We start from the raw sequence: 113111 nt of genomic DNA, 5'->3' as shown, positions 1-113111 counted from the left end.
GTCGGCCACCGCATCGTCCATGGCGGGCAAGAACTTACCCAAGCGACCTTGCTCGACGAGCGCACGCTCGACGCGCTGCATAGGCTTGAGCCGCTCGCACCGATCCATCAGGCGATCAACCTGGAGATCGTCCATCTGGCCGGTCGGCTTTTGCCCGAAGCCAAGCAAGTCGGCTGCTTCGATACGGCCTTTCACACGGCGCGTCCGGAGCTTGCCAGGCTCTATGGCTTGCCGCGCGAGATGTCGGAACAGGGCATCGTCTCCTACGGCTTCCACGGGCTCTCCTACAGGCACATTGCAGCGAAGCTCCGCGAGCGCTACGGCGACGGTGCCGGTGGCCGAACGATTGCCGCCCATCTCGGCAGCGGCGCGAGCCTGTGTGCGATGAAGGCAGGGGTTAGCCTCGCCACGACCATGGGTTTTTCGACGCTTGACGGCCTCGTCATGAGCACCCGTTGCGGCGCCATCGATCCTGGCGTGATCCTGCACCTTCTGCAGGAGCGCAAGCTGTCGGCCGACCGAGTGACCGAATTGCTCTACGAGCAGTCCGGCCTGCTGGGCGTATCCGGCATTTCCGGAGACATGCAGGCGCTGCTTGGGTCGAAAGACCCGGCGGCGGCGCGCGCCGTCGCGCTCTTCGTCTATCGCGCCGGACGTGAGATCGGATCGCTCGCGGCCGCGCTTGGAGGCCTCGACACTCTCGTGTTCACCGCCGGCATCGGCGAAAATGCATGGCAGATCCGGCAAGAGATCTGCGAGGCTGCTGCCTGGCTTGGTGTCGTGGTCGACCATGGTTTAAATCGCAGCGGCGAAGCGCTGGTCAGCGCGCGAGAGTCCAGCGTCGATGTTCTTGTCATTCCGGCCGACGAGGAACGTGCCGTGGCCACGCAGATCCTCGACTTCGACACGGTCTGATCTCCTCGCGGCAGGATCGCAGGGATTAGCTCGGTAACTGGCGCAGAGCTTCCGCTGAACCAGGACGAGCGTCGGGCGATCGGGCGTCGCGCGGGCCGTTTTCGTTCGCGTCACTTTCCCTTCAAGCTCGACTCGGCGATGGTCAGCCCGGCGCCTCGCTGCCCTATATCCGGCCGCGCGGCCAAATGCATAAGGAGCGGAAGATGCGGCAGGCACTGATCGTATGGGGCGGCTGGGAAGGGCATGAACCCGAAGCCGGGGCGCGCCTCCTCAAAGCGATGCTTGAGGAGGAAGGCTTTGCCGTGCGCTTGGAAAATACGACCGCGGTGTTCGCCGACCCGGCGATCGCCGACCTCAGCCTGATCGTGCCGATCTACACCATGTCCAAGCTCGCCAAGGCCGAAGAGGCGAACCTCACCAAAGCGGTCGAAAACGGCGTCGGCCTCGGCGGCTATCACGGCGGCATGGGCGACGCGTTTCGCGAATCGACGGACTACCAGTTCATGTGCGGCGGCCAGTGGGTTGCCCATCCCGGCAACATCATCGACTATCGTGTGAATATCGTGCGGCGCGACGACCCGATCGTGGCAGGCATCGACGATTTCCAATACCGCTCCGAGCAATATTACATGCATGTCGATCCATCGAACGACGTGCTGGCGACCACCACCTTCTCGGGCGAGCACGCGCCGTGGATCGCCGGCGTTGTCATGCCCGTGGTTTGGAAGCGCCGGCACGGCAAAGGGCGGGTGTTCTATTCGTCGCTCGGCCACGCGGCCAAGGAATTCGAGGTGCCGCAGATGCGCACCATCCTGCGCCGCGGACTTGTGTGGGCGGCACGCTGAGCGCGCCCGTCGGTGCGGGCTGACGCCGGCGGCGGCCGGATTTCCCGAACCGAAAGCATTACCGACCCGCTCCTATGATCATGACAGATCATATGAATGAGTGATTTACATAAGACGTAAGCTTTCATACAACTGCCGGCAGCAACTTGCTCTATCGGGAGAGGATTGCGTGGAAAATATCGTTCCTTCGGACGCAACCGGGTGGATGCCTTCGGTCGACCAGGGCGGCGCAAGCGTGCACAACGCCGTCGTCAGCGTGCTAGGCAGCCGCATCCTGGGCGGCGACTATGCTCCCGGTGCAGCCTTGCCGCGCGAGGAGGAACTCTGCGCCATGCTGGGCGTCAGCCGCACCTCGGTTCGGGAAGCGGTCAAGGTGCTGTCGGCGAAAGGCCTTGTCGAGGCCAGGCGGCGGGCGGGCGTGCGCGTGCTGCCGCGCGACAGCTGGCGCCTGCTCGACCCGGTGGTGCTCGGCTGGCACCCTTCCATCCAGGATGACGAGGAGCTCGTTTCCGGCCTGCTCGAGGCGCGCCGCATCTTCGAGCCGGCGGCGGCCGAGCTTGCGGCAAGGCGCGCCAGCGCCGCCGATCTCGCGGAAATCGAACGCGCGGTCGTCGGCATGCGCGACAATATCCCGGGCGACCTCAACGCGGTCTGCCAGGCGGACCTTGCCTTCCACAAGGGCGTCATCGCCGCCAGCCATAATGTCGTGCTCAAGGGGCTGGTCGGCATGCTGGAAGCTGCCCTGCGCGCCACCTTCCTGGTCACCAATCCGTTGATGGAGGCGCAATCGCGCGCGCTGTCGGCGCATGTCGCGGTGCTGGAGGCGATCCGCGTCCGCGATACCGCCGGCGCTCGCGGCGCCATGAACAGGCTGCTTGACATCGCCGCCGACGATCTTCACGCCAGAGGGTGACGTTTCCGACTTGACGCCATTTTTTATCATATGATATTTTAATTTCATATGATCTAATTAGCGTCAATGGGAGGAGTTGCGCTTGAGGATCGTGGCCATCACCACGCGCGTCGTGAACGCGGATATGCGCAACTGGGTGTTCGTGCGTGTCGAGACCGACCAGCCGGGCCTCTACGGTTGGGGCGAGGCGACGCTGGAATGGAAGACCCAGGCCGTCGTCGGCGCCGTCAATGACCTCGCGCCGCTTCTGGTCGGCCGCGACCCGCGCGACATCGAGCAGGCGGTGCGCATCCTCAAAAAGCACTCGTTCTGGCGGCTCGGCGTCATCGGCATGTCGGCGGTTTCCGGCATCGAGCTGGCGCTCTGGGACATTTTTGGCAAATGGCTCGATCAGCCGGTCTGGCGCTTGCTCGGCGGCAAGGTGCGCGACCGGGTCAAGGTCTACACGCATCTCGGCCTCGGCGACATGCGCGCCGTCTACGAAACGTTGGAGACCGAGCCGTTGGTGCGGCGCGCCTCCGAAGTGGTTGCCACGGGCTATCGCGCGCTGAAGGCCGTCTTCATCCCCTACAGCCACTATCATGCGCCGCTCGTCGAGGTCGACAAGGTCGGCCGCCTAATGGAGGCGCTGCGCAAGACAGTCGGTCCCGAAGTCGAGATCATGGTCGATTTCCACGGCCGTCCCGCCTCGGCCTCCACCGCGCTCGCCTATATCGCCGCGCTTGCGCCCTACCGACCGATGTTCGTCGAAGAGCCGCTGCCGCCGGGCGAGACCGGCGCGCTGGCGCAGCTCGTCGCCAAATCGCGCGTGCCGATCGCCACCGGCGAGCGGCTGATCGATCGTCCCGAATTCGACGACCTTTTCCGGGCAAGGGCGGTCGACATCGTGCAGCCGGACATCTGCCACTGCGGCGGCCTGCTCGAGGCGAAGAAAATCGCCGCCATGGCCGAGGCGGTCTCGGTGGGTGTGGCGCCGCACAATCCGCTCGGTCCGATCGCCGGCGCGGCGGCGCTGCATTTCGCGGTCTCCACGCCCAATCACCTGATCCAGGAAGAGATGGTCGGTGCCGTGCCCTGGTATTTCGAGGTGGTGAAAGGGCCGATCCGCATGATCGACGGCTGCTGGCAGGTGCCGGATGCGCCCGGGCTCGGCGTCGAGGTCGACGAAGCGGTCGCCGATCGGCATCCCTACAGGCCGGAGGTCATGCACACCACCAATGCCGTCCTTGCCGACGGCACCATCGTGGACTGGTGACCATGGCCGGGCGACTGAAGGACAAGGTGGTGATTGTCACCGGCGCCGGGCGCGGCATCGGCGAGGCGACGGCGCGCGCGATGGCCGCCGAGGGTGCGGCCATCGTCGTGGCCGAAAAGGATGCGCTCAGCGGAAAGAGCGTTGCCGCGTCGCTGGTCGAAGCCGGCGCTCGGGCGCTGTTCGTGGAGACCGACGTCGCCGATATCGCATCCTGCAAAGCGATGGCCGAGCAAGCGCTTGCCACCTTCGGCCGCATCGACGTGCTGGTCGCCAATGCCGGCATCAACGTTTTCCACGAGCCGCTGGAAACCACGGAAGAGGAATGGCGGCGCTGCTTTGCCGTCGATCTCGACGGGGTGTGGTATTCGGCGCGCGCCGTGCTGCCGGCGATGCGGGCTCAGACGCAGGGTTCGATCGTGGCGATCGCTTCCTGCCATTCTTTCGCGATCATCCCCTCGACCTTCCCCTATCCGGTTGCCAAGCACGGACTGCTCGGCCTGGTTCGATCGCTCGGCATCCAATACGCGGCCGAGGGCGTCCGCGTGAACGCGATCGCACCCGGCTACATCGAGACGCAGATCGCGGTCGACTACTGGAACACCTTTCCTGATCCGCAGGCGGAGCGCCAGCGCACCTACGACCTGCACCCGCCGCGCCGCATCGGCCGGCCGGAGGAGGTGGCGATGACCGCCGTCTTCCTCGGCTCCGACGAGGCCCCGTTCATCAACGCGGCCTGCATCGTCATCGATGGCGGGCGCTCGGTTCTCTATCACGAATGAGGTTTCGCACCGGCGGCCGGTCGCCGGAAACGTCTTCAAGCAAAAAGGACTCCCGCCGGCCGGGATCGATGGAGGAGGAAACCATGAAACGCATGATCAGGACGTGGCTTGCTGTGGCCGCGACCGCAGCCGTCGCGCTGACGGTCCACGGCGCCGGCGCGCAGGACAAGATGAAGTTCGGCTATATCAACAAGATGGGCGACCATCCCTGGTTCGTCCGCGAGGTGAAGGGCGCCAAGGACAAGGCCGCCGAGCTCGGCGTCGACCTGCTTGTCCAGGACGTTCAGTTCGACGCCAACCTCGCCGTCACCACCTTCGACACCTATGTCGGCGACGGCGTCAAGGGCATCGCCGTGGTGGTGCCGGACCGCTCGCTCGGCCCGGTCGTCGCCGACAAAGCAAAGGCCGCCAAGATCGGCCTGATTGCTGTCGACGACGACATCGCCTTCGCCGACGGCACGCCGGTCGCCTATGTCGGCATGAACGCGCTCAACATCGGCAAGCAGGTCGGCGGCGAGATTGCCCGCATCGTCAAGGCCGAAGGCTGGGACAAGGACCTCTCCAAGGTCCGCGTCGGCTCGATCGAGGACCAGAAGGCCGACACCTGCATGCGCCGCAACAAGGGCGCGGAGGAAGCGTTGGTCGCGGCGATCCCGGAGATCAAGTCGCGCATCGTCTCGATACCCTACGACAATACGATGGTCAACTCGATCGATGTCGTGTCGACGACGCTGACGGCCAATCCGGACGCCGAGAAGTGGATCTTCTACTCCTGCAATGACGACGGCGTGCTCGGCGGCGTGCGCGCCACAGAGAATGCCGGCATGAAGCCGGAGAACGTCATCGGCATCGGCATCGACGGCTCCCGCTCCTGCGAGGCCTTCGGTTCCGGCAAGCCGACGGGCTTCCGCGGCACCATGTGGCTGGACAGCGCCAAGCACGGCGCCGCCGCCATCCAGGCGCTCTACGACCAAGCCACCGGCAAGGAGATGCAGAAGGACTATTTCCAGGACGCCACGCTGATCAGCGGCGAGAACTTCGCCAAGTTCAAGGACACTCTCGGTTGCAAGTCCTAGGCTCCCTTTCGGGCTCGGAGCGGATGGCCTTCGGGCGGGCGGCTTCAAAGGGAGCCTCCCGCCCATGACCGTGCCCGTCGTTTCTGTCGAAGGCGTCAGCAAGCGCTTCGGCGCCGTGCAGGCGCTGCGCGACGTGTCGGTCGCTTTCAACGTCGGCGAGATCACCGCGCTGATCGGCGAGAACGGCGCCGGCAAGTCGACGCTGATGCGCGTGCTGGAGGGCGAGCATCGGCCGGATAGCGGCCGGGTTCTGGTCGACGGGCAGCCGGTGCAGCTCAGCTCGCCGCGCGCCGCACACGGCTCGGGCATCCGCGTCATCCATCAGGAGCCGGAGATCATCCCGGAGCTTACGGTGGCGGAAAACATCTTCATCGGCGACATCAAGGCGCGGGGCGGGATTTTTCTCGACCGCGCTGATCTCGAAAGGCGCAGTCTCGACCTATTGCGCACCTTTGGCGTGGTCGACGTGCTTTCGCCCGGGCAGCGCTGCCATGGCCTGAGCCCGGCGCTGAGGCAGCTGATCGAAATCATGCGCGCGCTGCGGCCGGGCGCGCGGCTGCTTGCCTTCGACGAGCCGACCTCGTCTTTGACGGAGGACGAGGCGCAGCGGCTGTTCCGCGTCATCCGGCGCCTGAAGGCCGACGGTGTCGCGGTGATCTACATCTCGCACCGGCTGCGCGAGATCATCGAGCTTGCCGATCGCTGCGTGGTGATGCGCGACGGCAGCCGGGTCGCCGACGAGCCAATCGCGGCGCTCGATGAGCAGCGCATGGTGCGGCTGATGGTTGGCAGGCCGGTGAGCGACCTGTTCAACCGAAAAGAGCGCGCGCTCGGGCCGGTCCGGCTGGCGCTCGAAGGCGTCACGACACGCCGCGTCGACGGGATCAGCTTCGAGGTCAGGGCCGGCGAGATCGTCGGCCTGGGTGGATTGGTCGGCGCGGGGCGGACGGAAGTCGCGCGTGCGATCGTCGGCCTCGATCCTCTGCTCTCCGGGCGAATGGCCGTCGGCGGCCAGCCTTACAGGCCACGCGAGCCGGCGGATGCAGTTGCCGCCGGAATCGGGCTGGTGCCGGAGGACCGCAAGCAGGAAGCCCTGCTTTTTATGCAGGCGGTGCGCGACAATGTCAGCCTCGTGGTGCCCGACAAGGTGTCGCGCTACGGCTTCTTCAGCCGCAGGCGCGAGCGCGCGCTGGTCGCCCGCCATGTCGCCGAGCTCAGGGTCAAGACGCCGTCGATCGAGCAGGCCGTCGGGAAGTTGTCCGGCGGCAACCAGCAGAAGGTCGTCTTCGCGCGCTGGCAGGCGCGGGGGCCGGCTGTGCTCATCCTCGACGAGCCGACGCGCGGCATCGATGTCGGTGCCAAGGCGGAGATCTACAGGCTCATCGAAAGCCTGGCCGACCAAGGCCTCGCCATCGTGCTCATCTCCTCGGAGATGCCGGAGCTGCTCGGCCTCGCCGACCGCGTCCTGGTCATGCAGAGCGGCCGCATCAGTGGCGAGCTGCCGTGGCAAGAAGCGAGCGAGGAGGCGGTGCTGGCACTGGCCATGCGCTCGGACAAGAAAGCAATCGAAAGGAGGGTGTCGTGACCGATACCGCGACCGCCGGCCGCGAGCGCGCGCCGGCCAGTCTGTTTGGCCGCATCGGCGCGCAAAACATCAGCCTGCTGATCGCCCTGGTCGTGCTGCTGGCGATCTTTGGCGTGTTGAGGCCGGACGTCTTCTTCACGCCCCGCAACCTGATCAACATAGGCCTCGCGGTCACCATTCTCGGCATCCTGGCAATGGCGCAGACCGTCGTCATCGTATCGGGCGGGCTCGACATCTCGGTCGGGTCGATCGTCGGCCTGAGCACGATGGTGCTGGCCGTCGCCGCCCAGGAAACCGGCTCCATCCCCGCCGGCATCCTCGCCGGCCTGCTCGCCGGATTGCTGGCAGGCGCAGTCAACGGGCTGATCATCGTCTACGGGCCGGTCAATGCGGTGATCGCGACGCTTGGCACGATGTCGGCCTTCCGCGGCCTCGCCTATCTGATGAACAACGGCAATTCCATACCGATCACCGGCGACAGCCTGCGCGCGCTGGGCATCGGCACGCTGTTCGGCCTGCCCTTCGCCATCTGGCTGCTGATCGCGGCGATGGCGGCTTTCATCGTTTTCACCCGTGAGACGGTCGTCGGCCGCAACATCTACGCGCTCGGCGGCAATCCGACGGTGGCGCGGCTCGCCGGCATCCCGATCCGCCGCTACCAGATCTCGATCTATGCGATGAGCGGCTTCGCCGCGGCGGTGGCGGGTCTGGTGCTCGCCAGCCGCACCATGTCCGGACAGCCCGCCTCCGGCAGCCAGGGGCTGGAGCTCGAGGCTATCACCGCCGCGATCCTCGGCGGCTGCGCGCTGCAGGGCGGCAAGGGCACGATCATCGGCGCGATGTTAGGTGTGCTGATCATCGGCGTCCTTAACAACGGCATGATCCTGACCTCCGTGCCGACCTTCTACCAGCTGCTCGCCAAGGGCGCGCTTTTAATCCTGGCCGTCATCGTGCAAGAGCGCCAGCGGGCCCGGTCGGGAGAATAGCCCCGCGCGGGGTTAGACGCTTTCGAGATAGGTCTCGATCTCGAAGTCGCTGACATTGAGCGCGAAGGTGTTCAACTCCTGGCGTTTGCAGGCGATGAAAGCGTCGCGCAGCACGGCCGGGAAGATTTCGGCGACGCGCTTGCCGGTCTCGAAAGCGGCGATCGCCGAGGCCCAGTCAGGCGGCAGCTTGGCAAGCGTGAGGCCCTGTCCCTCGCCGCCGGTCGGCTCGCCAGGCGACAGCTGCCGCTCGATGCCCATCAGCGCGGCACCCAGGATCGCCGCCAGCACCAGATAGGGATTGGCGTCGGCCCCGGAAACGCGATGCTCGATGCGGCGCGCGGCAGACGGGCCGCCTGGAATGCGGATCGCCACCATGCGGTTTTCGTAGCCCCAGGCGACAGCCGTCGGCGCATAGGACCGTGGCCGCAGCCGGCGATAAGAATTGAAATGCGGCGCGAACACCAGCGTGCTTTCGGCCATGGCCGCGAGCAGGCCGCCGACGGCGTGGCGCATGGTGTCGGAGCCCTGGTCGCTGCCGTCGTCGAAGATGTTGCGGCCGTCCTTGTCGAGCACGCTGAAATGAACATGGAAACCGTTGCCGGCGCGCTCGCCATAGGGCTTGGCCATGAAGCAGGCGGCAAAGCCGTGCTTGCGCGCGATGCCCTTGACCGTGCGCTTGAAAAGCACGGCGTCGTCCGCGGCGCGCAAGGCATCCGGAACGTGGTTGAGGTTGATCTCGAACTGGCCGACGCCGTTCTCGGCGATCGCCGTATCGACCGGAATGCCCTGCATGCGGCAGGCTTCGTAGATGTCGTGGATGAAGCCTTCGAAATCGTCGATTTCGTCGATCGAAAGCGCCGCATCGGAATCGAGACGCCGGCCGGTGACCGGCGAGACAGGACCGACCGGACGCTGCGATGTCGGATCGACGAGATAGAATTCAAGCTCGGTCGCGGTAACCGGCGTCAGACCAAGCGCTGCGTAGCGGTCGAGGATGCGGGCGAGCGCGCGGCGCGGATCGCCGAGATAGGGTGCGCCGGCCTCGTCGGCGAGCCACAGGGGCAAAAGCGCCGTCGGATGCGCCGTCCAGTTGACGGGCAGGATGCCGCGTCCGGTCCAATGGCAAAGCCCGTCGGCGTCACCGGTCGAGAAAACCTGGGCGTTGCCTTCGATGTCCTCTCCCCAGATGTCGAGCCCGATCAGCGAATAAGGCATGCGCAGCTTGCCTTCGAGCGCCTTGCGCGCCTGCTCGACCGGGATGCGCTTGCCGCGCATGATGCCGTTCAGGTCGCACACCGCGGCCCGCAGGCTCTGGATGTCGCTTCTGCTTTCAAGCCAGTTCAAAACGTCCGCAATTGCATCGCCCAATTTCCAGCCCCTGTTCTTTCGGAGGTGCTGCAGCCGTTCCGGCTACGATATCCATTCTACAGCTTGTGAGTTTATGAAGGTCGCCACGGATGGTTCCAGGCGATGTTCCTTCATTTTTTCAATTCACTAGCTGGGATATCGGGCGGCATTTTGGGTCCATAGCTGCGATCTGCGATCGCAACATAGCTGGCCGCTAGGGGAAAGCCAAGGGGGCATTTGCGCGGTCAACGGTGAGCTGGCCGGTATCGTGATGGCCGAGGGCAATCCCTCGATCTACGCTGAGGCATTAGTGCCGCAATTCAGGAAACTTGATCTGTTTGAGAATGTGCGTCGCGCCCTCGTCGATGTCGCGCACGATGGCCGCGCGGGCTCGTTCGCCGTCCTGGACCTCGATCGCCGCCACGACCTCTTCATGATAGTCGATGCCGAGAATGCCGGCGAGGTCGTCCTCGAAGCCGATGCGCAGGTTGCGGAGGAAGGGGCCCACCTGCATCCACACGGTCTCGATCAGGAAGATCATCTGCTCGTTGCCGCAGTGGCGGTATATCGAGAACTTGAAGTCGTGATTCTTGCGCAGGTAGTCGTCGATGTCGCCGCTGCGGGCGGCCTGGGTGAGTTCGGCGCAATGACGGCGGATGGCGCGCAAGTTGTTGCCGTTGATGAGGCCGGTGGCGAGCTCAGTGGCCGTGCCTTCCAGGACCGTGCGCACGTCGGTGAGCTGCTGGAAACGGTCCGCCGAAATCATCGGCACCTCGACGCTGCCGTTCGGCATCGGGCTCAGCGCCCTGAGCGCCTGCAGCCGCATGAAGGCGCTGCGCACAGGCATGTCGCTGGTGCCGAGCTCCTTGGCGAGCTTGCGCGAGGTCAGCTTCTGGCCGGGCTGGAGCTGACCCGACATCAGCGCCCGCACCAGTTCCAGATAGACTTTCTCATGCAGCGGTACTGTGTCGAGGGCAGTCAGTCCGAATTGTGTTTTGTCGGCCATTGGCTATGCGCTACTTCGTCCGTCCCTGAAATCTGGTTTAGCCGCTCTGTCTGCAACCGGAGACTTGGCCGGCGGCCCTCGATCCGCACGATAGACGGTTAACGCGCGGCGCCGCAAGTGAGGCAGGGGCGGCCTCCTGACTGGCCCGAACGGCGCCCCTCGGCATGCGCGCCGTGGAGCGGTTCCAGTTAGCTGGAGACGCGCTATCCGATGCGCGCGTCGATGATCTCGACGAAGCGCGCGAAGAGGCCGGCCTGCGACCTGATCTTGAGCTTGCGATAGATGTTGCGGCGATGGACCTTCACGGTCCCTGGGACGATCCTGAGCGCCCTGGCGATCGATTCCGTCGAGTGACCCTGGAGCACCAGGTCGACGACCTGTTTCTCGCGCGAGGTCAGCGACAGGCTCTTCCAGATGTGGGCGCGATCCAGCTCATTGGTCACCGCCGCGGCTTCGCCCGGCGGCGCAACCGTGGTCTCTTCGGCAGGCAAGGCTGGCCAGCGCTGTCGGCAGAAGCCGACCACCGCGGGAGCCATGTCGCGCAACAGCCTAGCGTCGGCTGTTCCGAACGGCCCCGAGGCGCGCAGCCGCATCAGCGACAGCACCAGCGCATCCTTGCCGGCCAGCGGAACGAAGAAGCCGACCTCCTCGGCGAGCCGGGTCTGGCTGTAGTACGAGCGGTAGTACTCGCTGGCATAGAAGCGGTCCGGCGCCAACTCGCGCATGCGCCAGAAGCCTTCCCTGCGCTCGACCGCGGCGTGATGGAAGGGGTCGAGCAGATAGGGCCCTTCCTGATAGAGCGCGACGAAGATGTGGCTTTCGGCCGGCGAGAAGGTCTCGAACAGAAGCGGCGGCCGCGCAGCACCCCGATAGCCGAAGACGACGCAGTGATCGAAGCGGACATGCCCGCGCAGCCAGCCGACGATCGCCTTGCCGAAATGATCGCCGGTCTCGCGCGCCGCGGCAATCACGGCGCCGAGCGCGTTGTAGTCGTCGCTGCGGGAGGCGCTCAATTCATACCCCTCTAAACGATAAAATCAACTAAATATACCACCCGCGAGGTATATACTAGACGCCATTGGCTCTGCTAGCTTTGCAAAATTGCCTCACGCTGTCGCTGGAGCCCGTGGCTTGACTGCAGTGCCCGATATCGAGTTTCGCGCGGTCACCAAGCGCTACGGCGCCGTCACGGCGGTCAGCGGCATCGACCTTGCCATCCCGCCGGCGGCCTTTGTCGCCCTGCTCGGACCATCCGGCTGCGGCAAGACGACATGCCTGCGCATGATCGGCGGCTTCGAGCAGCCGAGCGAGGGGCAGGTGCTGATCCGCGGCCGCGACATGGCCGGAACGCCGCCTTACCGGCGTCCGGTCAACATGGTGTTCCAGCAGTACGCGCTGTTTCCGCATCTCGATGTCGAGGAGAACATCTCCTACGGACTGCGCCAGGCAAGGCCGCGTCTGTCGCCGCGCGAGATCAGCCTGAAGGCAGGCGAGGCGTTGGCCATGGTGCAGCTTGCGGGCTACGGACGCCGCAAGATTCACGAGCTTTCCGGCGGCCAGCAGCAGCGCGTCGCGCTCGCCCGGGCGCTGGTCAACAAGCCTGCGGTGCTGCTGCTCGACGAGCCGCTGGCGGCGCTCGACAAGAAGCTGCGCACAGACATGCAGATCGAGCTGCAGAACCTGCAGCGCGAAATCGGCATCACCTTCGTTCTGGTCACCCACGACCAGGAGGAGGCGCTGTCGATGAGCGACTTCGTGTGCGTCATGAATGGCGGCCGCGTGGTGCAAATCGGCCAGCCGAGCGAGATCTATGACGAGCCGGCCGATCTGTTCGTCGCCGATTTCGTCGGCAAGACGAATCTGCTCAGCGGCAAGGTGGCCGGGCTCTCCGGCGACCTCGTCGATGTGGCGCTCGCCGACGGCACGGTGATTTCGGCGCGCAAGCGGGTACCGCTCAGCCGGGGCGAGGCCGTATCCGTCAGCCTTCGGCCGGAATCGCTCAGCCTCTCGGCGCCCGGAGGCGGCGGACTCAAGGGCATTGTCCGGAACCGCATCTTTCTTGGCTCGACCGCGGAATACGCGATCGAAGTGCAGGGCATTGGATCATTGCTTACCAAGGCCGATCACGTGACTGGCCGGGGCAACCTTTTCGAGCCGGGCGAACCCGTCGCCATCGGCTTCGCCGCCGGAGCGCCGCTGGCGTTTCCGCACCCTAAGAACAACGGGACCAACCAGAGGGAAGACCAACATGTCAAAATCCTATCGTGACGGATTGCCGATAAGCCCCGAAAAATTCGTCGACCAATTGATGCGCCTGAAGCGCGGCTCGATCAGCCGACGCGACTTCCTTGGCCTCACCGGTCTTGGTGTCGCGACCGCGGTGATGGCGCGCGAGCTCGGCATCATGCCGACACCGGCCTTTGGTGCCGAGAACCTCGGCGACCGCATGTCTATCGCCACCTGGCCGAACTATCACGACCCGCAGACCTTCGAGAACTTCAAGGCCGAGACGGGCGTGGCCGTCGAGGTCAACGTCTTCGGTTCGAACGAAGAGATGCTGGCCAAGCTGCAGGCCGGCGGCTCGGGCTGGAGCCTGTTCGTGCCGACCAACTACACCATCTCGACCTATAAGAAGCTCGGGATCATCGAGCCGCTGGACATGGCCAAGCTCGGCAATTTCGACGGCAGCAAGGAAGATGCCCGCTTCACCGCGGAAGGCACGATCGACGGCACGATCTACGCCGTGCCGAAGAACTGGGGCACGACCGGCTTTGCCGTCAACACCAAGAAGCTCGCCAAGCCTATGTCGAGCTGGAAGGAATTCTGGGACACGGCCATGGCGGAAGGCGATGGCCGCACCATGGTGCACGACTACCAGCTGACCACGATCGGCAATGCGCTGAAATATCACGGCTACTCGTTCAACTCGCTGAAGCAGGACGAGCTCGCCAAGGCCGAGGAACTGCTGCTCAAGGTCAAGCCGCATCTGTTCGCGGTGTCGAGCGACTATCAGCCGTCGATGCGCTCGGGCGACGCCTGGATGACGATGTGCTGGACCAACGACGGCGCGCAGCTTCATCGCGATATTCCTGAGATCGCCTATGTGCTCGGCAAGGAGGGCGGCGAGATCTGGACCGACTTCTACGCCATCCCGAAGGACGCGCCGAACAAGCCGGCCGGCTATGCGCTGCTCAACTACCTGATGAACCCGAAGGTCGCCGTCAAGGAGCATCTGGCCAATGGCGCGCCCTCGACCGACGCGCGGGTCAACGCGCTGCTGCCGAAGGAGGTGCTCGAGAACCCGATTCTCTATCCGGCCGCCGAGCTTCTGAAGCCGCTCGAGTTCGGCGCCGCCGCGACGCTCACCGATCCGGGCCGCGCCGAGCTGATGGCGCGCTTCAAGGCCGCGTGAGTCAGGGCACCAACTCCGGTCAAGTTCTTACCGCCGGCGGGCAGAGGTCCGCCGGCGCCGAAGCGGCTTTTTCAATGCGCGGCAGGTTCCTTCGCAAAAATCTTCTGACGGCCCTGCTGCTCGCTCCGGCGACGTTGTGGCTCGTCGTGTTCCTGGTCTTGCCGTTCGTCGCCATCGCCGTCTTCAGCGTCGGTGAGCGGGCACCCGAGGGCGGCTACCAGGCAGCGTTCACCTTCGCTCAATATGCCAACCTGCCGGCACGGGCGACCGCCTTCTGGAACACGATGATGCTGGCGCCGGTCGGCGCGCTGGCCTGCCTCCTCGTCGGCTATCCTGTCGCCTACTACCTGGCGCTGCGCGCGCCGCAGCGCTGGCGGCTGATCCTGCTCGCGCTGATCGTCATCCCGTTCTGGACCAGCCTTCTGATGCGCACCTATGCCTGGATGTACATCCTTGGCGGGCGCGGCATTCCCGCCCTGCTCGCCTATATAGGCATCGAGGATCTCAGGCTGATCAACACGCCTGGCGCGGTGCTGCTCGGCATCGTCTATGGCTATCTGCCGCTGATGATCCTGCCGATTTATGTCAGCCTCGAGCGGCTCGACCGGCGGCTGCTCGAGGCTTCCGCCGATCTGGGTGCTACGCCGCTATCGACCTTCCTCGGCGTCACGCTCCGGCTGTCGTTGCCGGGCGTGATGACCGGATTTTCGCTGGTGATGATCCTGCTGCTCGGCGAGTATCTGATCCCCACGCTGCTTGGCGGCGGCAAGGTGTTCTTCATCGGCAACGCCTTGGTCGACCTCTTCCTGCAGTCACGCAACTGGCCGTTCGGATCGGCGATTGCCATCACGCTGGTGCTGGTCTCGGTCGTGGTGCTGATCATCGCCAACCGCATCTCGACCCGGCTTTCCGGCGCCCGCCGCGTGGACCTGATCTGATGCGCGCCTTCGTCGTTGCCGTCTTTGCGTTCCTCTATCTGCCGATCGCGCTGGTCGTGCTGTTCTCCTTCAATGCCGGCCACCACGCCAGCGAGTTCACCGGCTTCTCCGAGCAATGGTACGGCAAGGCGCTGTCGAACCCGTTCCTGGTCGAGGCGCTGAAGAACAGCCTGTTCATCGCCACCACCAGCGCGCTGCTCGCGGCCTTCTGCGGCACTGCCGCGGCGCTCGGGCTGCAGCGTGTCGGCGCGCGGACAAGGGGCGTGTTCGACGCATTGCTGGGTGCCGCGATCGTTGTGCCGGGTGTGGTCATCGGCATTTCGACGCTGGTAGCCCTGGTGCAGCTCTTCGCCGTCGTCAATCCGTTCCTCGCTTCGGTTTGGCCGACCGACCAGCCGCCGCGCCTGGCGCTCGGCTACGGCTCGATCATCGCCGCGCACGGCCTGTTCTCGATGGCGCTGGTGACGATGATCGTCGGCACGCGGCTCAGCAGCCTTGACCGCAACCTGGTCGAGGCCTCGAGCGATCTCTATGCGACACCGCTGACGACGTTCCGCTCGATCGTGCTGCCGCAAATCATGCCGGCGGTGATTGCCGGTTTCCTGCTCGCCTTCACCTTCTCCTTCGACGACTTCATCATCGCCTTCTTCGTCGCCGGCGCGCAGACGACCTTGCCGATCTATGTCTTTGCCTCGATCCGACGCGGCGTGACGCCGGAGATCAACGCCATCGCGACGATCGTGCTCGCCGCCTCGGTGCTGCTCGTCCTGCTCGCGCAATGGCAGCTCGGCCGACGAAAACCATCGCCTTGAAAGACAGATCCATGATTTTGAAAGATCGCATCGCCGTGGTGACGGGCGCCGGGTCGGGCATCGGGCGCGCCGGCGCCATGATCATGGCGCGGGAAGGGGCTGTCGTGGTGATCGCCGACCGGGATCCGGCGGCAGGCGAGGCCACGGCGGCCGCTATCCGCGCAGCCCGCGGCCGCGCCGAAGCGGTTGCGACTGATGTCGGCAACGACACGGCGGTCGAGGACCTCATAGCGGGAACGCTCGGCAAGCACGGCCGGATCGATATCCTGCACAGCCATGCCGGCATCCAGGTCGGCGGCACGCTGACGGAAGTCAGCACCGACGGCATGGACGCGTCGTGGCGGATCAATGTGCGTGCGCAGTTCCTCGCGGCGAAGACCGTCATGCCGGCGATGATCGCGCAGGGCGGCGGCGTCATCCTCAACACTGCGTCCAATTCCGGCGTCTTCTACGATCGCGAGATGATCGCCTATGCCACGTCCAAACATGCGGTGGTGGCGATGACCAGGCAGATGTCGCTCGACTACGCCAAGCACAATGTGCGCATCAACGCGCTCTGTCCGGGCTGGGTCGACACGCCGTTCAACGAGCCGTTCATCACCCAGATGGGCGGGCGCAACGCAATCGAAAACTATGTCCGTACCAAGATCCCGATGGGGCGCTGGGCGAGCGCGGAGGAAATCGCCGAAGCAATCCTGTTCCTGGTCTCCGACCGCTCGTCCTTCATGACCGGCCAGGCGCTGGTCGTCGACGGCGGCGAAAGCATCGGCTGAGGCGCGCTTGGCGAGCGATCTACCGGTCGACGGGATTTCCAAATGCCGGATCGCGGCGTCGCGAGTAGGTGTCGATACGCGGCAGATCGTCGGAAAATTCCAGCCAGGGCAGACGCAGCCGCCAATAGGCGTGGGCTTGTGGCCGAAACCGCTCCGGATGGTCGAAGAAGCCGATGGTGACATAAAGCTCGTCGTTCAGACCCTCGTCGCGATAGGCGATCGAGGTGCCGCATTTCTCGCAGAAGCTGCGGACGATGCCCCGGGTCTTCGAGAATTCCCTGGGCTGGCCGCGGGTCAAGCGGAACTGGTCCGGCCGGTAACCGATCCAGATGGTCAGCGGGCTTCCGATCGCCCGGCGGCAGTCGTCATCATGGTCGAAGCAGATCCAGAACGGATCGCCCTGCATCTCGGCCGCGATCGCCCCGCAAAAACATGCCCCCGTTTCGATCGTGCTTTCCATCCCATCGCTCCTGATCGTGCTGAATCCGTCGGCCGCGCTGTGCGCCGGTGGCGTGCTCAGTGGGAACATCAAAACCGGCAGCGGGTTCCTTCGGGCGGGCAACGCGCGCAGCGGCCCCAGCGGGTGGGCTTGCGCCGGAAGCAACGATCGGTCAAACCGTAGGCCAGGTTCCTTGAAGAGGTTTGCCGTGCAAATGGAAAAAAGCCGCTCCGGCTCTCGGCTGTTTTCAATTTCGGCCGCAAGAAGTCGTCTTTCAGCGGGGCATCACTAGTCATGCGCTGTTGCCGGCACGAGAATCTGCAACGCGCGGAGGAGACCAAGGTCGGTTCGCATGTCGTTCGTGACGGCTGGACCGAGGGGGTATGCGGAGCGCTCGATCCGGCCTGTTGGCCGGCCATCAGGCGGGCGTCCGTCGTTCAGATCACGTAGCTTACTCAGCGCTCAAACCGAAACGGACGTGCCCGCCGAAGCGACTTCTCCTTCGTACGGACATGACCGATGCCTGACAAACCGAATTCCTCATTTCCCAGCGCCGATCCGCAAAGCTGGCTGACCACGCATGGAATAAGCGAGGTCGAGTGCCTGGTGCCCGATGTCAACGGTGTGCTGCGCGGCAAGGCCTTGCCGGCGGCCAAGTTCCTGAAGTCGCTCGAGGACCGTGCGCTCTACCTGCCCAGCAGCGCTTTCCTGGTCGCGATCGACGGCCGCTATTCCGGCTCCATCGATGAAGGGTTCGCCTATCAGGACCCCGACATGCGCATGGTGCCCGACCTGTCGACGCTCAGCGTTGCGCCGGGCGGCGGAGACGGCAAGGCCTATGTCTTTGCCGATACGTTTCACATGGACGGCCGGCCGTGGATGGCTTCGCCGCGCCATGTGCTGAGGGCCGTGCTCGATCTTTACCGCCGGCGCGGCTGGCACGCCGTGATGGCGCCGGAGCTCGAATTCTACCTTACGGCGCCCAATCCCGATCCGGACCGGCCGCTGACCGCGCCGGTCGGGCGCAACGGACGGCCGGAAAGCGTGCAGCATCCCTATGACATGCAGGCGCTGGAGGAGTTCGAAGCGGTGACGCGTCGCCTCTATGAGCACGCCGCGGCGGCCGGCCTGCCGCTCGACACGCTGATCCACGAATCCGGCACGGCGCAGCTCGAGATCAACTTCCTCCATGGCGACCCGCTGGCGCTGGCCGACAAGGTGCTGTTGTTCAAGCGCATGGCCAGGCAGGCGGCGCAGGCGAGCGGTATGCACGCCACCTTCATGGCGAAGCCGATCGCGGCGCAGGCCGGCAGCTCGATGCATCTTCACATGTCCATCATCGACGAAGGCGGCGAGCCCCTGTTTGCCGGCAAAGACGGCGAGGACACAGAAATGTTCGCGCACTTCATCGGGGGCCTGCAGAAATACGTGCCTGAAATCATGCCGCTGCTTGCGCCCAACGTGAACTCGTATCGCCGCATCCGGCCGGGCCACAGCGCGCCGGCCAATATCGAATGGTCGCATGATAACCGCTCCTGCGGCCTGCGGGTGCCGATGGGCGGGCGCGCCGCGCGGCGGGTGGAGAACCGGTTGCCGGGAGCCGACGCCAATCCCTACCTCGCCATGGCCGGCTCGCTGATCGCCGGATATCTGGGCGTCGAGGAGAAGCTGGCCCGCTCGCAAGAAGCCTTCGGCAACGCCTATCGCAGCCAGAGCACGCTGCCCAAGACCATGGAGGAAGCGCTCGACCGTTTCGCCGCCTGCGAGCCGGTGCGGGCGCTACTCGGGGAGGATTTCTTCCAAACCTATCTGCGCGTGAAAAGCGTAGAGCTCGACCTGTTCCAGACGGTGGTGACGTCGTGGGAACGCGACCATCTGCTGCTCAAGGTGTGACTATGGCTTCGACGGGTTTCAATTCCGGACTTGATATCGGCAAATCCTATTATGTGGCGACTGCCAATGCGGCGCCGGACCATCCGGCGCTTACCGGCGATGTAGAAGCCGACCTGGTGGTCGTCGGTGGCGGCTGCACCGGGCTTTCGGCGGCGCTCCATGCGGCCGAACGCGGCCTTAAAGTGGTGCTGCTCGAAGGCGGCAAGATCGGCTGGGGTGCCTCCGGGCGCAATGGCGGCCAGATAATCCCCGGTCTGCGCAAGGGCGCCAAGGGGCTGGTCAAGGCGTTCGGGCCGGAGCGGGCGAAAGCGCTATTCGACCTCGCCTTCGAGGCGAGAGGCTTGGTGCTCGACATTATCGAGCGCCACGGCATCGAGTGCGACTTGCGGCTGACCGGCCATCTGGTCGGCGCGGTCAACGGCTCCGACATGCGCGAATTCGAGGAGGAGGCCGAGTGCCTCGCCAAGGTGATGGACTTCCCGCATGTCGAGATCCTGTCGGCGGCGGAGGCGCGGCGCATGGTCGATACGCCTTATCTCGGTGCATCCTTCGAGACGCTCGGCGGCCACATGCATCCGCTGAACTACACCCTGGGGCTCGCCAGGGCCGCTTCTGCCGCTGGCGTCACCATCCACGAGAACTCGGTCGCTGTCCGGTTGGAGCGCGAGCCCGCTATCCGGCTGTTCACCGACAAGGGCTCGGTCCGTGCCAGGCATGTGGTGCTGGCCGGCGATGCGCTGCTCAACGGGCTCGAGCCGCGCGTCAACAGCCGCATCATGCCGATCGGCAACTACATCGTCGCCACCGAGCCGTTGGGCGCGCGCAACGTCATCCCGTCCAACGCCGCGGTTTCGGACACGCTTTTCGTGGTCAATTACTACCGCATGTCCGCGGATGGCCGCCTGCTGTTCGGCGGCGGCGAGCGCTATACGCCCTCGCCGCCCGCCGACATTGCCGGCTTCGTGCGGCCGCATATGGAAAAGACCTTCCCACAGCTTAGGGGGTGCCGGATCGACCATGCCTGGGGCGGGCTCGTGTCGGTGACGACGTCGCGCCTGCCGCATGTCGGGCATTATGGCGAGGTTTATTTCGCGCATGGCTATTCCGGCAAGGGCGTCATCCTGTCGACGCTGTCGGGCAAGCTGCTCGCGGAAGCGATCACCGGCGATGCCTCGCGGCTCGACCTGTTCTCGACGCTGACGCCGCTGCCGTTCCCCGGCGGCACGGCGCTGCGCGGGCCGCTCTATGTGCTCGGCATGCTGTGGTATGCGATGCGGGATCGCCTCAGGCATTGAGGCGCCGACTTTCCCGTCGGTGCCGGCGACGAATCCCGCGCGAAACTGCACGTCGTCGCCAAAATCAAATCGTCGGCTTGCTAGGTGTCGCGGTTGGTCAGCGCGATGTGGCAGCAGCCGGAGCCGTGGCCCGGCGTCCAGGTCACGTTGGCGAACCGCACGCCGGTTGCTTCGAACAGTCCGCGGTCGAAGGCGCCGGCGATGCGGCAGAGCGTGGCAAGCTTTTCCTGGCCGACGCCGGCCTCGATCCAGGCATCCTTCAGCGGGCAGCGCTTCACCTTGAAAGCGATGCGGTCCGGCCCGCGCTCGACGTCGGTCGGATACATGCGCCCGCCATCCGGGCTGACGGAAAGGAACGCCTCGCCGATCGCCAGCGCATCATTGGGGCCGAAACCGGCGAAAGCGGCCGCTGCAACTTCCCGGCCGCGCTTTTCGATGGTGCGGATCATTAATGCTTCGGCCTTCTCGGCGCCAAGCGCGGCGGTCAGCTCATCGAGGAAGAGGCGATAGAGATCGCCCCGGTTGCGAAAGGCGGAGTCGAGCTCGCGCGACAGTTTTTCGGCAATGGCTGCGTCGGAGTCGGTCATGGTGTTTTGATCCTATTCAGCCTCGGGGTTGCCGCCACCAGCGCCTTGCCGACCGCCGATTGCGGGCTGGCGATGACGGTGCGGGCGTCGCCGCTCTCGGCGACCCGGCCGGCTTCGAGGAGAACGATGCGATGCGCGAGGGCGCGGATTACGCCGAGATCATGCGAAATGAAGAGATAGGCGATCCGTTCCTGTCTTTGCAGGTCGAGCAGCAAATCCAGGATCTGTCCGCGCACCGAAACGTCGAGCGCCGAGACCGCCTCGTCGAGGACGATCAGCGACGGTCGGGTGGCGATGGCGCGGGCGATCGCTACCCGCTGGCGCTGGCCGCCGGAAATCTCGTGGATCGCGCGCGCGGCAAGGCCGGCATCGAGGCCGACACGCTCCAAGAGAGCTGCGATGCGGCGCGGGCGCTCCGAGCGCGAGGCGATGCCGTGGATGCGCAACGGGTCGTCCAGCGCACGCGCCACCGTGGAGCGCGGGTTAAAGGCGGCGAGCGGATCCTGGAAGACCATCTGGAGGCGGGCACGGCGGGCGCGCAACGCGGCGCCCGACAAGATAAGCAAGTCCGCGCCCTCGAATTGGATGCGCCCAGCGTCGGGCTCTAGCAGGCGCAGTACCAGCCGCGCAATCGTCGACTTGCCGCTGCCGGACGGGCCGGCGACGGCCAGCGTTTCGGCCGGGCCGATCTCAAACGAGACATCGTCGACCGCCGCAAAAGGTTTGCCGCCGCGGCGATAGCGCTTGGAGAGATTGGAGACGGCGAGCACGGTCATGCCGAGGCGCCTTGCCGGTCAAGAAGCGGCTTGGCGTCGAGGCCGAGGTGGGCATCGAGCAGCATGCGCGTATAGGCATGGCGCGGCGCGTTGAGGATCTGGTCCGTGTCGCCCAATTCGACCAACTCGCCATGGCGCAGCACCGCGATGCGTTCGGCGAGCGTGGCGGCGAGCGCGATGTCGTGGCTAATGAAGGCGAGCGTCAGGCCGTCCTCGTTGACCAACCCGCGGATCAGGGAAACGATCTCGGCCTGGACGATGGTGTCGAGCGCGCTGGTCGCCTCGTCGGCAATCAGCAGTTTCGGGGCGGCGGCGATGGCCGCGGCGATTGCAACGCGCTGCTTCTGGCCGCCGGACAGCTGGTGCGGATAGGCGCGCAAGGCGGCTTCGGAGTCGGGCAAGCGGACGCGTCCGAGCAGGGTTTTGGCTTTGGCATAGGCCTCGCGCCAGGTGAGGTTGAGATGCGTGCGTGCGACCTCGGCGATTTGTTTGCCGACCGGCATCACCGGGTCGAGGCTGAAGGAGGGGTCCTGGAAGACGAAGCCGATGTCGCGGCCACCTAAGGGCTGAAAATGCGAAGCTGTCACGGAATGAGACGATCGAGGTTTCTGCCACTCGATCGAACCTCCAACCTCGGCCGCTTCCGCCAACAATCCCGCAACCGCCAGCGCCAGCGTGCTCTTGCCCGAGCCGCTCTCACCGATGATCGCAAGGCGTTCCCCGGCTTCCACATCAAGGCTGATGCCCTTCAGCGCCGTTACCTCGACGCCCTCGCGCCGATACCGCACCGTCAGATCGCGGATCGAAAGCAGCGCAGTCACGAAAGGCTCCTGCGTACCGCGGTGCTTTCCACCACGCCCTCGCCGGCGAGGTAAACGCCGAGAACGGTCAGCACCAGCGCGATACCGGGAACGATCGACAGCAAAGGCGCGGTGCGCAAGACAGTGCGGCCTTCGGCGATCATGCCGCCCCAGGTGACGCGGTTGGGATCACCGAGGCCGAGAAAGGAAAGCGCTGCTTCGGTGAGGATGGCGGCCGCGACGATCACCGAGGAAAGCGCCAGCACCGGCGGCAGCGCATTGGGCAGCACCTCGCGAAAGGCAATCTCGAGCGGATGCATGCCGATGACGCGAGCGCCGGCGACATAGTCGCGCTCGCGGATCGACAGCACTTCCGCGCGCGCCACCCGCGCCGGCCCGGTCCAGGCGCCGAGCGCGATGGCCGCGATCACCACACCAAGCGAGGGGCCGACGATGCTGACGAACGCCAGCGCCAGCAAAAAACTAGGCACGGTCTGGAAGGCGTCGGTGATGCGCATCAGCACCTCGTCGATCAAGCCGCCGGCGAAACCGGCCAGCGTGCCCACCACCGCGCCGACCAGAAGCGCAGCTGCGGCCGCCGCTAGTCCAACCGCCAGCGAGGTGCGCGCGCCGTGGAAAAGTTCGGCCAGCACGTCGCGGCCGAGCCGGTCGGTGCCGAGCGGCAGCGACCAATTTTGCAACGGCGGCAGCAAGGCCGGGCCGGCGATCGCTTGCGGGTCGCCCGGAAAGAGCAGCGGCGCTGCCAGCGCGATCGCGACGAGCAAGGCGAGGATGAGTGCGCCGGCGATCGCTTCCGGCGTCTGGAAAAAGCGATGCAGCCTCTTCATGCGACCGCCTCGCCGGCACCGACGCGCGGATCGAGGAAGGCGTAGGCGAGATCGACCAGGAGGTTGATGACGATAACGAGCACGGCACTCACCAAAATGATGCCGAGCAGCAGCGGCGTGTCGCGTCCGGCGACGGCTTCCTGCGCCAGCCGGCCGAGGCCGGGGACGGCAAAGACGCTTTCGATGACAACGCTGCCGCCCAGCATCTGCGCCGATTGCAAGCCGAGCATGGTGACCAGCGGCAGCAGCGCGTTGCGGGCGACATGCGCAAGCACGATGCGCCGGCGCGGCAAGCCCCTGGCACGGGCGGCAAGCACGAAATCCTGCCGCCAGGCTTCCGCCATGCCGGCGCGCATCATGCGCAGATAGAGCGCGAGATAGATGAAGCCGAGCGCCGAGACCGGCAGCACAAGATGGGCGGCGATGTCGCGGGCCCGCGCCACCCCGGTCTTGGCCGATGCGACGGTCTCGATGCCGCCGATCGGCAGCCAGCGCAGGTCGACGGCGAAGACGACGATCAGCACAAGGCCGAGCCAAAAGCCCGGCACGGCGTAGAGCGCCAGCGAGCCGATCGACAGGAAGCGGTCGCGAAAGCTGCCGGGACGCGCACCGGCATAGATGCCGAGCGCCGAGCCGAGGCCGAAGGAGAGCGCGGTGGCGCTGCCCATCAGGATGAGCGTGCTCGGCAGGCGTTCGAGGATGACGTCGCGGATCGGCCGCGAGAAGGTGACAGACTGGCCAAGGTCGAGGTGCAAGAGCGCCCAGAGATAGTTGGCGAGCCGGGTCAGCTCCGACTGGTCGAGGCCCCAGCGGTGGCGCAGCAATTCGATCATGCCGGCATCGCCGCCGGTCGAGACGATATAGGCGTCGACCGCGTCGCCGGGGGCAGCTTCGAGCAGCAGGAAGCTGCCGATGACGACGATCAGCAGCACGAAGACGCTGCCGACGAGACGGCGGCGCAGGAGGGTGAGGGCTCGGGTCATGGCGACGCCATATCAGGGCCAACCCTTGGATGCCGCGTCCGGCAGGACAGAGGGGCGCGCGACGGAACTCTCATTCTCAAAGCTCAGCACCCAGGCAGGCAATCCGCAAGTGCGGATCAACCCGCCAAAAAGGTGTCCGCCCAGTTCGATACCGCCCAGCGCGGGTTGTTGGCGATGTTGCCGACAGTGTCGCGGGCGACGGAAATGAAGCTCCACTCGGCGACGTTGATCAGCGGCAGGTCGGCCGCCACCATTTTCTGGAATTCCTTGTACAGCCCGGTGCGGGCGGATGTGTCGAGCGTCTCTGACGCTTTGGCGATCAGCGCATCCAGGTCGGCGTTCTTGTAGCCACCCTGGTTGGAGAAGGGCACGCCGTCGGGGATGCCGCTCTGCACCAGGATGGTGGTCGAGATCGCCGGGTCGCCTCGGAACACCGGCGGGCCGACGGCGAGGTCGAAGGCATGGTCGGTATAGACCGCCTTCATATGGGCGGCCGAGTCGTTATTGACGATTTGGGCGTCGATGCCGATTACGGCCAGCGCCTGGCGCAGGTAATCGCCGAACTGCTTGGTCTCATTGAAGTAGGGCGCCGGCAGCAGCTTCAGTGCAAAGCGCTTGCCGTCGTCGGCCCGTTTGTAGCCGGCCTCGTCGAGCAGCTCGTTGGCCTTGGCGACGTCGAAGGGGTAGATCGGGACGTCAGCAGTGTAGAATTGCGGATCGTTCTTCGGCACCGGACCGGTTGCGGTCGCGGCGTAGCCGAGGAAAATTGTCTTGACGACGAAATCCTTGTCGATGGCATGCGCGATCGCCTGCCGCACTTTCAGGTCCGCCAGTTCCTTGCGGCGATGGTTGATCTCGACGACGAGCTGGTAGGTCAGCCCCTCATAGCCCTTGGTGATGACCTTCAGACCCGGCACCTTTGAGATGCGGTCGAGGTCGGCGAGCGGCACGGCGGAGAAGGCGGCGAGCTGGATTTCTTCCGCCTCGAGCGCCGCAGCCGCAGAGGTTCGGTCGGGCAGCACCTGGTAGACGATCTCGTCGAGATAGGGCTCGTCCTTGTCCCAATAGGCATCGTTCCGCGCAAGCCGATAGTACTGGCCGGCCTTGTATTCGGCGAATTTGAACGGGCCGGTGCCGACCGGAGCGTTGTTGGCCGGGTTGTCCTCGATCTTGCCCATCTCATAGACGTGCTTCGGCACGACGCTGCTCAATGCCGGCAGCGCGTTGCGGATCAGCTGGAACGGCGTCGGCTTGGCGAATTTGAACACGGCCGTAAGCTTGTCGGGCGTGTCGACGGCTTCAAGGTCCTTGAACACCGTGCGGCCGAGATTCTGCAGAGGCTTCCAGACCTGCAGCGCGGAGAAGGCGACGTCGGCGGAGGTGAAGGGCTTGCCGTCATGCCATTTGACGCCGTCGCGCAACTTGAAGGTCACCGACCGGCCGTCGGCCGAGCCTTCCCAGGAAAGCGCAAGGCGCGGCTGAAGCCCGTCCTTGCCGTCGAAGGAGGCCTCAGCCAGCGTCTCGACCACCTTGCTGGAGATGAAGAAGACGCCGTTGGAAGCGACAATAGCCGGATTGAGGTTGCGCGGCTCGGAGTCGGCGGCCACGATCAACCTGCCACCCTTCTTCGGCGTCTGCGCCCGGCCGATGGCCGGCAAGGCGGTCGAGGCCAGAAGCAGTGCCGAGCCGGCCAGCAGGCCGCGGCGTGAAATCGGCAATCCGGACATCCTCAAGCTCCCCTCTTCACCCGCGACCGGCGCGGGCAACCTCAAAATCAGCGGGATTATGGCCCTTGGCAAAGGTTTCGCCAGAGACGGATTTGGCGCATGCTGGCTTGGCTCTGAAATTTTCGTCCGCTGGACCAGTTATATTCGGTCTGCGGTCGCGACTATCTGGTAGGACCAGACTAAGCCGTACGCGGTCTCAAGCCAAGTAGGAGAGGGCGGGATCAGCCGGATGCTGTCAACGCTGGCTGGACCAGAACGGTCAAGATGGTGCAGATTTGGCCGCAAACGGCACTTTCAGGATGTTTGACTGCTTTAGCGGCCGAGGAAATCAGGGAGGGAAAGATGAACATCGCTCCGGGCAAAACCGAGGCCAGCGGCATCCCGTTCGACCAGGCTCGGGTGGACCGGCTGATGGAGGAGGCCGGCATCGATGTGCTTTTCGCCACCTCCAAGCACAACACGCAATATCTGCTCGGCGGCTACAAGTTCATCTTTTTCGCGGCGATGGACGCCATCGGCCATAGCCGCTACCTGCCGATCGTCCTCTATGAAAAAGGCGGGCCGGAGCATGCTGCCTATATCGGCAACAAGATGGAAGGCGGCGAGCACGAGAACCATCCGTTCTGGACACCGACATTGCATGCAGCCTGCTGGGGCACGCTCGACGCTGCCAACCTTGCCGTCGAGCATCTGCAGAAGATCGGCAAGGGTGCTGCCCGCATCGGCATCGAGCCTGCTTTCCTGCCCTCGGACGCTTACTCGCTGATCCGCAAGGCCTTGCCGGATGCAAAGCTGATCGATGCCACCGGCATGCTGGAGCGCATGCGCGCCGTCAAGACCGAGGCCGAACTGGAGAAGCTGCGCATCGCCTCCGAACTGATCACCGATTCGATGCTGGCGACGATCGCCTGGGCGCGCGAGGGCACGACCAAGACCGACATCATCGAGCAGTTACGGCGCGAGGAGACCAATCGCGGCGCGCATTTCGAATATTGTCTGCTGACACTGGGTGCCAGCCACAACCGTGCTGCGTCGAGCCAGGCGTGGAAGCAGGGCGAGGTGCTGTCGATCGATTCCGGCGGCAACTATCACGGCTATATCGGCGACCTCTGCCGCATGGGTATTCTTGGCGAGCCGGATGCCGAGCTCGAGGATCTGCTGTCCGAAATCGAGTCGGTGCAGCAGGCCGCGTTCTCCAAGGTCAAAGCCGGCACGCTCGGCGGCGACATGATCGCGCATGCCGAGAGCGTGCTGAAGGCTTCTAAGGTCGCGACCTATACGGATTTCTTCGCCCACGGCATGGGGCTGATCACGCATGAAGCGCCGTTTTTGATGACCAACCATCCGGTCACCTATGAAGGCACCTATGCGGCCAAGCCGCTGGAAAAGAACATGGTGCTTTCGGTCGAGACCACCATGCTCCACCCGACGCGCGGCTTCATCAAGCTCGAGGATACCGTGGCGGTGACTGACACAGGCTATGCGATGTTCGGCGATCGCGGGCGTGGGTGGAACAGGGGTGGGGTAGCCTAGAGCGCGCTCGGGAAACCAATCACTCCGAATGACCGAGTTCAAACCTCGGGGCGGCTTCTGCGGATTGATGGGAAACAAGCTTCGTCGTGCGCGCCCGCCGTCCTGGGTGTATCTTGCTGACTTGAGTTGTGGCCCGGCGCCTCCTACCAGACCGATTACGTCGGGCCGGTAGCAGGAGGAAGTTATGGCAGACGTAACATCAAGAAATCAGAACTCCGAGCTCATTCGGCGGGGTTACGCCGCCTTCAACTCCGGAGACATGGACACGCTTGCGCAAATCATCGACGAGAAATGCACGTGGCACAGCCCGGGAAGGAATCCGATCGCCGGGGACTACAAAGGCCGTGAGGCGACTTTTGCCCAGTTCGGCCGTTATGGCGGGCAAACCCTTGGCACCTTCAGGGCGAATCTTCTGCATGTCATGGAAAGTGAGGACGGACGTGTAGTCGGCGTCCATCGCAATACCGGGGAACGCAACGGCAAACAGCTTGATGTGCTCTGTTGCATCGTCTTCGACATCAGGGCCGGCAAGGTAGTCGATGGCCGGGAACACTTCTACGACCTCTACGCCTGGGATGCATTCTGGGCTTAGCCTGGAGGTGCTATTCGCGGCAACTCGCACGAGACTCTTCGCGATGCCTCCGCACACCTGTTCGCTGGGCCCCGTACATACCTGGAGAGGTGATTACCAAGCAAACCGGTGGAACGCCCGCAAGCGATTTGCCATCAATTGCTTGCCTCTCGCGGCAGCAGCTTGAAATCCGGCAGGTTACGCAGCGCCAGCTCCGGGCCGGCCGGCGAATAGACGACGAAAAGCTGCATCGGCTGATCGCCCGTGTTGAGCGTCGAGTGGAAGCGGCTTTCCGGCACATAGATGGTGCAGCCGGGACCGACCTTGGCGACCACCGGATTGCCCTTCTCGTCCTCGACCATTTGTTCGCCATGGCCGGAGATCACGAAGATGATCTCCTCCGCGCCCGGGTGGTTGTGGCGGGTGTGCCCCTTGCCGGGCGGCAGGTCGACGACGCCGCCGGAGAAGCGCTCCGCGCCGTTCACTTCCGGCGCGACCGTGAGGGCCAGCTTGCCCCAGTCGAAGCCGAAGGCGCTGACCTCCTTCGGATAAACGAACACCTTGCTCTTGTCGGCCATTGCCTCATCCCTTGCTAGTTGCTGGCATTTTCGCTTTGCCGATTGCCGCTGCCTTGAAATCCGCCGTCTGCCTGGCGATCGCCGCCTCGGCCGGCAGCCGTTCCATCGAGCTTGCTCCGTAGAAGCCGTGCAGTCCTTCGCAGCGCTCGAGGATGTAGCGCGCGTCATGGGGCATGGAGATCGGCCCGCCATGGCAAAGCAGGATGACGTCCTTGCGCACCGAGCGCGCGGCGTCGGCAATGGCGTCGATCTCCTCGACGCAGGCATCCAGCGACTTCGCCGAGGTCGCGCCGATCGAGCCGCCTGTCGTCACGCCCATATGGGCTACGACCACGTCGGCGCCCGCCTTGGTCATGGCGCGCGCCTCGTCGGGGTTGAAGACGTAAGGCGTGGTGAGCAGGTCGAGCTTGTGCGCCTCGGCGATCATGTCGACCTCGAGGCTAAAACCCATGCCGGTCTCCTCGAAACTCTGCCGCATGGTGCCGTCGAAGAGGCCGATGGTCGGAAAATTCTGCACGCCGGAAAAGCCCATCGTCTTCAGTTCGGCGAGAAACAGCGGCATGATGACGAAGGGGTCGGTTCCGTTGACGCCGGCCAGCACCGGCGTCTTCTTTACCACCGGCAGCACCTCATAGGCCATTTCCTTGACGATCTCGTTGGCATTGCCATAGGCGAGCAGGCCGGCGGCCGAGCCGCGCCCGGCCATGCGGTAACGGCCGGAATTGTAGATGATGATGAGATCGATGCCGCCGGCTTCCTCGGCCTTGGCCGACAGGCCGGTACCGGCACCGCCGCCGACGATCGGAACGCCATCGGCGATCATCTTGCGGAACCTTTCCAGTATGGTTTTGCGCGGGATGGCGGCCATGTTTGTGGGATCTCACTTCTTGGCGATGTCGAGGAAAGCCTCGGCCGCGGCCTTGGCGAATGCAGGATCGTTGATGTGCAGCGGCAGGCGCGTCACGATACGGTTCCCTGTCGGCTTGATGGTGTGCTCGATGGCCTCGAACAGCGCCGCATCGGCTTGCGGATCGAAGAAGGCGCCGCCTTCGACATCGAGCGCCGACACGCCTTTTTCCGGGATCAGGAAGCGCACCGGGCCGTCGCAACGGGCGAGGCGGCCGCCGATCCATTCGCCGATCCGGCGGCTCTCCTCGGCGGTAGTGCGCATCAGCGTGACATTCGGATTATGCTCATAGAACAGCCGCCCGCGATATTTGTCGGGAATGGTCGGCGGCGCCCAGAAGTTCACCATGTCGAGCGCGCCGACCGAGCCGACATAGGGCAGTTTCGTGCGAGCAATGGCGCCGAAGCGATCCTCCGTCGCCGGCAGCACGCCGTCGAACAGCAGATCGCAGACCTCGGTTGTGGTGATGTCAAGGACGCCGGCGAGCAGGCCGCTATCGGCAAGCTTCTCCATCGAGCGGCCACCTGTGCCGGTCGCATGGAAGACCATGCAGTCATAGTCGGCGCGCAAGCGCTCGACGATTGCCGTGAGCAGGGCGTGGTGACGCCGAACATGGTCAAGCCGAGCGCCGGCTTGCCGGCAGTCGACGGGGCCGGCCTCGCCGCCATGCCGGCGATCGCCTGGGCGGCGTTGTGCAGGACGACGCGCGACAGACGATTGAGGCCGGCCATGTCGGTTACCGACGGCATCATGACGATGTCGGAGACATCGACGTAAGGCGCGGTATCGCCGGAGGCCAGCGTCGAGACCATGATCTTCGGTAGACCGAGCGGTAGCGCGCGCATCCCGGCGGTGACAATCGATGTGCCGCCGCCGCCGCCAATGCCGATCACGCCGGCGACGTCGTCGCGCGATTGGATGAAGCGGATAAAGGCGACACCCATGCCGGCAACGGCGGGTCCGCGGTCGTCAGTGCCGAGCACGGCGCCGGCTCCATCGGGATGATGCGCGGCGACCTCGCTTGCCGCGACATCCACCGGGACGGTCGCGCCGCGTGTGCCGATATCGACGCGGACGACCGAGCCGCCGCCGGCGGCGACGGCGTCGGCCAGGAAGGCAAGCTCCTCACCCTTGGTGTCGGCGGTGCCGACCACATAGATACGCTTCATTCGCCTTTCCCCGTCGTCTCCTCGGTTAGCCGGCCTGCTCGGCGGTGCGGCCTGCCGCTTCGGGCCCGGCGCTTGGTCCGGCCATTGCAATTTTTTGAGACGCGCGTATCGTATTGATATGGATGTCTCACGTCAACAAGCCGCTTCCGATGACGCCGAGCAGCTGAGAGCCGGGAAGGGGGCCCGCGCCCGCACCAGGCGGCTGATGCTGGAAACGGCGACGCGGCTGATGCAATCCGGCGCGACGCCTTCGGTCAGCGAGGTTGCAGAGGCTGCGGAAGTGTCGCGCGCGACCGCCTATCGCTACTTTCCGAGCCAGGCCGCGCTGGTGCAGGCGGTCGTCGACGAGGGGCTCGGACCGATCCTGACCTGGAAATCGAATTCGAAAGATCCGGAACAGCGGGTTGCCGAACTCTTCGCCTCCGCCATGCCGCGCATCGAGGCTTTCGAGGCGACGTTCAAGGCGGCGCTCAAGCTTTCGCTCGACCAGTGGGCGAGACGGCAGGCTGGCACGCTAGGCGCCGAACCGGCTTTCAAGCGCGGCCATCGGATCGACCTCCTGAAGGACGCGATCGCTCCGCTCAAGGGTCAGCTCAAGCCGCGCCAGTTCAAGCGTCTTGCCCAGGCGCTGTCGATGATGTTCGGTGTCGAGGTGCTGATCGTGCTGAAGGATATGTGGGGGCTGGACAGCCGTGACATGATGGCGGTCGCCGAGTGGGCGGCGGGCGCGCTGGTGCGCGCGGCGGTGGCGGAATCAGGAGCGAAGGCGACTGGAGGTTCGGCATCAGCCAAAATAGACATGTCCTGAATCTGGTTCGACCAGATTGGAGAGGATGTCAACAACAATGACTGCAATACACCGCTGAAGACAAGGTCTCCGCATATCAAGGAGTATGAAAAATTATAGAAAACAGAGGGATATCGCTTTGAGCGGCTCGTGGAGCCGTTTTGGACTACACAAGAAAGAACTTGACGTCCCTCTTGAATTGGTAATACCAGATCAGGACGCGTAAAGCGGAGCGAGGGTGAAGGTTGCGATCGATTTTTCCGGTCGGGCGAGGAGGCCCCGAAACCGGAAAATGCCGTCACGGGAGGAACTGCCAGGGCCGACCGCTATGCCGGCCCGCATGACAAGGTAGAAGGCGCACAAGGGAGGAAAACTATGCGCAAGATAGTGACCAGCGTGATCGCTGGTATCGGGCTGGCGCTTGCCTGCGGGACATCCGTCCGCGCGCAAGACAAGGAACTCACCATCTTCTGGGCGGAATGGGATCCGGCGAACTATCTGCAGGAACTCGTCAACGACTACACGGCCGAGACGGGCGTGAAAGTCACGGTGCAGACCACGCCGTGGCCTGATTTCCAGACCAAGGCCTTCACCGAGTTCAACGCGCATGGCGACGCCTACGACATGGTGGTCGGCGACTCGCAATGGCTGGGCGCCGGCTCGACGCAGGGCCACTATGTGGATCTGACCGACTTCTTCAACAAGCATAAGCTTGGCGATGTGATGGCGCCCGCCACCATCAAATATTATGCCGAGTACCCGGGCGGTTCCGGCAAGTACTGGGCGATCCCGCTGGAAGGCGATGCGATCGGCTGGTCTTACCGCAAGGACTGGTTCGAGGACCCGAAGGAGAAGGAAGCCTTCAAGGCGAAGTACGGCTACGACCTCGATGTTCCGAAGACCTATGCGCAGCTGCGCGACATCGCCGAGTTCTTCCATCGTCCGGACCAGAAGCGCTACGGCGTCGCGATCTACACCGACAACTCGTATGACGCGATGGCGATGGGCGTCGAAAGCGCGATCTTCAGCTATGGCGGCGATCTCGGCGACTACGCGACCTACAAGGTCGACGGCATCACCAATTCCAAGGAGGCCGTCGCCGGCCTCGAAATGTACAAGGAACTCTACAAGTTCACGCCTCCCGGCTGGGGCAAGACGTTCTTCGTGGAGGACAACCAAGCCATCACTGGCGGGCTCGCCGCGATGAGCATGAACTTCTTCGCCTTCTTCCCGCCGCTGGTGAACAAAGCCACCAACCCCTATGCCGACGTGACCGGCTTCTTCGCCAACCCGGCCGGTCCGGACGGCAAGCGCTTCGCCGCTCTCGGCGGCCAGGGCATCTCCGTCGTCTCGTACTCGAAGAACAAGGACGAGGCGATGAAATTCCTTGAGTGGTTCATTAAGGACGAGACCCAGAAGAAGTGGGCCGAGCTCGGCGGCTATACCTGCAGCCAGGCCGTGCTTAAGTCGGAGGCCTTCCAGAACGCTACGCCGTATAACAAGGCCTTCTACGACACGATGTTCATGGTCAAGGACTTCTGGGCAACGCCTGAATATGCCGAAGTGCTCGATCAGCTGAACCAGAACATCTATCCGTTCGTGGTCGGCGGCAAGGGCACCGCCCAGGAAGCGCTCGACAAGACCGCCGCCGACTGGAAGGCGACGTTCACCAAATACAACCGCTACAAGTAGGCGTCACAGTCAGAATGCCGGAGGAGGGTTTCCCCTCCGGCATTCCTGTTTTCAGGGAGAACGACCGTTGGCTTCGGTAGCCCTTACCAATCTTGATCCAGCATCCAGGGCCGCCGCGCGAGGCTGGTCGGATCTGACCATCCGCAACATGTTCATCATCCCGACGCTGGTTTTCCTCATCGTCTTCAACATTTTTCCCCTGATCTATTCGCTCGGCTATTCCTTCACCAACTTCGCCGCGAACCGCAGCGAGCCCTGGCAGTTCGTCGGCCTGCAGAATTACCGCGAGCTGCTCAGCGACGGTCACATCTGGTCGAACTTCGTCATCACCGCGAAATATGTGATCGTGTCGGTGGCCGGGCAGATGATCGTAGGCTTCGGCCTCGCGCTTCTGCTCAACCGCAGCTTTCCGATGAAGGGCCTGATCACGACCTTGCTGTTGCTGCCGATGATGATGTCGGCGGCGGTCGTCGGCCTGTTCTGGCAGCTGCTCTACAGCCCGTCCTGGGGACCGATCAACTACGTCTTCGGCCTCGGCGACTTCGCCTGGCTGTCCAATCCCGACAGCGCGCTCTACGCCGTCGCGATCACCGACATCTGGATGTGGTCGCCCTTCGTCATGCTGCTGTCGCTCGCCGGCCTGTCGGCGGTGCCGCAGCACCTCTACGAAGCCGCCGCGATCGACCGCGCCAGCTGGTGGTACACCTTCACCCGCATCACGTTGCCGCTGGTCTCGCCGATCCTTTTGATCGCGCTGATCTTCCGCACCATGGAAGCCTTCAAGACCTTCGACATCGCCTACACGATGACGACTCAGCCGACCGCCGAGCTGATCGCGATCCGGCTCTACAAGCAGGCCTTCCAGCAGTGGGACACCGGCAAATCCTGCGCACTCGCCTACATCGTGCTCATCATGGTGCTGGCCATCACCAACCTCTACGTGAAGTATCTGAACAAGGTGAAGGAGCGCTGAGATGGCCGCCGTCCGCACTTCTTCCGAGGTCGCGCTCAACCGTGTCGCCATCGCCGCGGTGCTGATCGCCACGCTGGTCTTCCTCGCTCCGATCTACTGGATCGCCTCGACGGCGTTCAAGCCGAAGGAACTTGCCGTCAGCGTGCCGCCAACCGTGCTGTTCGAGCCCGAGGTGACGCCGTTCGTGCGGCTCTTCACCAAGCGCGTGCAGATGCAGAAGACCGTCGACCCGCAAGTCTACGAAGCCGCGCCCTGGTGGGAAAAGCGCATCTACGACGGCGGCGAGCGAGTGCTGAAGGTCGGCAAGGACGTGCAGCTTTCGCAATATCCCAACCGCTTCATGAACAGCCTGATCGTGGCGGTGGTCAGCACCGTTCTCGCCGTCGGCATGGGAACGTTCACCGCCTACGGCTTCTCGCGCTTCAAGATCGCCGGCGAGGCGGACCTTTTGTTCTTCATCCTCTCGACGCGCATGCTGCCGCCGGTGGTCGTCGCCATCCCGATGTTCCTGATGTACCGGGCAGTTGGCCTCAACGACTCCCATATCGGCCTGATCATCCTCTACGTCGCCTTCAACCTGTCCTTCTCGGTCTGGCTGATGAAGGGCTTCATGGATGAGATCCCGAAAGAGTATGAGGAGGCAGCACTTGTCGACGGCTATACGCGCATGCAGGCCTTCTTCAAGATCGTTCTGCCCGAGGCCGCAACCGGCATCGCCGCCACCGCCGTGTTCTGCTTCATCACCGCCTGGAACGAGTACGCTTTCGCGCTGATCATGACCAACCGGCGCGCCCAGACGGCGCCGCCCTTCATCCCATCGCAGATCGGCTCCGGCCTGCCGGACTGGACCACGATCGCGGCGGGCACGTTTCTGTTCCTGCTGCCGGTTGCGATCTTCACCTTCCTGCTGCGCAACCACCTGCTTCGCGGCGTGACTTTCGGAGCGATCCGCAAATGAGTTTTCGCGCCGTCAACGAGAAGTACCTTTTGCCGGCATCGCAGATCCTCATGGTGCTCGGCATCGTCGCGCTCTGCCAGCCATGGAGCCTCAGCCTGCATTCCTATGGGGTGACGATCATCCTGATCGGGCTGATCGGCTTCAACATCACGTCGAAAATCGCACCGGAGCAGAGAGAGGAAACCGGCGCCGTGACGCATGAGGGGGCCGGGCAGTGACGCAGATCGAACTTCGCGGCATCGAGAAATTCTTTGGTGCGGTCCAGGTCATCCATAATCTGAACCTCGCCATCGCCGACAACGAGTTCATCGTGCTGCTTGGACAGTCGGGCTGCGGCAAGACGACGACGTTGCGCGCGATTGCCGGGCTCGAGACGATCGATAAGGGCGACATCCTGATCGACGGCCAGGCGGTGCAGCATCTGAAAGCTGCAGACCGCGACATCGCCATGGTGTTCCAGTCCTTCTCGCTCTATCCGCATATGACGGTGTTCGAGAACATCGCCTTTCCGTTGCGGGCCACGCGGATGAGCAGCAGTGAAGTCGACACCTCGGTGCGCGAAATCGCAAGGGTGTTGCGGATCACCGACCTGCTCGACAAGCGGCCGTCTGCGCTTTCGGGCGGCGACATGCAACGCGTGGCGATCGGCCGCGCGCTGGTGCGGCGGCCGAAGGCGATGCTGATGGATGAGCCGATCGGCGCGCTGGACGCCAAGCTGCGCGAAGAAATGCGGGCCGAGATCAAGCGGCTGCACATCAAGCAGGGATCGACCACGATTTATGTCACCCACGACCAGATCGAGGCGATGAGTCTGGCCGACCGCATCGTCATCATGCACGAGGGCTTCATCCAGCAGGTCGGCACGCCGGACGAGGTCTACTCGCATCCGGCAAACCTGTTCGTGGCGCAATTCGTCGGCAGCCCGGTGATGAACATCGCCGAGGCGAGCGTCACCGATCAGGCCGGCGCCGCCTCCGTCACCGTCGGCGGTGCGCCGACGGGTTTCGAGTTCCCGCGCGAGCTCCTCTCCAGGCTCAACGGGCATTCCAATGGTGGCTTGACGCTCGGCATCCGTCCGGAAGGCGTGCTCGTCCGGCATGATGCCGCTCCTGGCTACGTGCCGGTCGAAGCGCAAATTATCGAGCCGCTCGGCTCCTTCGACATTGTCGACCTCAAGGTCGGCTCCAAGATGCTGCGCGCCCGCACCAAGGCCGGCTACGTGTCGGGTCCGGGCGAGAAGGTTCATGCCCGCATCGACCCCGAGCAGGCGCATTTCTTCGACACGGCAAGCGGCAAGTCGCTGGGAGTAAGGCTGTAATGGCCCATATCGAACTGAAGAACATCACCAAGAAGTTCGGCGGCCATACCGCGCTGACGGGTCTCAACCTCGATATCGCCGATGGCGAGTTCTTCGTGCTTTTGGGCGAAACCGGCGCCGGCAAGACGACGACGCTCCGGATGATCGCCGGCCTCGAGAAACCGACCGAGGGCCAGGTCTTCATCGACGGCGTCGACGTCGCCGACTGGAGCGCGGCCGAGCGCGACGTGGCCTTGGTGCTGCAGCAATATTCGCTCTATCCGCGCTACACGGTGCGGCAGAATCTCGAGTTTCCGCTGAAGCCAAAGATCCGCCGGCTGCCGGATGCCGAGATCAAGGACCGCGTCGCGCGCGCCGCCCGCACGCTGCGCATCGAGCACCTGCTCGACCGCAAGACCGACCGGCTCTCCGGTGGCGAGATGCAGCGAGTCTCGATCGGCCGCGCGATCGTGCGCAAACCACGCGTGTTCCTGATGGACGAGCCGCTGTCGGCGCTCGACGCCAAGCTACGCGAGGCGCTGCGCACGGAATTGAAGAACCTGCAGATGCAGCTCGGTGCCACCTTCCTGTTCGTCACCCACGACCAGATCGAAGCGATGTCGATGGGCGACAAGGTCGGCGTGCTGAACCATGGCCGCATCGTTCAGACCGGCACGCCGCAGGAGATCTACAACAATCCGCGCGATACCTATGTCGCAAGCTTCGTCGGCTCGCCGCCGATGAACCTCATCGACGGCACGCTGGTCGACGACCGCGCGGTGATGGCGCCGATGAGTTTCGAATTGCCGGTTGGCGGGGGGGCCAGGGCTTCTTGGGGGCTAAAGATGGGGGGCGCGACCGACGGTCGCCCGCTCGTCTTCGGCATCCGTCCGGAGGACGTCTACCTGGAAGGCGGCGCGCCGGTCGAGGCCCGCGTCCACGATGTCGAGAACCACGGCGTCGAAAAGATTGTGACGCTGAGGGTCGGCGACACGATGCTGCGCGCCACGGTGCCGGCGAGGACCAGTGTCGAGATCGAACAGCCGGTCCGCTTTGCCTGGAACGCGGACAAGGTGGTGCTGTTCGATAAGGGCAGCGGCGTCAGCTTGCGGCACGCCGGATAGCGGGCGGACCGGCCGATTGCTATCGGCCTGCACTTACTTCGGCAGATAGGTCTCGTAGGGCGTGTCGTTGATCAGCAGGATCACGCATTCGGTGTCGGACAGGCAGGCATCGTCATGCATCTCGTTGGCTTTCTGAGTCCAGTAGGAGCCCGGCGGCAGCTCGACCTTGGTCGCCTCGCCGCCTTGGATCTGCCAATGCGCCCAGAGCCCCTTGATGACCACGGCGCGATAGTCGGCGGTGTGCGCGTGGACCGGCGCGCGCCAGTTGCCGGGAAATTTGAGCAGCGTGCCGGCCGCGCCCTCGGCTCGCGAGCCCCATAGCGGGCCGAGGCGCTGCGGCTGGTCCGGCGCTTCGACGACATAAGGGATCTTGTCGGCCGTCAGATAGCTGTCTTCAAGGCCGAATGCCTGTCCAGGAGAGATGGTGAGCGCGGCGAGCGCAAGCGCTGCGAGTTGGTTAGCCATGAGCGGTTCCTCCTGCGGTCAGCTTAGGCAATCCCTGTCGGTGAAGAATGACGCGTCGTCCAAAAGACTTGGCAATTCCTCCAGCGTGGCAGCGACCTGAACGCCCTGTCAGAATGGCTCGCCGCCGCCGCCGTTGCGCAGATGGCTCGGCGCGACACCCATCACCCGCTTGAAGGCGCGGCTGAAGGAAGCTTCCGAATCGTAGGCCAGTTTCGCCGCCACGACAGACACCCGCAGCCCGTCGCGGGCGAGCCATTGCCGTGCCTGATGCATGCGCACGCGCAGCACATATTTGGCCGGCGTCTCGCCGACCACGGTGGCGAAGCGCTGCGCGAAGGCGGAGCGAGACGCGCCCATCAATCGGGCCAGGGCCGCCACCGTCCAATCGCGGTCGGGCTGCAGATGAATAGCGGCGAGCACCTTGCCGACGTCGGGATTGCGGACCGCGGCGATCCATCCGGTCGCGTCGCCGCAGCCGTTCTCTACCCAGGAGCGGATGATTGTGGCGGCGAGCACGTCAGCCAAGCGGGCGAGAATGCCGCCGGAGCCGACCCGGTCCATCGTCACCTCGCCGGCCATCGCATCGAGCAGATGCTGGATGCCCGGGGCGTTCGCCATCAGCTTATGCGCTTGCATCAGGTCGGGCATCATGTCGAGCAGCGGATGCGAGCCGTCGAGATTGAAATGCATGCTGCCGCAAAACAGCAAGGTCTTGCAGCCGTCGCAGCCGTTGGAGACGTCATAGATGTTCTCGCAGACCGGCTCGATCGTGTAGCGGCCGATCGGCACGGGCGGAACGCCCGGCGCGCTCGCCAGCACATGCTCGCCGCCACGCGGGATCAAGAGCGCGTCGCCGACCGAGAGCTCGATCCATTCCTTGGCCGGCGAGAATAGCCAGCAGCCCTGCTGGCCGATGAAATGGAACCGCGCCGCCTTCTGCGCGGGGAAGGAAACGGCCCACGGTTCGCCCAGCACGCAGCGGCCATAGTCGACGCCGTCGAGCCGCAATCCGCGCAGCATGTCGGTCAGCGGATCGCCGGAGGCCGGGAATGTGGTTTTGGACGAATTGTAATTCATTCCGGCGTTTCTAGCATGGAAACTCCAGCCGGTCACTCCCTATGTTGCACTGCAGCGTCGCGCGCCGGGCGTGTAACGGGTGGATCCCGAACTGGCGGTCTCAAGTGGCGCCGCAAAACAGATCGGAGATTTTCCCATGACCGAACCCGCCACAGGCGTCATCGATGCCGCCGTTCTCGATAGAACCGAAGCCGAGGAGCGAAGCGAGCCTGTATGGGGCGCGGTGGTCTCGCTGGCGCTCGGCGTGTTTGGCTTGGTGACAGCCGAATTTCTGCCCGCCAGCCTGCTGACGCGGCTGGCGCAGGATCTCGGCGTCAGCGAAGGCGCCGCCGGCCAGGCCGTGACGGCGACGGCCGTCGTCGGCGCGATCGCAGCACCCACGATGGCCATCGTCACCAAGCGGCTGGACCGCAGGCTGGTCATGTGGCTGCTCACCGTGCTTCTGATCGTCTCCAACCTGCTTGCCGCCTTCGCCTCCTCGCTCACGATGCTGCTTCTGGCCCGCGTGGTCCTGGGCGTCGCGCTGGGCGGCTTCTGGTCGATGTCGGCCGCCATGGCGATGCGGCTGGTGCCGATGCGGCTGATGCCGCGCGCCATGTCGATCATCCTGACCGGCGTATCGGTGGCGACCGTCACCGCGGCGCCGGTCGGCGCCTATGTCGGCGACATCTGGGGCTGGCGCACGGCCTTCATGATCGCGGCGGTCGTCGGCGCGCTGACGCTGCTCGTACAGCTTGCCACCATCCCCAGCCTGCCGCCGACGGCCGTGGCGAGCTTTCGCACGCTGATCGAGGTACTGAAGCGGCGGACGATCCGCATCGCCCTGCTGGTCGTGCTGCTCGTCGCCTCGGGACAGTTTGCCGGCTTCACCTATGTGCGGCCATTCCTGGAGACGGTGCCGGTCATGCCGATCGAGACCATCTCGCTGGTGCTGCTCGCCTATGGCATCGGCGGCTTCTTCGGCAATTTCGCCGGCGCCTTCCTGGCCGAGCGCAATCTGAAGCTTGCGGTCGGATTGGCGCCGCTGCTGATCGCGCTGTCGGCGCTTGCCATGCTCACCATCGGCGCTTCACCGGTGATTGCAGCGATCGCAGTTGCAGCATGGGGCTTTGCCTTCGGCGCGGTGCCGGTCGGGCTGCAGACTTGGCTGGTGCGCGCCGCTCCCGACCAGGCCGAGAGCGCCGGCGGCCTGATGGTCGCGACGTTCCAGGTGGCGATCGCGCTGGGCGCAGTCTTCGGCGGCCTGCTGGTCGACCATGCCGGCGTCGCCAGCGCATTCGGCTACGGTGCCATGGCAACGCTGCTCGCGGCGCTGGTGACTTTCGCCGTCGGGCCGAAACAGGTTGATTAACCTTGGGCCGACAAGCCAGCCGGTACGGCCGGCTTGTCGGCAGAGCGATGCAGTCTGGACTAAGCCGAGCGGCCGTCGAACTCGAATACCTCGATGGCGGCGTGATCGATGCCGTCGAGGCAATTGATGTTGATGTAGGCGCTGCGCTCGCTGCCTTGCCTGACATCCTCGGCGAAGGGATGGATGCCGCAAGTCCGGCAGAAGCGATGCGCGATCAAGCCCTTGCCGAAGGTATATTTGCCGAGGTCGTCGGCCCAGGCAACCAGGCGCATGCTGGCGTGCGGCACGGCCCAAAGCAGCGCTCCCTTGCGCGCGCAGATCGAGCAGTTGCAGCGCACGGCGCCGCCGAGCTCGCCTGCGACCTCGAAAGCCACCTTGCCGCAGTGGCAACTGCCTTTGTACAGCATCAGTCTCTTTCCTATCGCTGGCAGGTGCAAAGGCACCCTTGCCGGGTTATCCATCCGCTAGCCAAATCGGCTGCCTTAAAAGACGTTGCATCCTTGCGGAGTCCGACATCGACATGCAATCCGTGCGCGACCGTCTCGAAATGATCCTGTCACGTCTTGCCAATCGCGCGGCTGACGAAAAGGTCTACGTCAAGCTATATACCCAAGCGGCGCTCGCCGCAGCGGATGCAGCCGACGCGCGGCAAAGAGCCGGCGTCTGCCTCGGGCCGCTCGATGGCGTGGTCGTGTCGATCAAGGATCTGTTCGATGTCGCCGGCGAGCCGACCCGGGCAGGCTCGCTGATGCTCGCCGGTGCTCAGCCCGCCGCGCAGGACGCGGCGATCGTACGCCGGCTGCGCCAGGCGGGCGCGGTGATCCTCGGCAAGACCAACATGACCGAATTCGCCTTCACCGCGATCGGCGACAACCTGCACTACGGCACACCGGGCAATGCGGCGGATGCCAGCCTGATCCCGGGCGGTTCTTCATCCGGCGCCGGCGTTGCGGTAGGCGAAGGCAGCAGCCAGATCTCGATCGGCTCGGACACGGGCGGCTCGGTGCGCATCCCGGCCTCGCTCAACGGCGTCGTCGGCTTCAAGCCGACGGCCCGGCGCGTGTCCTTGGACGGCGCGTTTCCCTTGTCGGCGACACTGGATTCGATCGGTCCGCTCGCCCGCAGCGTCGCTGATTGCGCGGTTGCCGACGCGATCATGGCGGGGGAGGAGCCGGTTCCCCTCCAGCCGATCCCGCTCGCCGGTCTGCGCATCGGCGTTCCGCGCGGCCGGCTGTTCGACGACACGCTAGCCGAGGTCGCCGCGGCCTTTGAGGCCTGCACCGGCCAAATGGAGCGGGCAGGCGCACGCGTCGCCGATCTGTCGATCGATGACCTTATCGGCGGGATGCGCGCGGCGACCGTGCGCGCCTCGATCGCGTCGATGGAGGGTGCGGAGGTGCATGCCGACTGGCTGGCGACCGGCGCCTCGGTGCCCGTGGACCCACATGTCAGCGGGCCTTTGTCGCGCGCGCTGACGGTTCCCGCTTCCGCCTATATCAGGACAATCCGTCGCCGGGCGGAACTGGTCGCGGCCATGACGGAACGGCTGCAAGCGGTCGACGCGCTTGCTCTGCCGACCGTGCCGATGGTCGCGCCGTCGATCGCGGCGATGGCCGGCGACGAAGCGCTACGCGACAGGACGGAAGGCTTGCTCCTGCGCAACACGCAGGTCCCCAACCAGTTCGATCTCTGTGCGATCTCGCTGCCGATGCCGGGCACGAAGCTGCCGGCTGGGCTGATGCTGGTGGCGAGGCATGGGCACGACCGACGTCTGCTCGGAATTGCTGCCGCGGTGGAGGCTTTGCTGAGCGGTTGAGGTGGTGGCTGCGGCGCAATCAGTCGGCCGGAAAGCGCCGGCGGTAACGCTCGATCACTTCCGGGTTCCGCAGGTTGACCGGCAGCTTGTCGGCAAGCACCAGCAAGGCCTCGTTCGCAGCGCCGACGCCCATGCGCATCATCGATTCCTCGGTGATGCCGGCCATATGCGGAGTGATGATGACGTTGTCGAAGCTGAAATAGGGATGGCTCGGCGGCAGCGGCTGGGTCGCAAAGACGTCGAGCGCCGCACCGCCGATACGGCCTTTTCGCAGCGCTTCAATCAGCGCCTCGTCATCGACCACCGGCCCGCGCGAGACATTGATCAACAGCGCATTGGGCTTCATGCGGGCGATGCGCTCGCGGCTGATCAGGCCGCGCGTCTCCTCGGTCAGCGGGCAGCAGAGCACGATGATGTCGCTCTGCTCGACCAGCGCGTCTATCGACAGGAAACCGACGCGCTCGGGCGCCGGGCGCAGGCTGCGCGTCGTCGCCACGACCTTGAGGTCGAAGCCGTGCGCGGCGATGTGGCCGACGGCCTGGCCGACGGCGCCGAGGCCGACAATGCCGATCGTCTTGCCGGCGAGCTCGCTGGTCGAATTGGCGTGCTCGCGCCCGGCGAGCCAGCCCTTGGCGCGCAGGTCGCGATCCATCATGCGGAAGCGCCTGAGCAGCGCGAGCGCCGTGAACATTACATGTTCGGCCACCGAGCGGGCATTGACGGCCGGCACGTTCGCCACTAGGACGCCGGCGGCGGTGGCCGCCTCGACCGGGATCATGTCCAGCCCCGCGCCATGGCGGATCGCAGCGCGCAGCAGGGACGCGCCTGCGAACAGCTCCGGCGGCAGCGGCGCTCGGACGATGACGATGTCGGCGTCGTTCGCCTCGACAGCCAGTGTTTTTGCATCGAGCGCGGACGCGACGACCAGCCGGCCGGCTCCCGCCAGCATGCTTGTCGCGCGCGGATGGAGCGGGTGCGTCGACAGGATCTTGCGCATGAAGCTCAAGCCCTTTCGAGCGCCGCGCTCTTCGGCTCGGTCCAGCGACCTTCGATGATCCCCTTCCAGTAGCTCTCGGCCCCTTGCAGGTGCGCACTCATCAGCGCCTGGGCGAGGTTGCCGTCGCGGCGCAACAGCGCCTCGTAGATCTGGATGTGTTCGGCATGCGAGCGCATGCTGCGCTCCAGATCGTTGAAATAGATCGGCAGGCGCTGCTCGCCCATCAGGTAGTAGACGCTGCAGATGTTGTGGAAGACGCCGTTCTTGGTCGCTCGCACGATCTCGAGGTGGAACTCGCGGTCTTCCTTGGCGAGGCCTTCGCCGGCGGCGATGCGCTCCTCGGAAGCCTTCAGGATCTCGCGCAGCCGCTCGAAATTCTCCTCGGTGGCGCGTGAGCAGGCAAGCTCGGCCGCCTTGATCTCGTGGATCTTGCGCAGCTCGACGGTCTCGTAGATCTGCACCGGATCGAGCGGCAGGCCCGCGCGGGCGAAAAGCGCTAACGCTTCCACGCTCGCCTGCTTGGTATCGATATAGATGCCGGACTTGGCGCGGCGCTCGACGATGCGCATCGCTTCGAGGATGGCAAGCGCCTCGCGGATCTGGCCGCGGCTGACGGCGAAATGCTCCGCCAGCTCGCGCTCCGACGGCGTGCGGCCCGACTCCTTGTCCGAGTTGGAGAACAGATAGGCGGCGAGTTCCGCAAGAAGGTTCTTTTCTTTCATCGTCAAATGCGTAGCGCGTGCGCCTCCAGGAATCGCTCCGAAACGGTGAAACCCAATCCGGGCTTTTCAGGGATCGCTATCATACCGTCCGTTGCTTCGACAGTCTCCTCGACGAGATCGTGGATCATCGGATTGGCGCCCAGCGAATACTCGACGATGAAGGTCGCGGGGGAAGCCGCGCAGACATGCAGTCCGGCGAAGAAGCAGGGCGCGCCGGCCCACAGATGCGGCGCGAAGCGCAGGTTAAAGGCGCTGGCGATGGTGCCGATCTTCATCGCCTCGCTGATGCCGCCGCAGAAGGCGGGATCAGGCTGGAAGATGTCGGCCGATTTCAACACGGCCAGATCGCGGAAGGCGTAGCGCGTCGCCTCGCTCTCGCCGGTGGCGATCGGGGTCGAACCGGACGCGCGCACCTCGGCCATACCGGACTTGTCGTCGGCGATCACCGGCTCCTCGAACCAGGCCAGATCGAGATCGGCGGTGAGGCTGATGAAGCGCTTGGCCTCGGCGACGGTGTAGGTGCCGTGCGCGTCCACCATAAGTTCGACATCGGGACCGATCGCTTCCCTGGCGGCGCGGACGCGCGCGGCCGAGATATGCGGCGCGCCGTCCATGGCGCCGATGCGCATCTTCAGCGCCTTGAAACCGCCTTTGGCGATATAGGATTTGAGCTGGTCGCCGATGGTATCGGCTGGCGCCCAGCCGCCCGAGGCATAGGCCTGCATGCGCTCGACCTTGCGGCCGCCGAGCAGCCGCCAGACCGGCTGCCCCAGTGACTTGCCGAGGATGTCCCAAAGCGCGATGTCGACGGCGCTGATCGCCGCCACGCTCATGCCGCGCCGCGCCAGCTGGGGCATGGCATGGCCGGCATGGGCCGCCGTGTGGTGTCGCACGCCGTTGTAGAGCATCTCCCAGATGATACCGATATCGGCCGGATCGCGGCCGATGAGCTGCGGCGCAATTTCGTGATTCAGCATGTGGACCAGCGCGCCGTAGCTGCCGGCGCTGCCGGCGGCGTTCTTGCCCTCGCCCCAGCCGACCAGGCCGTCGTCGGTCTCGACGCGCAGGATGGCGGCGTCGAACGTCGTCACCTGACCGAAGTCGCTGCGATGCTGCTTTGCGACTTCGATCGGTATGCGAACCCACCAGGCCTGGACGCTTTTTATACGCATCTTGATCCCCGGACCCGCCGCCCGGCCAGGACGGTAGGGCTAAGCTCAAATCGGACCCTCTACTTGATCAGCGGCAGCAGCGTTTCGGCGGTGATGCGCATCTGATCGGTGTAGAACTTCTCGGTGAGCACGCTGGAGCCGTGATCCTGGATGAATTTGAGCTGCTCGGGCGAGATGTCGACCGGGTTGCGCTCCACCATCTCCGGATAAGGGGCGGCCGGCGTGCGGTCGACCGGGGCGACGAACTCGTTGGTCAGCGCGCCGTCATAGCCGATCTCCTTCAGCGTGCCGACGATCCTCGGCCAGTCGATCTGGCCAAGACCCGCGGCGAAGCGGTTGTTGTCGGCGACATGGAAGTCGTAGAGGCGCTTGCCGACCTGGCGGATGGCGTCGTAGACGTTAAATTCCTCCATATGGATGTGGTAGGCGTCGAGGCAGACGCCGCATTCCGGGCTCACCGCATCCGCGAGCGCGAGCGCCTGCGCACCACGATTGAAGAGGTAGGTCTCGAAACGGTTGAGCGGCTCGACGGCGATCTTGACGCCGACCTTCTTGGCATGCGCGAAGCATTCGCGCGTGGCGTCCACCACCCAGCCCCACTCTTCCGCCTCGGTGCCGTCGGGCACCACCTTGCCGACGGTGGCGGGAACCAGCGTGATGATCTCGCCGTCAAGCTCGCTCACCATGGTCAGCACGTCCTTGACATATTGCACCGATCGCTCGCGCTGGCCCTGGTTCTTGGCGGCAAGGTTGCGTTCGCCCAGCATCAGCGTCACCGAACCCCAGCAACGTATGCCGTGCTCCTTCAGGAGCGCGCGCGTTTCCTTGGTCTTGTACTGCTCGGGCTCGCCGGAAATCTCGATCGACTCATAGCCGAACTTCTTGATGCGCTTCAGCGTCACCTCCAGCGGCTCCGCCCGCATCCAGTTGTGCGTCGAAAGGTGCATGGTCTATCCTTCCCAGAATTCGCCTGTCACGTTTTTCGCGGCGTTCTCCACCGAGCCCGTCGCATGATCTCCTCCCCACGGCGTTCCAGTGTTTTTTCTCGAAACTGGTTCGACCAATTGGGCCTGACAGAACCTCTACAGCAAATTCACAGGCACGGCAAGGAGACCGCCTATTGGGCTCAATTTATCAGTCAATGCTTTGATTTGAATAGATTAAGCTGCCTTTCGGCAATCGTGCGGATCGCATTCCAACTGTTTCTGGCCGCTTGACCAAACAGCCGTATTTGGTAATACCAGAATGCCGCTGCTTGTCGGCGCCGAGACGAACGGTCGAAGAGGCTAGCCCTCGCTTCAATCGGCGCTATGCTTGGTCCATGAAAACGAGAGAGGGAGGATGCCGATGCCGACGACGATGAAGGGGCCCGGCCTGTTTCTGGCGCAGTTCGCGGGCGACGCCGCGCCGTTCAATTCGCTGGCTTCGATCACCAAATGGGCGGCCGGGCTCGGCTACAAAGGCGTACAGATCCCGACCTGGGACGGACGCCTGTTCGACCTGAAAAAGGCGGCGTCATCGAAAAACTATTGCGACGAGGTGAAGGGCATCTGCACTGAAGCCGGCGTCGAGATTACCGAGCTGTCGACGCACCTGCAGGGGCAGTTGGTCGCGGTGCATCCAGCTTACGACGCGCAGTTCGACGGGTTTGCGCCGCCGGAGGTGCACAACAATCCGAAGGCCCGGCAGAAATGGGCGGTCGAGCAGATGGAATTCGGCGCCAGGGCATCGAAGAATCTCGGCCTCAAGGCGTCGGTAAGCTTCAGCGGCGCGCTCGCCTTCCCGTACCTCTATCCGTGGCCACAGCGGCCGCCTGGGCTGATCGAGGAGGCGTTTGCCGAGCTTGGCAAGCGCTGGAAGCCGATCCTCGACGTCTATGATGAGAACGGCGTCGATATCGGCTACGAGATCCATCCAGGCGAGGACGTGTTCGACGGCGCGACCTTCGAGATGTTCCTCGACGCGGTCGGCGGCCACAAGCGCTGCAACATCAATTACGACCCGTCGCACTTCCTTTTGCAGCAGCTCGACTATCTCGAGTTCATCGACATCTACCACGAGCGGATCAAGGCCTTCCACGTCAAGGATGCCGAGTTCAACCCGACGGGGCGGCAAGGCGTCTATTCGGGCTATCAGGGCTGGGTGAACCGTGCCGGGCGTTTCCGCTCCCTCGGCGACGGGCAGGTCGATTTCAGCGGCATCTTCTCCAAGCTCACCCAGTACAACTACGATTCCTGGGCGGTGCTGGAATGGGAATGCTGCCTCAAGCATCCCGAGGACGGCGCGGCCGAAGGCGCACCCTTCATCCAGCATCATATCATCCGGGTCACCGAAAGGGCCTTTGATGATTTCGCCGGCGGCACCAGCGACAAGAAGCTGCTGCGCGCGATGATGGGGATTTAGCACCTTTATCCTCCCCTCGAGGGGAGAGTGGCCCAAAGGGCCGGGCTGGGTCGGTTCATGCCGAGATCCACGCCCGGCGACCCCACCCGATCCGCTGTGCGGATCGACCTCCCCTCAAGGGGGAGCTAACCAACATGAGGGAGAACGAAAGCATGGTCGGCGCATCGAAATCGGAAACGGGAGGCGGCCCGATCCGCTACGGCATGGTCGGCGGCGGGCAGGGCGCTTTCATCGGCGCGGTGCACCGGATTGCGGCGCGCATGGACAACGACTTCGTGCTGGTGGCCGGCGCGCTGTCGTCGGACCCGGCGCGCGCGAAGGCCTCGGCCGAAGAACTCGGGCTCGATCCGTCACGCAGCTACGGCTCCTATGCCGAGATGGCCAAGGCCGAAGCCAAACGCCCGGACGGCATCGAGGCAGTGGCGATCGTCACGCCCAACAATGTGCATGTGCCGGCGGCCAAAGCCTTCCTGGAGGCGGGTATCCACGTCATTTGCGACAAGCCGCTCGCGAGCTCGCTCGCCGAGGCGAAGAAGCTTGCCGCGCTGGTCGAGAAGGCTGGAAAGGTGTTCGTGCTCACCCACAACTACACAGCCTATCCGATGGTGCGGCAGGCGCGCGAGATGGTGGCCAAGGGTATGCTCGGCGACATCCGCATCGTGCAGTCGGAATATCCGCAGGACTGGCTGACCGAAGACCTAGCCGCGACCGGTCAGAAGCAGGCCTCATGGCGCTCCGACCCCAAGCAGGCCGGCGCCGGCGGCGCGCTCGGCGACATTGGCACGCACGCCTACAACCTCGCCCGCTTCGTCTCGGGGCTGGAGCTCGATTCCCTTTCGGCCGACCTCGACGCCTTCGTGCCGGGACGCCAGCTCGACGACAATGTCAATGTGCTGTTGCGCTTCAAGCCGGTTGGCAACAAGCATCCGGCCAAGGGCATGATCTGGGCGAGCCAGGTGGCGCCCGGCCACGAGAACGGGCTGAAGCTGCGGATCTACGGCTCGAAGGGCGGGCTCGAATGGGTCCAGGCCGACCCGAACTATCTTTGGTACACGCCCTTCGGCCAGCCGAAGCAGTTGCTGACCCGGGCGGGCGCCGGCGCGATGCCGGTAGCGGCGCGCGTCAGCCGCGTGCCCTCCGGCCATCCGGAGGGCTATCTCGAAGGTTTTGCCAATATCTACCAGGAGGCGGCCCGCGCCATCCGCGCGGCGCGCAAAAAGGGCGCCAAGCTTGCCAAGGATGTCGCCTTCCCGACGATCGCGGACGGCGTCGAAGGCATGGCCTTCATAGAGGCGTGCGTGAAGTCGTCGAAGAAGAACGGGGCGTGGACGAGGCTATAAAGGCGGGCTCGGCGACGGCACGGGCCGGATGAGGGGGATTGTGACCCGCTAGCGCAAGTGGTTGGCCGCAGAGGAGGGGTGTCGATGAAAATCGGCATGTGCATGTTCTTGTGGACGACGAGCGTCTCGAAAAAGCACGAGGCGCTGCTGAAGGACATCAAGGCAACCGGCTTCGACGGCGTCGAGATACCGGTCTTCGCGGGCGAACCGGATGACTACAAGAAGCTCGGCGAGATGCTCGATCGTATCGGACTGGAGCGCACCGCGGTCTCGGCGATGGGCGACCCGGCGATGAACCTGATCTCTGCGGATACCGCGACGCGCAAGGCCGGCATCGATTACATGAAATGGGCGATCGACTGCAGCGCGGCGCTCGGCGCGGACAGGCTGAGCGGGCCGCTGCATTCCACGCTGGGCGCCTTTTCCGGCAGCGGGCCGACAGCGGCCGAGAAGAAGCGCTCGGTCGCCTCGCAGCGGGCCATTGGCGATCATGCCGGCAAGAGGGACGTCACCATCGGGCTCGAAGCGCTGAACCGCTTCGAATGCTATCTGGTCAACACGATGGACGACCTTTCCGAGCATGTCGACGCGATCGACCGCCCGCACATCAAGGCGATGTTCGACACCTTTCACGCCAATATCGAGGAGGTCGATCCGATCGGCGCCTATACGCGCAATCGCCGGAACGTCGTCCACATCCACATCTCGGAAAACGACCGCGGCGTGCCGGGGCGGGGTAATATTCCCTGGAAGGAAACCTTCGCCGCGATCCGCAAGAGCGGCTATGACGACTGGCTGACCATCGAATCCTTCGGGCGGTCGCTGAAGGACCTGGCTGCGGCGACCAAGGTTTGGCGGGATTTTGCGGAGAGCCCGGAGGCGGTTTATCGCGATGGGTATAGGCATGTCAGGGATGGGTGGAAGAAGGCGGCTTAGGTGCCTCTCTCTTCGTCATCCACGGGCGGAGCGGGAGCGAAGCGGACGCGGAGACCCGAGGATCCATTCCGTGACGTCGACGCGGCGCAGCGATGCAGAATTCTGCACCGCTGTATTCTACGGCTCAGGTAACGGAATGGATCCTCGGGTCTGCGCCGCGTCGCTTCGCTCCTTGCTCCGCCCGTGGATGACGAAGGCGCGAAATTACCCCTGCTCAGCCTGCAACCTGTTGTAGTCATGCAGTGTGCGGCTGAGCCTCCGGCGCAGGAAGTTCGAGATGTTGTCGAAGATGAAGACGACGGCCAGCGTCAGCAGCACCATGTAGAAGACGTTGGCCCAGTTGGAATTGGTGCGCATCGCTTCCCACAGCTTCAGGCCGATGCCGCCGGCGCCGACGGCGCCGATGATGGTGGCGCCGCGGGTGTTGGATTCCCACTGGTAGAGCGTCTGGCTGATGAAGACCGGCACCACTTCCGGCAGCACGCCGTAGCGCTGCACCAAGAGACCATTGGCGCCGGTCGACTGCACGCCCTCGCGCGGCTTGTCGTCGATGTTCTCCAGCGCTTCGGAATAGGTTTTGCCCAATGTGCCGATCTCGGTGAAGAAGATCGCGGCGCTGCCGGCGAGCGGACCGGGTCCGAAGGCGCGGGTGAAGAACAGCGCCCAGATCAGCATGTCGACCGAGCGCATGAAATCGAAGAACCGCTTCAGCACCTGGCTGAGCAAGCCGCTCGGCGTAATGTTGCGGGCGGCGAAGAAGGAGAGCGGGAAGGCGACGATGCCGCCGAGCAGCGTCCCCAAAAACGCCATGACGATGGTCTGCAGCAGCTTCGTCCAGACGTCGCCATGCTGCCACTGCGCGTTGTTCCAGATGTTGTCGGCGGCCAAGGCAAGGTTCGATGTGCCGGGCTTAAGCTCCGGTCCCGAGATGATCAGCGAGAACACCTCGCCGGCCGATTTGCCGAAGAAGGGCGAGCGCGTGTCGAAGACGAAGTTCGCCCAGCCGAGGAAGCGCTTGCGCACCTTGACGCGGTCGACGGTGACGCGCACCTCGCCGACGAAGCCCAGCTTGGCGACGATTTCGTCATCATGGACGGTGACCCAGTCCGGCACCGGGCCAGTCACCACCGGCTTGCCGCCGGTGAGCGAGATTGGAATGGTCTCGCCATATGCGACGATCGTCGCCCTGGCCTTGTCGAAGGTGACGGATTTGGCCTCGCCGTCGATCTGCACGGTGTAGGTGCCATCGGGATTCCTGATCACCCAATCCGGATTGGGATGTTCGCCCAGCGCCGAAAAGCGCGGATATTTGGGGGTGATTTCCGGCTGGTCGAGGCGGAATTCCGGTTGCAGGTCGTAGCTGATCCATTGCGACAGGAAGAGCGGCAGGCGCTCCCAGTGGGACTCGCGCAGCACCTGCGGCAGGCTGAAGAACCACAGGGCATAGGCGAGATAAAGCGCGGTGCCGGCGATGAGGAGCAGCGGCCAGAAGCGCTTGTACAGAGGCCGCCGGAATACCTGCGGGAAGCGTTCCTCGATCGCACTGATTTCGTCGACTGTCATCGTTGCCATGTCAGGCGCTCATCGGGAAGGCTTGCTCACCAACCAGCTTGCGGCGCAGCCAGGCGGAGAACTGGTCGACGAGGAAGATGGTGACGAAGAGCAGCAGCACCAGCGCCAGCGTCTTGGCGCCGAAGCCGCGCGAGATTGAAAGCTTCAGCTCCTCGCCGATGCCGCCGCCACCGACCGCGCCCATGATGGTCGAGATGCGAACATTGATCTCGATTCTGAGCAGCGTGTAGGACATGAAGTTGGGCAGGACCTGCGGCAGGTCGGCGAAGCGCACCCGCTCGATCCAGTTGGCGCCGACCGCGCGCAGGCCCTCTTCGGGGCGCATGTCGATGTTCTCGTTGATCTCGTAGAACAGCTTGCCCAACGCGCCGATCGAATGCAGGCCGATGGCGATGATGGCGGCGACCGGGCCGATCGAGACGATGGCCGCGAACAGGCCGGCAATGACGATCTCCGGAAAGGCGCGCAGCAATTCCATCAGACGCTTGACCACCAGCCGCAGGATCGGGCTCGGCGTCAGGTTGCGCGCGGCGATGAAGGAGAAGGGAACCGCGAAGACGAAGCCGATGAAGGTCGAGACCAGCGCCACGTTGACGGTGGTCAGCATCAGCTCGAAATATTCGGGGATGTAGAAGCCGCCCCAGATATAGACGCGGCCGAGCGGGAAGTTGAATTCCTGCGTGCCCTTGTCATGCGGCGAGGCGATGTCGAACAGCGCCCGCCAGACGTCGTTCCAGTCCTTCGGGATCAGCCAGCTCAGGAAGTCGAGGATGTGCGGCAGCCGCTCGAAGAAATGGCCCGCATTGGCTTCATCGGCAAACCACATTGTCGCACACATGGCGACCAGCAGCAGGCCGACGCCGAGCGCGGTGTAGAAGCGGCGAAGCGAAGTCTGGCGCCGCCAGGCATCGGCCTGTTGCCTTGTCGCTTCGGAGTGGATCGTCGCCGAGGTTGTCATGATTGGAGCATGCAAAAGGGCGGCGCTTCAACACGCCGCCCTTTTCCTGATGCCGTCAGCCACCGATGGCGGCTTTGCGGGCTTCGATGATGACGTTGTAGAAGTCAGGCTTGACCGGCACGTAGCCTGTGAAGTCGCCGCCCTCGACGCCTTCGAAGCAAGGCTTGTCCTTGGTCGGCAGCTGGGTGAAGAAGTCGGCGAGCTTGGCGGTCATCTCAGTGCCGAGCGCGGTGCGCACGACCAGCGGACCGTTCGGGATCAGGCCCGAGCGCCACACTTCCACGAAGTCGTTCGGGTCGACGGCGCCCTTGGCGACTTCCTTGTGGAAGGTGCCGGAGGTGTAGCCGTTCTTGAAATCGCCGATGCCCGAAGAATCGTCCACCGCCACATCGACCTTCCCGTCACGGACGGCGAGGATGTTGTTCTCATGGCCGCCGTTGAACTGGGTCGAGGCGAAGTAGGTCTCGTTGGAGGCGCCGGTGTCCTTCGGAATCTGGGTCAGCGGGATCAGATAGCCCGAGGTCGAATCCGGGTCGGCATAGCCGAGCTTCTTGCCCTTGGCCGACTTGATGTCGGTGATGCCGGAAGTCTTCAGCGCCAGGCCGATCGAATAGTAACCGGTCGAGCCGTCGGTCTGCTTGGTGGTGAGGATCGGAGTGACGGCGTTCGGATCCTTGAGATAGACGCTGGCGTAGCCGGACGCGCCGAGCTCGGCGAAGTCGAGCGTGCCGCCGAGCAGGCCCTGGATGACGCCGTCATAGTCGGCGGCCGGGAACAGCGACACCTTCTCGAAGCCGAACTCGGCCTTCAGGTGGTCGGCAAGGCACTGGTAGTTGCGCAGGCGGTCGGTTTCGTTCTCGCCGCCGAGGATACCGACGCGGAACTCCTTGATGTCGGCGGCATGCGCTGCGCTTGCGGCCATGGCCAGTATCGACACGGCGCCAAAAACCATTTTCCTGAACATTTGACCTCTCTCCTGTTTTTGCCGGCTTCGCGCCGGCAGCGTTCGAATTTTTGAGTTCAGCCTTTGACGCGGGCGGGCGATCCAGGTTGCTCTTGCCGAAATCCAAAATCTGCCCGGAACCGCTTCGGCCGGGGCGCTGGACTCAGTAGCCGGGGAAGGCTGGTTCGAGCGGGCCGGCGGATGCGGTGATCTTCGGCTTGATGCTGACGCTGGTCGACGTGATGGCCTCGGAAATCTCGACGCCGTTGGCATCGGCGCCGTAGACGGTGCGCACGGCGTCGCGGTCGAGGTCCTCGGGCGCGCCGTCGAAGACGACCTTGCCGGCGGCCATGCCGATGATGCGGTTGCAGTAGGCGCGGGCGGTGTCCAGCGTGTGCAGGTTGGTGACGACGGTGATGCCTTCGCGCAAATTGATGTCGCGCAGCGAATCCATCACCACCTTGGCGTTCAGCGGATCAAGCGAGGCGATCGGCTCGTCGGCCAAAAGCACCTTCGGCTGCTGCATCATGGCGCGCGCGATGGCCACGCGCTGCTGCTGGCCGCCGGAGAGCGTGCCCGCCGGCTGCAGCGCAGTGCGGGCGATGTCGAGGCGCTCGAGCGCGGCGACCGCCTCGGCGCATTCGGTGCGCGAGAACATGCCGAGCAGGTTGGACAGCGTGGAGCGGTGGTTGAGGCGGCCGAGCAGCACGTTGGTGAGCACATCGAGGCGCGGCACCAGGTTGAACTGCTGGAAGATCATGGCGCAGTCGCGCTGCCAGCGGCGCAGCGGCGAGCCCTGCAGGCGCGAGACCTCGGCGCCATCGAAAAAAATCGATCCCTGGCTGGGATCGATCAGACGGTTGATCATGCGCAACAACGTCGACTTGCCGGCGCCGGAACGGCCGATGATGCCGACCATCTGGCCCTGCGGGATCGAGACGTTGATATCGCTGACGGCGGTGTTCTTGCCAAATCGTCGGGTTATGCCGCGGATTTCCAGCGTGGCCGATGATGCCGACATACCAAAGCTCCAGTCCGTCGCGGTTTTGCAGGTCTGTTAACCCTCGCTAGCGCAGGCCGATGAAGCTGGGGTGTCGGATCGATGTCAGTTTTGTTACGACCCACAGGCAACCGATGAATGGTTCTCTCCTTGCTGCCATTCACTGCTGCCCATTCACAATCGTTAGCCGCCATACTTCTCCAGGAAAGCCTCTGCCGAGAGCTCGCGGAAATCGTCGAGCGCTGCGCGCAACCGGGCATGGTCCCAGTCCCACCAGGCAAGCACCTGGTAGCGCTCGGCCGTGCGGCGGTCGAAGCGCTCGCGGATCGGCTTTGCCGGCACGCCGGCAACGATGGTGTATGGCGCGACATCCTTCGACACCACGGCGCCGGCGCCGACGGCCGCGCCGTCGCCGACGGTCACGCCGGGCAGGATGGTCGAGCCATGGCCGAGCCACGTGTCGTGGCCGATGGTGACGCGCTTGGCGCGGCGCTCGGCGAAGAACTCGCTTTCATGTTCGGCGTCGTCCCAATAGTCGGAGGCGCGATAAGTGAAGTGGTGCAGCGTCGGCCGCCAGGTCGGGTGGTTGGTGGCGTTGAGGCGCACGCTCGCCGCGATGTTGGAGAACTTGCCGATGGTTGAACACCATGCGGCGCAGTCCTGCATCATGTAGGAATAGTCGCCGAGCTCGCATTCAGAAACGCGGCTGCGCTCGGCGATCTCGGTCCAACGGCCGAGCGTCGAGTTTTCGACCTGTGCCGTCGGATGGACGAGCGGCGCCTCCGAAAGTTTGCTCATGCGGCGACCCTGCCTGCGGCGAAGGCGGTGACGTCGATGATGCGGTCGGCCACCGCATCACGAACGTCCTGATCATGGAAGATGCCGAGCAGGGCGACGCCCGCCGCCTTCTTGCCGGCGATGAGCTCGACCACGACATCTCGGTTCTTCGCGTCGAGCGAGGCGGTGGGCTCGTCGAGCAGCAGGATCGGATGCTCGGTGATGAAGCCGCGCGCGATGTTGACGCGCTGCTGCTCGCCGCCGGAGAAGGTCGCGGGCGGCAGCGCCCAGAGCTTTTCCGGCAGATTGAGCTGCGAAAGAAGCTCGCGTGCCTTGTCGCGCGCGGCCTCCCGGTCCGCGCCACGCTCGACCAGCGGCTCGGCAACGACGTCGAGTGCCGGTACGCGCGGCACGGTGCGCAGGAACTGGCTGACATAGCCGATCGTTTGCCGGCGTATGGCTAGCACAGCGCGCGGGTTGGCGGAGGCGACATCGATCAGCCCGCCCGCGTGCTGGACGATGATCTGGCCTTCATCGACGGCGTAGTTGCCGTAGAGCATCTTCAGGATCGAGCTTTTGCCGGCGCCGGACGGCCCGCCAAGCACGGCGCATTCGCCGGCGCGGATCGAGAACGAGACGCCAGCCACCACCGGCAGCGTGACGCCGTCACGCAGATGCATGGTGAAGCTCTTTGCGACGTCCGAGACAACGAGAGGCGTGGCCATACTAGAGTCCTTTGTCTTTCCGCATGATCCGATCCGAAAACCGGCTTCCACTTTTCGGGATCATGCGGGTCACACCTGCAAAATCGAGGAAACGAGCAACTGGGTGTAAGGCGCACGCGGGTCGTCGAGCACGCGGTCGGTGAGGCCGCTTTCGACGACGCGGCCGTCCTTCATCACCATCATGCGCTGCGACAAGAGCCGCGCCACGGCGAGGTCATGGGTGACGACGATTGCCGCGAGGCCGAGGTCGGTGACCAGCCCGCGCAACAGATCGAGCAGGCGCGCCTGCACGGAAACGTCGAGGCCGCCGGTCGGCTCGTCCATGAACACCAGCCGCGGTCCCGTCACCAGGTTGCGGGCGATCTGCAGGCGCTGGCGCATGCCGCCGGAAAAGGCGCGCGGCTCGTCGTCGATGCGGTCCTCGTCGATCTCGACACGCGACAGCCAGTCGACGGCGGTGGCGCGGATCCTGCCGTAGTGGCGGTCGCCGACGGCCATCAGCCGCTCGCCGACATTGGCGCCGGCCGACACCGTCATGCGCAAGCCGTCCGCCGGGTTCTGGTGAACGAAGCCCCAGTCGGTACGCATCAGGAAGCGGCGCTCGGCCTCGCTCATCCGATAGAGCTCGCGCCATTGGCCGTCGCGCATGCGGTAGCTGGCCGTACCGGAAGAGGGCAGCAGCCTGGTCGACAAGCAGTTGAGCAGCGTCGTCTTGCCCGAGCCGGATTCGCCGACCACCGCCAGCACCTCGCCCGGCCAGAGGTCGAAGGAGATCGCCTCGCAGCCGACGCGCGAGCCGTAGAATTTGGAAAGCTCGGAGACGCGCAGTAGCGGTTCGTCGGTCATCTTGCCTCCTTACCCTCTCCGTCGTGAGGAGGGGCGGCGCGCAGCGCCGGGCTGGGGGTTGCAGGGCTCGCCGCCAGGTCACCCCCACCCGCGCCTTCGGCGCGACCTTCCGACAAGGGGGAGGAAGGGTCGGCGCGCCGCTTCTCGCAATGGTCGGTGTCCGAGCAGACGAACATGTGGCCGCCATGGTCATCGAGAATGACCTCGTCGAGATAGACATTCTCGGCGGCGCAGAGCGCGCAAGGCTGGTCGAAGGTCTGCACCTCGAAGGGATGGTCCTCGAAGTCGAGGCTGACGACGTCGGTGAAGGGCGGCACCGCATAGATGCGCTTCTCGCGGCCGGCGCCGAAGAGCTGCAGGGCCGGCGAACGATGCATCTTCGGATTGTCGAATTTCGGCGTCGGTGAGGGGTCCATCACATAGCGGCCCTCGACCTTGACCGGATAGGCGTAGGTGGTGGCGATGCGGCCGTGCCTGGCGATGTCCTCGTAGAGCTTCACATGCATGAGGCCGTATTCCTCGAGCGCATGCATTTTGCGGGTCTCGGTCTCGCGCGGCTCGAGGAAGCGCAGCGGTTCGGGGATCGGCACCTGGAAAACCAGCACCTGGCCCGCGTTGAGCGGATGCTCGGGGATGCGGTGACGCGTCTGGATGATGGTCGCCTTCGCCGTCTCGGTGGTGACGGCGACCTTGGCGACCTTCTTGAAGAAGGCGCGGATCGAGACGGCGTTGGTGGTGTCGTCGGCGCCCTGATCAATGACCTTGAGCACATCGTCCGGCCCGATGATGGAAGCGGTGACCTGCACGCCGCCGGTACCCCAGCCATAAGGCATCGGCATCTCGCGCGAGGCGAAGGGCACCTGGTAGCCAGGAATGGCGATGCCCTTCAGGATGGCGCGGCGGATCATCCGCTTGGTCTGCTCGTCAAGATAGGCGAAGTTGTAGGTGGCGATGTCGGTCATGGCGATCACACGCGCTCTGTGTTATGCATTTGGCAACCCAGACGCGAGAGTAGGCCAAAATGGATACTACCGGTTGGATGCGTCTTGCAGTGCTGTTGCTGGCGTTCGCCGTCATTGCGGCTTTTGCGCTGCGTAAGATGTTTCTGCCCGCGCCGAAGGAAAGTGCGAGCGGTGAGACTATTGCTGGCAGCAACGGATTCAACGAGGCACATAATAGCCACTACAGCGCTGGTCATGGTGGCGCCCGAGACGACTGAAATCATTCCGCCGCCTCCCTCTTCTCTTCCGCCTTGTCCTGATTTTCACGGTCCTGGTATTCGGCGCGCATTCGGCGAACCAGGTCGAGCTCGGCCTGGAAGTCGACATAGTGCGGCAGCTTCAGGTGCTCGACGAAGCCGGTCGCCTGGACATTGTCGGAATGCGAGATGACGAACTCTTCGTCCTGCGCCGCGGCAATCACATCCTCGCCAAGTTCGGTCGCGCGCAACGCGCGGTCGCAGAGCGCCATCGCCATCGCCTTGCGCTCGCTCTGGCCGAAGACCAGGCCGTAGCCGCGGGTGAATTGCGGCGGCGCCTTGGCCGAGCCCTTGAACTGGTTGACCATCTGGCACTCGGTGACGCGGATGGAGCCGAGCGGCACGGTGAAAGGCAGCTCCGGGACGTCGAGCTCCAGCTCGACCTCGCCGATCCGGACCTCGCCGACGAAAGGGTGGTTGCGGGCATAGCCGCGCTGCGTCGAATAGCCGAGCGCCAGGAGAAAACCTTCGTCGCCGCGCGACAGCGCCTGCAGACGGATGTCGCGCGCCATCGGGAATTGCAGCGGCTCGCGGGTGATGTCGCCAGGCACATAGTCAAGCGGCATGTCGCCGTCCGCTTCGATCAGCCCTTCATGGGCGAGGATCGAGGAAACGCGCGGCATCGCCTCGGCCTCGGCCGGACGTTGCGCGGGGTCTTCGATCTCGGCGCCGGCGGCAAGCTGCGGATCGAGCAGGCGGTGGGTGTAGTCGAAGGTCGGGCCGAGCACTTGGCCGCCGGGCAGATCCTTGTAGGTGGCCGACACGCGCCGCTCGAGCTGCATGGCGCCGGTGTCGACCGGGTTGGTGTAGCCGAAGCGCGGCAGCGTGGTGCGGTAGGCGCGCAGCAGGAAGATCGCCTCGATCAAGTCGCCGCGTGCCTGAACGACGGCCAAAGCTGCAAGCTTGCGGTCGTAGAGCGAGCCTTCGCTCATCACCCGGTCGACGCCGAGCGCCAGCTGCTCGACGATCTGGTCGAGGCGCAGCGCCGGCACCGAGCGGTCGCCGCGCCGGCGATCGGCAAGCAGGCGATGGGCGTTGGCAATGGCGGCTTCGCCGCCTTTCACCGCGACATACATGTCATGCCTCCATCGTTTTGATGCGGGTGGTGCGCGGAAGGCAGGCGAGCTTGCCAGGCGCCGCCAGGATGATGTCGACGCCGCGCGGGAAGCGCTGGTTGTTCTGTTTCCATTGCTCGACGAAATGGCGCGGCATGCCGGTCGGCGCGATCGTCGCGGTCTTCTCGATGCCGGGGCCTTCGAGGAGCAGCGACGGGCCGGAGACGAGATCGTCGGTGAGCAGGATCAGCGTCGTCGAGCGGTCGGGATATTCCTGCGTGCCTTGCGAAAAGCCGTCGAGCGCCGCCATCCCCGCCGGGTTGGCTATCAAAGCGAAATGCGCGTCGGCCGGCGTGTTTGCGAGGGGCGCGCCGGTGTGGAAGCCGAGCCACGCCTTGACCGAAGCTTCCGCCTGCAGCCACGGATCGAGCCAGATCGGCGTGTCGTTGTCGCAGAGCGAAAGCGCCACCGCGCCGGCGGTCGCCGACAGCGGCGCCGGCGGCTGGGCGAGCGGCGGCAGCGCCTGCACGCTGCCGGGGCGCGCCATCGCGTCCATGATGGCGCGGAACGCGGTCTGCGCATTGAAGACCGGATCGGCGAAGCCGCCCTCGATCGATTGCGCGGCGATCTCCATCAGTCCTCTCCGCGCACCATGGTGAAGAAATCCACTTTCGTGGCCGCCGTCTCGACGCGCCGCTTCTCGCGCGCCGCATCGAGCGCCGCGCGCAACGGCGCGACCAGCTTCGACTCGATGGTCTCGCGATAGGCCGGGTCCTGCCAGAGCGCGTCGGCGATTGCGGCGAGCCTGGCTTTGCCCTTGTCGCGGCCGAGCGCGTAGGAATGGCCGACCTGTCCGGAGGGCACCCGCACGGTGGCGCGTGTCGCGGTCGCCTCGCCGACATTGAACGGCGCGCCGCCGCCGCCGATCCGCCCGCGCACCGTCACCAAGCCGGTCTCCGGGCCGCGCAGCAGCTCGGCCTCGGAGGGCAGGCCGGAGCCGTTCCACAGCCGCGCGATCTCGTCGGCTGGCGCGTGCGCCAGCGTCGCCATGATGCCTTTCCTCTCGGCCTGCTCGCGCGCTTCCTGTCCTCGCATCGCTCCAACTCCTTTGCACAATATGACTTGTCTATTGATATAGACAACTATACAAATTATACTTACCTCCTACCGAGAGTCGATGACGGGCGCATGACAGACGGGGGAAAAGTGATTGGGGGCAAAATTGATCGAGCGGGCGAGCAGTATCGAAAGGCGCAACGGCGTATCGCTCTGGCGGCAGATCGCCGACAAGATATTGCAGGGGATCGCCAGCGGCGATTTCACCGAGAATGCGGCGCTGCCGCCTGAGGTGGCGCTGGCCGAACGCTATGGCGTCAACCGCCACACGGTGCGCAGCGCGATTGCCGCGCTGGTGCAGGAAGGCGTGCTCAAGGCCGAGCAGGGGCGCGGCACCTTCGTCTTGTCGCGCAAGCGCCTGTCTTATCCGATCGGCGCGCGCACCCGCTTCTCGAGCGGCCTGCAGGGACAGACGACCGAGCGGCACATCGCTCTGCTGTCCTCATCGACCGAGCCGGCCAGCCGCCGCATCGCCGAGGCGCTGAGCATTGCCAGGGGATCGAGCGTGATCCGACTGGAGACGCGCGGCGAAGCCGACGGACATCCGGTGTCACGGGCGACGACCTGGTTCGATGCCAAGCGCTTCGCCGGCATCGAGACCGCGATGGCCGAGACGGGATCGATCACCGCCTCGCTTATGCGTTTCGGCATCAACGACTATCTGAGGCGCTCGACGGTGCTGTCGGCGCGCCACGCCGATGCGGACGATCTTGTCGATCTCGAGCTGCAGCCGGGCGCCATCGTGCTGGTCACGATCGCCATCAATGTCACGATGGACGGCCAGCCGATCCAGTTCGCGGAGTCGCGGTTCCCGGCCGAGCGAGTGGAGCTGAAGTTGTCGGCCGGCGATTAGCCTTCGACATCCGTCGTCAAGGGCGACAACCCCTGAGGTCGTCATCCACGGGCGGGTCGGGCCTCCCTATCCGACCTCGATGACCGCTTTGATCAACCCGGATTTTTCGTGCGCCCAGCGCGCTAGATCGCGCGGCGTATCGGCAAGGGTCGTGCGGTGGGTGACGAGTTTCTCCAGCGGCACGGCGCCGTTGCGGATCGAGGCGGCGACATGGTCGAAGTCTGGTCTGAGCGCATTGCGGCTGCCGACCAGCGTCATCTCGCGCTTGTGAAACTCGGGATCGGAGAAGGCGATGTCGTCCTTGACGACGCTGACCAGCACCAGCGCTCCGCCATGCGCGACATGGGTGAAGGCGGACTGCACCGACTGCGTGTTGCCCGTGGCGTCGAACACAAGGTCGAAGCCTTCGCCGCCGGACGCCTGCCGCACCAGATCGGCTGCCGGCGCTTTCGAGCCGTCGAGTGCGGTAAAGCCGAGCTCGCTTTCGGCGAAACCGAGCCGTTCTGAGCTCATGTCGAGCAGGCTGACATCGAGGCCGGCGATGCGGGCGAACAGTGCCGTGCCAAGGCCGATCGGACCGGCGCCGATGACCATCGTGCGCTGGCCGGGCGCACTCAGCGAGCGCCGCACGGCGTGTGCGCCGATGGCCAGGAATTCGACGGCGGCGGCATCGGCCAGCGATAGGCCATTTGCCGGATAAAGGTTCTGCCCCGGCACCAGGATGTCGTCGCACATGGCGCCGTCGCGATGGACGCCAAGCACCTCGATCTGCACGCAGCAGTTCGGCTTGCCGTGCCGGCAGGCAACGCATTTGCCGCAGGCGAGATAGGGGTTGATGATCACCGGCTCGCCGATGGCAAGCTCGACGCCTTCACCGCGCTCGACGACGGTGCCCGAGACCTCGTGGCCCATGATGCGTGGATAGGCGAGGAACGGGTGCTTGCCTTCGAAGATGTGATAGTCGGTGCCGCAGATGCCGACATGGCTGACTGCGATCCGCGCCCAGCCGGGCGGCGGCGCGCCGGGTTCGGCGCGGTCTTCGAGAACAAGATCGCCAGGCGAGCGGCAGACGACGGCTTTCATGCGCTGATCCAGTGTTAGAAGGGGCGTCGGCCCCGCTCGATTGGGGCCGGCGCGTCATTTCAGGAACGATTATTTGCCGCGACGGCGCAGGCCGTCGAAGTAGACGATGACGATGATCAGCAGGCCGGTGATGACGCGCTGCCAGAAGGTGTTGACGTTGAGCAGGTTGGCGCCGTTGTTGATCGTTGAAAGAATGAAGGACCCGATCAGCGGTCCATGCACCGAGCCGATGGCGCCGAACAGCGAGGTGCCGCCGATCACCGACGAGGCGATGGCCTGCAGCTCATAAGTGTCGCCCTGGGTCGGGTTGCCGATGCCGATGCGCGAGGCAAGCAGCACACCCACGAAAGCCGCGAGCAGGCCGGACAGGATATAGGCCATGAAGATGGTGCGCGGCACGTTCACGCCGGAAAGGCGCGCGGCCTCCGCATTGGAGCCGACCGAGAACAAATAGCGGCCCCAGCGCGTGTGGTGCAGGAACACATAGGACGGTATGGCGACCAGGATCACCATCCAGAACAGGTAGGGGATACCGAGCAGCGAGCCGCGCGAGAAGGCCTGGAAAGAGTCGCTGTTGATCGAGATCGAATTGCCGTTGGTCATCAAGAGACCGATGCCGCGCAGCGAGGTCATCGTGGCCAGGGTGATGATGAAGGGCGGCAGGCCCATCTTGACGATGCCGAAGCCGTGGAACAGGCCGATGGCGACGCCGGCGAGCAAGGTAATGAGCACAGCCGCCCAGATCGGCCAGCCGGCATTGATCAGAAGCGCCACGATGACGGTGGTGAAGCCGACCACGGCACCGACCGAGAGATCGATGCCGCCGGTGATGATGACGAAGGTCTGGCCGACCGCGAGGATGGCGATCAGCGAACCCTGACGCAAAAGATTGGTGATGTTGAGCGTCGTGGCGAAGGAGGGTGTGGCGACCGCCAGCACGATCCACATCAAAAGCAACAAGCCGAGCAGCGTCAGCCCGAACAGGGCGTTGTAATTGCGCTTCGGCTTTTCGGAGGGGATCGCCTCGGTGCTCATTTTCGTCCTCCCGTCTTTTCTTGTTTCTCGGCCAGCGCTTGGCCCAAAATGTCCTCATGGCTGGCGGTGCGGAAGCCATGCGTGGCGACCAGCTTGCCGCGGCGGAACACATGCAGCGTGTCGGCGAGCTCGTAGACTTCCGGCAGGTAGGACGAGATCAGGATGATGCCGGCGCCCTTGGACAGAAGCGTCGAGAACAGCCGGTAAATCTCGGCCTTGGTACCGACATCGACGCCGACCGTCGGCTCGTCGAAGATGAACAGCTTGGCGCCATGCGCCAGCCATTTGCCGATGACGATCTTCTGCTGGTTGCCGCCCGACAGGCTGGAGGCCAGCGCATGGCGCGTCGGCGTCTTGATCCTGAGATCGGCTATCTGGCGATCGGCCTCGGCCTTCTCGCGCGAGCCTGAGATCAGAAGATTGCTCGAGATGCGCTTGTAGATCGGCAGGTTGAGATTCGTGCCGACCGGCAGGTTGAGGCAGAGGCCTTGGTCGCGGCGGCTTTCGGGGGCGAGGGCCATGCCGAGCCTTATCGCGTCATGCTCGGAGTTGACTTGCACCTCCTTGCCTTGCCACAGGATCTGACCGGCCGACTTCCTGTGGCGGCCGTAAAGCGTGGTGACGAACTCGCTGCGGCCGGCTCCGATCAAGCCGTAAAGTCCGACGATCTCGCCCGCGCGGACAGTCACCGAGACGTTCTCGAAACCCTTGCCGGACAGATTCCGCGTCTCGACGATCGTCGCGCCCGGCGTGAAATGCTCCTTGTGGTAGATCTGCTCGATCGAGCGATTGATCATCAGTTTGACCAGTTCCGGCTCGCTGGTCTCGGCTATGTTGCGGGTGCCGACGAGGGTGCCGTCGCGCAGCACCGAAACGCGATCGGCAAGCTCGAACACCTCCTCCATGCGGTGGCTGATATAGATGATGGTGACACCTTCGCCCTTTAGCCGGCGGATCAGCTTGAACAACTGGTCGGCCTCCTTGCGGGTCAAGTAGGCGGTCGGCTCGTCGAAGATGAGGAACTTTGTGCCGCGTACCGTGGCGCGGGCGGCGGCGATCAGCTGCTGCTGGCCGATGGTGAGGTCGCCGAGCATAACATGCGCTGGCAGGTCGAAGCCGAGGCCATCGATTATCTTCTGCGCTTCCTTCACCATGGCGCGTTGCTGCAAGAGACCGAAGCGGGAATTCTCCTCACCGAGGAACATGTTGGCGGCGACGGTGAGGTGGCGGCAAAGCACGACCTCCTGGTGGACGGCATTGATGCCGAGCGCCATCGCCTCGTGTGGCGTGGCCAGGGCCTCGGGCTTACCTTCCCAGACGACTTCGCCGGAGGTGCGCGGCATGACGCCGGTTAAAAGCTTTATCAGCGTCGATTTGCCGGCGCCGTTCTCGCCGACGATGGCGTGGATCTCGCCCGATTTGAAGGCAAGGTCCACCGGCTTCAGCGCATGCGTGCCGGGATAGCGCTTTTCCAGGCCTTTCAACTCGAGGATGGTCCTGCCCGGTTTCAGCGTGGGGGGCGGGTGTAGTTCCTGCGCCGTCGACGTCATGACTTCCTCCCAGATTGATCCAACCGTTGGATACGCAGCGATGCGTCTTGCGCGCATCTAGAAGGCAGAGCCTAAAGCAAGCCGGCGGATTTCCAAACTGTCCGCGGCGATGTTTCCGGGGCGGCGAAGCCCCGGAAACGAATGTCGCGAAGATCAGTTGAGCTTCGGGTTGAGCAGCGCGTCGATCTTCGGATCCTTCATGTTGTCCTTGGTGACGAGATTGGCGCCGGTGTCGACATTGGCCTCGACCTTCTCGCCCTTCGAGGCGGCTAAGGCGGTCTTGATGCCGTCGTAGCCCATCCGGTACGGATCCTGGACGACGAGGCCGGAGATGACGCCGTCGTTGAGGAACTTGATCAGCTTCTCGTCGCTGTCGAAACCGATCAGCGCCACCTTGCCGGCGAGGTTGTTCTCGGCGATCGCCTGGCCAACGCCCTGCGCCATGATCAGGTTCGAGGCGAAGATGCCCTTGAGGTCCGGATTGGCGGTGATCAGGTCGGTCGCGATGTTGAGGCCGGTGGTGGCCTGACCGTCGGCATATTTGTCGGCGACCAGTTCGAGGCCGGGATATTTCGCCTTGAGCTGTTCCTTGAACCCTTGCGCGCGCTGCTCGAGCGAGCCGGCGCCGGGCAGCGCGGTGATCAGCGCAACCTTGCCCTCGACCTTGCCGCCATTGGCGGCGCCGATCGCGGCGGCGAGACCGTCAGCCGCGACACGGCCGCCCTGAACGTTGTCGGTGGTGAGGAAGGAGGTGAAAGCCTTGGATTCGGCGCTGGAGTCGATGCCGATGACCTTGACCTTGGTCGCCGCCTCGTCGATCGGCTTGCCGAGCGCCTTGGCCTCGGTCGGCGCGATCACGATCGCGGCCGGATTGCCGGCGACGGCGTTCTCGAGGATCGAGATCTGACCGTTGACGTCGGTTTCGGCCTGGGCGCCAAGCTCCGGCACGTTGATGCCGAGATCCTTGCCGGCCTTGCGGGCGCCGGCCAGCACGATCTGCCAGTAGAAAGAAGTGGTGTCCTTGACGATGATCGGGATGGTCACGTCGGCCGCCGAGGCGGGTGCCGAATGCATCGCACCGGCGAGCATCGAGGCGGCGGCTAAAGCCACGAAGGCGCGGCGGTTGAGAAGGCTGGTTACGAATTTCATTAGGTTCCTCCCTAAAGTCGCCCGGTGAAGGTTCGGAAGCTCCATCTGGATAGGCGCGAGCCAAACGGAACTTTATCAATAAAAAACATTTGCCGGATTTTGATAGTGCATTGCCCGGATCGATGCAAGCGGTGTCTCATGCCGTTTTCGTGACGAGTGGCAGCTGATCGGTCTGCCGGATCTGCGCATCTCAGCCAAGCTGCTGGACGATCGTATAAGGATCGTATTTGGCAAATTCCGCCGTCGCCACCTTGATATCCAGCAGTTCGAGATTGCGCGTCAGATTCGCGGGCTTGGCGGTGCCGGTCAGCACCGAGGCAACGACAGGCTCGTGCAGAGGGAATTGGAACGCGGCAGCGGCCAGCGGATAGCCACCTCCGATGGCGATGCGCTCCATTGCGCTGACGCGGTCGAGAACATCCTTGCTCGCCGGCAGATAATCGAAATGCGCGCCATGCACCGGTCCCGTCGCCAATATGCCCGAGTTGAAGACGCCGCCGATGATCAGTGAGGTCCGCCGCTCGCGGCAAAGCGGCAGCAGGTCGGCCTCGGCGCTGCGATCAAGCAGCGAATAGCGGCTGGCGAGCAGGATGCAGTCGAGCGGCGCGCGGCGAAGCACGTCAAGGCAGATCTGGACCTCGTTGACGCCAAGGCCGTAGGCGGAAATCGTGCCGGAAGATTTCAGCTCCTCCAGCGCCTTCAGCCCGCCGTCCATCAGCTGACGGAAATGCAGCTTCGTCTTCTCGACGCCATGCGTGTAGACGCCGATGTCGTGGACGAACAGGATGTCGATCTTGTTGAGGCCGAGCCGCGCGTAGGAAAAATCCACTGAGCGCATGATGCCGTCATAGGAATAGTCGTAGTCGAGCGCGAAGGGTAGCGGATCGACATAGGAGTGATCGGGAACCTGGTCCTCCGGCACCGGCCGGAACAGGCGGCCGACCTTGGTCGAGAGCACATAGGAGGAGCGCGGCTTCTCACGCAGGAAATCGCCTGTGCGCCGCTCCGACAGGCCGAAGCCGTAGAAGGGCGCGGTGTCGAAGTAACGCAGCCCGCCGTCCCAGGCCGCTTGCAGCGTTTCCATTGCGGGCTCGCGCGGACAGGCGCGATAAAGGCCGCCGATGGCGGCGCCGCCGAAGCTGACTTCGGTGACTTCGAGCGCGGTCGCGCCGATCCGGCGTTTGTTCATCAAAGCCTCCCTTTGCCGTTCGACTGGCGGTCGTTTCGACTATTTAGAGCGTCGCGCCGAGATGCCAGGGCACGAACTCGTTGTCGCCGTAGCCGAACGCCTCGCTCTTGGTCTTGCGTCCGGACGCCGTCTCGATGATCAGCTCGAAGATCTCGCGGCCCATGCCGGCGATCGTCTTCTCGCCGGAAGCGATGACACCGCAATTGACGTCCATGTCCTCTTCCATCTGGTGGTACATGGTCGAGTTCGTGGCGACCTTGATCGACGGCGTCGGACGGCAGCCGAAGCAGGAGCCGCGGCCGGTGGTGAAGACGATGACATTAGCGCCGCCGGCCACTTGGCCGGTGGCCGAGACCGGATCGTAGCCGGGCGTGTCCATGAACACCAAGCCGCTGCCGCTGACCTTCTCGGCGTAACCGAAGACGCCGTTGAGCGGCGTCTGACCGCCCTTGGCAACAGCACCCAGCGACTTCTCCAGGATCGTGGTCAGGCCGCCGCGCTTGTTGCCCGGCGAGGGATTGTTGTCGATCGAGGCGCCGTGCTTGGCTGTATGGTCCTCCCACCATTTCACAAAGCCGTCGAGCTTGGCGGCGATCTCGGGCGAGGCGGCGCGATAGGCAAGCAGATGCTCGGCGCCGTAGATTTCGGTCGTCTCGGACAGGATGCCGATGCCGCCGCAGCCGGCCAGGATATCGACCGCCGCTCCCAGTGCCGGATTGGCGGTGATGCCGGACATGCCGTCCGAGCCGCCGCATTGCAGGCCGACGACGATCTCGCTGACCGGGATCGGTTCGCGCTGCAACTGGCCGACTTCCTCGGCGATCTCGGCCAGCACGCCCATCGCCCGCTCGACGGATTTGCGCGAGCCGCCGGCCTCCTGGATGTTGAAGTGCCGCTTTCCCGCCGCGACGCCCTTTTGGCCGTAAAGGGTGAGCTGGTTGACCTCGCAACCCAGGCCGACCATCAGCACGCCGCCGAAATTCGGGTGGCGGGCATAGCCGGCCAGCGTGCGGTGCAGCACCATCATGCCGTCGCCGGTGGCGCTCATGCCGCAGCCCTGCCCGTGGACGATCGGTACGAAACCGTCGATGCCGGGATATTTCGGCAAAAGCGTGCGATTGGCCTCGTCGGCGATCGCATGGCAGACGGTGGACGAGCAATTGACGCTGGCGATGATGCCGATGAAGTTGCGCGTTCCGGCGCGACCATCGGCGCGGCGATAGCCCATGAAGGTGCGCTTGCGGTCCGCTTCGGTGGCGTGCTCGGCCTCGCTCGGCGGCACCACCGGCAGGCGGCCGCTCTCGAACACCAGATTGTGCGAGTGGACGTGCTCGCCCGGCGCGATGGCTTGAGTGGCGCGGCCGATCGCCTGCGCATATTTCACCACCGCTTCGCCCGCAGCGATCGGCTTGATCGCCACCTTGTGCCCTGGGTCGATCGCCGCCACCGCAACCGCGCCGCCGGGCAGCGCCGCACCGATCTCGATGCGGCCATTGGCGACCGCGACATTGTCGGCGGGGGAAAGAAGAATGGTGCTTGCGGCGTTCACGGGCGGCTGTCCTGGGTAAACCTGGGAGTGTGGGCGGATTGACATGCGCCCGTTTGAGGATAATGTCTTTTATCGTGAAAAAACATTTTTGCGTCAATTGTTTTTTCATCGCGCGCCGCGCGCCGTTGAGTGCATGGCCGCCCGTTTGGTAAAGCCGGCGAAATTCGTTCCGCATTTCGGAGGCTTGCGCTAGGAACACCGATCATATTGCGCTTCCGGCCGGCTGCCGCAAGCGTTGGGGATACGGGGCATGTCGAAGAGCAACAACGTCTACAAGGACGCCTTCAACCGCGGACTGCGGCTGCTCGACGAAACCAGGAGCCTGCCGTCCGAGCCCGAGCTCGGAACGCTGCTCGGCGTCAGCCGCACCACGGTGCGCAGCATTCTTTCGCGCATGGAAGAAACCGGGCTGATCGCCTGGAACAAGCGCAACAAAACGGTGCTGCGGGCACCGAAGGCGGAAGATTTCTTCCCCGAGGAAGAGACCGACTCGCTGGCCGAGATCATCGAGCGCTCCTTCATGCGCCGGCTGCTCGCCGGCGGCGCGGAAGCGGGCATGCAGATCAACGAGCTCGAGCTGGCGCGCGAGATCGGCGTCGGCACCACCAGCGTGCGCGAATTCCTGATCCGCTTCTCGCGCTTCGGTTTGATCGAGAAGCGGCGCAACAGCCACTGGGTGCTCAAGGGCTTCACCCGCGCCTTTGCGCTGGAGCTCACCGAGATCCGCGAGATGTTCGAGCTGCGCTCGGCCGCCGCCTTTGTCGCGCTGCCGCAGGAAAGCGCGGTCTGGGCCGATCTCGACCGGCTGGAGATCGAACATCGCCAACTGGCGAGCGAGATCGCGACGCGCTTCAACGAATTCTCCGAGCTCGATGAGCGCTTCCACCGGCTGATCCACCGCGCCTCGCACAACCGCTTCATCGTCGATTTCTACGATGTGATCGCGATGATCTTCCACTACCACTACCAATGGAACAAGGCGCAGGAACGCGAGCGCAACGAGGTCGCGGTCCAAGAGCATCTCGCCTATATCGCGGCGCTGAAATCGCGCGATCCCGCCAAGGTGGACGCCGCCTGCCGCAAGCATCTGAAGTCGGCGCGCCAGACGCTGTTGAGCTCCATTCCGGAAGGGCGGCAGGTGCAGCCCGCCTGATCAGGCGCGTCGCGCCGCGTTGCCGCAGCCCGGTTTTGACGATTTTCCGGCCGCCGCCCCCATGCTAGGCTCAGTCGAATTGCTGGAAAGAGGCAGGTCATTTGGATATCCGGCTGAGACGATGGAGCATGCCGGCCGCGTTCGTCGCGGCGCTGCTGCTGTTGCTTCAGTCGGCGCTTGGCGCCTTCGCCTTTGGCGCGCCTTCAAAGCTCGATGCCTTCGGCAACGTCATCTGCACGCATGACGGGGCAGTCAAGCTTCCGGGCGGCGATCCGCACCGGCAGCACATGCCGGCCTGCTGCCTGGCTGGCTGTAGCATGGTTTCGCCGGCGCATCTGCCGCCGCCGGATACCGGCGCGCCCGCCAGGGTGCTGGTGTTCGACGCCGTCGCTTTCCCGCCTTTGGCCTTCCGGCATCTCGATTTTGCCCGCGACCGCTCTCCGGCCAATCCGCGCGCGCCGCCGGCCGCAGTCTGACAAAAACCCGCGAAACCTTTCGCGGGCGCATTCATCCAAGATCAGACTGCTCGCGGCCGGATCACGGCGCGATCTCATACTCATGGAGCAACCCATGTCCAATCTTCTTCCCGCCGCGCGAGCGCAAGCTCGTCCGCGCGGTTTCGAACGGCTCGGCCTTGCCGTGTTCGCTCTTCTCCTGTTCGCATGCGTTCCCGGCGCCCAGGCGCATGAATTCAAGGCCGGTGACCTGGAGGTCGGGCACCCGTGGTCGCGCGCAACGCCGCCGGGCGCCAAGGTGGCCGGCGGCTATTTCACCGTCACCAACAAGGGCGGCTCGCCCGACCGGCTGCTGTCGATTTCCTCCGACATCTCCGACAAGGCCGAATTGCATGAGATGAGTGTCAAGGACGGCGTCATGACGATGCGGCCGGTGAGCGGCGGGCTCGTGATCCCGGCCGGCGGCAAGGTCGCACTGAAGCCGGGTGGCTATCACCTGATGTTCATCGGCCTGAAGCGACAGCCCAAGCAGGGCGAGAAATTCCCGGCCACGCTGACCTTCGAGAAGGCCGGCAGCGTCAAAGTCGAGTTCGCCGTCGAGGGCATGGGCGAGACGGGCGGCATGGACGATCACGCCGAGTGATCATTTCGAAATTAGAGGGACAATTCATGAAGAAGTATCTTTTGGCGGTGGGCGCGGTTCTGGCGCTCGGAACAAACGCCGCGCTTGCGCACATCACGCTCGAAACTCAGGAAGCGGCCGTCGGCTCGACCTATAAGGCCGTGCTGCGCGTGCCGCATGGCTGCGAGGGCAAGGCGACGACCGCGGTGCGCGTGCAGATTCCGGAAGGCGTCATTTCGGTCAAGCCGATGCCAAAGCCCGGCTGGACGCTGCAGACCAAGAAAGGCCGATACGAGAAATCCTACCAGCTCTATGGCGAGACGCTGACCACCGGCGTCAAGGAAGTCGACTGGAGCGGCGGCAACCTGCCGGACGATTTCTATGACGAGTTCATTTTCCGTGCTTCGCTCGCCGCCGATCTTCCGGCCGGCCAGATGCTCTATTTCCCGGTGGTCCAGGAATGCGGCGATGCCGCCGATCGCTGGATCGAGATTCCGGCGGCGGGACAGGATGAGGATGCGCTGGAAAATCCGGCGCCGGGCATCAAATTGCTGCCGAAGAAATGATCTCTTGACTGCGCGTCCCATTCGGGCGCGCCGTCCCTTCTCGAAAGACCGCATGAACGCAGCAACTTTCCCAATCCGCCCGAGGGGCATGCGCATCGGGCCAGTCGCCAGCGGCCTGGTCGCGGCTTTCGTGCTCGTGCTGCTGCTGGTGCTTCCCGGCCGCGCATTCGCGCATGCCGCGTTGGTCGCGACCGATCCGCCCGATGGTGCGGTGCTGTCTCAGAGTCCCGCGCGGTTTTCGCTGACCTTCAGCGAGCCGGTTTCGCCCCTGGTGCTCACTCTGGTGCGGCCGGACGGCACGCAACTTTCGCTGACCTCCTTCCGGCTCAACGATCAGACCGTCGAGATCGATAATCCGGAGACGCTCAAATCCGGCACGCATGTGCTGAGCTGGCGGGTGATTTCGGAGGACGGCCATCCGGTCGGCGGCTCGGCGCTGTTTTCCGTCGGCGCGCCAAGTGCTGCGCCGGCAGCGGGCGAAGCCGTCGATTTGTCGCTGCGCACAGCAATCTGGATGGGCAAGCTCCTTCTCTATGCCGGGCTGTTCCTCGGCGCCGGCGGCGCCTTCGCGCTCGCCTGGCTCGCTGGAGACTGTCGCTGCGGCCAGGGTTTCGTTATCGGCGCTCTTCTGTGCGGACTGGCAGCCGCCCCGTTCTCGCTCGGATTTCAGGGGTTGGACGCGTTCGGCGCGCCGCTTGCCCGGTTTGCGGCGCCCATCGTGTGGGAGACCGCGCTTGCCACCAGCTTCGGCTGGACGGTGCTTGCCGCCCTGATTGCATTCGGCTTTGCCTTGCTGTCCCTCGCCGGACCGCGCGCTCTTGGCAAGCTGCTTGCGCTCGCCGGGCTCGTCGGTGTGGGCACGGCGCTTGCGGCAAGCGGCCACGCCAGCGCCGCCGAGCCGCAATGGCTGACGCGGCCGCTGGTTTTCCTGCATGGCACAGCCATCGCCTTCTGGACCGGCGCGCTCGCGCCGCTCGGCCTTGCGTTGCGCTATCAGCCGGCGGAGGCCAAAATCTTCTTGCGCCGGTTTTCGCGCGCGATCCTGCCCGTGGTTGCCGTGCTTGCGATAAGCGGCATCTTGCTGGCGATCATCCAAGTGCGCGAACCGGCAGCGCTCATCAACACCGCCTATGGCCGCCTGCTGCTGCTGAAACTGGCCCTGCTTTTGTTCCTGTTCACCCTTGCCTCCGTAAACCGATGGACGCTGACCGCGCCGGCCGAAACGGGCGACACGGAAGTGCAGCGGCGGCTGGTGCGTTCGATCGGCATCGAGACGCTGATCGTGCTTGCCATCTTCGGCGTCGCCGCCGGCTGGCGCTTCACGCCGCCGCCACGCGCGCTGGCGATCGCCGCAGCGCAGCCGGCCTCGATCCACATCCACACCCTGCAGGCGATGGCCGATCTCAGCATCACGCCCGGCCATGCCGGCCAGGTTGCCGCCTCGATGGTGATCATGACCGGCGATTTCGGTCCGATGGATGCCAAGCAGGTGACCCTGGTGCTGTCGAAGCCGGATTCCGGCATCGAGCCGATCAAACGGCCGGCGACGAAACGCGGCGACGGCACCTGGCGCGTCGACGATCTCGTCATCCCGCTGCCCGGCCGCTGGAACGCTCGGCTCGACATCCTGGTTTCCGATTTCGAGATGGTGAAGATTGAAGCGCCAATTGATATCAGAGCCGACTGACCTGGGCCGCGACACAATTCGGCGAGGCGGTTGACGCCGTCGCGAAGGCCCGTCAATCATCCGTCCAAAGCGCGGCTTCAACAAAAGTTCGAAAGCAGGGAAGAAACGATGGAAAAAGCCGAAATCGGCCTGATCGGCCTTGGCACGATGGGCTCCAACCTGGCGCTCAACATCGCCGAGCATGGGCACCCCATCGCCGTGTTCAACCGCACCGGTTCGCGCACCGACGCCTTCGTCGAGAGCGCAGGCGCGCTCAGGGACATGGTTGTGCCCTGCTACAGCCTGGAGGAACTCGCCGCAGCGATCCGGCCGCCTCGGCCGATCATCATCATGGTGCTGGCCGGCAAGCCGGTCGACGAGCAGATATCGGCGCTGCGCGGCGTGCTCTCCGACAACGACATCGTCATCGATGCCGGCAATGCCAATTTCCGCGACACGATGCGGCGCTTCTCCGAGCTGTCGGGCTCCGGCCTGACCTTTATCGGCATGGGCGTGTCGGGCGGCGAGGAGGGCGCGCGCCACGGGCCGTCGATCATGGTCGGGGGCACGGAAGACTCCTGGAAGCGCGTCGAGAGGGTGCTGACGGCGATTTCCGCCAAGTTCAAGGACGAGCCTTGCGCCGCCTGGCTCGGCACCGACGGCGCCGGCCATTTCGTCAAAACCATCCACAACGGCATCGAATATGCCGACATGCAGATGATCGCCGAGATCTACGGCATCCTGCGCGACGGTCTCGGCATGGAGCCGAAGGAGATCGGCAAGGTCTTCGACGGCTGGAACCAGGGTCGGCTCAACTCCTACCTCATCGAGATCACCGCCAAGGTTCTCGCAGCCGACGATCCCAAGACCGGCAAGCCGGTGGTCGACATCATCCTCGACCGCGCCGGCCAGAAGGGCACCGGCAAATGGTCGGTCATCGAAGCGCAGCAGCTCGGCATTCCGGCGACGGCCATCGAGGCTGCCGTCGCGGCGCGCGTGCTGTCGTCGATCAAGGACGAACGGCAGGCGGCGGAAAAGGCCTACGGCGATATCGGCGTCGAGAAGATTTCCGGCGACAAGGCGGCGCTGCTGAAGGATCTCGAGCTGGCGCTGTTTGCCGGCAAGATCGCGGCTTACGCGCAAGGTTTTGCTGTGATGAGCGGCGCCTCAAAGGAATTCAACTGGAACCTGCCGATGCCGACCATTGCCAAGATATGGCGTGCCGGCTGCATCATCCGCTCGCAGATGCTGGACACGATGGCGGAGGCCTTCGGCTCAGGCGGCGCCTCGACCAATCTCCTGATGGCGCCGGCCTTCATCGCCATGATGAAGGAGGCGCATCCGTCGCTCAGGCGCATCGTGGCGCGAGCCTCCGAGGCCGGCTCACCGGTGCCGGCGCTGTCCTCGGCGCTCGCCTATTTCGACAGCTATCGCCAGGGCCGCGGCACGTCGAACCTGATCCAGGCGCAGCGCGATTTCTTCGGCGCGCACGGTTTCGAGCGCATCGGCGAGCAGGGGGCGTTCCATGGGCCGTGGGGAAGCGGCGCCGCCTAGAGGCAGGTTATGCCAGGGTGCAAAGGCGGCTTCCTGCGCTCCCGGTGCTACTCAAGCACGCTTCCGGTTCTCGGAAGCCGCCGACTCGGCCTGACCTGACTCTCAAGTCGCGCCAGTCAACCCCGATAGGGCAGGACCTCGCTCGGTTTGCTCAGCGATTGCAGTGAGCCAGGTTCCTTGCCGCCGATCCAGCCGAGCACAGCGCGGGCAAGCTCGGAGCCGGCGAGCCGGAAATTCTCGTTCACGACCAGCAGTTCGCGCCGGAACAAATGCAGCAGTTCCGAGGACTGTTTCGACACCACGTCGACATCGCGGCCGAGTTTCAGGCCGGCGTCCTCGATGCCTGCAACAACGGCGAGCGTGGCGGCGGCGGCGCTGCTGACGATGCCGTCCGGACGGCTCTCGCGGCGCATGAGCTGCGCAGTTCGCATCCTGATCTGCTCGATCGTGTGGTCGATGGAGACGGTGTTGAACGGCACCTCGCTGGCGCCGACTTCGCTCAGCGCATCGGCAAAACCGTTCACCGTGTGGTCGTAATAGGTGAGGCCGACCGGCGGCGTCACCAGAGCCAGCCGGCGCCGGCCCATGCCGGCGAGATGGCGGACCGCCTCGCCGGCGAAAGCATAGTTGTCGAAGTCGTGATAGGGATGCACCAGCCCCATGTCAGTGCGGCCATGCGTGGCAAATGGGATGCCGCGTTCCAGCATAAAGCGGGCGCGCGGGTCGTTGGGCTGCGTGCGTGAAATGATGACGCCGTCGGCGGAGCCCGTCTCCACCAGATAGCGGACCGGATCCAGCGGGTCCTGCGAGCGCGAATAGGGCGTGACGATCAGGTGATAGGGCGTGTCGGCGATCACCTCGGTGACGCCGTAGATGATGTCCGAGACGAAGCTCATCAGCTCGTGCTCGGTGTTGAGCACCAAGCTGATGACGTTGGTCTTGCCCGTCCTCAGCCTCACGCCGGCGCGGTTCGGGCGATAGCCGATCTGCTTGGCGACGAGCTGCACGCGTCGCCTGGTCTCGGCGCCGATCTCCGGCGCGTCCTTCAGCGCGCGCGAGACGGTGGTGACGCCGAGCCCGGTCATGAAGGCAAGCGTCTTCAGCGTCGGCCGTTCCTTAGCCGACGTGTCGTCGTCCTTCTCGTTTGCTCGTCTGTCCATTCGTCCCGCCCGTCAGGCGCATAGCAGCCGCGAGGCCGGCCGGCAATCGCGCCCATCGCATTTGCGCGGCCTTCAGCCCGTGACACGGTGCAATACACTGAAACGTTACAGATTGCCAACGCCCGTGATCAATGGGCAGGTCGCACTCGTTGCGGTCAGCGCTGGAGGGGTGGACTGAAAGCCACTGGAATCATAAACAAATCTCGATTTACCTCTTCTTTTTGCATCGATTGGCCGCACCATCGACTCTCCGACAGGCCTTTTGGAGAGGATTTTGTTCGTGCCCGAAGAAATCCCATGCCGTTTACATTCGAGGGGTTGCCTATAAGGGCCATTTGCCGTATCGAAAATCTGTAACGTTTCAGATTCTGGGAGGAACCGAAATGCGATACAAATTCCTGACCGCCGCGTTCGCTGCGACGGCCGCGCTGAACTTCGCCGGACCGGCGGCCGCGACCGATCTCGAAGTCACCCATTGGTGGACTTCGGGCGGCGAGGCGGCGGCGGTGGCCGAACTTGCCAAGGCGTTCGACGCGACCGGCAATCACTGGGTCGACGGCGCCATCGCCGGTTCCGGCGGCACAGCGCGGCCGATTATGATCAGCCGCATCACCGGCGGCGACCCGATGGGCGCCACCCAGTTCAACCACGGCCGGCAGGCGGAGGAACTCGTCCAGGCCGGGCTGATGCGCGACCTCACCGATCTCGCCACCAAGGAAAAGTGGACGGAAATCGTGCGGCCGAAGAGCCTGCTCGACTCGTGCACCATCGGCGGCAAGATCTATTGCGTGCCGGTCAACATCCATTCCTGGCAGTGGCTGTGGTTGTCGAACGAAGCCTTCCAGAAGGCCGGCGTGCCGATGCCGAAGGACTGGAATGAATTCGTGTCGGCTGCGCCGGCGCTGGAAAAAGCCGGCATCATCCCGCTCGCCGTCGGCGGGCAGCCCTGGCAGGCGTCCGGCGCCTTCGACGTGCTGCTTGCCGCCGTCGGCGGCACCGACGCCTTCCTCAAGGTCTACAGGGACAAGGACGCCAAATTCGCAGGCGGTCCCGAAATCGCCAAGGTGTTCAAGGCCGCCGACGACGCCCGTAAGATGGCCAAGAACACCAATGTGCAGGACTGGAACCAGGCGACCAATCTGGTCATCACCGGCAAGGCCGGCGGCCAGATCATGGGCGACTGGGCGCAGGGCGAGTTCCAGGTCGCCGGCAAGACCGCCGGCAAGGACTACACCTGCCTGCCCGGCCTCGGCCTGAACGAGGTCATCGCCACCGGCGGCGACGCGTTCTACTTCCCGCTGCTCAAGGATGCCGGCAAGGCCAAGGCTCAGGAAGTTCTGGCCGAGACGCTGCTCGACCCGAAGACCCAGGTCGCCTTCAATCTCAAGAAGGGCTCGCTTCCGGTGCGCGGCGACGTCGACCTCAACACGGCGAACGACTGCATGAAGAAGGGCCTCGCCATCCTCGCCAAAGGCGCGGTGATCCCGTGGACCGACCAGCTCTTGTCGCAGGACAGCCAGAAGCAGAAGGAGGATCTGTTCTCCGAATTCTTCGCCAAGCCCGACATGACGCTTGAAGAGGCGCAGAAGCGCTTCGCCGACATCATCGCGTCGGCCGACTGATCAACGGCGCCCCCGCCAGCTCCCGGCCCCCGCCTATCCGGGGTCGGGAGCGTGATGTCCTCATTGTCCCAGCCCGGCTGCCGAGATGAGCAACAGCGAACGCCCCAACCAGCTTTTACGCAACCTCAACGCCAAGGTCGCATCGATCCCGATGATCCTGACCGCGCTGGTCGTCTTCGTCGGCGGCACGGCCTGGACGGTGCTCTATTCCTTCACTAATTCGAAGCTCTTGCCGCGGCTGAACTTCGTCGGCCTCGACCAATATTACCGGCTATGGGCGACGCCGCGCTGGCTGGTGTCGATCGAGAACCTTTTGATCTACGGCGTGATCTCGCTGTTGTTCTCGCTGGTGATCGGCTTCATCCTCGCGGCATTGCTCGATCAGAAGATCCGCTTCGAGGACACGTTTCGCACGATCTTCCTCTATCCTTTCGCACTTTCTTTCATCGTCACCGGGCTGGTCTGGCAGTGGCTGCTCAATCCCGATTTCGGCATCCAGCGCGTCGTGCGCGACCTCGGCTGGACGAGCTTCAGCTTCGATCCGCTCTACAATTCCAGCATCGTCATCTACGGCATTTCGATCGCGGCGCTCTGGCAAGGCACGGGACTGATCATGTGCCTGATGCTCGCCGGCCTGCGCGGCATCGACGAGGACATCTGGAAGGCCGCACGGGTTGACGGCATACCGATGTGGAAGACCTATCTCTTCATCATCATCCCGATGATGCGGCCGGTCTTTATCACCACCTTGGTGATCATCGCCGCCGGCATCGTCAAGGTCTACGACCTTGTGGTGGCGCAGACCAGCGGCGGTCCGGGCATCGCTTCCGAAGTGCCGGCGAAATACGTCTACGACTACATGTTTTTCGCCCAGAATCTCGGCCAGGGTTTTGCCGCCTCGACCATGATGCTGCTCTCGGTGGTGATCGTCATCGTGCCATGGGCCTACCTCGAATTCGGAGGCAAGAAGCATGGCTGAAGCTGCTGCCTCCATGTCCAGTGACGCTCTTCGGCGCGAAGCCTCGTCGCGCGATGCATCGGGGCCGAGCGGAACGAAGCCGCGGCACGCGCTCTCGCGCCGCAACATCTTCCTCTACGGCACGCTGATCGTCGTGGCGCTCTATTACCTGCTGCCGCTCTACGTGATGATCGTCACATCGCTGAAGGGCATGCCGGAAATCCGCCTCGGCAACATCTTCTCGCCGCCGCTGGAGATCACCTTCGAGCCGTGGGTCAAGGCGTGGTCGCAGGCCTGCACCGGGCTCAATTGCGACGGGCTGTCGCGCGGCTTCTGGAACTCGGTGCGCATCACCGTGCCGTCGGTTCTGCTGTCGATCGCGATCGCGTCGGTCAACGGCTATGCCTTGGCCAACTGGCGCTTCAAGGGCGCCGACACCTTCTTCATCATCCTGATCGTCGGCGCCTTCATTCCCTATCAGGTGATGATCTACCCGATCGTCATCATCCTGCGCGAGATCGGCATCTACGGCACGCTGACCGGCTTGGTGATCGTGCATTCGATCTTCGGCATGCCAATCCTGACGCTCCTGTTCCGCAACTATTTCACGTCCATGCCGGAGGAACTGTTCCGCGCCGCGCGCGTCGACGGCGCCGGTTTCTGGGGCATCTATCTACGCATCATGCTGCCGATGTCGCTGCCGATCTTCGTCGTCGCCATCATCCTGCAGGTGACAGGCATCTGGAACGACTTCCTGTTCGGCGTCGTCTACACCCGCCCCGACACCTATCCGATGACGGTGCAGCTCAACAACATCGTCAACTCGGTACAGGGCGTGAAGGAGTACAACGTCAACATGGCCGCAACCATCCTGACCGGCCTTGTGCCGCTCATCGTCTACTTCGTTTCCGGCAAGCTCTTCGTGCGCGGCATCGCCGCCGGCGCGGTGAAAGGATGATGATGGCAGCAGCGATCGCCAATCCCAGCGTTTCGATCCAGGACCTGTCGCTGAATTTCGGCGTCATGTCGGTGCTGAAGACGCTCAATCTCGACGTAGCCGAGGGCGAGTTCATCGTGCTGCTCGGGCCATCCGGCTGCGGCAAGTCGACCTTGCTCAACTGCATCGCCGGCCTGCTCGACATCTCCGAGGGCCGCATCTTCATCAAGGGCAAGAATGTCACCTGGGAGGAGCCGAAGGATCGCGGCATCGGCATGGTGTTCCAGTCCTACGCCCTCTACCCGCAGATGACGGTGGAGAAGAACCTCTCCTTCGGCCTGCGCGTCGCCGGCGTGCCCAAGGACGAGATCGCCAAACGCATCGCGCGCGCGGCGGAGATCCTGCAGATCGAGCCGCTGTTGCAGAGGAAGCCGTCGGCGCTTTCCGGAGGCCAGCGGCAGCGCGTGGCGATCGGGCGGGCACTGGTGCGCGACGTCGACGTCTTCCTGTTCGACGAGCCGCTCTCCAACCTCGACGCCAAGCTGCGGTCGGAATTGCGCGTCGAGATCAAGCTTTTGCACCGCAGGCTGCAGAACACGATGATCTACGTCACCCACGACCAGATCGAGGCGATGACGCTGGCCGACCGTATCGCGGTGATGAAGGGCGGCGTCATCCAGCAGCTCGATGCGCCCCAGACGATCTACAATCGCCCGGTCAACCGCTTCGTCGCCGGCTTCCTCGGCTCGCCGGCGATGAATTTTATCAAGGGGCACCTGGAAGCAAGCGACGCGCCGGTGTTCAAGGCCGACGGTGTTTCGGTGCCGCTCGGCCGTTATCAGTTCGACAACGAAGGCGGGCGCGCCGCCAAGCCCTGCGTGTTCGGCATCCGACCGGAGCATATCGCTTTTGGCGAAGCGGCGAGGGCCATGCCGTTCACCGCCGAGTCAACTGTCGAGATTGTCGATCCGATGGGCTCCGACACGCTGGTGTGGACGAAGCTCGGCGGCCAGATCCTCTCCTTCCGCGTCGAAGCCGACAAGACGCTGCGCAGCGGCGACGCGATCCGCATCGGCTTCGATCCGGCGCGCGCCTCGCTGTTCGACGCCGAGACCGACAGTCGCCTTTAACCTCCCAGACCACAACCTCCCGGAACCATCAAACAGAACGGACAGACAGATGAACTGGTCATTCCAACTTTACAGTGCCCGCAACTTCCAGCCATGGGACGGCGTGCTGAAAATGCTCGGCGAACTGGGCTACAAAGAAGTCGAAGGTTTCGGCGGCGTCTATGACGATCCCAAGGCTTTCCGCGCCGAGCTCGACAAGAACGGGCTCGCCATGCCGACCGGGCATTTCTCGATCGATGCGCTGGAGAAGGATTTCGACGGCGTGCGCAGGATTGCCGATGTGCTCGGCATCTCGCTGCTCATCTGCCCCTACCTCATGCCCGATGCGCGGCCGGGCGATGGCGCCGGCTGGCGCGGCTTCGGCGAGCGGCTTGCCAAGGTGGGCGACACCGCGAAGAAGGCCGGCTACGGCTTTGCCTGGCACAACCATGATTTCGAGTTCAAGCCGCTCGTCGACGGCTCGCTGCCGCAGGAGCACATCCTGTCCGCCGCGCCCGACATCGGCTGGGAGATGGACGTCGCCTGGGTGGTGCGCGGCGGCGCCGATCCGCTGCCCTGGATCGAAAAGCACGGCAAGCGCATCAGTGCCGTCCACGTCAAGGATATGGCGAAGCCGGGGGAGGGGCTGGACGAGGACGGCTGGTCGGATGTCGGCCACGGCACCACCGACTGGGCCGGCCTGATCAAGGCGTTGCGCGCGAAAAGCGCGACGAAGTACTTCGTCATGGAGCAGGACAACCCCAACGACATCGAGCGCTTCGCCCGTCGCTCGATCCAATCCGTCAAGAATTACTAGGACATACCATCATGGCAAACAAACTTGGCGTAGGCGTCGTCGGCTGCGGCAACATCTCGAAGGCGTATTTCTCGCTGGCGCCGCTCTTCCGCGGCATCGAGATGCGCGCCTGCGCGGACATCAACATGGACGCGGCGAAGATGCGGGCGAAGGAGTTCAAGCTTCGCGCCGAGACGGTCAACGACCTTCTCAAAGATGACGACATCGATATCGTCGTTAATCTCACCATTCCGGCCGTGCACTATGACGTGTCGAAGGCGGTGCTCGACGCTGGCAAGCACGTCTATTCGGAAAAGCCCTTCGTGCTGTCGGTCAAGGAAGGACTGGATCTCAAGAAGCGGGCGGAGAAGAAGGGGCTTCGCATCGGCTCGGCTCCCGACACGTTTTTCGGCGGCGCGCATCAGCTGGCCCGCGATCTGATCGACAGCGGCAAGCTTGGCAAGATCACCAGCGGCACCTGCCATGTGATGGGCCATGGCATGGAACACTGGCACCCCAATCCCGACTTCTTCTTCCAGCCGGGCGCCGGTCCGGTGCTCGACATCGGCCCGTACTATGTCACCAACCTGATCCAGCTGATCGGGCCGGTGAAGCAGGTCGCGGCTTTCGCGGCGACGCCGGCCAAGGAGCGCACCATCAGCTCCAAACCGCGCGCGGGCGAAAAAATCCCGGTCAACACGCCGACCACCATCCATGCGCTGCTGGAATTCGCGAATGGCGCGGTGGTGACACTCAACACCTCGTGGGACGTGTGGAGCCACGGCCATGCGCCGATGGAGCTCTACGGCGAGGCGGGCACCGTCTTTGTGCCGGACCCGAATTTCTTCGGCGGCGAAGTCCGCTTCACCGATGCGACCAAGCCGGTGAAGAAGCTTCCCAAGTGGGATCATCCGTTCGGCGTGCCCAATGAGATGCACAGCCAAGGCATGATGGCCAACTACCGCACGGCAGGTCTTGCCGACATGGCGATCGCGATCGGCGAAGGGCGGCCGCACCGCTGCTCGATGGAGCTTGCGCTGCATGCCGTCGATGTCATGACCGGCGTCCTGCGCTCCGGCGAAAGCGGCAAGTTCGTCGCCATGCAGACGACATGCGAGCGGCCGGCGGCGCTCGGCATCAAGGAAGCGAAGGCGCTGCTGGCGAAGAAAAAGTAGGTGGCAACCCCTCTCCCCGTTTCGGCGGGGAGAGGGTAAAGGTGCGGGGCGAGCATCGATTCAAGTCACTTAGCGGCGATCCCGGCCGCCTCTCCCAAGGATTCCCTATGCCCTATGTCGCCGCCGAGAATCGCTATGAGAAGATGATCTACAACCGCTGCGGACGGTCCGGCCTCAAGCTGCCGGCCATCTCGCTCGGGCTGTGGCACAATTTCGGCAATGACACGCCGCACAGGACCAAGCAGGCGATCGTGCGCAAGGCCTTCGACCTCGGCATCACGCATTTCGATCTCGCCAACAATTACGGCCCGCCGCCCGGCTCGGCCGAGACCGCCTTTGGCGAGATCCTGCGCACCGATTTCGCCGCCTATCGTGACGAGCTGATCATCTCGACCAAGGCCGGCTACGAGATGTGGGCCGGCCCCTACGGCGAATGGGGCAGCCGCAAATACGTGCTCGCGAGCCTCGACCAGAGCCTCAAGCGGATGGGGCTCGATTATGTCGATATCTTCTATTCCCACCGTTTCGATCCCGAGACGCCGCTGGAAGAAACGATGAGCGCGCTCGACCATGCGGTGCGCTCGGGCAAGGCGCTCTATGCCGGCATCTCCTCCTACAATTCGCAGCGCACCCGCGAGGCGGCCGACATCCTGCGGCGGCTCGGCACGCCCTGCCTGATCCACCAGCCGAGCTATTCCATGCTCAACCGCTGGGTCGAGGAAGACGGGCTGCTCGATACGCTGGAAGGGCTCGGCATCGGCTCGATCGTGTTCTCGCCGCTGGCGCAGGGCATGTTGACCGATAAATATCTCGGCGGCATTCCGGAAGGCAGCCGCGCATCCCAGGGCAAGTCGCTGCGTCCGGCCTTCATCAACGATAAGTCGGTCACCAACATCAAGGCATTGAACGCCATCGCTAGCCGGCGCGGCCAGACGCTGGCGCAGATGGCGCTGGCCTGGGTGCTGCGCAAAGGACGCGTGACGACGGCGCTGATCGGCGCCAGCCGGCCGGAACAGGTCGAGGATTGCGTCGGCGCTCTCAAGGCGCTCGACTTCAGCGACGCCGAGCTTGCCGAGATCGACACCTATGCGCGCGAGGCCGACATCAATCTTTGGGCGGCCTCCGCCGAGCGCAAGGGGCCGCCACGCAAGTAGTGGCCCGCGCCGGGCCGCCAGCTGCGGAAACAGTGGCAAAGATGCGCGTTCGTCGCTATCTCATGGACCAAAGGCCGTTCGCGTGCGCAGTCGGCACGCGAAACGACGCGACGACCGGAGACAAGATGACGGCAAGGGATGCGCTGACCAAGAACCAGCTGTGCGTGCTTGAGAAGCTCGAAGCCGCCAGCGGGCCGCTGAGCGCTTATATGCTGCTCGACCAACTGCGCGAGCGCGGGTTCCGGGCGCCGCTGCAGGTCTACCGCGCGCTGGACACGCTGGTGAAGTCGGGCTTCGTGCACCGGCTCGAAAGCTTGAACTCCTTCGTCGCCTGCGCCGAGCCGCACGACCACAGTCATTCGATGACCGCATTCGCCATCTGCGACAGCTGCGGCCAGGTAACCGAAATGTCCGACCATGATGTCGACCACCGGCTGGACGAATGGGTGCGCTCGACCGGCTTCGCCGCCAAGAAGGCGGTGATCGAGTTTCGCGGGGTTTGCGCGAAGTGTAGAGCTGAGGCGGCTTAGCCCCTCGAGTCGTCATCCTCGGGTCAAGCCCGAGGATGACGAAGGTATCAGTGCGCCTCGTCCCAGTTGTCGGCGGCCCGCGCATCGACATGCAGCGGCACCGACATCGAGACCGCCGGCATCGGCGCGTTCTCCATCACGCGGCGCACCACGGGAATTGTCGCTTCGACTTCCGCTTCCACCGTCTCGAAGATCAGCTCGTCATGCACCTGCAAGAGCATGCGGGCCGACAGCTTCGCCTTCTCCAGCGCCTGTTCCATGTGCACCATGGCGCGGCGGATGATGTCGGCCGCAGTGCCCTGGAGCCTCGCATTGATCGAAGCGCGCTCGTTGAAGGCGCGAACCGACGGGTTGGAGGACCTTATGTCCGGATAGTGGATGCGGCGGCCGAAGATCGTTTCGACGAAGCCGTATTCGCGCGCATAGGCCTTGGTTTCCTCGATATAGTCGCGGATGCCCGGGAAGCGCTCGAAATAGCGCTTGATGTAGGCGCTCGCCTCCTCGCGCGGGATCGACAGCTGGTTCGCCAGACCGAAGGCCGAGATGCCGTAGATGATGCCGAAATTGATCGCCTTGGCACGCCGCCGCACTTCCGAAGGCATGCCTGCGACCGGCACGTTGAACATTTCGGACGCGGTGATGGCGTGGATATCGGCGCCGTCCGCAAAAGCCTGCTTGAGCTGCGGGATTTCGGCGACATGGGCCAGCACGCGCAATTCAATCTGGCTGTAGTCGGCCGAGACCAGCTTGTGGCCCTTTTCGGCGATGAAGGCGGTCCTGATCTTGCGGCCTTCGGCGGTGCGCACCGGGATGTTCTGCAGGTTGGGATCGGAGGATGACAGACGACCGGTCGTCGTCGCGGCCAGCGCATAGGAAGTGTGGACGCGGTTGGTGTCGGCATTGATGAAGCCGGGCAAGGCGTCGGTATAGGTCGATTTCAGCTTGGTGAGCTGGCGCCAGTCGACGATCTTGCGCGGCAGCTCGTGGCCTTCGGCGGCGAGGTCTTCCAGCAGCTGCGCCGAGGTCGACCACTGGCCGGTCTTGGTCTTGGAGCCGCCCGGCAGCCCCATCTTGCCGAACAATATGTCGCCGAGCTGCTTCGGCGAGCCGATGTTGATGCGCTCGCCGACGATCCCATAGATCTCTTCCTCGGCGCGGGCGGCGCCTTGCGCCAGCTCACCGGACAGTCTGGAGAGAATCTGGCGATCGACCGAAATGCCGCGCTGCTCCATGCGGGCAAGCACGGGCACAAGCGGCCGCTCCAGCCTTTCATAGACGGAGACGAGACCCTTGGCGGCGAGCCGCGGCTTCAGCAATTGCCACAGCCGCAGCGCCAGATCGGCCTGCTCGCCGGCATAGGCGGTCGCCCGCACGATGTCGACCTGGTCGAAGCCGACCGCGCCCTTGCCCGAGCCGGCAAGCTCCTTCTTCGTGCCTGGCGCATGGCCGAGCCACTTCTCCGACAGCGAGGCGAGGTCATGCCCGCCGGATGTGCCGGCGTCGAGCACGTAGGAGATCAGCATTGTGTCGTCGAACGGGCCGACCTCGATACCATGCCGGCTCATCACGACGATGTCGTATTTCATGTCCTGGACGATCTTGAGGACCGACCGGTCCTCGAGCAGGGGCTTGAGCAGAGCCAGCGCGTCGCGGACCGGGACCTGGTCCGCCAGCATGCCGCCGCCAAGCAGGTCGCCATTGCCGCTCGTGTGGGCGAGCGGCACGTAGGCGGCGCGGCCCGGCGCGATCGCCATGGACAGGCCGATCAAGTCGGCCTGCATCGGATCGGACGAAGAGGTCTCGGCATCGAAGGCAAGGATGCCGGTTTCCCTCGCTTCGGCGATCCAGGCCTTCAGCGCGGCCGTATCGCGTATGGCGACATAGGCCGCGGGATCGATCTTGCGCGCCGTCGCCTGCTCCAGCCGCAGCGCGGAGAGCAGGGAAGGCGTATCGCCCTGCGGTGGGGCATCCTGGGGCCTGACCGGTGCTGCAGGCTTCGCGGCGCCGTTCGGCGTCGCCGCCGGTCTTGAGGCAGTCGGCGTGCCGGCGCCGACATCGGGACCATGTGCGGTGTCGGCGCGCTCGATGATGACACTGGAAGCCTGGACGTCGCCGATCTCGGTTGCAGTCGCTTCCGCGACGCGGCGTGTCAGCGTGGTGAACTCCATCGTCTTCAGGAAGCCGATCAGCTTCGGCCCGTCCGGGGCATGCAGCACAAGGTCGTCCAGCCCCTCCTTGAGCGGCACGTCGTTCTTCAACGTCACCAGCTCGCGAGAGATGCGCGCCTTGTCGGCATTGGCGATGATCGATTCGCGCCGCTTTTCCTGCTTGATCTCGCCGGCGCGCGCCAGCAGGCCGTCAAGATCTCCGAACTGCTCCAGAAGTTGCGCCGCGGTCTTCGGGCCGATGCCGGGCACGCCGGGCACGTTGTCGACGGAGTCGCCGGTCAGCGCCTGCAGGTCGATCATCTTTTCCGGCGGCACGCCCCATTTCTCGATCACCTCGGGAATGCCGATCTGGCGATCCTTCATCGGGTCATACATGCCGACCGTCGGGCCGACCAATTGCATCAGGTCCTTGTCGGAGGAGATGATGGTGGTGTCGGCGCCGACCTCGCAGGCCAGCCGGCAATAGGTCGCGATGATGTCGTCAGCCTCGAAGCCTTCCATCTCGATGCAGGGCAGGTTGAAGGCCACGGTCGCCTGGCGGATCAGGCCGAATTGCGGGATCAGGTCTTCCGGCGGCGCCGAGCGGTTGGCCTTGTATTCGGGATAAAGATCGCTGCGGAAGGTCTTCGCCGAATAGTCGAAGATGACGGCAAAATGGGTCGGCACGATGCCCACGTTCGTGTTGCGGGCGTCCTGCATCAGCTTCCATACCATGTTGCAGAAGCCGAGCACGGCGCTGGTGGGCAGGCCGTCGGATTTGCGGTTGAGCGGCGGCAGCGCGTGGTAGGCGCGGAAAATGTAGCCGGAGCCGTCGACAAGAAAAAGATGATCGCCTTTTTTCATGCCGGCAGGGATAGCGCGGCCAAGCTTCGCGGTCCATGCCAAACGCTTCGGAAACGGCCGGTTCCGGCAACACCCCTGACAGACAGGTCCCGGACAAATTCAGCCGCTCACGGGCATGTTACAAAAGTGTAATCTTCGTGCCCTTGAATCGCCATTTTCACAGACCCAAATAGCTGTCATCGGCAATTTTCGCCGAAGTCCGGAGTAAGGCCCGTCCCCCGCCTATCCCGGGCAACTGCGGCAGCCTATCCCCCCTCTCCGGGCTGCCGCAACGTTTCGAGTAAAGACCGCCGTGGTTCCCCCTCCACCACGGCGGTTCTTTTTTGTCTCCCAGCCCGCGTGTTGCCGACGCCGGAACGCGTGGTCCAACGATCGCGGCTTTGCGTTTTCTGCTCGCCCCTTTAGGGTCGGGCCAGAATCGAAAGGCTGAAGAAATGTCCAGACTCTCCCCCGTCCTTGACCGTCTCGACCAGAACCTCGATCAGAGCCTGGAGCGGCTTTTCGGCTTGCTCGGTATCAAGTCGATCTCCACAGACCCGGCCTTTGCCGCCGATTGCCGCAAGGGCGCCGAATGGCTGGCGGCCGAGCTCAAGCTGATCGGCTTCGACGCCAGCGTGCGCGACACGCCCGGCCACCCGATGGTGGTGGCGCATCACGAAGGACCGGCCGGGGCGCCGCATGTGCTGTTCTACGGCCATTACGACGTGCAGCCGGTCGATCCGATCGAGCTGTGGGAAACGGATCCATTCGCGCCGTCGATCAAGGAGGTCCAGCCCGGACGCAAGGTGATCGCCGGGCGCGGCTCGGCGGACGACAAGGGTCAGCTGATGACCTTCGTCGAGGCCTGCCGCGCCTGGAGGCAGGTGCACGGCAATCTGCCCTGCCGCGTCACGATCCTGTTCGAGGGCGAGGAAGAGTCCGGCTCGCCGTCGCTCAAGCCTTTCCTCGAGGCGAACGCCGCCGAGCTGAAGGCGGATTTCGCGCTGGTCTGCGACACCAGCATGTGGAACCGCGAGACGCCGTCGATCTGCGTGTCCCTACGCGGCATGGTCGGCGAGGAAGTCACCGTCAAGGCAGCCAGCCGCGACCTGCATTCAGGCCTCTATGGCGGCCCGGCCGCCAATCCGATCCGGATCCTTACCAAAATCCTCGCCGACATCCATGATCAAGACGGCCGTGTCACCATCCCGGGCTTCTATGACGGCGTCGAGGAGACGCCCTCGCAGGTGCTGAAATCCTGGGAGGGGCTCGGCGAGACCGCCGAGACCTTCCTCGGACCGGTCGGGCTTTCCATTCCCGCCGGCGAAAAGGGCCGCTCCGTGCTCGAACTCACCTGGGCACGGCCGACGGCCGAGTTCAACGGCATCATCGGCGGCTATACCGGCAAGGGCTTCAAGACGGTGATCGCGGCGGAAGCATCGGCGAAAGTGTCGTTCCGGCTCGTCCACAAGCAGGATCCGAGAAAAATCCGCGCCGCCTTCCAGGCTTTCGTGCGCGATCGGATTCCCGGCGACTGCTCCGTCGAATTCCATCCGCATGGCGGCTCGCCGGCGATCCAGCTTTCCTACGACTCGCCGTTCCTGGCCAAGGCCAAGGATGCGCTCTCCGACGAATGGGAAAAGCAGGCTGTCACCACCGGCGGCGGCGGCTCCATCCCCGTGGTCGGCGATTTCCAGACCTATCTCGGCATGGAATCGCTGCTGGTCGGCTTCGGCCTCGATGACGACCGCATCCATTCGCCCAACGAGAAGTACGAACTCACCTCCTTCCACAAGGGGCAGCGTTCCTGGGCGCGCATTCTCGATGCTCTGACACGCTGAGGTGAACCCGCGGCGACCGCGAAAATCAACTTTCTGTTGATTTTTTTCCGGATCGCGGCAAGGACGGGCGTGATAGCGCAATGCGGGGCGCCTTCGCGTCCAAAAACGGGTGCGCCGCTGGCCGCGATCCGGAGAAGAGAATGACCGACATCCGTTTCCACAAGAACGATCTGCCGGACCTTTCCCGCTACAATGTCGGTGCGGTCGCCATCGACACGGAAACGCTGGGCTTGAACCCGCATCGTGACAGGCTCTGCGTGGTTCAGATCTCGCCCGGCGACGGCAGCGCCGACGTCATCCAGATCGCGCCGGGCCAGAAGGAGGCGCCCAACCTCGTCAGCCTTCTCAGGAACGACGCCGTGGTGAAGCTGTTTCACTACGGCCGTTTCGACATTGCCGTCCTTTATCACGCTTTCGGCGTCATGGCCGAACCGGTTTTCTGCACCAAGATCGCCTCGCGGCTGACCCGTACCTACACCGACCGCCACGGGCTGAAGGATATATGCAACGAACTGCTCGGTATCGGCCTCTCCAAGGCGCAGCAATCGTCGGACTGGGCGGCGGAAACACTGTCGCCCGAGCAGCTCGAATATGCCGCCTCCGACGTGCTTTACCTGCACCGGCTGCGCGAGGTGCTGGCCGCGCGGCTTGCGCGCGAGGGTCGCACCAAGGAGGCCGAAGCCTGCTTCCGCTTCCTGCCGACGCGCGCCAAGCTCGACCTGATGGGCTGGGCGGAAGAGGATATCTTCGCGCATAGCTGACGGAACCCGGCGCATCGAGCGACGTTGCTGCCGGTCCATTGTCGGCGTGAGATGGGAGGGAATGAATGGCAGAGCGCAAACCGATAGCGAGCGCGCCGAAGGACGGCTCGCAGGTCACGATCCTGTGGAACGACGAGCACGGCGTGGTCAACGAATCCGTCGGGCAATACCGCGACGGCGGCTGGTGGGTCTACACCGACAGCAACACCCAGAAAAAAGTCGAGCCGACCAGTTGGCGGCCTGCATCGGCCAATGATGACAGCGACCAGTGAGCGACCGCCGCAGGGCCTCGAAGCAGGCGCGAGACTCGGCAGCAAGAAGGGGGCGAGATGAGACAGAATATGCTCTACCTCATCATCGGCGCGTTGGTCGTCGTGGTCATCGCGCTTGGCATCTACATCTACCGCGAGCAGACCAGGCCGAAGGGCGTGGAGCTGAAGATCGACGACAAGGGCATTTCGATCCAACAGAATTGATCTCACCACGTCCGCATCTCGCGGACTTGACCGGTCGGCTCCGGATAGCGCCTATTGCATCCGGGTCCGCTCGCTGGAGCGGCGGTGGTTTTTGATATGATTCCCCGGATCGATTTCGAGGCCACCGGTGCCGTGAACGATGCGCTCGCCGCGATCGGACGGACCGAGGACCTGCGCTTTTCGCCCGACAACCGCTTGCTTGCGGTCGCCGGATATGGTCGCAGGCGATGCCTGATGCTGCGCATCGACATAGAGCCGACGGCCGGTGCAGCGAGGATCGTTATCCGTGGCTTCGTGGAGCTCAGATCGGACAGCATGGGCGAGGTGCATGGCCTCGATTTCATCGACAACAGGACTTTTGTGGTTGCCAATCGCGATGGGCTGGTTGCGGTCTTCGCCCTGCCGCAAGGCGAACCGGCCGGACAAGGGCACGAAATCTCGCCGCTTCGCGTGATCAAAGGCAGCCGATTTTGCAGATTGAGAACGCCCGGCTCGGTCGCCGTCAGGCGTGAGTCGCATGGCCGGCTCAGCCTGCTGGTCTGTAACAACTACACGCATCGGGTGACCCGCCATGTGATTCACCGGCGATGGGGATACCGCGCCCTGTGGAATCAGCTTCTCCTGGAGCAGGGTCTCGACATCCCGGACGGCATCGCGCTCAGCCATGACGGGCGGTGGGTCGCCGTCAGCAGCCACGGCACCAACGACGTGAAGATCTACGACATGTCGGCACCGCTTGGCCGTGAGACCCGACCCGCCGGTGTCCTGGAAAATGCCAACTACCCGCATGGCCTGCGCTTCACGCAGGACGGCAGCCACATTCTTGTTGCCGACGCCGGCAGCCCGATGGTTCATGTCTATGCAAGCGACGAAGACTGGAAGGGGCGCCGCACGCCGTCGCGTTCGGTCGCCGTGCTCGACGACGAAAGCTTTCTGCGCGGCAGGGCCAGCGTCGAGGAGGGTGGGCCGAAGGGCCTGGATATAGACAAGTCGAACAGCGTCGTGGCGGTGACTTGTCAGGAACAGCCGCTGGCTTTCTACGGCCTGTCGTCGATCGTCGGTCGAAAGGCGGCGGGGCCCGAGTTCCGCGTTCTTGGACGTCCAGGATAAGCCTGTGATTTCGGCTCCATATTCTGGCGACGGCATGAAGAATGACGGGGGCCGCGCGCAGCTCCATCAAATCTTGCCGGCGTGGGCGGCAAACGGATGACGTCCGCGCGGTTCGGCGATATCATGCCGCGTATAGGGAGTTTTGGGGCCGACCAACCTAGCCTCTAGGAGGTTGCCATGAAGCACCAAACACTGGACCAGCTGCACGCCGTTGCCGAGGTCCGCACCGCCAAACCCGTCATGAGCCGAACCCAGCGCCTCGCACGTTGGGCGGAGCTTCTCGAACGTGAGCCAAACCGGCTCCTGACCGCGCTGATCGGCACTGAATATCGTGCCCCGCGGGAACGCAATGTCATGCGGGGCGCCGGCTCGCCCATATCCGTCGCCCTGGAAGACCCCGTTCTGCACGACGAGGGTTTGAAGAACGACACCTACGGCGAAGCAAAACGCTTCTTCGAGCTGACCGACTATCAGCTGCACGAGATCGTCTGCTACTGCCATGTCGGCGATGTCATGCGGGCATCGAGAGCTGCGCTCTCGGTCCGTGCCGTGCTCGACTAGTCCGAGCCGACTCGCCCGCCTATGCAAACGCTGGAGCGCGGCCGGAATCCCACGCCGATCGCGCTCCGTCAGGTGGCCGCTTACCAAACATTTGATTTTCAATCACTTCGATTTTTCCCCACTTAACGCGCCTTTAAACCGCCGCATCTACTCTGCAACCCGAGCGCCATCGGCATCGGGGACAGCAAGCACAGCGCAATGGCGAACCGCAGAGACAGTCGCATCGAACCGAGCTTCGAGGGCTCGCCGCGGGCGAAATCCTCCGACGGCTTTTCGGTCAGCGAGGAGGATCGCGTCGTGCCGGCAAGTCGTGAATCCGCAGCGAAACGCAAATCCGCCAAGGCGAAATCGCGCGGCCGGGGGCGCGATCGCAGCCAGCGCGGGCTGTTTTCCATCTTCGGCCGCCTGCTCTACTGGTGCTTCGTTTTCTGCATCTGGGGCGGCATCGCGGTGGCCGGCGTCGTCGTCTATTACGGCGCCAAGATGCCGGCGGCGACCACATGGTCGATCCCCGACCGCGCGCCCAACATCAAGATCGTCTCGGTCGACGGGCAACTCATCGCAAATCGCGGCATGAGCGGCGGCGAGGCCGTCGGCCTCAATGAAATGTCGCCATATATTCCCGAGGCCGTCGTCGCCATCGAGGATCGGCGGTTCTATTCGCATTTCGGCATCGACCCGATCGGGCTGGCGCGCGCCATGGTCACCAACGTCCTTGGCGGTCATTTCTCGCAGGGCGGCTCGACGCTGACGCAGCAGCTGGCCAAGAACCTGTTCCTGACGCCGGATCGCACGTTGGAGCGCAAGGTGCAGGAAGTGCTGCTGGCGCTGTGGCTGGAGCACAAGCACAGCAAGGACCAGATCCTCGAAATGTATCTCAACCGGGTCTATTTTGGGTCCGGCGCCTATGGCGTGGAGGCCGCCTCGCGGCGGTACTTCGGCAAGAGCGCGCGCGATGTCACGCTTTCCGAGGCAGCGCTTCTGGCCGGTTTGCTCAAGGCGCCGTCGCGGCTTTCGCCGGCGCGCGATCCCAAGGCGGCGGAAGAACGCGCACAGCTCGTGCTCGCCGCCATGCGCGAGGAAGGCAAGATCGGCGACAAGGAATACAAAATGGCGCTGAGCGCGCCGGCGACGCGCTCGCCCTCCTACTGGACCGGTTCGGAGAATTACGTCGCCGACACGGTCATGGAGGAGCTTCCCGACCTGATCGGCGACGTGCGCGGCGATATCGTCATCGACACCACCGTGGATCTGACGCTGCAGAAGCTCGCCGAGCAGTCGATCCGCCGGCTGATCGACGAGAGCGGCAAGAAGCTCAACGTCACCCAGGGCGCGTTGGTGTCGATCGATGATTCCGGCGCCGTTCGCGCCATGGTCGGCGGTTACGACTATTCGACCAGCCAGTTCGACCGCGCCTCGGAAGCGCGGCGCCAGCCGGGATCGGCCTTCAAGCCTTTCGTCTACATGGCGGCGCTGGAAGCAGGCCGCACACCGGACAGCGTGCGCAACGACGCCCCGATCAGAATAGGCAAATGGACGCCGGAGAATTATGGCGGCAAATATTATGGCAAGGTGACGCTGGCCACCGCATTGGCGAAGTCGCTGAACTCGGTGGCGGCGCAACTCACCATGGAGGTCGGCCCCGACGCCGTGGTTGAGGCCGCGCACCGCATGGGCATCCAGTCCGACCTGCAGTCGAACACCTCGATCGCGCTCGGCACCTCGGAAGTGACGCCGCTGGAACTGACCGCTGCCTATGTGCCTTTCGCCAATGGCGGCTACATGCCGGATATCCACTTCATCCAGCGCGTCACCACGGCTAGCGGCAAGGTGCTCTACGAGAACAATGGCGGCAGCGCGCCGCGCGTCCTCAAGGCCGACATCGTCGGCATGATGAACTCGATGATGACGGGCACGGTCGAAGTCGGCACCGCCAAGAAGGCGGCCTTCAACTGGCCCTCGGCCGGCAAGACCGGCACCAGCCAGAATTCCCGCGACGCTTGGTTCGTCGGCTACACCGCCAACCTCACGACGGGTGTGTGGTTCGGCAATGACGACGGCAGCCCGATGAAGAAGGTGACCGGCGGCGCCTTGCCGGCGCAGGCCTGGCACGAATTCATGGTCGCCGCGCATGAAGGCTTGCCGGTCAGGCCGTTGCCCGGCACGTGGAAATCGACGCCGCCCGATACGGTCGTGCCGGACGAGATACCCTCGGCCGACAACTCGCAGCCGGCGCCGCCCGCCCCCGTCGGCCAGTCGAGCCCTGTCGCACGGCAGGCGCGTCCAGCCCAGACGGTCGATGCCGACGGCTTCGATATGCCGAGCGACGGCGGGACTACCGCCTCGGTCGGGCATCCGGTGCCGCCCGGCGATGTCGGCGGCCCGAAGAAAAGGCGCCAGACGTCGATCCTCGACATCCTCAGCGGCGGTTGAGCGGCAACTCGCCTCTCGCAATGGCTGGCGCCTTCGGCTACATGTCCGGCCGGAGATCAAGCCATGGCCGAAATCGACAGCAGAAAAACCATCGTGCTCACCGGCGCCAGCCGCGGCATCGGCCATGCGACGGTGAAACGCTTTTCACGCGAGGGCTGGCGCGTAATTACCTGCTCGCGACAGGCCTTTGCCGAGGACTGCCCATGGCCGGCCGGTCCCGAGGACCACATCAAGGTCGACCTTGCCGATCAGGAGGATGTCGGCATTGCCGTCTCGGAAATCCGCCACCGGCTGGAGGCGCATGGCGGGCAGTTGCACGCGCTGGTCAACAATGCCGGCATCTCGCCCAAGCTCAAGGACGGCGGCCGGATGAACTCGATCGAGACGCCGATGCATGTCTGGCGCGACGTGTTCCAGGTCAATTTCTTCGCGCCGATCATGCTGGCGAGAGGGCTGTTCAAGGAACTCGCCGCCGCCAAGGGCTCGATCGTCAACGTCACCTCGATCGCCGGCACGCGCGTGCATCCATTTGCCGGCACGGCCTATGCGACGTCGAAGGCGGCGCTGGGTTCTCTGACGCGCGAGATGGCGCATGACTTCGGGCCGCACGGCATCCGCGTCAACGCGATCGCGCCGGGCGAGATCGACACGGCGATCCTGTCGCCCGGCACCGACAAGATCGTCGAGACGATCCCGCTGAGAAGGCTGGGCGCCACGTCGGAAGTGGCCGACATCATCTTTTTCCTGTGTTCGGGCCAGGCGTCCTACGTGACCGGCTCGGAAATCCACATCAATGGCGGCCAGCACGTGTGACTTCCATCTCAGCGGCACCGCTTCCGTTATTCGTTTCCTGATCCGCTTGGTTTGTGCAGACGAGCGTCAGGCAGGCTGCGGCCTGATCTCGACAGCGGCGTCGTCCAGCCGAGCAGGTGACATGCCGGTAACCGCCTCGACAATGCCGCGTGCTATTTCGCGCTCGCCCATGATCACGGTGTCGGCGCCGAGAGCCTTGAGATGCTCGACCTCGGCATCGGAATGGGCGCGCGCAATGACGCTGATGCCGGGATTGGCCGCGCGCGCCCGCAACACCACCTGTCCCGCCTCGAAGGCGTTGGGGATGGCGAGGATCAGCCGTTTGGCGCCTTCCGGATTGGTGGCCGCGAAGACGTCCGCATGGGCGGCATTGCCGGCCACCGTTTCGACGCCGTCGGCCCTCAGCTTCGCCAGCGTCTTGTCGGCATCCTCGACGACCAGGAAGGGCAGGGCGGCTTGTTTCAGCGCGGCACCCACGAGGCTGCCGACACGTCCATAGCCGATCAGGATGGAATGGTCGGTGAGTCCCGTTCGCGGCGGCAGACCATTCTCGCTTTCAGACACTGCCGCCGCCGAGGCCACCTGGCCGGGCTCGGTCGCCGGGCCGATCGGCCTTGATTCCTCGGGCTCTGCCGTTTTGCCGGCGCGCTTTTCCAGCCACGGCTTCATCCTGTCGACGATCAGGAACATCAGCGGGTTGAGCAGGATCGACAGGATGGCGCCGGCCAGAATGAGGTCGCGGCCCTGTTCGGGCAGAAGCTTCAACCCGACGCCGAGCTCGGCCAGGATGAAGGAGAATTCGCCGATCTGGGCAAGGCTGGCCGAGATCATCAGCGCTGTCGCGACCGGATAGCGGAAGGCGATCACGATGACGAAAGCGGCGAGCGATTTGCCGATGAGGATGATGGCTAAAGTGGCCAGGATGGGCAGGCCGTTGCTGACCAGGCTGAATGGATCGAACAGCATGCCGACGGAAACGAAGAACAGCACGGAAAAGGCGTCACGCAGCGGCAGCGATTCTTCCGCCGCCCGGTGGCTGAGCTCGGACTCGCCCATGACCATGCCGGCGAAGAAGGCGCCCAGCGCCAGCGAGACGCCGAACAGCTTCGCCGCGCCGAAGGCGACGCCGAGCGCGATGGCAAGCACCGAGAGCCGGAACAGCTCGCGTGAGCCGGTATGGGCGACATAGTGCAGGATCCAGGGGATGACCCTGCGGCCTACGACCAGCATGACGACAACGAAGGCGACGACCTTGGCCAGCGTTATGCCGACCACGCCCCATATGCCGTGGCTGGCGGGCAGCGAAATCAGGCTCGGATGGTCGTCGGCTTGCGGCTGGCCGCCAAGCACGCCGGCGAGCGCCGGCAAAAGCACCAGCGCCAGCACCATGGCCAAATCCTCGACGATCAGCCAGCCGACGGCGATGCGGCCGCGCTCGGTCTCGATCAGCCGCCGCTCCTGCATGGCGCGCAGCAGGACGACGGTCGAGGCGACGGAGAGCGCGAGGCCGAAGACAAGGCCGGCGCCGAGCGACCAGCCAAGCAGCCAGGCAAGGCCGACGCCGAGCAGCGTGGCAAAGCCGATCTGCACGACGGCGCCGGGCACGGCGATCGCGCGGACCGACAAAAGATCCCTCAGCGAGAAATGCAGGCCGACGCCGAACATCAGCAGGATGACGCCGATCTCGGCGAGCTCGTTGGCAAGGCTGGCGTCGGCGACGAAGCCCGGCGTGTTCGGCCCGACCAGCACGCCGGCCACCAGATAGCCGACCAGCGGCGGGATGCGGAATCGGTTGGCCAATGCTCCGAAAACGAAGGCAAGCCCCAAACCAGCGACGATGGTGGCGATCAGGGGCGTGTCATGCGGCATTGTCTATGGAGCGCCTTTCGAGAATTCACGATGTCGATAAGCGCCGCCCGGGGGCCGCCGCCCCTTCGCAATATGGTCGGGGGAGGGGCGGGGACGCAACCACCGCTAGACGGAATTCGGCGCCGCGATCGGACGCCGGATGAGAAAATCAGCGAGCCGCCATCAGGGGCCACGGCATCAATCCCTGCACTGTGCGTTCCTGCGTGCCGCTCAGGCCGCTTTGAGCAGATTCTCGATGTCGAAGACGGTATGATTGGTCAGCGTCTTGGGGATTTCGGCCTGGACTTTTTCGCTGACTTCCTTGTGCAGCTTCTGACGCATCTCGCCGAGCACCTGCGGCGGCGCGATCAGCACGAGCTGGTCGAACTCACCCCGATGCGCAAGCTTGTAGAGCCGGTCGGCAATATCGCTTGCGAAACGTTCCTTGCCGAGGCGATGCCAGTCGGTCTCTTCGATCGCACTGCGTGGTCCTTCGGCATATCGGCCCGGTTTATCGGTGCCTTGCTCCCTGGTGGCGGGATTTTCCTGCTCCATCTCCTGAACGACCTCGAGGTTCGGAAACTTGCTGTCGCCTTCATTGCGGAGGAAAAGCGCCTTTTCGCCGTCGGCCACGACCACCCAGAGACCGCGTTTAAGCTTGATGTTCATGATTTTCCTCCTTGCCTTGAGCACAAATGGAGCCCGCGAGAGCGACTCGACCGACGGGATGGATCGTTAGCGAAACGTGCCGCCGAGCATGATAGTTCCGGATGAACCAACGACTGGAGGATGTGCTGCAGGCGGCAGCGACCTCACCCACCAGCAAGACCGCGTCTTAATCTACTAGGTTGGTAGAATTTAGAAAAAACCGTTTTGCCGTGTCGGCTGCACGGCGCTAAAAACTATGCCGGATCAATAGCTCTCGCAGAGGTGCCCGACCACTTCGAGGCCCGGCGTAGAATTTTTTTCTCCTGCCTTTCGCGGCTGCGAAAAAGCGATTGCCTGCCATCAAGGGATGCGCGAGTGCTTGCCTTCTGGTTTTTCCCAGGCCCGCATAAAACTGCCAGACTGTTCTCGTACTGTTTATCGCCATGTCGCCAGCCAATGCCAAGCTCAACGCCTTCCCCGTCTTCCTGCGGGTCGACGGCGAAGCCGTGGCCATCGTCGGCAACGGCGAGGAGGCACTGGCCAAGGCCAGGCTGCTTGCTCAGTCAAACGCGACGCTGCGCATCACTGCGGACAATGCCGATCCCGAGCTTCTGAATTTCATTGCAACCACCGGCGCTGTCCACGTCGATGTCGCCTACGATGCCGCGCACCTCGAGGACGCGGCCATGGTGTTTGCCGCCAGCGGCGACGAGGCGCTCGACCGTCGCGTCGTCGAAGACGCCCGCCGGCTGGGCATTCCGGTCAACGCCGTCGACCGGCCTGAGCTCTGCGATTTCTTCACACCGGCGCTGGTCAACCGCGCGCCGGTCGCCATCGCCATCGGCACCGAGGGCGCCGGCCCCGTGCTGGCGCAGCTGCTGCGGGTGCGCATCGATCGCATGCTGTCGCCGTCGCTTGGCCGGCTGGCGGCCTTGGCGTCGTCGTTTCGCACTGCTGCCGAGCGGCTGCCAAAAGGCAATCGCCGCCGCCGGTTCTGGAGCGATTTCTTCGCCGGCCTCCCGGCCAAGGCGGTTGAAGCCGGAGAGTTCGCCAGGGCGCATAGTGCTGCGCTCGAACTTCTGGCTTCGGACGCGCCGACCGCAGGTCACATCGCTCTGGTCGGCGCCGGCCCGGGCGCGGAGGATCTTTTGACGCTGCGCGCCCACCGCCTGCTGATGGAGGCCGACGCGATCGTCTACGACGCGCTGGTGCCGGAAGCGATCGTCACCATGGGGCGCCGGGATGCCGAGCGCTTGCCTGTCGGCAAGCGCAAGGGCTGCCATTCCAAGAGCCAGGAAGAAATCAACGCTCTGCTCGTCGAGCTTGGCCGCGCCGGCAAGCGCGTGGTGCGGCTGAAATCAGGCGATCCGCTTGTGTTCGGGCGGGCGGGCGAGGAAATGGCAGCACTTCGCGAGGCCGGCATCGCCTATGAGGTGGTTCCGGGCGTGACCGCCGCCTTCGCCGCGGCCGCCGATTTCGAATTGCCGCTGACGCTGCGCGGCGTGACGTCCTCGATGGTGTTCACCACCGGGCATGACCTCAAGGGCAACTCACTGCCCGATTGGGCAAAGCTTGCCATTTCGGGCGCCACCGTCGCCGTCTATATGGGCCGCTCGGTCGCAGCCGAAGTCGCCGGTCGGCTGATCGAAGCCGGGCTGTCGCCCGATACTGCCGTCGCAGTGGTGGAGAATGCCAGCCTTGGCAATCGCCGCCGCTTCCACGGCACGCTTGCCGACCTGCCGTCGCTGGAAGCGCGCGCCGATCTTACCGGTCCGGTCATGACCATCATCGGCGACGCGGTCGCCGGCGCCAATTTCGAACAATCCGAGCCGCTTGCGGCGCACACGCGTGAAGATACGGCCGGCGTAGCGGCCGAAGGAGTTGAGCAATGAAGGTTCTGACCGCGAACAGGCTCTCGGACGGTATCGCCGTCTGGTACGCCGATGGCGGCTGGGCGGAGACCGTCAGTCGTGCCGACATCGCCCATGACAAGGCGGCGGAGGATCGGCTCGAGGCCATCGGCGCCGCGGCCGCTGCCAACAACGAAGTCGTCGACGTCAACCTGATCGATGTGACCGTGATCAACGGCGTGGTCGAGCCGGTGCGGCTGCGCGAGAAGATCCGCGCCGCGGGCCCCACCATCCGCACCGACATCGGCAAGCAGGCGAGCCCGGCTCCGGCACGGGCGGCATAGAACACAACAAAGCGGGCGGACGCGCCCTGAAAGACGAAGCATGTACCGTTACGACGAGTTCGACCACGATTTCGTAAAGGCCCGCGTCGCCGAGTTCAGCGACCAGGTGCAGCGCCGGCTTGCCGGCGAGATCACCGAGGACCAGTTCCGGCCGCTCCGGCTGATGAATGGCGTCTATTTGCAGCTGCACGCCTATATGCTGCGTATCGCCGTGCCCTACGGCACGCTGAACAGCAGGCAATTGCGCATGCTCGGCCACATCGCCCGCAAATACGACAAGGGCTACGGCCACTTCACCACGCGCCAGAACATCCAGTTCAACTGGCCGGCGCTGTCCGACATCCCGGCGATCCTTGCTGATCTGGCGAGCGTCGAGATGCATGCCATCCAGACCAGCGGTAACTGCATCCGCAACGTCACCGCGGACCATTTCGCCGGCGCGGCCGCCGACGAGGTTGCCGATCCGCGTCCCTATGCGGAGATCCTGCGCCAGTGGTCGTCGGTGCATCCGGAGTTCTCGTACCTGCCGCGCAAGTTCAAGATCGCGGTGACCGGCGCCGAGCGTGATCGCGCCGCCATCCAGACGCACGACATCGGGCTGCATCTGAAGAAGAACGCGGCCGGCGAGCTGGGCTTTGCCGTCTATGTCGGTGGCGGCCAGGGCCGCACGCCGATGGTCGCCAAGAAGATCCGCGACTTCCTGCCGGAAGCCGAGCTGTTGTCCTACTGCACGGCGATCCTGCGCGTTTACAACCTCTATGGCCGCCGCGATAACAAGTACAAGGCGCGTATCAAGATCCTCGTCCACGAGACCGGGGTCGAGGAGATCACCCGCCAGATCGAGGCCGAATGGCAGGAGTTGAAGGACGCGGAGCTGAAGCTGCCGGACGCCGACATCCAGGCGATCAATGCCTATTTCGCGCCGCCGGCATTGCCCGACCGGCCGGAAGGCGACGCGCAGGTAAAGCAGGCGCGGCTCGATTCCAAGAGTTTTTCGGAGTGGCTCGACCAGAATGTGATAACGCATCGCCATCCCGACTATGCGGCGGTGACGATCTCGCTCAAGGGCATCGGCGAGGTGCCCGGCGACGCCTCCGACAGCCAGATGGAGGCGGTTGCCGACATCGCCGAGAAATACGCCTTCGACGAGCTGCGCGTCAGCCACGAGCAGAACCTGATCCTGCCGCATGTGGCGCGCGCCGACCTCAAGGCCGTCCATGACGCCCTGGTCGAGATCGACTTGGCGACCGCCAATTCCAACCTGATCAGCGATATCATCTCCTGCCCCGGCCTCGATTATTGCGCGCTTGCCACGGCGCGTTCGATTCCGGTCGCGCAGGAAATCTCGCGCCGCTTCGCCTCGCTGGAGCGGCAACGCGAGATCGGTGAGCTGAAGCTGAAGATTTCCGGCTGCATCAACGCCTGCGGCCACCACCATGTCGGCCATATCGGCATTCTCGGCGTGGAGAAGAAGGGCTCCGAGCTCTACCAGGTCACGCTTGGCGGCTCGGCCGACGAGAACACGTCGGTCGGCGAGATCATCGGCCGCGGTTTCTCTTCGGAAGAAATCACCGATGCCATCGAGCAGATCGTCGACACCTATCTCGGCCTTCGGCTCAATCCCAGTGAACGTTTTATCGACGCCTACCGCCGTGTCGGTCCCGCGCCGTTCAAGGAGGCGCTCTATGCTGGCGAAACCAAGGCCGCTTGACCGGATCGGCGGCGTCGAGGCCGGCGTCGCCGCGGAAGCGGCGGGGCTCGACGCGCTGCTCGGCCATCTGAAGCCGATCGAGATCATCGAGCGCTCGGCGCGTGAATTCTTCCGCGGCGAGGTTGCCGCCGTGTCGTCCTTCGGCGCCGATTCGGCAGTCCTCCTGCACATGATTGCCGAGATCGACCGCTCGCTGCCGGTGATCTTTCTCGACACCGGCAAGCATTTCGAGGAGACGCTGGGCTACCGCGACGCGCTGGTCGCCGATTTCGGCCTGACCGATGTCAGAGTGATCAAGCCGAACGAAGCGGCGCTCGAACGCGTCGATCCGACCCGCCGGCTGCATGAGACCGATACCGACGCGTGCTGCAACCTGCGCAAGGTCGAGCCGCTGGCGCGTGGCGTCGAGCCGTTCCGCGCCTGGTTCACCGGTCGCAAGCGCTTCCAGGCTTCGACGCGCGCGGCACTCCCGGTCTTCGAGGCCGTCGGCTCGCGCATCCGCATCAATCCGCTCGCGCATTGGACGACATCTGACCAGGCCGACTACATGCGCGCGCATGCGCTGCGCGAAAACCCGCTGGTCGCCTATGGCTATCTGTCGATCGGCTGCTTCCCGTGCACGCAGCCGGTACAGCCAGGCGAGGATGCGCGCAGCGGCCGCTGGGCGGGGCACGCCAAGACCGAGTGCGGCATCCATCTGTCGGGGCTGGAGAAGTCGCTGACCGACGCATCACTTTAAGGACAGCCGCTACTCAGGTGAGGCCGGCCTGGAATGGCGGGTTCCTGCGCTTCCGGTGCTCACGGAGTTGAAGTACGCTCCTGTCTCGGAAGCCATCATTTTCGACGCCGGGCCGACCTGAACAGCGACATATCCTTTCATTCTTAGGGCATTACGATCTTAGGGCATTAGGAATTTTGATGACTGAGCCGACCAAATCGGAAACCCGCCTCTGGACCCCGAGGGGTTTCCGCGAGGACGAATGGACCCATGCCGAGAGCGGCGAAGCGCTTGCCGGCAATGGCCGCTTCATCCTGCCGTTGCAGGCCTTTCTCGGGCTCGATGACGATATCCGCAGATCGGCCAAGGAGCGCCTCGGCGTGCTCCTGCTCCCCGGCGACGAGCTCGACAAGATCGTCGGCCTGCTGGAGCAGCTGTCGCTGGTGGCGCTTGCCTTCCCGGCCTTCAACGACGGCCGCTCCTTCTCCAAAGGCGAATTGCTGCGCACCCGGCATAACTTCAAAGGCGCGGTCCGCGCCACGGGCCAGGTGCTGGTCGACCAGTTGCCGCATATGCTGCGGCTCGGCTTCGACGAGTTCGAGGTCTGCAATCCGGTGCTGTTGAAGCGGCTGGAGGAAGGGCGCACAGGAGGCTTGCCAGTCTATTACCAGCCGGCGGTAGAGCCGGAAGCCAAGGGCCCGAAATATTCCTGGCGGCGCAAACGCCCGGGCTGAGCCGTCCCCGCGCTGACCGCCGAAGGCAGCCATCCGGTAAACCAAGCGAGCCTGCAGCTTTGGTCTGACCAAGCGGCTTGTTTTTGACGTCTTGGCGAAGTCGGCTTGGTGGCTACGCGCCTCTTTGCAACAATCTGGTCGGACCACCTCTGCGGATTTCACTTCCCCTTTTGCCGTCTTGCCCTTAGGATAGGGTGATTATTTCGCGCTCCGAAATAAACAGCCGGCAAGGGAGGAAACGGCATGGCAGGCAAGAAGATACTGATGCTCGTTGGCGAGTTCAGCGAAGAGTACGAAATTTTCGTTTTTGAGCAGGCGATGCACGCGGTCGGCCACACCGTCCATGTCGTCTGCCCGGACAAGAAGGCCGGCGACGTGCTCAAGACCTCGCTGCACGACTTCGAGGGCCATCAGACCTATACGGAAAAGCTCGGCCACGACTATATCCTCAACAAGACATTCGCCGAGGTGAATCCCGCCGATTACGACGCGGTCTACGCTGCGGGCGGACGCGGGCCGGAATATATTCGCATCGACAAGCGCGTGCAGGCGCTGGTCAGGCATTTCCACGACACCGGCAAGCCGATCTTCACCATCTGCCACGGCGTGCAAATCCTGATTGCGGTTGACGGCGTGGTGCGCGGTCGGGAGGTGGCGGCGCTGCAGTATTGCGAGCCCGAGGTGACGCTCGCCGGGGGCACCTATATCGACGTGTCGCCGACGGGCGCGCATGTCGACGGCAATCTGGTTTCGGCAAAGGGATGGCCCGGCCTTGCGGCGTTCATGGGGGAGTGCCTCAAGGTGCTCGGCACCGAGATCCGCCATGGCGAGGCGCTGATGCGCAACGAACGCAGAGCCGCATAGCTCCTCAGCGCCTTACGCTGTGGACCAGGGAAAGGGCGGCCTGCGGCTAGTGCTGCCGCTGGCCGTCGGCCTTGTCCGTCTCGGCGCCGTCCAGACGGTCGAGCAGATCCGTGAATTGCTTGGGCACTTCTTTTTCCAGGCGAAATGCCGGAAGCGTGCGCAGAAGGCGCTTGGTCGCTTCGGTGCCAACCTGTCGCCTGATATCGTCGGCGAGCTTGGCGCGCCTTTCGCCGATGTTGCCCTTCATGGTCCCAAAATCCTGTGTCGGCTTCGAAACTCTCGCAGCCCGGCAATGGTTCCCGCATAGGCCCTTAGTGGCAAGCAAAGCCGTCCGGTACGGTAAAATTTGAATTAATTTGGAACGATCGCGGAAGGGCCGTCATCGGTGCTTGCCCCTTGATTTTTGGTCCCTAAACCTCGATATCGGGCCCAAATCCAAACCAATCCGAATGACGGGAAACGGCGATGAGCGACCAGGCAAAAGACGAACGCGCGCCCGAGGAAATCGAAGCCAACCAGGCTTCCGAGGCCCGGGCTTCCGACGAACGTGCGGAAGGCGGCGTCGACGGCGACTATGAGGCGCTTGTGCGGTTGCTGAAGGAAAACGAGGAACTGAAGGACCGGGCGCTTCGCGTAGCCGCCGAAATGGAGAATCTGCGGCGCCGTACCGCGCGTGACGTACATGACGCGCGCACCTACGCTGTGGCCAATTTCGCGCGCGACATGCTGTCGGTGTCGGACAATTTGCGCCGCGCGCTGGACGCCATTCCGACCGAGGCCAAGGCCTCCGGCGATGCCGGCTTCAAGGCGCTGATCGAGGGCGTCGACCTCACTGAGCGCGCCATGCTGGCGGCGCTGGAGCGGCACGGGGTGAAGAAGCTTGCGCCCGAAGGCGAGAAGTTCGACCCGAACTTCCATCAAGCGATGTTCGAGGTGCCCAACCCCGACGTTCCGGCGGGGACCGTGGTCCAGGTCGTGCAACCCGGCTATTCGATCGGCGAGCGCGTGTTGAGGCCGGCGATGGTCGGCGTCTCCAAGGGCGGCCCAAAGGCCGCCGCCGCCGAAGCGCCAGTCGAGCCGGGTCCGGTGAACGAGCAGGCCGAGAAGGATGCGTGACGGGAGCCAATAGCGAATAGGGAATAGCGAATAGGGAAGGACGGTACCAACCGCGCCGCTCCGTGATATTCACTGTGCACTGACTATTCGCCAATCACTATTCGCTCACCCATGAATCCCATCGAGCTGCTCGACTATGCCGGTGTCGCCGTCTTCGCGGCTACCGGCGCGCTTGCCGCGTCACGCAAAGAGCTCGATATCATCGGCTTCCTGTTTCTGGCCAGCATCACCGGCATCGGTGGCGGAACGCTGCGCGACGTTATTCTCAACCTGCCGGTGTTCTGGGTCGCCAACAGCGGCTATGTGCTGATCTGCGCCGTGATGGCGGTGCTTGTCTTCTTCAGCGCCCATCGCGTGGAATCCCGCTACAAGCTGCTGCTCTGGCTCGATGCGATCGGGCTTGCCGCCTTTGCGGTGATGGGCGCTGCAAAGGGCCTGGCGATCACCGGCTCGCCGGTCGTTTCGGTCATCACCGGGGTGCTCACCGCGACCTTCGGCGGCATATTGCGCGACCTGATCGCAGGCGAGCCTTCCGTGCTGCTCAGGCCCGAAATCTATGTCACGGCCGCGCTTGCGGGTGCAGCGCTCTTCACGTTTGGCGATCTCGTTGGCATGTCGGCCCTGCCATCCAGCCTGCTCGGCTTTGCGGCGGCCTTCCTGGTGCGGGGCGGGGCGCTCAAGTTCGGCTGGTCGTTCCCGGCCTATAAGAGCCGGCCGGGGCGAAGGCCGGAGGATATTCCGTGATAGCAAACAACGAATAGCGAATAGAGAGTAGCGAATGGGCTGTTGTAATCAGCCTACTATCGCTACTTCCTTCGCTATTCGCTATTCGCCAGACTCACGCCGCGAAACGCTGGCCTTCGCCGCCATAGTAGTTGACGTAGCGGGCGCCGATCTCCTTGACCGGCATGACAACGAAAATGTCGACGGTGGAAAATTCGTGGTCGATGACGCAGCCGTCGCCGATGCGGGCGCCGACGCGCAGATAGCCTTTGACGAGCGGCGGCATGGCGGCGATCGCGGCCTTGGCATTGACCGCCTCGATCGGCATCAGGTCCATCGAGCAGTAGCGGCCGGCCACCGCACGGACGTCCCAGGCCTGGTCGGTGCGGCAGTGATGGGCGAGATAGGTAAGCGCCTCGGCATGCGCCGCCGGCACGGTGCCGTGGAAGGAGGCGCAGCCGGTCATCACGCCGATGCCGTAATGGTTGATATAGGCCCAGATGCCTTGCCAGAGCGCCTCGATGGTGCGCTTGGAGCGGTATTCCGGCAGCACGCAGGAGCGCCCGAGCTCCAGGAAGCGTTGGCCCGGATGGCGCGCCACCAGCTTGGTCAGCTCGAACTCGCCCTCGGAGTAGAAGCCGCCCGCCGCGGTGGCGATCTCCTGCCGCAGCAGGCGATACGTGCCCACGATACGGCGGTGCTCTGGGCCGGGAAGCGAGGTGTCGAAAACCAGGAGATGATCGCAGAGAGGGTCGAAGCGGTCGGCATCGCGCCGATCCTGCGCCTGGAACAAATCCTTCCTCGCGCCGAGCTCGTCATAGAATACCCGATAACGCACTTCCTGGGCGGCGGCGATCTCGGCCCCGTTGCGGGCGAGCCGCACTTCCAGGTTGCCGATGCGGCCCAGCGGTGCGCCGCTTGCGAAAGCGTCGGCGGCACGCGCGCCGAGAAGGGCGCTGGCGTTCGGCCGAGTATCGCATTCAGGCATGACTGTATGCACGAGTGATTCTCCTTCGAGCCATCCCTCTTGGCACGGGGATACGGTGTAGGTGCAACAGGATTGTGACAGTACCGTGATACGGCGATCCCGGCAATACTTCGTCGGCTGGGCAATACCCTCAACCGGCTATCTTATGGCTGCGAAAGCCAAGCAATCCAAGGCGTTCGGGAAAGTCTAAAAAATTCGTTACGCCGCAGCCTGGCTCTCGACGGCCTGGACGAGCGCATCGGGGTGGAGAGGCTTGGTGACGAAGCCGCTGGCGCCGTGGGCCAAAACCGTATGGCGCGTCTTTTCCTGGCTGTCGGCCGAAAGCACCATGATCGGGATCGGCGGCACGGCAAGCGCTTCCTCATGGCGGCGGATGGCGGCGATCGCGTCCAGCCCGTCCATCACCGGCATGTGGAGATCCATCAGCACGACATCGAAACGATGCTTGAGGCCGGCGTCGGTGACGGCTTCGACCGCGGCCTTGCCGTTGCTGACGATCTTGACGCGATGTCCAGCCTTGAGCAGCGTGGCGCGGGCAAGCATCGCGTTGATGTCATTGTCCTCCGCGATCAGCACGGACAGGCCCTTGTCGCGGCGGCGGACGGACGCGGCGCCGCGCGGTTCCGACCGCGGCTCGGCGGGTGCCGGCACGTAGCTGGTCAACAGCACGCGCAGCAGCGTTTCGCCGCGCACCGGCCGGGCGAGGAACGTCGCGTAGCCGTTGGCGCGGAATTCGCCAAGCATGCCGCGATCGGCGGGTGCGATCAGGGTGATGGCCTGGCAGTCGACAAAACCGCTCTGACGCAGCCGCTTGAGCAGGCGGCCGTCGCTGTTCTCGAGCGCGGCGTCGACCAGAAGCACGTTGCAGCGGGCGGCGAAGGCAATGGCCTGGTCCGGCGTGGCCGCGATCTCGACGGCACCGCCATGCGCGCGGATGGTGCGAGCGATGGCATCGGCCTCGACGGCATTCTTGGACACGATCACCGCGCGTCGGCCCGAGAGGATGTCGCGGCGATATTGTGGCGGTTGGGTTGCCGCGGTCGCCGGAATGTCGAAGACGAATTCGGATCCCTCGCCTAGCCGGCTCGAAACCGAGATCGTGCCGCCCATGGCGATCACCAGGCGCTTGGAGATGGCTAGGCCGAGACCGGCGCCGCCGTGCACCCTGGTCGAAGTACCGTCGGATTGCTCGAATTCCTCGAAGATGCGCTCCATATCCTCTTCGCGCAGCCCCGGACCGGTGTCGGCGATGGTGAAGCGGATGCGGTCGGTGCTCTCGGTGCTGGCGCGCGCGACGGTAAGCAGCACGCCGCCTGTGTCGGTGAACTTGACGGCATTGCCGATGAGGTTGAGCAGCACCTGGCGCACGCGACCGGGGTCGGCGGTGATCATCTGCGGCACGTCGGGTTCGACGTGACAGCCGAGGCCGATGGTCTTGGAGAAGGCCTTCGCGGCCAGCAGTTCGATGATGTTGTCGGCGATCTCACGCAGGGATGTCGGCTGCGGCTCGGGATCGAAGCGGCCGGCCTCGATCTTGGAGTAGTCGAGCAGATCCTCGATCAGCGCCAGCAACGAGCTTGCGGAAGTCGAGACGGCGCCGACATAGGTACGCTGCTCGGGCGACAGATCGGTGTCGGCAAGCAGCTTCGCCATGCCCATGATGCCATTCATCGGCGTGCGGATCTCGTGGCTGACGGTGGCAAGGAAGCGCGACTTGGCCTGGCTGGCGTATTCGGCCCGCTCGCGGGCGGTGATCAGCGACGATTCGGCGCGCTTGCGGGCGGTGATGTCACGGGCGATCGCCCGGTGCGAAACAGCACCGGTGTCCCTGTCCCGCACCGAGAGCTCGATCCAGGAGAACCAGCGCGGCCCGTTCGGCGTGCGGATGGCGACATCGGTGGAGCTCAAGCATTCATGATCCGAAAAGGCGGCCTCGGGCACGACGCCGACGTCGATGCCGAGCTCGGAAAGCGTCTTGCCTGCGAGGTCGCGCTGATCGATCTCGACGAGCGAGGCGAACACCTTGTTGGCGTAGACGATGTGGCCGTCGCGGTCGCGATGGACAACGAGGTCGCCGAGCGCATCGATCAGACCGCGAAAACGCTCCTCGCTCTCCTGCATCTCCCACATGCGGTCGGCGAGGGTCTCGATCTCGGCGCGGCTGCGGGCGGCCGTCTCGTCGAGAAGTGCGGCGGTGCGCCGCTCAGCGCGCTGGCTGCGCAGATGCATCATCAGGCCGCCCAGACCCGTCGCCAGGAGGCCTATGGTGATGAAGATCGGTGCTCCGGTGAGATGCGCCAGCCCGGCCAGGACGACTATGGCGACGATCGTCAGGAACGGCAGGCCTTCATGACTGTCCGCTTGCAATGCGGGGACCAGCGGCGGCGCGACCAGCACCTGCCGCTTCGGCGCGGCAGGACCCGGTCCGTCGTCGCCTGCGGCTTTGCTGTCCTGTCTGAAGTCGGAGTCCGCGAGCATGCGGAAAACCTTGCCAGACAGAGATTATGGAAGATTGCGGCGGATCGTTCGAATTTTAGTCGTCCATTCCGATATCCGGCAGTTTTTGCCTGGTTTTGGGCGACTTCGGGCGGGAAATCGCCGAACGCTATTCCTGGGATTGCCCTACAGATCGACTACCACGCGGCCTCTGATCCTGCCCTCGACGATGTCGCGCGCGGCGCCGATGATGCCGTCGAAGGCGATCGAGCGCGACAGGGTCGACAGTTTCTTGAGGTCGAGGTCGGCGCCAATGCGGCGCCACGCCTCGAGGCGGACCGCCTTCGGCGCCATGACGGAATCGATGCCGAGCAGCGAGACGCCGCGCAGGATGAAGGGGGCGACGCTCGTCGGAAGGTCCATGCCGCCGGCCAGGCCGCACGCGGCGATCGCGCCGCCATAGGACGTCATCGCCAGCACGCTGGCCAGCGTATGGGTGCCGACCGAGTCGACGCCGCCGGCCCAGCGTTCCTTGGCCAGCGGCTTGGCCGGCTGGCTGAGCTCGTCGCGTGAGATCACCTCGGCCGCGCCGAGGTCGATCAGATAGGGGCTTTCGGCATTGCGCCCGGTCGAGGCGATCACATGATAGCCGAGGGTGGAGAGGATCGAGATGGCGACCGAGCCGACGCCGCCGGCAGCCCCCGTCACCACCACCGGCCCGCGATCCGGCACGATGCCATGCCGCTCCAGCGCCATCACGGCGAGCATTGCCGTATAGCCGGCGGTGCCGACTGCCATCGCATCATGCGGGCTCATGCCGTCGGGCAGCGGCACCAGCCAGTCGCCCTTGACGCGGGCGCGGGCGGCAAAGGCGCCGTAATGCGTCTCGCCGACGCCCCAGCCATTGAGGATGACCTTGTCGCCCTTTCGCCAGTCGGGGTGCGAAGATTCGATGACAGTGCCGGCGAAATCGATGCCGGGCACCAGCGGCCAGCGGCGCACGACCGGGGCCTTGCCGGTGATGGCCAGCCCATCCTTGTAATTCACCGTCGTCGCCTCGACGGCGACGGTGACATCGCCTTCCATCAGGTCAGCTTCGGTGAGGTCGACGATCTCGACCGACTGCTTCTTGTCGGCGTCGCGCGAAACGAGGATGGCTTTGAAGGTATCGGACACTTTGGTCTCCTCGTTTTGTTTGAAACAAATTTGCGGCGGTGGCCGCGCCAGGTCAATTGCCTGGATCCTGGGACCTGGTTTCCCGCCGCCAGCCGATCAGCTCGTCGAAGACGACCAGCGCGGCGCCGACGGAAATGAAGGCGTCGGCAAAGTTGAACACCGCGAAGGACCAGACCGGCGTGTGGAAAAGAATATAGTCGATCACGTGACCGTAGACCGCGCGGTCGATCAGATTGCCGAGCGCGCCGCCGACGATCAGGGCGAAGCCGATCCGGGCAAGGACGTGACCGGGGGGCGTGCGCACCGCCAGATAGAGCACGAAGGCGACGACGAGCGCGGCGATGACCACCAGGCCGGTGTCGCCGAAGGAGGAAAACATCGAGAAGGCGATGCCGGTGTTGTAGGTGCGAAACAGCGCCAGGAAAGGAAGCAGATCCACCTTTTCCTGGAAGGCGAGGCCGTTTTCCACCAGCTGTTTTATCCACTGGTCGAGTGCGATAGCGAGCACGACCAGCAGGGCGTAAGGTGACCAGGATTTCACGTTTTCGCAGCCCTCATCGCGTGTCGGCAGCAGGGTCGAGCTTCAACGCGCCACGCCGGATTTCGAACAGCATAACGCCGGTAGCAACCGCCAGATTGAGAGAATCGGCGCGTCCGGCCTGCGGGATCCTGAGCAGCCGGTCGCAACTATCCGCAAGGCTGTCGGGCAGGCCCTGCTGCTCGTTGCCCATCAACAGCAGCACCGGGCCTCTCGAAAAGTCGACCGACCGGTAGTCGACTGCGCCCTTCAGATGCGTTCCGGCGACGAGGCCCGGAAAGTCGCGCCGCCAGGCCAGAAAAGCCTGCTCCGTTGCCTTCGCGACCGGCACGGCAAAGATCGAGCCCATGCTGGCGCGCACGGTTTCCAGCGAAAACGGATCGGTGGTGTCGCCGACCAGGATGACGCCCTTGGCGCCGACGGCGTCGACGGTGCGGATGACGGTGCCGAGATTGCCGGGATCGCGAACCCGGTCGAGCGCGACCCAGACGTCGCCGTCCGTGGCGCGGATATCCTTCAGCGGCAGCGTCTGCTGGACGAAGACGCCGACGACCATTTGCGGGTTTTCCCGGCGGGTGATTGCCGCCACCACCTTTTCCGAGACTTCGAGCACGGTGCCGCCGGCGGCGACAGTGCGCGCCGCGACCTTTTCTATCGCAGCGTTGCCGCGCCCGGCCTTGGCGAAGACGAGCGTCCTGATCGACCAGCCGAGGTCGAGTGCGTCGATGACCAGCTTCAGGCCTTCCGCCATGAAAGCGTTCTGCTGGTCGCGAAACTTCTTCAGCGCCAGCGCCTTGATGTCCTTGACCAGCGGATTGGCGAGGCTGGTGACTTCCTTGACCTGCCCGACGGGCCGGGCTCCATCATGCGGGACCATTCAAGCCACCCAGCGCGAGAACAGCGAGGTCGACAGCGCGCGGCCGGCGGATTTCTCGCGGATGATCAGCTCGCCGGATTCGACCGTGCCGCCCATGCCGGCGAAGGCGTCGCGCATCAAGGCATGGATGGCGAAGAAGGAGGCGCGGATCGAATAGGCGGTCAGCACCACGGCGATCGGCTTCGGCGTCAGGATCGAGCGGCAGAGATCGGTGAGGCCCGCCAGATCCTCGAACAATTGCCAGACTTCCCCCTTGGGACCGCGGCCATAGGCGGGCGGGTCGAAGAGCACGATGTCATAGTGGCTGCCACGGCGCTCCTCACGCTCGGCGAACTTAACCGCGTCCTCGACGATCCAGCGGATCGGCTTGTCGGAGAGGCCGGCTCTCTCCTGGTTCTCGCGCGCCCATCCGATCGCCTTCTTCGAGGCGTCGACATGAGTGACCTCTGCGCCGGCGCGCGCCGCCACCAGCGAGGCAAGGCCTGTGTAACCGAAGAGGTTCAGCACCTTGATCGGTCGCTTTGCCGCGGCGATCAGGCCGGCCATGTGGTCCCAATGCGAGGCTTGTTCGGGAAAGACGCCGACATGGCGGAATGAGGTGAAGCGGCCGAGATAGTCGATGCCGTCATGCTTCATCGGCCAGGTTTCGCCGAGCGGCGTTTTTGGAAAACGCCAGCGGCCGATGCCTTCCTCGTCGGTGTCGCCGGTGAAGATGGCGTCGGCACGCTGCCATTCCTTGGCGGGAAGCGCCCGCTGCCAGATAGCCTGGCCTTCGGGACGCACGATGCGGTAGGGCCCATACTGCTCCAGTTTTTCGCCGGCGCCGCTGTCCAGCAGAGCATAGTCGGCATTGGGCGCGACCTCGAGGATCAGCGGCAGGCGCTCGGCGGGCAACGGGCCTTCGCGGCGTGCAAGAGGGCGCTGCGCTGGTTTTGCTTCCTGACGATGATGCGGCTCCGACCTCTCCGCCGAAGCCGCCTCCCGCAGCCGCGACTGGCTGGAGGGATTCGCCGGCTGGCGCGGACGGTTGTCGCGGTTTCGGTCGCGAAAGGACTTCAAGAACAATCTCCGGAACGGCACGCCGCTTTTGGCATAGGCCCATGACCTTCGCAACCGCATGGTCCGGCGCTGTTCTGTCGCGATGCGATGGACCTCGCCCGAAGAAACGGGCAAGTCTCCGGTCATGTCCCGTTCCGAACGCCTGCTCGACCTGATCCAGATTCTGCGCCGCCACCGCCGGCCGGTCAGCGGCCGCACGCTTGCGGAGGAAATGGGCGTGTCGATCCGCACGCTCTATCGCGACATCGCGATGCTGCAGGGGCAGGGCGCGCCGATCGAAGGCGAGGCGGGGCTGGGCTATGTGCTGAAGCCCGGCTTCATGCTGCCGCCGCTGATGTTCACCGACGAGGAGATCGAGGCGATCGTGCTCGGCTCGCGCTGGGTGGCGAAACAGCCGGACAAGCGGCTGGCCGCGGCGGCGGCGGATGCGTTGTCCAAGATCGCGGCGGTCTTGCCGGACGATCTGCGTGAGGATCTCGACGCCACGACGCTACTGGTCGGGCCAAATTCAGCGAGCGGCGAG

The 113111-nt window shown here is 64.5% G+C and carries 108 protein-coding genes and 2 pseudogenes (2 of these 110 cut by a window edge); 62 read left to right on the top strand and 48 right to left on the bottom strand.

Annotation, left to right across the window (positions count from 1 at the left end; all coding sequences use genetic code 11):
* The 8 genes from CK224_RS25080 to CK224_RS25045 form a co-directional block, all read left to right on the top strand.
* A protein-coding gene (locus CK224_RS25080) for an acetate/propionate family kinase (RefSeq protein ID WP_095783610.1) crosses the window boundary here: on the top strand, nucleotides 1–915 show its 3' portion. 261 nt of this gene lie to the left of the window's left edge; only the last 915 of its 1176 coding nucleotides appear in the window; the start codon falls outside the window, past its left edge; its stop codon occupies nucleotides 913–915.
* Nucleotides 916–1118: 203 nt separating this feature from the next.
* On the top strand, nucleotides 1119–1760 hold the full coding sequence (locus CK224_RS25075) for a ThuA domain-containing protein (RefSeq protein ID WP_095783591.1): 642 nt from the start codon (nucleotides 1119–1121) through the stop codon (nucleotides 1758–1760).
* A gap of 169 nt (nucleotides 1761–1929) precedes the next feature.
* Entirely contained in the window at nucleotides 1930–2673 is a 744-nt protein-coding gene (locus CK224_RS25070) for a FadR/GntR family transcriptional regulator (RefSeq protein WP_082953630.1), read from the top strand.
* Between the two features lie 91 nt (nucleotides 2674–2764).
* Nucleotides 2765–3928, top strand: a complete 1164-nt coding sequence (gene dgoD, locus CK224_RS25065; protein ID WP_245426194.1) for a galactonate dehydratase — start codon at nucleotides 2765–2767, stop codon at nucleotides 3926–3928.
* Between the two features lie 2 nt (nucleotides 3929–3930).
* The gene (locus tag CK224_RS25060) at nucleotides 3931–4707 is read left to right on the top strand and encodes an SDR family oxidoreductase (RefSeq protein WP_095783589.1); all 777 of its coding nucleotides are present in this window, start codon (nucleotides 3931–3933) and stop codon (nucleotides 4705–4707) included.
* A gap of 83 nt (nucleotides 4708–4790) precedes the next feature.
* On the top strand, nucleotides 4791–5783 hold the full coding sequence (locus CK224_RS25055; protein ID WP_082953661.1) for a substrate-binding domain-containing protein: 993 nt from the start codon (nucleotides 4791–4793) through the stop codon (nucleotides 5781–5783).
* Nucleotides 5784–5847: 64 nt separating this feature from the next.
* Nucleotides 5848–7368: a sugar ABC transporter ATP-binding protein gene (locus CK224_RS25050; protein WP_095783588.1), complete on the top strand. Its 1521-nt coding sequence runs from the start codon at nucleotides 5848–5850 to the stop codon at nucleotides 7366–7368.
* Nucleotides 7365–8354 (top strand): ABC transporter permease, encoded by a 990-nt coding sequence (locus tag CK224_RS25045; protein WP_082953629.1) that lies wholly within the window; start codon nucleotides 7365–7367, stop codon nucleotides 8352–8354. The genes CK224_RS25050 and CK224_RS25045 overlap by 4 nt, the downstream gene beginning before the upstream one ends.
* A gap of 12 nt (nucleotides 8355–8366) precedes the next feature.
* Here CK224_RS25045 and CK224_RS25040 read toward each other — a convergent pair whose 3' ends face one another.
* The 3 genes from CK224_RS25040 to CK224_RS25030 all read right to left on the bottom strand — a co-directional run bounded on the left by CK224_RS25040 (nucleotide 8367) and on the right by CK224_RS25030 (nucleotide 11720).
* Nucleotides 8367–9722: a glutamine synthetase family protein gene (locus CK224_RS25040; RefSeq protein WP_067319031.1), complete on the bottom strand. Its 1356-nt coding sequence runs from the start codon at nucleotides 9720–9722 to the stop codon at nucleotides 8367–8369.
* Nucleotides 9723–10008: 286 nt separating this feature from the next.
* Entirely contained in the window at nucleotides 10009–10707 is a 699-nt protein-coding gene (locus tag CK224_RS25035; protein WP_066990043.1) for a GntR family transcriptional regulator, read from the bottom strand.
* A 203-nt stretch (nucleotides 10708–10910) separates the two neighbouring features.
* Nucleotides 10911–11720, bottom strand: a complete 810-nt coding sequence (locus CK224_RS25030; RefSeq protein WP_095783587.1) for a helix-turn-helix transcriptional regulator — start codon at nucleotides 11718–11720, stop codon at nucleotides 10911–10913.
* A 118-nt stretch (nucleotides 11721–11838) separates the two neighbouring features.
* Between CK224_RS25030 and CK224_RS25025 the strand changes: the two genes are divergently transcribed.
* The 5 genes from CK224_RS25025 (at nucleotide 11839) to CK224_RS25005 (ending at nucleotide 16642) form a co-directional block, all read left to right on the top strand.
* Nucleotides 11839–12975 carry an ABC transporter ATP-binding protein gene (locus CK224_RS25025; RefSeq protein ID WP_095783586.1) on the top strand — a complete coding sequence of 379 codons (1137 nt, stop codon included), beginning with the start codon at nucleotides 11839–11841 and terminating at the stop codon, nucleotides 12973–12975.
* Nucleotides 12956–14119 (top strand): spermidine/putrescine ABC transporter substrate-binding protein, encoded by a 1164-nt coding sequence (locus tag CK224_RS25020; protein ID WP_095783585.1) that lies wholly within the window; start codon nucleotides 12956–12958, stop codon nucleotides 14117–14119. The genes CK224_RS25025 and CK224_RS25020 overlap by 20 nt, the downstream gene beginning before the upstream one ends.
* Nucleotides 14120–14193: 74 nt before the next feature.
* Nucleotides 14194–15057: an ABC transporter permease gene (locus CK224_RS25015; protein ID WP_095783584.1), complete on the top strand. Its 864-nt coding sequence runs from the start codon at nucleotides 14194–14196 to the stop codon at nucleotides 15055–15057.
* Nucleotides 15057–15869 carry an ABC transporter permease gene (locus CK224_RS25010; RefSeq protein ID WP_066990030.1) on the top strand — a complete coding sequence of 271 codons (813 nt, stop codon included), beginning with the start codon at nucleotides 15057–15059 and terminating at the stop codon, nucleotides 15867–15869. The genes CK224_RS25015 and CK224_RS25010 overlap by 1 nt, the downstream gene beginning before the upstream one ends.
* 11 nt (nucleotides 15870–15880) lie before the next feature.
* Nucleotides 15881–16642, top strand: coding sequence for a glucose 1-dehydrogenase (locus CK224_RS25005; protein WP_095783583.1), 762 nt, complete (start codon nucleotides 15881–15883; stop codon nucleotides 16640–16642).
* 19 nt (nucleotides 16643–16661) lie between these two features.
* Here CK224_RS25005 and CK224_RS25000 read toward each other — a convergent pair whose 3' ends face one another.
* A complete protein-coding gene (locus CK224_RS25000) occupies nucleotides 16662–17102 on the bottom strand; it encodes a GFA family protein (protein WP_095780081.1) in 441 nt (146 codons plus the stop codon).
* A gap of 498 nt (nucleotides 17103–17600) precedes the next feature.
* Between CK224_RS25000 and CK224_RS24995 the strand changes: the two genes are divergently transcribed.
* Both CK224_RS24995 and CK224_RS24990 read left to right on the top strand, forming a co-directional pair.
* Nucleotides 17601–18974 carry a glutamine synthetase family protein gene (locus CK224_RS24995; protein WP_095783582.1) on the top strand — a complete coding sequence of 458 codons (1374 nt, stop codon included), beginning with the start codon at nucleotides 17601–17603 and terminating at the stop codon, nucleotides 18972–18974.
* Nucleotides 18975–18976: 2 nt separating this feature from the next.
* A complete protein-coding gene (locus tag CK224_RS24990) occupies nucleotides 18977–20269 on the top strand; it encodes an FAD-binding oxidoreductase (protein WP_176478011.1) in 1293 nt (430 codons plus the stop codon).
* An 80-nt stretch (nucleotides 20270–20349) separates the two neighbouring features.
* Here CK224_RS24990 and CK224_RS24985 read toward each other — a convergent pair whose 3' ends face one another.
* The 6 genes from CK224_RS24985 to CK224_RS24960 form a co-directional block, all read right to left on the bottom strand.
* Nucleotides 20350–20856 (bottom strand): L-2-amino-thiazoline-4-carboxylic acid hydrolase, encoded by a 507-nt coding sequence (locus CK224_RS24985; RefSeq protein ID WP_095780078.1) that lies wholly within the window; start codon nucleotides 20854–20856, stop codon nucleotides 20350–20352.
* Nucleotides 20853–21632: an ATP-binding cassette domain-containing protein gene (locus tag CK224_RS24980; RefSeq protein ID WP_095780077.1), complete on the bottom strand. Its 780-nt coding sequence runs from the start codon at nucleotides 21630–21632 to the stop codon at nucleotides 20853–20855. The genes CK224_RS24985 and CK224_RS24980 overlap by 4 nt, the downstream gene beginning before the upstream one ends.
* Entirely contained in the window at nucleotides 21629–22453 is an 825-nt protein-coding gene (locus CK224_RS24975) for an ABC transporter ATP-binding protein (protein WP_095780076.1), read from the bottom strand. Before CK224_RS24975 ends, CK224_RS24980 begins: the two co-directional genes overlap by 4 nt.
* Entirely contained in the window at nucleotides 22450–23280 is an 831-nt protein-coding gene (locus tag CK224_RS24970) for an ABC transporter permease (protein WP_095783581.1), read from the bottom strand. The genes CK224_RS24975 and CK224_RS24970 overlap by 4 nt, the downstream gene beginning before the upstream one ends.
* Nucleotides 23277–24263 carry an ABC transporter permease gene (locus tag CK224_RS24965; protein ID WP_095783580.1) on the bottom strand — a complete coding sequence of 329 codons (987 nt, stop codon included), beginning with the start codon at nucleotides 24261–24263 and terminating at the stop codon, nucleotides 23277–23279. Before CK224_RS24965 ends, CK224_RS24970 begins: the two co-directional genes overlap by 4 nt.
* A 116-nt stretch (nucleotides 24264–24379) precedes the next feature.
* Entirely contained in the window at nucleotides 24380–25990 is a 1611-nt protein-coding gene (locus CK224_RS24960; protein ID WP_095783579.1) for an ABC transporter substrate-binding protein, read from the bottom strand.
* A gap of 342 nt (nucleotides 25991–26332) precedes the next feature.
* Between CK224_RS24960 and CK224_RS24955 the strand changes: the two genes are divergently transcribed.
* Nucleotides 26333–27523: a Xaa-Pro peptidase family protein gene (locus tag CK224_RS24955; protein ID WP_095783578.1), complete on the top strand. Its 1191-nt coding sequence runs from the start codon at nucleotides 26333–26335 to the stop codon at nucleotides 27521–27523.
* 184 nt (nucleotides 27524–27707) lie between these two features.
* Nucleotides 27708–28115 carry a nuclear transport factor 2 family protein gene (locus CK224_RS24950; RefSeq protein ID WP_067318995.1) on the top strand — a complete coding sequence of 136 codons (408 nt, stop codon included), beginning with the start codon at nucleotides 27708–27710 and terminating at the stop codon, nucleotides 28113–28115.
* Between the two features lie 134 nt (nucleotides 28116–28249).
* On the opposite strand, the gene CK224_RS24945 is transcribed toward CK224_RS24950, so the two are convergent.
* The 3 genes and pseudogenes from CK224_RS24945 to CK224_RS24935 all read right to left on the bottom strand — a co-directional run bounded on the left by CK224_RS24945 (nucleotide 28250) and on the right by CK224_RS24935 (nucleotide 30748).
* Complete coding sequence (locus tag CK224_RS24945) at nucleotides 28250–28672, bottom strand: cupin domain-containing protein (RefSeq protein WP_095783577.1); 423 nt, start codon at nucleotides 28670–28672, stop codon at nucleotides 28250–28252.
* Nucleotides 28673–28676: 4 nt separating this feature from the next.
* Nucleotides 28677–29540, bottom strand: coding sequence for a phosphoenolpyruvate hydrolase family protein (locus CK224_RS24940; RefSeq protein WP_067318991.1), 864 nt, complete (start codon nucleotides 29538–29540; stop codon nucleotides 28677–28679).
* A gap of 12 nt (nucleotides 29541–29552) precedes the next feature.
* Nucleotides 29553–30748, bottom strand: a pseudogene (locus CK224_RS24935) (Tm-1-like ATP-binding domain-containing protein).
* 118 nt (nucleotides 30749–30866) lie between these two features.
* Here CK224_RS24935 and CK224_RS24930 point away from each other — a divergent pair.
* From CK224_RS24930 to CK224_RS24900, 7 genes are all read left to right on the top strand, one after another.
* Entirely contained in the window at nucleotides 30867–31556 is a 690-nt protein-coding gene (locus CK224_RS24930) for a TetR/AcrR family transcriptional regulator (protein WP_095783576.1), read from the top strand.
* A 354-nt stretch (nucleotides 31557–31910) separates the two neighbouring features.
* The gene (locus CK224_RS24925) at nucleotides 31911–33227 is read left to right on the top strand and encodes an extracellular solute-binding protein (RefSeq protein WP_066989980.1); all 1317 of its coding nucleotides are present in this window, start codon (nucleotides 31911–31913) and stop codon (nucleotides 33225–33227) included.
* A gap of 67 nt (nucleotides 33228–33294) precedes the next feature.
* Nucleotides 33295–34200 (top strand): sugar ABC transporter permease, encoded by a 906-nt coding sequence (locus tag CK224_RS24920; protein ID WP_066989977.1) that lies wholly within the window; start codon nucleotides 33295–33297, stop codon nucleotides 34198–34200.
* A gap of 1 nt (nucleotide 34201) precedes the next feature.
* On the top strand, nucleotides 34202–35158 hold the full coding sequence (locus CK224_RS24915) for a carbohydrate ABC transporter permease (RefSeq protein WP_095783575.1): 957 nt from the start codon (nucleotides 34202–34204) through the stop codon (nucleotides 35156–35158).
* Entirely contained in the window at nucleotides 35155–35376 is a 222-nt protein-coding gene (locus tag CK224_RS24910; protein ID WP_066989971.1) for a hypothetical protein, read from the top strand. Before CK224_RS24915 ends, CK224_RS24910 begins: the two co-directional genes overlap by 4 nt.
* The gene (locus tag CK224_RS24905; RefSeq protein WP_095783574.1) at nucleotides 35373–36476 is read left to right on the top strand and encodes an ABC transporter ATP-binding protein; all 1104 of its coding nucleotides are present in this window, start codon (nucleotides 35373–35375) and stop codon (nucleotides 36474–36476) included. The genes CK224_RS24910 and CK224_RS24905 overlap by 4 nt, the downstream gene beginning before the upstream one ends.
* On the top strand, nucleotides 36476–37579 hold the full coding sequence (locus CK224_RS24900; RefSeq protein ID WP_095783573.1) for an ABC transporter ATP-binding protein: 1104 nt from the start codon (nucleotides 36476–36478) through the stop codon (nucleotides 37577–37579). The genes CK224_RS24905 and CK224_RS24900 overlap by 1 nt, the downstream gene beginning before the upstream one ends.
* 33 nt (nucleotides 37580–37612) lie before the next feature.
* Here the strand turns inward: CK224_RS24900 and CK224_RS24895 are convergent, their stop codons facing one another.
* Complete coding sequence (locus tag CK224_RS24895; protein ID WP_095783572.1) at nucleotides 37613–38044, bottom strand: DUF4437 domain-containing protein; 432 nt, start codon at nucleotides 38042–38044, stop codon at nucleotides 37613–37615.
* Between the two features lie 108 nt (nucleotides 38045–38152).
* Entirely contained in the window at nucleotides 38153–39121 is a 969-nt protein-coding gene (locus tag CK224_RS24890) for an AraC family transcriptional regulator (RefSeq protein WP_095783571.1), read from the bottom strand.
* A gap of 136 nt (nucleotides 39122–39257) precedes the next feature.
* Here CK224_RS24890 and CK224_RS24885 point away from each other — a divergent pair, with 136 nt between their 5' ends.
* Entirely contained in the window at nucleotides 39258–40472 is a 1215-nt protein-coding gene (locus CK224_RS24885) for an MFS transporter (RefSeq protein WP_095783570.1), read from the top strand.
* A 59-nt stretch (nucleotides 40473–40531) separates the two neighbouring features.
* Here the strand turns inward: CK224_RS24885 and CK224_RS24880 are convergent, their stop codons facing one another.
* Nucleotides 40532–40879: a GFA family protein gene (locus CK224_RS24880; RefSeq protein ID WP_095783569.1), complete on the bottom strand. Its 348-nt coding sequence runs from the start codon at nucleotides 40877–40879 to the stop codon at nucleotides 40532–40534.
* Between the two features lie 113 nt (nucleotides 40880–40992).
* On the opposite strand from CK224_RS24880, the gene CK224_RS24875 reads away from it, so the two are divergent.
* A complete protein-coding gene (locus CK224_RS24875) occupies nucleotides 40993–42288 on the top strand; it encodes an amidase (protein ID WP_095783568.1) in 1296 nt (431 codons plus the stop codon).
* A gap of 19 nt (nucleotides 42289–42307) precedes the next feature.
* Here the strand turns inward: CK224_RS24875 and CK224_RS24870 are convergent, their stop codons facing one another.
* The 4 genes from CK224_RS24870 to CK224_RS24855 are packed head-to-tail and all read right to left on the bottom strand — an operon-like array spanning nucleotide 42308 to nucleotide 46126.
* Nucleotides 42308–43285 (bottom strand): hydroxyacid dehydrogenase, encoded by a 978-nt coding sequence (locus tag CK224_RS24870; protein ID WP_095783608.1) that lies wholly within the window; start codon nucleotides 43283–43285, stop codon nucleotides 42308–42310.
* A gap of 5 nt (nucleotides 43286–43290) precedes the next feature.
* Entirely contained in the window at nucleotides 43291–44007 is a 717-nt protein-coding gene (locus tag CK224_RS24865) for a FadR/GntR family transcriptional regulator (RefSeq protein ID WP_067318961.1), read from the bottom strand.
* A 2-nt stretch (nucleotides 44008–44009) separates the two neighbouring features.
* Complete coding sequence (locus CK224_RS24860) at nucleotides 44010–45179, bottom strand: mandelate racemase/muconate lactonizing enzyme family protein (protein ID WP_095783567.1); 1170 nt, start codon at nucleotides 45177–45179, stop codon at nucleotides 44010–44012.
* A gap of 59 nt (nucleotides 45180–45238) precedes the next feature.
* Nucleotides 45239–46126, bottom strand: a complete 888-nt coding sequence (locus tag CK224_RS24855; RefSeq protein ID WP_095783566.1) for a sugar phosphate isomerase/epimerase — start codon at nucleotides 46124–46126, stop codon at nucleotides 45239–45241.
* A 400-nt stretch (nucleotides 46127–46526) separates the two neighbouring features.
* Here CK224_RS24855 and CK224_RS24850 point away from each other — a divergent pair, with 400 nt between their 5' ends.
* From CK224_RS24850 to CK224_RS24840, 3 genes are all read left to right on the top strand, one after another.
* Nucleotides 46527–47582: a sugar phosphate isomerase/epimerase gene (locus CK224_RS24850; protein ID WP_095783607.1), complete on the top strand. Its 1056-nt coding sequence runs from the start codon at nucleotides 46527–46529 to the stop codon at nucleotides 47580–47582.
* A gap of 152 nt (nucleotides 47583–47734) precedes the next feature.
* Nucleotides 47735–48922: a Gfo/Idh/MocA family oxidoreductase gene (locus tag CK224_RS24845; RefSeq protein WP_095783565.1), complete on the top strand. Its 1188-nt coding sequence runs from the start codon at nucleotides 47735–47737 to the stop codon at nucleotides 48920–48922.
* Between the two features lie 84 nt (nucleotides 48923–49006).
* On the top strand, nucleotides 49007–49858 hold the full coding sequence (locus tag CK224_RS24840) for a sugar phosphate isomerase/epimerase (RefSeq protein ID WP_095783564.1): 852 nt from the start codon (nucleotides 49007–49009) through the stop codon (nucleotides 49856–49858).
* Between the two features lie 204 nt (nucleotides 49859–50062).
* On the opposite strand, the gene phnE (CK224_RS24835) is transcribed toward CK224_RS24840, so the two are convergent.
* The 8 genes and pseudogenes from phnE (CK224_RS24835) to CK224_RS24800 all read right to left on the bottom strand — a co-directional run.
* On the bottom strand, nucleotides 50063–51430 hold the full coding sequence (phnE, locus tag CK224_RS24835; protein WP_095783563.1) for a phosphonate ABC transporter, permease protein PhnE: 1368 nt from the start codon (nucleotides 51428–51430) through the stop codon (nucleotides 50063–50065).
* Between the two features lies 1 nt (nucleotide 51431).
* Nucleotides 51432–52388 carry a phosphonate ABC transporter, permease protein PhnE gene (gene phnE, locus CK224_RS24830; protein WP_095783606.1) on the bottom strand — a complete coding sequence of 319 codons (957 nt, stop codon included), beginning with the start codon at nucleotides 52386–52388 and terminating at the stop codon, nucleotides 51432–51434.
* A 55-nt stretch (nucleotides 52389–52443) separates the two neighbouring features.
* Nucleotides 52444–53352 (bottom strand): phosphonate ABC transporter substrate-binding protein, encoded by a 909-nt coding sequence (gene phnD / locus CK224_RS24825; RefSeq protein ID WP_067004158.1) that lies wholly within the window; start codon nucleotides 53350–53352, stop codon nucleotides 52444–52446.
* A 142-nt stretch (nucleotides 53353–53494) separates the two neighbouring features.
* Nucleotides 53495–54352 carry a phosphonate ABC transporter ATP-binding protein gene (gene phnC, locus CK224_RS24820; RefSeq protein ID WP_095780111.1) on the bottom strand — a complete coding sequence of 286 codons (858 nt, stop codon included), beginning with the start codon at nucleotides 54350–54352 and terminating at the stop codon, nucleotides 53495–53497.
* A gap of 162 nt (nucleotides 54353–54514) precedes the next feature.
* Nucleotides 54515–55129, bottom strand: coding sequence for a DapH/DapD/GlmU-related protein (locus CK224_RS24815; protein ID WP_095783562.1), 615 nt, complete (start codon nucleotides 55127–55129; stop codon nucleotides 54515–54517).
* The gene (phnL, locus tag CK224_RS24810; protein WP_095783561.1) at nucleotides 55126–55833 is read right to left on the bottom strand and encodes a phosphonate C-P lyase system protein PhnL; all 708 of its coding nucleotides are present in this window, start codon (nucleotides 55831–55833) and stop codon (nucleotides 55126–55128) included. The genes CK224_RS24815 and phnL overlap by 4 nt, the downstream gene beginning before the upstream one ends.
* Nucleotides 55834–55902: 69 nt before the next feature.
* Nucleotides 55903–56679, bottom strand: coding sequence for a phosphonate C-P lyase system protein PhnK (gene phnK / locus CK224_RS24805; protein ID WP_095783560.1), 777 nt, complete (start codon nucleotides 56677–56679; stop codon nucleotides 55903–55905).
* Between the two features lie 134 nt (nucleotides 56680–56813).
* A pseudogene (locus CK224_RS24800) lies at nucleotides 56814–57641 on the bottom strand (alpha-D-ribose 1-methylphosphonate 5-phosphate C-P-lyase PhnJ); the annotation flags it as partial.
* Between the two features lie 59 nt (nucleotides 57642–57700).
* Between CK224_RS24800 and CK224_RS24795 the strand changes: the two are divergent.
* Complete coding sequence (locus tag CK224_RS24795) at nucleotides 57701–57898, top strand: hypothetical protein (RefSeq protein WP_067004148.1); 198 nt, start codon at nucleotides 57701–57703, stop codon at nucleotides 57896–57898.
* Between the two features lie 2 nt (nucleotides 57899–57900).
* Here the strand turns inward: CK224_RS24795 and CK224_RS24790 are convergent, their stop codons facing one another.
* Genes CK224_RS24790 through phnG form a run of 3 tightly spaced genes read right to left on the bottom strand, consistent with a single transcriptional unit; the run spans nucleotide 57901 to nucleotide 60087 of the window.
* Nucleotides 57901–59013 carry a carbon-phosphorus lyase complex subunit PhnI gene (locus tag CK224_RS24790; RefSeq protein WP_095783559.1) on the bottom strand — a complete coding sequence of 371 codons (1113 nt, stop codon included), beginning with the start codon at nucleotides 59011–59013 and terminating at the stop codon, nucleotides 57901–57903.
* A 1-nt stretch (nucleotide 59014) separates the two neighbouring features.
* Nucleotides 59015–59626: a phosphonate C-P lyase system protein PhnH gene (gene phnH, locus CK224_RS24785; protein ID WP_095783558.1), complete on the bottom strand. Its 612-nt coding sequence runs from the start codon at nucleotides 59624–59626 to the stop codon at nucleotides 59015–59017.
* Entirely contained in the window at nucleotides 59626–60087 is a 462-nt protein-coding gene (gene phnG / locus CK224_RS24780; RefSeq protein WP_095780105.1) for a phosphonate C-P lyase system protein PhnG, read from the bottom strand. Before phnG ends, phnH begins: the two co-directional genes overlap by 1 nt.
* A 115-nt stretch (nucleotides 60088–60202) precedes the next feature.
* Between phnG and phnF the strand changes: the two genes are divergently transcribed.
* On the top strand, nucleotides 60203–60961 hold the full coding sequence (phnF, locus tag CK224_RS24775) for a phosphonate metabolism transcriptional regulator PhnF (protein WP_245426188.1): 759 nt from the start codon (nucleotides 60203–60205) through the stop codon (nucleotides 60959–60961).
* Between the two features lie 66 nt (nucleotides 60962–61027).
* On the opposite strand, the gene CK224_RS24770 is transcribed toward phnF, so the two are convergent.
* From CK224_RS24770 to CK224_RS24745, 6 genes are all read right to left on the bottom strand, one after another.
* Nucleotides 61028–62044 (bottom strand): zinc-binding alcohol dehydrogenase family protein, encoded by a 1017-nt coding sequence (locus tag CK224_RS24770; RefSeq protein ID WP_095783556.1) that lies wholly within the window; start codon nucleotides 62042–62044, stop codon nucleotides 61028–61030.
* A 69-nt stretch (nucleotides 62045–62113) separates the two neighbouring features.
* The gene (locus tag CK224_RS24765) at nucleotides 62114–63079 is read right to left on the bottom strand and encodes an ABC transporter permease (RefSeq protein WP_095783555.1); all 966 of its coding nucleotides are present in this window, start codon (nucleotides 63077–63079) and stop codon (nucleotides 62114–62116) included.
* Nucleotides 63076–64629: a sugar ABC transporter ATP-binding protein gene (locus CK224_RS24760; RefSeq protein ID WP_067004134.1), complete on the bottom strand. Its 1554-nt coding sequence runs from the start codon at nucleotides 64627–64629 to the stop codon at nucleotides 63076–63078. Before CK224_RS24760 ends, CK224_RS24765 begins: the two co-directional genes overlap by 4 nt.
* Before the next feature lie 153 nt (nucleotides 64630–64782).
* The gene (locus CK224_RS24755) at nucleotides 64783–65778 is read right to left on the bottom strand and encodes an ABC transporter substrate-binding protein (RefSeq protein WP_067004132.1); all 996 of its coding nucleotides are present in this window, start codon (nucleotides 65776–65778) and stop codon (nucleotides 64783–64785) included.
* 190 nt (nucleotides 65779–65968) lie between these two features.
* Nucleotides 65969–66967 carry an aldo/keto reductase gene (locus tag CK224_RS24750; RefSeq protein ID WP_095783554.1) on the bottom strand — a complete coding sequence of 333 codons (999 nt, stop codon included), beginning with the start codon at nucleotides 66965–66967 and terminating at the stop codon, nucleotides 65969–65971.
* A 43-nt stretch (nucleotides 66968–67010) separates the two neighbouring features.
* Nucleotides 67011–68516 carry an altronate dehydratase family protein gene (locus CK224_RS24745; RefSeq protein WP_067004128.1) on the bottom strand — a complete coding sequence of 502 codons (1506 nt, stop codon included), beginning with the start codon at nucleotides 68514–68516 and terminating at the stop codon, nucleotides 67011–67013.
* A gap of 250 nt (nucleotides 68517–68766) precedes the next feature.
* Between CK224_RS24745 and CK224_RS24740 the strand changes: the two genes are divergently transcribed.
* From CK224_RS24740 to gndA, 6 genes are all read left to right on the top strand, one after another.
* On the top strand, nucleotides 68767–69669 hold the full coding sequence (locus tag CK224_RS24740; protein WP_095780099.1) for a GntR family transcriptional regulator: 903 nt from the start codon (nucleotides 68767–68769) through the stop codon (nucleotides 69667–69669).
* Nucleotides 69670–69797: 128 nt separating this feature from the next.
* Nucleotides 69798–70145, top strand: a complete 348-nt coding sequence (locus CK224_RS24735; protein WP_095780098.1) for a hypothetical protein — start codon at nucleotides 69798–69800, stop codon at nucleotides 70143–70145.
* Nucleotides 70146–70239: 94 nt separating this feature from the next.
* Complete coding sequence (locus tag CK224_RS24730; RefSeq protein WP_095783553.1) at nucleotides 70240–70767, top strand: copper chaperone PCu(A)C; 528 nt, start codon at nucleotides 70240–70242, stop codon at nucleotides 70765–70767.
* A 26-nt stretch (nucleotides 70768–70793) separates the two neighbouring features.
* Nucleotides 70794–71312 carry a YcnI family protein gene (locus tag CK224_RS24725; RefSeq protein ID WP_095783552.1) on the top strand — a complete coding sequence of 173 codons (519 nt, stop codon included), beginning with the start codon at nucleotides 70794–70796 and terminating at the stop codon, nucleotides 71310–71312.
* A gap of 52 nt (nucleotides 71313–71364) precedes the next feature.
* Entirely contained in the window at nucleotides 71365–72999 is a 1635-nt protein-coding gene (locus CK224_RS24720; RefSeq protein ID WP_095783551.1) for a copper resistance CopC/CopD family protein, read from the top strand.
* Between the two features lie 108 nt (nucleotides 73000–73107).
* Nucleotides 73108–74532, top strand: coding sequence for an NADP-dependent phosphogluconate dehydrogenase (gene gndA, locus CK224_RS24715; RefSeq protein ID WP_095783550.1), 1425 nt, complete (start codon nucleotides 73108–73110; stop codon nucleotides 74530–74532).
* Between the two features lie 116 nt (nucleotides 74533–74648).
* On the opposite strand, the gene CK224_RS24710 is transcribed toward gndA, so the two are convergent.
* A complete protein-coding gene (locus CK224_RS24710) occupies nucleotides 74649–75692 on the bottom strand; it encodes a LacI family transcriptional regulator (RefSeq protein WP_095783549.1) in 1044 nt (347 codons plus the stop codon).
* 383 nt (nucleotides 75693–76075) lie between these two features.
* On the opposite strand from CK224_RS24710, the gene CK224_RS24705 reads away from it, so the two are divergent.
* From CK224_RS24705 to CK224_RS24670, 8 genes are all read left to right on the top strand, one after another.
* Nucleotides 76076–77314 (top strand): ABC transporter substrate-binding protein, encoded by a 1239-nt coding sequence (locus CK224_RS24705; RefSeq protein ID WP_095783548.1) that lies wholly within the window; start codon nucleotides 76076–76078, stop codon nucleotides 77312–77314.
* An 85-nt stretch (nucleotides 77315–77399) separates the two neighbouring features.
* A complete protein-coding gene (locus CK224_RS24700) occupies nucleotides 77400–78293 on the top strand; it encodes a sugar ABC transporter permease (protein ID WP_067004111.1) in 894 nt (297 codons plus the stop codon).
* A 13-nt stretch (nucleotides 78294–78306) separates the two neighbouring features.
* Complete coding sequence (locus CK224_RS24695; RefSeq protein ID WP_095783605.1) at nucleotides 78307–79230, top strand: carbohydrate ABC transporter permease; 924 nt, start codon at nucleotides 78307–78309, stop codon at nucleotides 79228–79230.
* The gene (locus CK224_RS24690) at nucleotides 79230–80339 is read left to right on the top strand and encodes an ABC transporter ATP-binding protein (RefSeq protein ID WP_176478014.1); all 1110 of its coding nucleotides are present in this window, start codon (nucleotides 79230–79232) and stop codon (nucleotides 80337–80339) included. The genes CK224_RS24695 and CK224_RS24690 overlap by 1 nt, the downstream gene beginning before the upstream one ends.
* A 49-nt stretch (nucleotides 80340–80388) precedes the next feature.
* Nucleotides 80389–81135, top strand: a complete 747-nt coding sequence (locus CK224_RS24685; protein WP_095783547.1) for a sugar phosphate isomerase/epimerase — start codon at nucleotides 80389–80391, stop codon at nucleotides 81133–81135.
* Between the two features lie 11 nt (nucleotides 81136–81146).
* Nucleotides 81147–82289, top strand: a complete 1143-nt coding sequence (locus tag CK224_RS24680) for a Gfo/Idh/MocA family oxidoreductase (RefSeq protein ID WP_095783546.1) — start codon at nucleotides 81147–81149, stop codon at nucleotides 82287–82289.
* A 107-nt stretch (nucleotides 82290–82396) separates the two neighbouring features.
* Nucleotides 82397–83443, top strand: a complete 1047-nt coding sequence (gene mgrA / locus CK224_RS24675; protein ID WP_095783545.1) for an L-glyceraldehyde 3-phosphate reductase — start codon at nucleotides 82397–82399, stop codon at nucleotides 83441–83443.
* A gap of 125 nt (nucleotides 83444–83568) precedes the next feature.
* Nucleotides 83569–83973 carry a Fur family transcriptional regulator gene (locus CK224_RS24670; RefSeq protein ID WP_059184736.1) on the top strand — a complete coding sequence of 135 codons (405 nt, stop codon included), beginning with the start codon at nucleotides 83569–83571 and terminating at the stop codon, nucleotides 83971–83973.
* A 47-nt stretch (nucleotides 83974–84020) separates the two neighbouring features.
* Here the strand turns inward: CK224_RS24670 and polA are convergent, their stop codons facing one another.
* Nucleotides 84021–86984: a DNA polymerase I gene (gene polA / locus CK224_RS24665; RefSeq protein ID WP_176478013.1), complete on the bottom strand. Its 2964-nt coding sequence runs from the start codon at nucleotides 86982–86984 to the stop codon at nucleotides 84021–84023.
* A gap of 434 nt (nucleotides 86985–87418) precedes the next feature.
* On the opposite strand from polA, the gene CK224_RS24660 reads away from it, so the two are divergent.
* From CK224_RS24660 to CK224_RS24625, 8 genes are all read left to right on the top strand, one after another.
* Nucleotides 87419–88804, top strand: coding sequence for a M20/M25/M40 family metallo-hydrolase (locus tag CK224_RS24660; RefSeq protein WP_067004101.1), 1386 nt, complete (start codon nucleotides 87419–87421; stop codon nucleotides 88802–88804).
* Between the two features lie 140 nt (nucleotides 88805–88944).
* Entirely contained in the window at nucleotides 88945–89565 is a 621-nt protein-coding gene (locus CK224_RS24655) for a ribonuclease D (protein WP_095783543.1), read from the top strand.
* Between the two features lie 65 nt (nucleotides 89566–89630).
* Nucleotides 89631–89837, top strand: coding sequence for a hypothetical protein (locus CK224_RS24650; RefSeq protein WP_095778715.1), 207 nt, complete (start codon nucleotides 89631–89633; stop codon nucleotides 89835–89837).
* Between the two features lie 57 nt (nucleotides 89838–89894).
* Nucleotides 89895–90041, top strand: coding sequence for a hypothetical protein (locus CK224_RS24645; RefSeq protein ID WP_082980768.1), 147 nt, complete (start codon nucleotides 89895–89897; stop codon nucleotides 90039–90041).
* Nucleotides 90042–90095: 54 nt separating this feature from the next.
* A complete protein-coding gene (locus CK224_RS24640) occupies nucleotides 90096–91151 on the top strand; it encodes a beta-propeller fold lactonase family protein (protein WP_245426185.1) in 1056 nt (351 codons plus the stop codon).
* A 177-nt stretch (nucleotides 91152–91328) separates the two neighbouring features.
* Entirely contained in the window at nucleotides 91329–91712 is a 384-nt protein-coding gene (locus CK224_RS24635; protein ID WP_067004095.1) for a hypothetical protein, read from the top strand.
* 198 nt (nucleotides 91713–91910) lie between these two features.
* Nucleotides 91911–94145, top strand: coding sequence for a transglycosylase domain-containing protein (locus tag CK224_RS24630; protein ID WP_095783541.1), 2235 nt, complete (start codon nucleotides 91911–91913; stop codon nucleotides 94143–94145).
* Nucleotides 94146–94208: 63 nt separating this feature from the next.
* The gene (locus CK224_RS24625) at nucleotides 94209–94958 is read left to right on the top strand and encodes an SDR family oxidoreductase (protein ID WP_067004093.1); all 750 of its coding nucleotides are present in this window, start codon (nucleotides 94209–94211) and stop codon (nucleotides 94956–94958) included.
* A 66-nt stretch (nucleotides 94959–95024) separates the two neighbouring features.
* Here the strand turns inward: CK224_RS24625 and ybaL are convergent, their stop codons facing one another.
* Nucleotides 95025–96827: a YbaL family putative K(+) efflux transporter gene (gene ybaL / locus CK224_RS24620; RefSeq protein ID WP_245426182.1), complete on the bottom strand. Its 1803-nt coding sequence runs from the start codon at nucleotides 96825–96827 to the stop codon at nucleotides 95025–95027.
* Nucleotides 96828–97037: 210 nt separating this feature from the next.
* Nucleotides 97038–97478: a host attachment family protein gene (locus CK224_RS24615; protein ID WP_164747059.1), complete on the bottom strand. Its 441-nt coding sequence runs from the start codon at nucleotides 97476–97478 to the stop codon at nucleotides 97038–97040.
* A 419-nt stretch (nucleotides 97479–97897) separates the two neighbouring features.
* Here CK224_RS24615 and cysG point away from each other — a divergent pair, with 419 nt between their 5' ends.
* The 6 genes from cysG (at nucleotide 97898) to CK224_RS24585 (ending at nucleotide 103675) form a co-directional block, all read left to right on the top strand.
* Nucleotides 97898–99346: a siroheme synthase CysG gene (gene cysG / locus CK224_RS24610; protein WP_095783540.1), complete on the top strand. Its 1449-nt coding sequence runs from the start codon at nucleotides 97898–97900 to the stop codon at nucleotides 99344–99346.
* Nucleotides 99343–99648, top strand: a complete 306-nt coding sequence (locus tag CK224_RS24605) for a DUF2849 domain-containing protein (protein WP_095783539.1) — start codon at nucleotides 99343–99345, stop codon at nucleotides 99646–99648. Before cysG ends, CK224_RS24605 begins: the two co-directional genes overlap by 4 nt.
* A 40-nt stretch (nucleotides 99649–99688) precedes the next feature.
* A complete protein-coding gene (locus CK224_RS24600) occupies nucleotides 99689–101359 on the top strand; it encodes a nitrite/sulfite reductase (protein WP_095783538.1) in 1671 nt (556 codons plus the stop codon).
* Complete coding sequence (locus CK224_RS24595) at nucleotides 101334–102098, top strand: phosphoadenylyl-sulfate reductase (protein WP_095783537.1); 765 nt, start codon at nucleotides 101334–101336, stop codon at nucleotides 102096–102098. Before CK224_RS24600 ends, CK224_RS24595 begins: the two co-directional genes overlap by 26 nt.
* Before the next feature lie 179 nt (nucleotides 102099–102277).
* A complete protein-coding gene (locus tag CK224_RS24590; protein WP_095783536.1) occupies nucleotides 102278–102811 on the top strand; it encodes a DUF934 domain-containing protein in 534 nt (177 codons plus the stop codon).
* Between the two features lie 243 nt (nucleotides 102812–103054).
* Nucleotides 103055–103675 (top strand): DJ-1/PfpI family protein, encoded by a 621-nt coding sequence (locus tag CK224_RS24585; protein ID WP_095783535.1) that lies wholly within the window; start codon nucleotides 103055–103057, stop codon nucleotides 103673–103675.
* A 46-nt stretch (nucleotides 103676–103721) separates the two neighbouring features.
* Here CK224_RS24585 and CK224_RS24580 read toward each other — a convergent pair whose 3' ends face one another.
* Nucleotides 103722–103922 (bottom strand): hypothetical protein, encoded by a 201-nt coding sequence (locus tag CK224_RS24580; protein WP_067318902.1) that lies wholly within the window; start codon nucleotides 103920–103922, stop codon nucleotides 103722–103724.
* Nucleotides 103923–104140: 218 nt separating this feature from the next.
* On the opposite strand from CK224_RS24580, the gene grpE reads away from it, so the two are divergent.
* Together grpE and CK224_RS24570 are read left to right on the top strand one after the other, a co-directional pair.
* The gene (gene grpE, locus CK224_RS24575; protein WP_095783534.1) at nucleotides 104141–104791 is read left to right on the top strand and encodes a nucleotide exchange factor GrpE; all 651 of its coding nucleotides are present in this window, start codon (nucleotides 104141–104143) and stop codon (nucleotides 104789–104791) included.
* A gap of 111 nt (nucleotides 104792–104902) precedes the next feature.
* The gene (locus CK224_RS24570) at nucleotides 104903–105535 is read left to right on the top strand and encodes a trimeric intracellular cation channel family protein (RefSeq protein WP_095778725.1); all 633 of its coding nucleotides are present in this window, start codon (nucleotides 104903–104905) and stop codon (nucleotides 105533–105535) included.
* 94 nt (nucleotides 105536–105629) lie between these two features.
* Here CK224_RS24570 and CK224_RS24565 read toward each other — a convergent pair whose 3' ends face one another.
* From CK224_RS24565 to CK224_RS24540, 6 genes are all read right to left on the bottom strand, one after another.
* Nucleotides 105630–106514, bottom strand: a complete 885-nt coding sequence (locus CK224_RS24565; protein ID WP_082953625.1) for a GNAT family N-acetyltransferase — start codon at nucleotides 106512–106514, stop codon at nucleotides 105630–105632.
* Nucleotides 106515–106700: 186 nt separating this feature from the next.
* Nucleotides 106701–108980, bottom strand: coding sequence for a PAS domain-containing sensor histidine kinase (locus CK224_RS24560; protein ID WP_095783533.1), 2280 nt, complete (start codon nucleotides 108978–108980; stop codon nucleotides 106701–106703).
* 144 nt (nucleotides 108981–109124) lie between these two features.
* Entirely contained in the window at nucleotides 109125–110114 is a 990-nt protein-coding gene (locus tag CK224_RS24555; RefSeq protein ID WP_095783532.1) for an MDR family oxidoreductase, read from the bottom strand.
* Nucleotides 110115–110166: 52 nt separating this feature from the next.
* A complete protein-coding gene (gene lspA, locus CK224_RS24550; RefSeq protein ID WP_067004065.1) occupies nucleotides 110167–110655 on the bottom strand; it encodes a signal peptidase II in 489 nt (162 codons plus the stop codon).
* Nucleotides 110656–110668: 13 nt separating this feature from the next.
* Nucleotides 110669–111529 carry an RNA methyltransferase gene (locus CK224_RS24545; protein ID WP_095783531.1) on the bottom strand — a complete coding sequence of 287 codons (861 nt, stop codon included), beginning with the start codon at nucleotides 111527–111529 and terminating at the stop codon, nucleotides 110669–110671.
* On the bottom strand, nucleotides 111530–112588 hold the full coding sequence (locus CK224_RS24540) for a class I SAM-dependent rRNA methyltransferase (RefSeq protein ID WP_095783604.1): 1059 nt from the start codon (nucleotides 112586–112588) through the stop codon (nucleotides 111530–111532).
* Between the two features lie 124 nt (nucleotides 112589–112712).
* On the opposite strand from CK224_RS24540, the gene CK224_RS24535 reads away from it, so the two are divergent.
* Nucleotides 112713–113111, top strand: partial view of a YafY family protein gene (locus CK224_RS24535; protein ID WP_095783530.1) — the 5' portion only. It continues 312 nt past the right edge of the window; 399 of the gene's 711 nt are visible here — the first part of the coding sequence; the start codon lies at nucleotides 112713–112715; its stop codon lies off the right edge, out of view.

Source organism: Mesorhizobium sp. WSM3862, assembly GCF_002294985.1.
Taxonomy (GTDB): Bacteria; Pseudomonadota; Alphaproteobacteria; order Rhizobiales; family Rhizobiaceae; genus Mesorhizobium.
The sequence above is the reverse complement of the archived record's forward strand: the minus strand, read 5'-3'. Positions and strand labels throughout refer to the sequence as shown.

Excerpts from the sequence above, each read along its gene's own strand:
- CK224_RS24580 (WP_067318902.1), bottom strand. The coding sequence starts at position 103,922 with ATGAAGGGCAACATCGGCGAAAGGCGCGCCAAGCTCGCCGACGATATC.
- CK224_RS24960 (WP_095783579.1), bottom strand. The coding sequence starts at position 25,990 with ATGTCCGGATTGCCGATTTCACGCCGCGGCCTGCTGGCCGGCTCGGCA.
- phnL (WP_095783561.1), bottom strand. The coding sequence starts at position 55,833 with ATGGCCACGCCTCTCGTTGTCTCGGACGTCGCAAAGAGCTTCACCATG.
- phnE (WP_095783606.1), bottom strand. The coding sequence starts at position 52,388 with ATGACAACCTCGGCGACGATCCACTCCGAAGCGACAAGGCAACAGGCC.
- phnG (WP_095780105.1), bottom strand. The coding sequence starts at position 60,087 with ATGCGAGGACAGGAAGCGCGCGAGCAGGCCGAGAGGAAAGGCATCATG.
- CK224_RS24765 (WP_095783555.1), bottom strand. The coding sequence starts at position 63,079 with ATGAGCACCGAGGCGATCCCCTCCGAAAAGCCGAAGCGCAATTACAAC.
- CK224_RS24980 (WP_095780077.1), bottom strand. The coding sequence starts at position 21,632 with ATGACCGTGCTCGCCGTCTCCAATCTCTCCAAGCGCTATCGCCGCGGC.
- CK224_RS24605 (WP_095783539.1), top strand. The coding sequence starts at position 99,343 with ATGAAGGTTCTGACCGCGAACAGGCTCTCGGACGGTATCGCCGTCTGG.
- CK224_RS24560 (WP_095783533.1), bottom strand. The coding sequence starts at position 108,980 with ATGCTCGCGGACTCCGACTTCAGACAGGACAGCAAAGCCGCAGGCGAC.
- CK224_RS24870 (WP_095783608.1), bottom strand. The coding sequence starts at position 43,285 with ATGCGCAAGATCCTGTCGACGCACCCGCTCCATCCGCGCGCGACAAGC.
- CK224_RS24890 (WP_095783571.1), bottom strand. The coding sequence starts at position 39,121 with ATGAATTACAATTCGTCCAAAACCACATTCCCGGCCTCCGGCGATCCG.
- phnC (WP_095780111.1), bottom strand. The coding sequence starts at position 54,352 with ATGTCGGCATCATCGGCCACGCTGGAAATCCGCGGCATAACCCGACGA.
- CK224_RS25000 (WP_095780081.1), bottom strand. The coding sequence starts at position 17,102 with ATGGAAAGCACGATCGAAACGGGGGCATGTTTTTGCGGGGCGATCGCG.
- CK224_RS24755 (WP_067004132.1), bottom strand. The coding sequence starts at position 65,778 with ATGAAATTCGTAACCAGCCTTCTCAACCGCCGCGCCTTCGTGGCTTTA.
- CK224_RS24670 (WP_059184736.1), top strand. The coding sequence starts at position 83,569 with ATGACGGCAAGGGATGCGCTGACCAAGAACCAGCTGTGCGTGCTTGAG.
- CK224_RS24600 (WP_095783538.1), top strand. The coding sequence starts at position 99,689 with ATGTACCGTTACGACGAGTTCGACCACGATTTCGTAAAGGCCCGCGTC.
- CK224_RS24850 (WP_095783607.1), top strand. The coding sequence starts at position 46,527 with ATGCCGACGACGATGAAGGGGCCCGGCCTGTTTCTGGCGCAGTTCGCG.
- CK224_RS24660 (WP_067004101.1), top strand. The coding sequence starts at position 87,419 with ATGTCCAGACTCTCCCCCGTCCTTGACCGTCTCGACCAGAACCTCGAT.
- CK224_RS24845 (WP_095783565.1), top strand. The coding sequence starts at position 47,735 with ATGGTCGGCGCATCGAAATCGGAAACGGGAGGCGGCCCGATCCGCTAC.
- CK224_RS24895 (WP_095783572.1), bottom strand. The coding sequence starts at position 38,044 with ATGGCTAACCAACTCGCAGCGCTTGCGCTCGCCGCGCTCACCATCTCT.
- ybaL (WP_245426182.1), bottom strand. The coding sequence starts at position 96,827 with ATGCCGCATGACACGCCCCTGATCGCCACCATCGTCGCTGGTTTGGGG.
- CK224_RS24930 (WP_095783576.1), top strand. The coding sequence starts at position 30,867 with ATGGATGTCTCACGTCAACAAGCCGCTTCCGATGACGCCGAGCAGCTG.
- CK224_RS24945 (WP_095783577.1), bottom strand. The coding sequence starts at position 28,672 with ATGGCCGACAAGAGCAAGGTGTTCGTTTATCCGAAGGAGGTCAGCGCC.
- CK224_RS24710 (WP_095783549.1), bottom strand. The coding sequence starts at position 75,692 with ATGGACAGACGAGCAAACGAGAAGGACGACGACACGTCGGCTAAGGAA.
- CK224_RS24995 (WP_095783582.1), top strand. The coding sequence starts at position 17,601 with ATGCCTGACAAACCGAATTCCTCATTTCCCAGCGCCGATCCGCAAAGC.
- CK224_RS25015 (WP_095783584.1), top strand. The coding sequence starts at position 14,194 with ATGCGCGGCAGGTTCCTTCGCAAAAATCTTCTGACGGCCCTGCTGCTC.
- CK224_RS24645 (WP_082980768.1), top strand. The coding sequence starts at position 89,895 with ATGAGACAGAATATGCTCTACCTCATCATCGGCGCGTTGGTCGTCGTG.
- CK224_RS24735 (WP_095780098.1), top strand. The coding sequence starts at position 69,798 with ATGCCGGCCGCGTTCGTCGCGGCGCTGCTGCTGTTGCTTCAGTCGGCG.
- CK224_RS24875 (WP_095783568.1), top strand. The coding sequence starts at position 40,993 with ATGCAATCCGTGCGCGACCGTCTCGAAATGATCCTGTCACGTCTTGCC.
- CK224_RS24840 (WP_095783564.1), top strand. The coding sequence starts at position 49,007 with ATGAAAATCGGCATGTGCATGTTCTTGTGGACGACGAGCGTCTCGAAA.
- CK224_RS24880 (WP_095783569.1), bottom strand. The coding sequence starts at position 40,879 with ATGCTGTACAAAGGCAGTTGCCACTGCGGCAAGGTGGCTTTCGAGGTC.
- CK224_RS24900 (WP_095783573.1), top strand. The coding sequence starts at position 36,476 with ATGGCCCATATCGAACTGAAGAACATCACCAAGAAGTTCGGCGGCCAT.
- gndA (WP_095783550.1), top strand. The coding sequence starts at position 73,108 with ATGGAAAAAGCCGAAATCGGCCTGATCGGCCTTGGCACGATGGGCTCC.
- CK224_RS24990 (WP_176478011.1), top strand. The coding sequence starts at position 18,977 with ATGGCTTCGACGGGTTTCAATTCCGGACTTGATATCGGCAAATCCTAT.
- CK224_RS24985 (WP_095780078.1), bottom strand. The coding sequence starts at position 20,856 with ATGACCGACTCCGACGCAGCCATTGCCGAAAAACTGTCGCGCGAGCTC.
- phnH (WP_095783558.1), bottom strand. The coding sequence starts at position 59,626 with ATGGAGATCGCCGCGCAATCGATCGAGGGCGGCTTCGCCGATCCGGTC.
- polA (WP_176478013.1), bottom strand. The coding sequence starts at position 86,984 with ATGAAAAAAGGCGATCATCTTTTTCTTGTCGACGGCTCCGGCTACATT.
- CK224_RS24685 (WP_095783547.1), top strand. The coding sequence starts at position 80,389 with ATGAACTGGTCATTCCAACTTTACAGTGCCCGCAACTTCCAGCCATGG.
- CK224_RS25020 (WP_095783585.1), top strand. The coding sequence starts at position 12,956 with ATGTCAAAATCCTATCGTGACGGATTGCCGATAAGCCCCGAAAAATTC.
- CK224_RS24705 (WP_095783548.1), top strand. The coding sequence starts at position 76,076 with ATGCGATACAAATTCCTGACCGCCGCGTTCGCTGCGACGGCCGCGCTG.
- phnE (WP_095783563.1), bottom strand. The coding sequence starts at position 51,430 with ATGGCAACGATGACAGTCGACGAAATCAGTGCGATCGAGGAACGCTTC.
- CK224_RS24625 (WP_067004093.1), top strand. The coding sequence starts at position 94,209 with ATGGCCGAAATCGACAGCAGAAAAACCATCGTGCTCACCGGCGCCAGC.
- CK224_RS24965 (WP_095783580.1), bottom strand. The coding sequence starts at position 24,263 with ATGACCCGAGCCCTCACCCTCCTGCGCCGCCGTCTCGTCGGCAGCGTC.
- CK224_RS25035 (WP_066990043.1), bottom strand. The coding sequence starts at position 10,707 with ATGGCCGACAAAACACAATTCGGACTGACTGCCCTCGACACAGTACCG.
- CK224_RS24760 (WP_067004134.1), bottom strand. The coding sequence starts at position 64,629 with ATGACGTCGACGGCGCAGGAACTACACCCGCCCCCCACGCTGAAACCG.
- CK224_RS24570 (WP_095778725.1), top strand. The coding sequence starts at position 104,903 with ATGAATCCCATCGAGCTGCTCGACTATGCCGGTGTCGCCGTCTTCGCG.
- CK224_RS24815 (WP_095783562.1), bottom strand. The coding sequence starts at position 55,129 with ATGAGCAAACTTTCGGAGGCGCCGCTCGTCCATCCGACGGCACAGGTC.
- CK224_RS25005 (WP_095783583.1), top strand. The coding sequence starts at position 15,881 with ATGATTTTGAAAGATCGCATCGCCGTGGTGACGGGCGCCGGGTCGGGC.
- CK224_RS24590 (WP_095783536.1), top strand. The coding sequence starts at position 102,278 with ATGACTGAGCCGACCAAATCGGAAACCCGCCTCTGGACCCCGAGGGGT.
- CK224_RS24860 (WP_095783567.1), bottom strand. The coding sequence starts at position 45,179 with ATGCGTATAAAAAGCGTCCAGGCCTGGTGGGTTCGCATACCGATCGAA.
- CK224_RS24700 (WP_067004111.1), top strand. The coding sequence starts at position 77,400 with ATGAGCAACAGCGAACGCCCCAACCAGCTTTTACGCAACCTCAACGCC.
- CK224_RS24970 (WP_095783581.1), bottom strand. The coding sequence starts at position 23,280 with ATGAAGAGGCTGCATCGCTTTTTCCAGACGCCGGAAGCGATCGCCGGC.
- CK224_RS25050 (WP_095783588.1), top strand. The coding sequence starts at position 5,848 with ATGACCGTGCCCGTCGTTTCTGTCGAAGGCGTCAGCAAGCGCTTCGGC.
- phnD (WP_067004158.1), bottom strand. The coding sequence starts at position 53,352 with ATGTTCAGGAAAATGGTTTTTGGCGCCGTGTCGATACTGGCCATGGCC.
- cysG (WP_095783540.1), top strand. The coding sequence starts at position 97,898 with ATGTCGCCAGCCAATGCCAAGCTCAACGCCTTCCCCGTCTTCCTGCGG.
- CK224_RS24595 (WP_095783537.1), top strand. The coding sequence starts at position 101,334 with ATGCTGGCGAAACCAAGGCCGCTTGACCGGATCGGCGGCGTCGAGGCC.
- CK224_RS24950 (WP_067318995.1), top strand. The coding sequence starts at position 27,708 with ATGGCAGACGTAACATCAAGAAATCAGAACTCCGAGCTCATTCGGCGG.
- grpE (WP_095783534.1), top strand. The coding sequence starts at position 104,141 with ATGAGCGACCAGGCAAAAGACGAACGCGCGCCCGAGGAAATCGAAGCC.
- CK224_RS24940 (WP_067318991.1), bottom strand. The coding sequence starts at position 29,540 with ATGGCCGCCATCCCGCGCAAAACCATACTGGAAAGGTTCCGCAAGATG.
- CK224_RS24730 (WP_095783553.1), top strand. The coding sequence starts at position 70,240 with ATGTCCAATCTTCTTCCCGCCGCGCGAGCGCAAGCTCGTCCGCGCGGT.
- CK224_RS24725 (WP_095783552.1), top strand. The coding sequence starts at position 70,794 with ATGAAGAAGTATCTTTTGGCGGTGGGCGCGGTTCTGGCGCTCGGAACA.
- CK224_RS24695 (WP_095783605.1), top strand. The coding sequence starts at position 78,307 with ATGTCCAGTGACGCTCTTCGGCGCGAAGCCTCGTCGCGCGATGCATCG.
- CK224_RS25060 (WP_095783589.1), top strand. The coding sequence starts at position 3,931 with ATGGCCGGGCGACTGAAGGACAAGGTGGTGATTGTCACCGGCGCCGGG.
- phnK (WP_095783560.1), bottom strand. The coding sequence starts at position 56,679 with ATGACCGACGAACCGCTACTGCGCGTCTCCGAGCTTTCCAAATTCTAC.
- CK224_RS24635 (WP_067004095.1), top strand. The coding sequence starts at position 91,329 with ATGAAGCACCAAACACTGGACCAGCTGCACGCCGTTGCCGAGGTCCGC.
- CK224_RS24680 (WP_095783546.1), top strand. The coding sequence starts at position 81,147 with ATGGCAAACAAACTTGGCGTAGGCGTCGTCGGCTGCGGCAACATCTCG.
- CK224_RS24585 (WP_095783535.1), top strand. The coding sequence starts at position 103,055 with ATGGCAGGCAAGAAGATACTGATGCTCGTTGGCGAGTTCAGCGAAGAG.
- CK224_RS25010 (WP_066990030.1), top strand. The coding sequence starts at position 15,057 with ATGCGCGCCTTCGTCGTTGCCGTCTTTGCGTTCCTCTATCTGCCGATC.
- CK224_RS24740 (WP_095780099.1), top strand. The coding sequence starts at position 68,767 with ATGTCGAAGAGCAACAACGTCTACAAGGACGCCTTCAACCGCGGACTG.
- CK224_RS24795 (WP_067004148.1), top strand. The coding sequence starts at position 57,701 with ATGGATACTACCGGTTGGATGCGTCTTGCAGTGCTGTTGCTGGCGTTC.
- CK224_RS24650 (WP_095778715.1), top strand. The coding sequence starts at position 89,631 with ATGGCAGAGCGCAAACCGATAGCGAGCGCGCCGAAGGACGGCTCGCAG.
- CK224_RS24720 (WP_095783551.1), top strand. The coding sequence starts at position 71,365 with ATGAACGCAGCAACTTTCCCAATCCGCCCGAGGGGCATGCGCATCGGG.
- CK224_RS25055 (WP_082953661.1), top strand. The coding sequence starts at position 4,791 with ATGAAACGCATGATCAGGACGTGGCTTGCTGTGGCCGCGACCGCAGCC.
- CK224_RS24855 (WP_095783566.1), bottom strand. The coding sequence starts at position 46,126 with ATGCACCTTTCGACGCACAACTGGATGCGGGCGGAGCCGCTGGAGGTG.
- CK224_RS24885 (WP_095783570.1), top strand. The coding sequence starts at position 39,258 with ATGACCGAACCCGCCACAGGCGTCATCGATGCCGCCGTTCTCGATAGA.
- mgrA (WP_095783545.1), top strand. The coding sequence starts at position 82,397 with ATGCCCTATGTCGCCGCCGAGAATCGCTATGAGAAGATGATCTACAAC.
- CK224_RS24630 (WP_095783541.1), top strand. The coding sequence starts at position 91,911 with ATGGCGAACCGCAGAGACAGTCGCATCGAACCGAGCTTCGAGGGCTCG.
- CK224_RS24955 (WP_095783578.1), top strand. The coding sequence starts at position 26,333 with ATGAACATCGCTCCGGGCAAAACCGAGGCCAGCGGCATCCCGTTCGAC.
- CK224_RS24925 (WP_066989980.1), top strand. The coding sequence starts at position 31,911 with ATGCGCAAGATAGTGACCAGCGTGATCGCTGGTATCGGGCTGGCGCTT.
- CK224_RS25075 (WP_095783591.1), top strand. The coding sequence starts at position 1,119 with ATGCGGCAGGCACTGATCGTATGGGGCGGCTGGGAAGGGCATGAACCC.
- CK224_RS24750 (WP_095783554.1), bottom strand. The coding sequence starts at position 66,967 with ATGAACAAACGCCGGATCGGCGCGACCGCGCTCGAAGTCACCGAAGTC.
- CK224_RS24655 (WP_095783543.1), top strand. The coding sequence starts at position 88,945 with ATGACCGACATCCGTTTCCACAAGAACGATCTGCCGGACCTTTCCCGC.
- CK224_RS24910 (WP_066989971.1), top strand. The coding sequence starts at position 35,155 with ATGAGTTTTCGCGCCGTCAACGAGAAGTACCTTTTGCCGGCATCGCAG.
- CK224_RS24915 (WP_095783575.1), top strand. The coding sequence starts at position 34,202 with ATGGCCGCCGTCCGCACTTCTTCCGAGGTCGCGCTCAACCGTGTCGCC.
- CK224_RS24545 (WP_095783531.1), bottom strand. The coding sequence starts at position 111,529 with ATGGTCCCGCATGATGGAGCCCGGCCCGTCGGGCAGGTCAAGGAAGTC.
- CK224_RS24770 (WP_095783556.1), bottom strand. The coding sequence starts at position 62,044 with ATGAAAGCCGTCGTCTGCCGCTCGCCTGGCGATCTTGTTCTCGAAGAC.
- CK224_RS24790 (WP_095783559.1), bottom strand. The coding sequence starts at position 59,013 with ATGTATGTCGCGGTGAAAGGCGGCGAAGCCGCCATTGCCAACGCCCAT.
- CK224_RS24690 (WP_176478014.1), top strand. The coding sequence starts at position 79,230 with ATGATGGCAGCAGCGATCGCCAATCCCAGCGTTTCGATCCAGGACCTG.
- CK224_RS24865 (WP_067318961.1), bottom strand. The coding sequence starts at position 44,007 with ATGAAAGAAAAGAACCTTCTTGCGGAACTCGCCGCCTATCTGTTCTCC.